At 44.4% G+C, this 115,343-nt stretch carries 98 protein-coding genes, 1 tRNA gene and 4 pseudogenes (2 of these 103 cut by a window edge); 35 read left to right on the top strand and 68 right to left on the bottom strand.

The window, feature by feature from the left end:
- The 9 genes from O9H85_RS03310 to O9H85_RS03350 all read right to left on the bottom strand — a co-directional run.
- A protein-coding gene (locus O9H85_RS03310) for a 3'-5' exoribonuclease YhaM family protein (protein ID WP_269879875.1) crosses the window boundary here: on the bottom strand, positions 1-610 show its 5' portion. Its footprint begins 350 nt before the window's first position; the window shows 610 of its 960 coding nt (coding positions 1-610); its start codon is at positions 608-610; the stop codon falls past the left edge of the window.
- Between the two features lie 15 nt (positions 611-625).
- On the bottom strand, positions 626-3,094 hold the full coding sequence (locus tag O9H85_RS03315) for a pPIWI_RE module domain-containing protein (protein WP_269879876.1): 2,469 nt from the start codon (positions 3,092-3,094) through the stop codon (positions 626-628).
- Positions 3,078-6,167 (bottom strand): pPIWI_RE_Z domain-containing protein, encoded by a 3,090-nt coding sequence (locus O9H85_RS03320; protein ID WP_269879877.1) that lies wholly within the window; start codon positions 6,165-6,167, stop codon positions 3,078-3,080. The genes O9H85_RS03315 and O9H85_RS03320 overlap by 17 nt, the downstream gene beginning before the upstream one ends.
- Positions 6,164-7,228, bottom strand: coding sequence for a restriction endonuclease-related protein (locus tag O9H85_RS03325; RefSeq protein ID WP_269879878.1), 1,065 nt, complete (start codon positions 7,226-7,228; stop codon positions 6,164-6,166). Before O9H85_RS03325 ends, O9H85_RS03320 begins: the two co-directional genes overlap by 4 nt.
- A gap of 21 nt (positions 7,229-7,249) precedes the next feature.
- On the bottom strand, positions 7,250-8,686 hold the full coding sequence (locus O9H85_RS03330) for a PH domain-containing protein (protein WP_269879879.1): 1,437 nt from the start codon (positions 8,684-8,686) through the stop codon (positions 7,250-7,252).
- Entirely contained in the window at positions 8,679-9,170 is a 492-nt protein-coding gene (locus tag O9H85_RS03335; RefSeq protein WP_269879881.1) for a PH domain-containing protein, read from the bottom strand. Before O9H85_RS03335 ends, O9H85_RS03330 begins: the two co-directional genes overlap by 8 nt.
- Positions 9,171-9,919: 749 nt before the next feature.
- The gene (locus O9H85_RS03340; RefSeq protein ID WP_269879882.1) at positions 9,920-10,249 is read right to left on the bottom strand and encodes a hypothetical protein; all 330 of its coding nucleotides are present in this window, start codon (positions 10,247-10,249) and stop codon (positions 9,920-9,922) included.
- A gap of 406 nt (positions 10,250-10,655) precedes the next feature.
- Positions 10,656-10,723 (bottom strand) — tRNA-Ala (locus O9H85_RS03345).
- A gap of 276 nt (positions 10,724-10,999) precedes the next feature.
- Positions 11,000-11,875, bottom strand: a complete 876-nt coding sequence (locus tag O9H85_RS03350; RefSeq protein ID WP_269879883.1) for a sugar phosphate isomerase/epimerase family protein — start codon at positions 11,873-11,875, stop codon at positions 11,000-11,002.
- A 254-nt stretch (positions 11,876-12,129) separates the two neighbouring features.
- On the opposite strand from O9H85_RS03350, the gene O9H85_RS03355 reads away from it, so the two are divergent.
- Positions 12,130-13,602, top strand: coding sequence for a transposase (locus O9H85_RS03355; protein ID WP_269879884.1), 1,473 nt, complete (start codon positions 12,130-12,132; stop codon positions 13,600-13,602).
- Positions 13,603-13,762: 160 nt separating this feature from the next.
- On the opposite strand, the gene O9H85_RS03360 is transcribed toward O9H85_RS03355, so the two are convergent.
- From O9H85_RS03360 to O9H85_RS03370, 3 genes are all read right to left on the bottom strand, one after another.
- Positions 13,763-14,524 carry a phytanoyl-CoA dioxygenase family protein gene (locus tag O9H85_RS03360; protein ID WP_269879885.1) on the bottom strand — a complete coding sequence of 254 codons (762 nt, stop codon included), beginning with the start codon at positions 14,522-14,524 and terminating at the stop codon, positions 13,763-13,765.
- A gap of 445 nt (positions 14,525-14,969) precedes the next feature.
- Positions 14,970-16,715, bottom strand: a complete 1,746-nt coding sequence (locus O9H85_RS03365) for a sensor histidine kinase (protein WP_269879886.1) — start codon at positions 16,713-16,715, stop codon at positions 14,970-14,972.
- A gap of 15 nt (positions 16,716-16,730) precedes the next feature.
- Complete coding sequence (locus O9H85_RS03370) at positions 16,731-18,257, bottom strand: response regulator (protein WP_269879887.1); 1,527 nt, start codon at positions 18,255-18,257, stop codon at positions 16,731-16,733.
- A 319-nt stretch (positions 18,258-18,576) separates the two neighbouring features.
- Between O9H85_RS03370 and O9H85_RS03375 the strand changes: the two genes are divergently transcribed.
- The 4 genes from O9H85_RS03375 to O9H85_RS03390 all read left to right on the top strand — a co-directional run bounded on the left by O9H85_RS03375 (position 18,577) and on the right by O9H85_RS03390 (position 23,828).
- Positions 18,577-19,455 (top strand): ABC transporter permease, encoded by an 879-nt coding sequence (locus tag O9H85_RS03375; RefSeq protein WP_269879888.1) that lies wholly within the window; start codon positions 18,577-18,579, stop codon positions 19,453-19,455.
- Between the two features lie 22 nt (positions 19,456-19,477).
- Positions 19,478-20,329: a carbohydrate ABC transporter permease gene (locus O9H85_RS03380; protein WP_269879889.1), complete on the top strand. Its 852-nt coding sequence runs from the start codon at positions 19,478-19,480 to the stop codon at positions 20,327-20,329.
- A gap of 30 nt (positions 20,330-20,359) precedes the next feature.
- Positions 20,360-21,844 (top strand): extracellular solute-binding protein, encoded by a 1,485-nt coding sequence (locus O9H85_RS03385; protein WP_269879890.1) that lies wholly within the window; start codon positions 20,360-20,362, stop codon positions 21,842-21,844.
- A gap of 73 nt (positions 21,845-21,917) precedes the next feature.
- Complete coding sequence (locus O9H85_RS03390; protein WP_269879891.1) at positions 21,918-23,828, top strand: heparinase II/III domain-containing protein; 1,911 nt, start codon at positions 21,918-21,920, stop codon at positions 23,826-23,828.
- Between the two features lie 264 nt (positions 23,829-24,092).
- On the opposite strand, the pseudogene O9H85_RS03395 reads toward O9H85_RS03390, so the two are convergent.
- Together O9H85_RS03395 and O9H85_RS03400 are read right to left on the bottom strand one after the other, a co-directional pair.
- Positions 24,093-24,692: pseudogene (locus O9H85_RS03395) on the bottom strand (MFS transporter); the annotation flags it as partial.
- Between the two features lie 277 nt (positions 24,693-24,969).
- Positions 24,970-25,146, bottom strand: a complete 177-nt coding sequence (locus O9H85_RS03400) for a hypothetical protein (RefSeq protein ID WP_269879892.1) — start codon at positions 25,144-25,146, stop codon at positions 24,970-24,972.
- 716 nt (positions 25,147-25,862) lie between these two features.
- Between O9H85_RS03400 and O9H85_RS03405 the strand changes: the two genes are divergently transcribed.
- From O9H85_RS03405 to O9H85_RS03415, 3 genes are read left to right on the top strand one after another with little or no spacing between them, the layout of a single operon-like run.
- A complete protein-coding gene (locus tag O9H85_RS03405) occupies positions 25,863-27,389 on the top strand; it encodes a tyrosine-type recombinase/integrase (protein WP_269879893.1) in 1,527 nt (508 codons plus the stop codon).
- Positions 27,390-27,393: 4 nt separating this feature from the next.
- Positions 27,394-28,503, top strand: coding sequence for a tyrosine-type recombinase/integrase (locus tag O9H85_RS03410; protein WP_269879894.1), 1,110 nt, complete (start codon positions 27,394-27,396; stop codon positions 28,501-28,503).
- Entirely contained in the window at positions 28,500-29,432 is a 933-nt protein-coding gene (locus tag O9H85_RS03415) for a tyrosine-type recombinase/integrase (protein WP_269879895.1), read from the top strand. Before O9H85_RS03410 ends, O9H85_RS03415 begins: the two co-directional genes overlap by 4 nt.
- A gap of 103 nt (positions 29,433-29,535) precedes the next feature.
- Here the strand turns inward: O9H85_RS03415 and darG are convergent, their stop codons facing one another.
- From darG to O9H85_RS03435, 4 genes and pseudogenes are all read right to left on the bottom strand, one after another.
- Entirely contained in the window at positions 29,536-30,567 is a 1,032-nt protein-coding gene (gene darG, locus O9H85_RS03420; RefSeq protein WP_269879896.1) for a type II toxin-antitoxin system antitoxin DNA ADP-ribosyl glycohydrolase DarG, read from the bottom strand.
- A 12-nt stretch (positions 30,568-30,579) separates the two neighbouring features.
- Positions 30,580-31,215 carry a type II toxin-antitoxin system toxin DNA ADP-ribosyl transferase DarT gene (gene darT, locus O9H85_RS03425; protein ID WP_269879897.1) on the bottom strand — a complete coding sequence of 212 codons (636 nt, stop codon included), beginning with the start codon at positions 31,213-31,215 and terminating at the stop codon, positions 30,580-30,582.
- A gap of 567 nt (positions 31,216-31,782) precedes the next feature.
- Positions 31,783-31,938 (bottom strand): annotated as a pseudogene (locus O9H85_RS03430) (sigma factor); the annotation flags it as partial.
- A 196-nt stretch (positions 31,939-32,134) separates the two neighbouring features.
- The gene (locus tag O9H85_RS03435) at positions 32,135-33,106 is read right to left on the bottom strand and encodes a formylglycine-generating enzyme family protein (protein ID WP_269879898.1); all 972 of its coding nucleotides are present in this window, start codon (positions 33,104-33,106) and stop codon (positions 32,135-32,137) included.
- Between the two features lie 446 nt (positions 33,107-33,552).
- Between O9H85_RS03435 and O9H85_RS03440 the strand changes: the two genes are divergently transcribed.
- Positions 33,553-35,055 carry a sensor histidine kinase gene (locus O9H85_RS03440; RefSeq protein ID WP_269879899.1) on the top strand — a complete coding sequence of 501 codons (1,503 nt, stop codon included), beginning with the start codon at positions 33,553-33,555 and terminating at the stop codon, positions 35,053-35,055.
- 28 nt (positions 35,056-35,083) lie between these two features.
- A complete protein-coding gene (locus tag O9H85_RS03445; RefSeq protein ID WP_269879900.1) occupies positions 35,084-35,779 on the top strand; it encodes a response regulator transcription factor in 696 nt (231 codons plus the stop codon).
- Between the two features lie 20 nt (positions 35,780-35,799).
- Here the strand turns inward: O9H85_RS03445 and O9H85_RS03450 are convergent, their stop codons facing one another.
- From O9H85_RS03450 to O9H85_RS03465, 4 genes are read right to left on the bottom strand one after another with little or no spacing between them, the layout of a single operon-like run.
- Positions 35,800-36,879 (bottom strand): aliphatic sulfonate ABC transporter substrate-binding protein, encoded by a 1,080-nt coding sequence (locus tag O9H85_RS03450; protein ID WP_269879901.1) that lies wholly within the window; start codon positions 36,877-36,879, stop codon positions 35,800-35,802.
- A gap of 18 nt (positions 36,880-36,897) precedes the next feature.
- Positions 36,898-37,713, bottom strand: coding sequence for an ABC transporter ATP-binding protein (locus O9H85_RS03455; RefSeq protein ID WP_269879902.1), 816 nt, complete (start codon positions 37,711-37,713; stop codon positions 36,898-36,900).
- Positions 37,689-38,504, bottom strand: coding sequence for an ABC transporter permease (locus O9H85_RS03460; protein ID WP_269879903.1), 816 nt, complete (start codon positions 38,502-38,504; stop codon positions 37,689-37,691). The genes O9H85_RS03455 and O9H85_RS03460 overlap by 25 nt, the downstream gene beginning before the upstream one ends.
- A 28-nt stretch (positions 38,505-38,532) precedes the next feature.
- Entirely contained in the window at positions 38,533-39,990 is a 1,458-nt protein-coding gene (locus tag O9H85_RS03465) for a sulfatase family protein (protein WP_269879904.1), read from the bottom strand.
- Between the two features lie 380 nt (positions 39,991-40,370).
- Here O9H85_RS03465 and O9H85_RS03470 point away from each other — a divergent pair, with 380 nt between their 5' ends.
- The 3 genes from O9H85_RS03470 to O9H85_RS03480 all read left to right on the top strand — a co-directional run bounded on the left by O9H85_RS03470 (position 40,371) and on the right by O9H85_RS03480 (position 44,205).
- On the top strand, positions 40,371-41,327 hold the full coding sequence (locus O9H85_RS03470; protein ID WP_269879905.1) for an acetylxylan esterase: 957 nt from the start codon (positions 40,371-40,373) through the stop codon (positions 41,325-41,327).
- 67 nt (positions 41,328-41,394) lie between these two features.
- Entirely contained in the window at positions 41,395-42,966 is a 1,572-nt protein-coding gene (locus O9H85_RS03475) for a spore germination protein (protein WP_269879906.1), read from the top strand.
- 30 nt (positions 42,967-42,996) lie between these two features.
- On the top strand, positions 42,997-44,205 hold the full coding sequence (locus O9H85_RS03480) for a Ger(x)C family spore germination protein (protein WP_269879907.1): 1,209 nt from the start codon (positions 42,997-42,999) through the stop codon (positions 44,203-44,205).
- A gap of 10 nt (positions 44,206-44,215) precedes the next feature.
- Here O9H85_RS03480 and O9H85_RS03485 read toward each other — a convergent pair whose 3' ends face one another.
- Positions 44,216-44,446, bottom strand: a complete 231-nt coding sequence (locus tag O9H85_RS03485; protein WP_269879908.1) for a hypothetical protein — start codon at positions 44,444-44,446, stop codon at positions 44,216-44,218.
- 3 nt (positions 44,447-44,449) lie between these two features.
- Positions 44,450-45,562: a GerAB/ArcD/ProY family transporter gene (locus tag O9H85_RS03490; RefSeq protein ID WP_333474155.1), complete on the bottom strand. Its 1,113-nt coding sequence runs from the start codon at positions 45,560-45,562 to the stop codon at positions 44,450-44,452.
- Between the two features lie 406 nt (positions 45,563-45,968).
- On the opposite strand from O9H85_RS03490, the gene O9H85_RS03495 reads away from it, so the two are divergent.
- Entirely contained in the window at positions 45,969-47,300 is a 1,332-nt protein-coding gene (locus tag O9H85_RS03495; protein WP_269879910.1) for an MFS transporter, read from the top strand.
- Positions 47,301-47,710: 410 nt separating this feature from the next.
- On the top strand, positions 47,711-48,388 hold the full coding sequence (locus O9H85_RS03500; protein ID WP_269879911.1) for a GntR family transcriptional regulator: 678 nt from the start codon (positions 47,711-47,713) through the stop codon (positions 48,386-48,388).
- Positions 48,389-48,514: 126 nt separating this feature from the next.
- Here the strand turns inward: O9H85_RS03500 and O9H85_RS03505 are convergent, their stop codons facing one another.
- The 10 genes from O9H85_RS03505 to O9H85_RS03550 form a co-directional block, all read right to left on the bottom strand.
- On the bottom strand, positions 48,515-49,609 hold the full coding sequence (locus tag O9H85_RS03505) for an alanine racemase (protein WP_269879912.1): 1,095 nt from the start codon (positions 49,607-49,609) through the stop codon (positions 48,515-48,517).
- Between the two features lie 34 nt (positions 49,610-49,643).
- Positions 49,644-50,600: an ornithine cyclodeaminase family protein gene (locus tag O9H85_RS03510; RefSeq protein ID WP_269879913.1), complete on the bottom strand. Its 957-nt coding sequence runs from the start codon at positions 50,598-50,600 to the stop codon at positions 49,644-49,646.
- A gap of 32 nt (positions 50,601-50,632) precedes the next feature.
- Positions 50,633-52,228: an N-acyl-D-amino-acid deacylase family protein gene (locus O9H85_RS03515; protein ID WP_269879914.1), complete on the bottom strand. Its 1,596-nt coding sequence runs from the start codon at positions 52,226-52,228 to the stop codon at positions 50,633-50,635.
- 19 nt (positions 52,229-52,247) lie between these two features.
- Positions 52,248-53,009, bottom strand: a complete 762-nt coding sequence (locus tag O9H85_RS03520; RefSeq protein ID WP_269879915.1) for an SDR family NAD(P)-dependent oxidoreductase — start codon at positions 53,007-53,009, stop codon at positions 52,248-52,250.
- Positions 53,010-53,031: 22 nt separating this feature from the next.
- A complete protein-coding gene (locus O9H85_RS03525) occupies positions 53,032-54,006 on the bottom strand; it encodes an ABC transporter ATP-binding protein (RefSeq protein WP_269879916.1) in 975 nt (324 codons plus the stop codon).
- Positions 54,006-54,995 (bottom strand): ABC transporter ATP-binding protein, encoded by a 990-nt coding sequence (locus O9H85_RS03530; RefSeq protein WP_269879917.1) that lies wholly within the window; start codon positions 54,993-54,995, stop codon positions 54,006-54,008. Before O9H85_RS03530 ends, O9H85_RS03525 begins: the two co-directional genes overlap by 1 nt.
- 6 nt (positions 54,996-55,001) lie before the next feature.
- The gene (locus O9H85_RS03535) at positions 55,002-55,841 is read right to left on the bottom strand and encodes an ABC transporter permease (RefSeq protein WP_269879918.1); all 840 of its coding nucleotides are present in this window, start codon (positions 55,839-55,841) and stop codon (positions 55,002-55,004) included.
- A gap of 12 nt (positions 55,842-55,853) precedes the next feature.
- Positions 55,854-56,795 carry an ABC transporter permease gene (locus tag O9H85_RS03540; protein WP_269879919.1) on the bottom strand — a complete coding sequence of 314 codons (942 nt, stop codon included), beginning with the start codon at positions 56,793-56,795 and terminating at the stop codon, positions 55,854-55,856.
- 86 nt (positions 56,796-56,881) lie between these two features.
- Entirely contained in the window at positions 56,882-58,321 is a 1,440-nt protein-coding gene (locus O9H85_RS03545) for an ABC transporter substrate-binding protein (RefSeq protein ID WP_269879920.1), read from the bottom strand.
- A gap of 183 nt (positions 58,322-58,504) precedes the next feature.
- Positions 58,505-59,950, bottom strand: a complete 1,446-nt coding sequence (locus O9H85_RS03550; RefSeq protein WP_269879921.1) for an aldehyde dehydrogenase family protein — start codon at positions 59,948-59,950, stop codon at positions 58,505-58,507.
- A 343-nt stretch (positions 59,951-60,293) separates the two neighbouring features.
- Between O9H85_RS03550 and O9H85_RS03555 the strand changes: the two genes are divergently transcribed.
- Positions 60,294-60,944: a helix-turn-helix transcriptional regulator gene (locus O9H85_RS03555; RefSeq protein WP_269879922.1), complete on the top strand. Its 651-nt coding sequence runs from the start codon at positions 60,294-60,296 to the stop codon at positions 60,942-60,944.
- Between the two features lie 680 nt (positions 60,945-61,624).
- On the opposite strand, the gene O9H85_RS03560 is transcribed toward O9H85_RS03555, so the two are convergent.
- The 3 genes from O9H85_RS03560 to O9H85_RS03570 form a co-directional block, all read right to left on the bottom strand.
- Positions 61,625-62,446: a carbohydrate ABC transporter permease gene (locus O9H85_RS03560; protein ID WP_269879923.1), complete on the bottom strand. Its 822-nt coding sequence runs from the start codon at positions 62,444-62,446 to the stop codon at positions 61,625-61,627.
- Positions 62,447-62,530: 84 nt separating this feature from the next.
- Positions 62,531-63,883, bottom strand: a complete 1,353-nt coding sequence (locus tag O9H85_RS03565; protein ID WP_269879924.1) for an ABC transporter substrate-binding protein — start codon at positions 63,881-63,883, stop codon at positions 62,531-62,533.
- Between the two features lie 19 nt (positions 63,884-63,902).
- Positions 63,903-64,775: a carbohydrate ABC transporter permease gene (locus O9H85_RS03570; RefSeq protein ID WP_269879925.1), complete on the bottom strand. Its 873-nt coding sequence runs from the start codon at positions 64,773-64,775 to the stop codon at positions 63,903-63,905.
- Positions 64,776-65,223: 448 nt separating this feature from the next.
- On the opposite strand from O9H85_RS03570, the gene O9H85_RS03575 reads away from it, so the two are divergent.
- The 3 genes from O9H85_RS03575 to O9H85_RS03585 are packed head-to-tail and all read left to right on the top strand — an operon-like array spanning position 65,224 to position 67,560.
- The gene (locus O9H85_RS03575; RefSeq protein ID WP_269879926.1) at positions 65,224-66,381 is read left to right on the top strand and encodes a GntR family transcriptional regulator; all 1,158 of its coding nucleotides are present in this window, start codon (positions 65,224-65,226) and stop codon (positions 66,379-66,381) included.
- Between the two features lie 30 nt (positions 66,382-66,411).
- Positions 66,412-66,708, top strand: coding sequence for a PHP domain-containing protein (locus tag O9H85_RS03580; RefSeq protein ID WP_269879927.1), 297 nt, complete (start codon positions 66,412-66,414; stop codon positions 66,706-66,708).
- Positions 66,709-66,726: 18 nt separating this feature from the next.
- Positions 66,727-67,560: a metallophosphoesterase family protein gene (locus tag O9H85_RS03585; RefSeq protein ID WP_269879928.1), complete on the top strand. Its 834-nt coding sequence runs from the start codon at positions 66,727-66,729 to the stop codon at positions 67,558-67,560.
- Between the two features lie 112 nt (positions 67,561-67,672).
- Here the strand turns inward: O9H85_RS03585 and O9H85_RS03590 are convergent, their stop codons facing one another.
- From O9H85_RS03590 to O9H85_RS03615, 6 genes are all read right to left on the bottom strand, one after another.
- Positions 67,673-67,990: an NIPSNAP family protein gene (locus O9H85_RS03590; protein WP_269879929.1), complete on the bottom strand. Its 318-nt coding sequence runs from the start codon at positions 67,988-67,990 to the stop codon at positions 67,673-67,675.
- Between the two features lie 798 nt (positions 67,991-68,788).
- Positions 68,789-70,252: an alkaline phosphatase family protein gene (locus tag O9H85_RS03595; protein ID WP_269879930.1), complete on the bottom strand. Its 1,464-nt coding sequence runs from the start codon at positions 70,250-70,252 to the stop codon at positions 68,789-68,791.
- A 13-nt stretch (positions 70,253-70,265) separates the two neighbouring features.
- A complete protein-coding gene (locus tag O9H85_RS03600; RefSeq protein WP_269879931.1) occupies positions 70,266-70,967 on the bottom strand; it encodes a 2-phosphosulfolactate phosphatase in 702 nt (233 codons plus the stop codon).
- Between the two features lie 44 nt (positions 70,968-71,011).
- Positions 71,012-72,361, bottom strand: a complete 1,350-nt coding sequence (locus O9H85_RS03605) for an ABC transporter substrate-binding protein (protein WP_269879932.1) — start codon at positions 72,359-72,361, stop codon at positions 71,012-71,014.
- 48 nt (positions 72,362-72,409) lie between these two features.
- Positions 72,410-73,237 carry a carbohydrate ABC transporter permease gene (locus O9H85_RS03610; protein WP_269880148.1) on the bottom strand — a complete coding sequence of 276 codons (828 nt, stop codon included), beginning with the start codon at positions 73,235-73,237 and terminating at the stop codon, positions 72,410-72,412.
- A 5-nt stretch (positions 73,238-73,242) separates the two neighbouring features.
- Complete coding sequence (locus O9H85_RS03615) at positions 73,243-74,109, bottom strand: carbohydrate ABC transporter permease (protein WP_269879933.1); 867 nt, start codon at positions 74,107-74,109, stop codon at positions 73,243-73,245.
- 230 nt (positions 74,110-74,339) lie between these two features.
- Between O9H85_RS03615 and O9H85_RS03620 the strand changes: the two genes are divergently transcribed.
- Positions 74,340-75,230 carry a LysR substrate-binding domain-containing protein gene (locus O9H85_RS03620; RefSeq protein ID WP_269879934.1) on the top strand — a complete coding sequence of 297 codons (891 nt, stop codon included), beginning with the start codon at positions 74,340-74,342 and terminating at the stop codon, positions 75,228-75,230.
- Between the two features lie 135 nt (positions 75,231-75,365).
- On the opposite strand, the gene O9H85_RS03625 is transcribed toward O9H85_RS03620, so the two are convergent.
- From O9H85_RS03625 to O9H85_RS03645, 6 genes are all read right to left on the bottom strand, one after another.
- A complete protein-coding gene (locus O9H85_RS03625) occupies positions 75,366-76,340 on the bottom strand; it encodes an aldo/keto reductase (protein ID WP_269879935.1) in 975 nt (324 codons plus the stop codon).
- 86 nt (positions 76,341-76,426) lie between these two features.
- The gene (locus O9H85_RS03630; protein ID WP_269879936.1) at positions 76,427-77,188 is read right to left on the bottom strand and encodes an SDR family NAD(P)-dependent oxidoreductase; all 762 of its coding nucleotides are present in this window, start codon (positions 77,186-77,188) and stop codon (positions 76,427-76,429) included.
- A complete protein-coding gene (locus O9H85_RS37640; protein WP_409348095.1) occupies positions 77,185-77,463 on the bottom strand; it encodes an aldo/keto reductase in 279 nt (92 codons plus the stop codon). Before O9H85_RS37640 ends, O9H85_RS03630 begins: the two co-directional genes overlap by 4 nt.
- A gap of 239 nt (positions 77,464-77,702) precedes the next feature.
- Positions 77,703-78,035: a hypothetical protein gene (locus tag O9H85_RS03635; protein WP_269879937.1), complete on the bottom strand. Its 333-nt coding sequence runs from the start codon at positions 78,033-78,035 to the stop codon at positions 77,703-77,705.
- Between the two features lie 37 nt (positions 78,036-78,072).
- Positions 78,073-78,246 carry a hypothetical protein gene (locus O9H85_RS03640; protein ID WP_269879938.1) on the bottom strand — a complete coding sequence of 58 codons (174 nt, stop codon included), beginning with the start codon at positions 78,244-78,246 and terminating at the stop codon, positions 78,073-78,075.
- A gap of 161 nt (positions 78,247-78,407) precedes the next feature.
- Positions 78,408-79,622: a threonine synthase gene (locus O9H85_RS03645; protein WP_269879939.1), complete on the bottom strand. Its 1,215-nt coding sequence runs from the start codon at positions 79,620-79,622 to the stop codon at positions 78,408-78,410.
- A 322-nt stretch (positions 79,623-79,944) separates the two neighbouring features.
- Here O9H85_RS03645 and O9H85_RS03650 point away from each other — a divergent pair, with 322 nt between their 5' ends.
- Entirely contained in the window at positions 79,945-80,127 is a 183-nt protein-coding gene (locus tag O9H85_RS03650) for an LLM class flavin-dependent oxidoreductase (RefSeq protein ID WP_269879941.1), read from the top strand.
- Positions 80,128-80,526: 399 nt separating this feature from the next.
- Here the strand turns inward: O9H85_RS03650 and O9H85_RS03655 are convergent, their stop codons facing one another.
- Together O9H85_RS03655 and O9H85_RS03660 are read right to left on the bottom strand one after the other, a co-directional pair.
- Entirely contained in the window at positions 80,527-81,411 is an 885-nt protein-coding gene (locus O9H85_RS03655; RefSeq protein ID WP_269879942.1) for an NAD(P)-dependent oxidoreductase, read from the bottom strand.
- 243 nt (positions 81,412-81,654) lie between these two features.
- A pseudogene (locus O9H85_RS03660) lies at positions 81,655-81,879 on the bottom strand (IS66 family transposase); the annotation flags it as partial.
- A gap of 248 nt (positions 81,880-82,127) precedes the next feature.
- On the opposite strand from O9H85_RS03660, the gene O9H85_RS03665 reads away from it, so the two are divergent.
- Genes O9H85_RS03665 through O9H85_RS03675 form a run of 3 tightly spaced genes read left to right on the top strand, consistent with a single transcriptional unit; the run spans position 82,128 to position 85,174 of the window.
- Entirely contained in the window at positions 82,128-83,723 is a 1,596-nt protein-coding gene (locus O9H85_RS03665; RefSeq protein WP_269879943.1) for a spore germination protein, read from the top strand.
- 45 nt (positions 83,724-83,768) lie between these two features.
- The gene (locus tag O9H85_RS03670) at positions 83,769-84,947 is read left to right on the top strand and encodes a Ger(x)C family spore germination protein (RefSeq protein ID WP_269879944.1); all 1,179 of its coding nucleotides are present in this window, start codon (positions 83,769-83,771) and stop codon (positions 84,945-84,947) included.
- A complete protein-coding gene (locus O9H85_RS03675; RefSeq protein ID WP_269879945.1) occupies positions 84,944-85,174 on the top strand; it encodes a hypothetical protein in 231 nt (76 codons plus the stop codon). Before O9H85_RS03670 ends, O9H85_RS03675 begins: the two co-directional genes overlap by 4 nt.
- Here O9H85_RS03675 and O9H85_RS03680 read toward each other — a convergent pair.
- The 6 genes and pseudogenes from O9H85_RS03680 to O9H85_RS03705 all read right to left on the bottom strand — a co-directional run bounded on the left by O9H85_RS03680 (position 85,163) and on the right by O9H85_RS03705 (position 92,986).
- Positions 85,163-86,257 (bottom strand): GerAB/ArcD/ProY family transporter, encoded by a 1,095-nt coding sequence (locus tag O9H85_RS03680; protein ID WP_269879946.1) that lies wholly within the window; start codon positions 86,255-86,257, stop codon positions 85,163-85,165. The two genes, O9H85_RS03675 and O9H85_RS03680, sit on opposite strands and share 12 nt — an antisense overlap.
- Positions 86,258-87,244: 987 nt before the next feature.
- Positions 87,245-87,422, bottom strand: a pseudogene (locus tag O9H85_RS03685) (sigma factor); the annotation flags it as partial.
- A 99-nt stretch (positions 87,423-87,521) separates the two neighbouring features.
- A complete protein-coding gene (locus O9H85_RS03690; RefSeq protein ID WP_409348096.1) occupies positions 87,522-88,703 on the bottom strand; it encodes an MFS transporter in 1,182 nt (393 codons plus the stop codon).
- Between the two features lie 257 nt (positions 88,704-88,960).
- A complete protein-coding gene (locus tag O9H85_RS03695) occupies positions 88,961-90,172 on the bottom strand; it encodes a cupin domain-containing protein (protein WP_269879948.1) in 1,212 nt (403 codons plus the stop codon).
- A 54-nt stretch (positions 90,173-90,226) separates the two neighbouring features.
- A complete protein-coding gene (locus tag O9H85_RS03700; RefSeq protein ID WP_269879949.1) occupies positions 90,227-91,447 on the bottom strand; it encodes an AGE family epimerase/isomerase in 1,221 nt (406 codons plus the stop codon).
- A gap of 81 nt (positions 91,448-91,528) precedes the next feature.
- Complete coding sequence (locus tag O9H85_RS03705) at positions 91,529-92,986, bottom strand: sodium:solute symporter family protein (protein ID WP_269879950.1); 1,458 nt, start codon at positions 92,984-92,986, stop codon at positions 91,529-91,531.
- A gap of 1,146 nt (positions 92,987-94,132) precedes the next feature.
- On the opposite strand from O9H85_RS03705, the gene O9H85_RS03710 reads away from it, so the two are divergent.
- From O9H85_RS03710 to O9H85_RS03740, 7 genes are all read left to right on the top strand, one after another.
- Positions 94,133-94,954, top strand: a complete 822-nt coding sequence (locus O9H85_RS03710; protein ID WP_269880149.1) for a MurR/RpiR family transcriptional regulator — start codon at positions 94,133-94,135, stop codon at positions 94,952-94,954.
- Between the two features lie 49 nt (positions 94,955-95,003).
- Positions 95,004-95,669 (top strand): N-acetylmannosamine-6-phosphate 2-epimerase, encoded by a 666-nt coding sequence (locus O9H85_RS03715; RefSeq protein WP_269879951.1) that lies wholly within the window; start codon positions 95,004-95,006, stop codon positions 95,667-95,669.
- On the top strand, positions 95,666-96,562 hold the full coding sequence (locus O9H85_RS03720; RefSeq protein ID WP_269879952.1) for an ROK family protein: 897 nt from the start codon (positions 95,666-95,668) through the stop codon (positions 96,560-96,562). The genes O9H85_RS03715 and O9H85_RS03720 overlap by 4 nt, the downstream gene beginning before the upstream one ends.
- Positions 96,563-96,574: 12 nt before the next feature.
- On the top strand, positions 96,575-97,945 hold the full coding sequence (locus O9H85_RS03725) for an ABC transporter substrate-binding protein (RefSeq protein ID WP_269879954.1): 1,371 nt from the start codon (positions 96,575-96,577) through the stop codon (positions 97,943-97,945).
- A gap of 1 nt (position 97,946) precedes the next feature.
- Positions 97,947-98,804: a carbohydrate ABC transporter permease gene (locus tag O9H85_RS03730; protein WP_269879955.1), complete on the top strand. Its 858-nt coding sequence runs from the start codon at positions 97,947-97,949 to the stop codon at positions 98,802-98,804.
- A gap of 8 nt (positions 98,805-98,812) precedes the next feature.
- Positions 98,813-99,637: a carbohydrate ABC transporter permease gene (locus O9H85_RS03735; protein ID WP_269879956.1), complete on the top strand. Its 825-nt coding sequence runs from the start codon at positions 98,813-98,815 to the stop codon at positions 99,635-99,637.
- Positions 99,638-99,712: 75 nt separating this feature from the next.
- Positions 99,713-100,678, top strand: a complete 966-nt coding sequence (locus tag O9H85_RS03740; RefSeq protein ID WP_269879957.1) for an acetylxylan esterase — start codon at positions 99,713-99,715, stop codon at positions 100,676-100,678.
- Positions 100,679-100,937: 259 nt separating this feature from the next.
- On the opposite strand, the gene O9H85_RS03745 is transcribed toward O9H85_RS03740, so the two are convergent.
- The 5 genes from O9H85_RS03745 to O9H85_RS03765 all read right to left on the bottom strand — a co-directional run bounded on the left by O9H85_RS03745 (position 100,938) and on the right by O9H85_RS03765 (position 105,125).
- Positions 100,938-102,185 (bottom strand): MFS transporter, encoded by a 1,248-nt coding sequence (locus tag O9H85_RS03745; RefSeq protein WP_269879958.1) that lies wholly within the window; start codon positions 102,183-102,185, stop codon positions 100,938-100,940.
- A gap of 46 nt (positions 102,186-102,231) precedes the next feature.
- Entirely contained in the window at positions 102,232-102,417 is a 186-nt protein-coding gene (locus tag O9H85_RS03750; protein WP_269879959.1) for a hypothetical protein, read from the bottom strand.
- 201 nt (positions 102,418-102,618) lie between these two features.
- Positions 102,619-102,819 (bottom strand): twin-arginine translocase TatA/TatE family subunit, encoded by a 201-nt coding sequence (locus O9H85_RS03755; RefSeq protein WP_269879960.1) that lies wholly within the window; start codon positions 102,817-102,819, stop codon positions 102,619-102,621.
- The gene (gene tatC, locus O9H85_RS03760; RefSeq protein ID WP_269879961.1) at positions 102,812-103,570 is read right to left on the bottom strand and encodes a twin-arginine translocase subunit TatC; all 759 of its coding nucleotides are present in this window, start codon (positions 103,568-103,570) and stop codon (positions 102,812-102,814) included. Before tatC ends, O9H85_RS03755 begins: the two co-directional genes overlap by 8 nt.
- Positions 103,571-103,589: 19 nt before the next feature.
- Positions 103,590-105,125 (bottom strand): amidohydrolase family protein, encoded by a 1,536-nt coding sequence (locus tag O9H85_RS03765; RefSeq protein WP_269879962.1) that lies wholly within the window; start codon positions 105,123-105,125, stop codon positions 103,590-103,592.
- 227 nt (positions 105,126-105,352) lie between these two features.
- Here O9H85_RS03765 and O9H85_RS03770 point away from each other — a divergent pair, with 227 nt between their 5' ends.
- A complete protein-coding gene (locus O9H85_RS03770; protein WP_269879963.1) occupies positions 105,353-106,237 on the top strand; it encodes a LysR family transcriptional regulator in 885 nt (294 codons plus the stop codon).
- Positions 106,238-106,441: 204 nt separating this feature from the next.
- On the opposite strand, the gene O9H85_RS03775 is transcribed toward O9H85_RS03770, so the two are convergent.
- The 6 genes from O9H85_RS03775 to O9H85_RS03800 all read right to left on the bottom strand — a co-directional run bounded on the left by O9H85_RS03775 (position 106,442) and on the right by O9H85_RS03800 (position 113,058).
- Positions 106,442-107,578 (bottom strand): FtsW/RodA/SpoVE family cell cycle protein, encoded by a 1,137-nt coding sequence (locus O9H85_RS03775; RefSeq protein WP_269879964.1) that lies wholly within the window; start codon positions 107,576-107,578, stop codon positions 106,442-106,444.
- Positions 107,579-108,153: 575 nt separating this feature from the next.
- Positions 108,154-108,591 carry a cupredoxin domain-containing protein gene (locus O9H85_RS03780; RefSeq protein ID WP_269879965.1) on the bottom strand — a complete coding sequence of 146 codons (438 nt, stop codon included), beginning with the start codon at positions 108,589-108,591 and terminating at the stop codon, positions 108,154-108,156.
- 228 nt (positions 108,592-108,819) lie between these two features.
- Positions 108,820-109,902 (bottom strand): enolase C-terminal domain-like protein, encoded by a 1,083-nt coding sequence (locus O9H85_RS03785; RefSeq protein ID WP_269879966.1) that lies wholly within the window; start codon positions 109,900-109,902, stop codon positions 108,820-108,822.
- On the bottom strand, positions 109,899-110,084 hold the full coding sequence (locus tag O9H85_RS03790; RefSeq protein ID WP_269879967.1) for a hypothetical protein: 186 nt from the start codon (positions 110,082-110,084) through the stop codon (positions 109,899-109,901). The genes O9H85_RS03785 and O9H85_RS03790 overlap by 4 nt, the downstream gene beginning before the upstream one ends.
- 33 nt (positions 110,085-110,117) lie before the next feature.
- Positions 110,118-111,488, bottom strand: coding sequence for an MFS transporter (locus O9H85_RS03795; protein ID WP_269879968.1), 1,371 nt, complete (start codon positions 111,486-111,488; stop codon positions 110,118-110,120).
- A 52-nt stretch (positions 111,489-111,540) separates the two neighbouring features.
- Positions 111,541-113,058, bottom strand: coding sequence for an amidase (locus tag O9H85_RS03800; protein ID WP_269879969.1), 1,518 nt, complete (start codon positions 113,056-113,058; stop codon positions 111,541-111,543).
- A gap of 213 nt (positions 113,059-113,271) precedes the next feature.
- Here O9H85_RS03800 and O9H85_RS03805 point away from each other — a divergent pair, with 213 nt between their 5' ends.
- The 3 genes from O9H85_RS03805 to O9H85_RS03815 all read left to right on the top strand — a co-directional run.
- Complete coding sequence (locus O9H85_RS03805) at positions 113,272-113,922, top strand: GntR family transcriptional regulator (protein ID WP_269879970.1); 651 nt, start codon at positions 113,272-113,274, stop codon at positions 113,920-113,922.
- A 208-nt stretch (positions 113,923-114,130) separates the two neighbouring features.
- Positions 114,131-115,042, top strand: a complete 912-nt coding sequence (locus O9H85_RS03810; protein WP_269879971.1) for a DMT family transporter — start codon at positions 114,131-114,133, stop codon at positions 115,040-115,042.
- A gap of 148 nt (positions 115,043-115,190) precedes the next feature.
- Positions 115,191-115,343: the start of an MFS transporter gene (locus O9H85_RS03815; protein ID WP_269879972.1), read on the top strand. The gene runs 1,050 nt beyond the window's last position; 153 of the gene's 1,203 nt are visible here — the first part of the coding sequence; it begins with the start codon at positions 115,191-115,193; the stop codon falls past the right edge of the window.

Here is a 115,343-nt window from a genome sequence, read left to right on the forward strand (position 1 = left end):
CGATCATTTCCTCTGGCTTTGCTATATCATGAAGGATGATCCCGGCTTTGATCATGTCTGCATTCAGGAATGACCGCTGCTTGCATAGGAATTCACCAATTTCTAGCATACGAACGATATGGTAGGCCAAGCCCGCAAAGTAAGCATGGTGGTGCATTTTGGCCGCCGGATAATGAGCCAGTTTCTCTCTCACCTTATCGACGCAAAAGCCTACAATATCACGAATGACCGGGTCCGAAATACTCTCAATGACTTTGTTTATGACTTCTAATAATTCCGTAGATCCCATTGGTGCAGCTCGAACAAAATCGGTTAGAGACACGCCATCCTCGTCCCTTACATTGCGAATCCGGGAGATCTTAACTTGCGGTTTTTCCCGATATAACTGAACGATTCCTTGAACCTTGACAAGCGTCATCGGAGAAAAGTTGTCTCTTTCCGTTTCCTTCACATCCCAATACTTGGCAGGTAGCTGGCCGCTGGCATCACACAGCACCAAATCGAAGTAATCCTTTGCAGGGGAAGTGTTAGTTTGCTTCAATTCCAGTTCTTTCAGCAAATAGAAGCCGACGAATTCATCGTTCGTAATCAGTTCTTTAATCATTGTCATTCTTTGCACCCCCGCTTACAACTCCAAAAACTCTGCCTCTGCTTCAGTAACCTCATACTCCTTAAATTTTAAGTATTTCTTTATCGTACTCGTCATTTTCAAAGGATAAGGCTGTGCCGATGTCGATTCCAAGGTAATGCACACTTCACGTAAGCGATGTACCATCCAAGCCAAGCGCTCTCGATCTTGCCTATCCATCGGACCTAATGGCATATATTCCACAACTCGGGGTTGTTGAAAAGCCGTTTCTGGGTTATCATACTTGGTCATGGCTTTTGCAATATTCATCTGGGTCTTGGGTTTGGTTCCGACACCATAATACAGTCCTGACTCGTTATCGGAATAGACACCAATAGAGAAAGACATGGGGCGAAAACCGTAAGCTGGTACATCCTCATTGGAATTGACACGAATAACGGTTATCCCCTGATCGTCCTGTTTCAATCCAGGCAAGTCAGGGTTCTTGTCACAGACAATTTTGTTGTTTTGAATGCCCTCCAACCCTTTATATCGAAGCTCCGCTTCAACTAAAACGATCGGCTCCTTGCCATTCATTCGTTCCATTCTTAACTGCTCTCCGAACCAGCGTGCTATTTCTTTCTTTTGTGCATCCGGGGCTTTGGGAAACGGATCAAATTGATCTGTTTGTAACACAGCTTCCGATAAAGTCAACCATTCCTCAAGGCCCCGGCTCTTTACCGTTAGTACACCGTCTTCAAATTTCGTAAGAAACGCATAAGTTCCTTTATCACCAGAAACCAGATCATAGGCTATGATTGGGCGTTGTTCATTTACATCCATATGTGCCTTGTAATCGATAACTCCCGCATCCCCCAATAAATCCAAAATACAGTTGAAGACTTTGTGAATATAGCTTGACTCAGGTTTATCCTTCTTACGTTTAGACTTTTTTGCACCTTTCTCTGGATAGACGAATTGAGTGATTCTCCCCGTTAATTGAAACCCTTTGCGTACGGCTTGCTTGGGATCTGTTCCTTCGCCGAGCTTTTTCCAGTCGTCTTTAGGTAATATCTCTATCAAGGAGCACGTTATGAACTGACTCCCTTTAACATGGTCGATGCTTCGGACGATTTTGTTGGTTCGATGTTCATCCGCTAGGTCTTTTAGCGCTCCGCGATCCAAGCCATCTACATAGTCCCTTCTGTCGCACTTGACAAGAACGATGCGGTTGCCAGAGGAAGAGTTCATCCTAAAAACTTCTCCGTCAACTTGTTCAACCAGCAACTTTCCTTTATATTTTTTAGTCTTCAATGCTTCAACGACACATTGATAAAGAGAGTCCGGTCCCCACACTTCAAGCACGAAATCTTTATCGTGACCGCAGTATACAGGTGAGATCTGCTCTCTCACTCGCCTTAATGTCCCTTCTCGCTTCGGCTTTGGCACAAGTGGCAACGGCGTAAGCGATCTCCAGTCGGATAAATTCTCCCTTACCATCTCGTAAAATCTCATTTTCTCCTGAATACTGATTCCCGCTTCAATATAAAGGGAATTATTAAAGACTCGATTATTATGAACGACCCATATCTTAGGGGAGCCATCTGAGTGATACTTGACTGGATTTGTTAAGATATCCTCAGTCGATAATGAATTGCCCCATAAAACATCACAAAATAATTCATCGAGCCCTTCAGACCAACGTGTATAAGGCTCAGTTCCACCTTCTCTGCGAAAGGATAGACTCGCATACGAACGTAATCCCATTCCCTTGTCTTTGATAAGAGGATTGTCCATGGAAACCAATAACGTACTATTGATGCCGCCCTTCAGATACTTAGTCTCCTGAGGTTTTGTAATAAACCGCCTTATTCCTGCCGAAACCATCAAAAGAAGGCGTCCCGGCTCCCCAGCTCGATATTGTAATCGAAATCGGACAACGTAAGAAAACGTTCCAGCTCTGGTTAGTATGGGTTGGGACATGCACTCTGCCTTTTGCATAGCATATACCTGCGAGAACGTAAGCTCAACTGGCTCATCCCGGTTTTCTAGCAGTAGTTGTTTCGGACTCAAGCAAAATTGATGGGCGACAAGGGCGGGCAGCAATTCATATTTTAACCTTGAGTCACGATGAACGATGGAATCCACCTTCTCACTTCGCCAGCCAATTGTACTCGTATCCAAATCATCCGGTGCAGCTACGCCGTGCCTCGTTGCTATTTGGTTCATCCATCCCTTAGCCAGGAATAGGATCATTCCAACCGGGACTGGCTGCGTTGCAATGAGCCACGGACGGTTTTCATCCAGATAAAATTGGTTATTTACCGAGACGATCTGCGGAAATATACTTTGCAATTTTTTACTTAATGGCTTGATCGCAAAGGGCAGCTTTACGCCATTATAAAATTGAAGAATAAATTCTCGCCAAACCGATGGAATATCCAGTAGATAAATCTCCTCACTCTTCCAAGCATTTTGATCACTCTCGAAAGCATACAGCTGCAGTAATTTACCAGTCCGACTCATGGGCCTCATTCCTTTCCATCATGACTTTCATACTGTCTATAAATGGTCCATATAAACTGCGAAATGCTAGATTTGATTCATGATCCATCATGATCTTCAGCCAGTAATCCAACATCGATTCCCCAACATCCGTGCGCATGGGCTGAGCTAGAAATTTACCATCACAGTAGAACACTCTGGCCGGTGTACCTTTGCGAAGAAGCCTTCCAATCGTTTGCCAGATTGGGATAAACGTATACCAGGCTATGGTCTTTCTCTCCACAGGATTTAGTACGGACCAATAGTCTGGCTTGCGGTACATACGATGCAACAAGCTATTACTTTCGCTGCGAATTAAATCCAGTGCCTGCCTATAAAGCTTGCCTTCAAAATCGGCACGTTCAATGAAATCAGGCAGTTTGGCATGCAAAAGTTGGATTAGATAGGTCATGTCCTGCGGAATCGGATACGGTCGTATCATAAAAAACACAGATCCGAATAATGAACCTTTCGTATCATCTAGAATGTTATAACCGCGACTTATCGCAAGTAACGGAGCGATCAGCACATCAGCGTTTTCTTTAGCAAATCGCTCTAATTCTGCTCTTGAAAACTCGGCTTCATGAAAAGGATCCGGGTCCCTCGTTAACTGGCGGTATCTATTTTTCCAAGATGAATGAGATGCGAATACGGCTCCGACATCAGCAACGTCTTCATAAGAGTTGACAATCAACAGCACTTTACGATTTGCTCCCGAGTAACGCCACTCCATCAACTCTTGTTCAATCTTGGACGTCAACTTGGCGGTTAGCACACGAAGATTTCGTTCTCTTCTGTCCTCAACCTCACCGGATATTTGGATAGGCTGTTCCTTTCCGTGCTCATAGACCGGATAATATTCCTGGTGAATGAATGGAACACCCAGATTGGATTCCAACAGCCACCCGGGTAACGAGGCAATATGATAATGCGCCGATCCAGGAGCCAGACTTGTACCGGAAAGCAGAACAACCGCAGGCCCTTCGTATCCATCAATTCCAGCATAGATCGATTGCCAGTCTTCAAGAAGAAGACGACCGACACTTGAATATTGAACAGCTTTGAAAGTACCTGTTTCATTTCCAGGTTTTACTTCATACAGATACCCGGTCATACGTCCAGTCATTGCTTCTTTCATAATCGCCGTAAATTCACGTTGAATCGAGTAAAGTCCTTCGAATTCAGATAATTTCCCCAACTTGGCTTGAACTAGCGGATAAAGATCCATGAACACTTGTATATCATGATCGATAAGTGCAAGACAAAGATATAATTCCAACGAATGAACCGGGAACTTCAATCTTCCAATGGGGGTTGTCTCACCGCCCAACTTATGGAGAATGGCAGTTAAAGCTTGTTCCCGCTCCTTCATTGTTCGAGCTTGCAGCATTTTCGCTACATCTGCATAGATATGGTGCTCCAGTGGATGGTCCGCATAGTTACGTAACTCCTGTTCGATTCTCTCCCGATTTTGTTCATCCTTGGCGAAAGCACCACTTATGCGATAAGCTTCGGTAGAGAGCCGTAATAGCTTCCGATACAAAAACTGAGCGAATTCTGGTGATAAATTCAATGTACGATATACGCCGCGACGGATGGTACTTTCAAGGCGATTCAGGACATCCATCCAGTCTTGTACAACCTCGTCATGGGCATACTTTCCATAATGGCCTATCGTTTTACGGAAAGATTCTAACAAGGTCTTCTCAAAGAGGTGCTGGGAGTTTCCAAACAAAGCAATCTCGGAGACAAAGGAATCGTCGAATTGCTTCTGAACCGCATCGGCTTCATCAACGAAAATGATATCTAACAAGTCATACATCGCTTCATAGATTGTTCTTTCATAAGGGTCCAGCATAACCGGTAGTTTTGTTTTCAATATGCTTGCTGAGGTTGTAACCCATACTTCGGCATGGATCAGGGCTGCGAAATCGCGATAGATTCCGCAACTGGCAGCATAGGGGCATACGCACTTTTTCTCCTGCTGTATTAACTGACGACATGGATAATCTGTCGTATCTTCGTGGTCACTGGCAAGGGCATGGATGATGCAAAAATCGGATACATGTCGGAGTTCCAGATAAGAGTCCTGCCCCCAATCCGTTACATCCCGAATCTGATGGCGACGGGCTGATATATAGTCTTTCTGATGTTTACGACGGCCCGATCTTCCAATTACAGGAACAGCGTTAATGCCCAATAAACGAAGTTCCTTAACCCGATTTAATACTTGGGGAACACTGCCCTCGATAAATCCGATACGAGCCCCCTCTCGGACTAATCGATCCGTCTCCAACACCATAAATGTGGATTTTCCGGATCCTAGTCCCCCCACGATATGCTGTAATCCCTTATACTCAAACTGCCGAATACTAGGGTTTGTCAGTGATTTTAGTTTAAGGCCAATTCCTGCCCTTTCCTTCCATTCCGATGCTGCCGAAGCTTCTCGCATCCCCTCAGTCTGATAAGTATGTTCGTCTCCGAGTTGAAGTGTAAATTTCCCCTTCGGTCTGTACCTCGGAAATGTTGACGTACTAACCAACAGCGATGGAATTTCTCCACCATAACGAATGGATTCTTGGTCCTGGTTATATTTGTTGTAGTGGAACTTGCCTGCTGTAGCAAAGCGTATGTCTTTTGACTGATGGGCAACAGGTTGTTCTAATATTTGCGAGTACCATTTCTTGCGATCAGAGAACAAGGCAGGAGTCCGGAGTCTCCAATGTCTACCGTCGATTTCGTATAATCTATATTCATCCGAAACTTCTTGATATCGTTCGAATAAGTTGTCCCATGTCATCCTCGAGCGAATAGAACTATATAAAACTCTTAGACGGTGCGCAATTTCCTTCCGAGCATGCTTAGGAAGAATAGGAGAATCATAACCTGATAAAATCGAATATCCCTCGCGGATATCCATGGAAGGATCGATCATCAAACATCCCGTGACGAACAATTCGACAGTATAAATGGTTTCAATGTTTTGCCGCGGCAATCCAGACGGCAAGAGACGTGGAAGGAACGGCTCAAAATAAGTCCAATACGATACTCTCATCTCTTCCTTGCTCCCCCTGCCAGATGCTTCTGCACATCCTGCTCATTTATGACTTTCAGATGACTCGCATGGGCCATGAGTGCTTGTGTAACGAGCCTTGAATAACCGGGGTATATTTTCGTTCGGTATTGTGGAATGACAATATATACATGTGGGTCTCGATATTTCTCCAGTTGGTGGGGTTGCATTTTATTGAAAAAGTTAGCTAGATGTAGGGGATGCTTAAAATCTTTCATATCCAGATAAACGATATGCGTGTCCAATTCAACAGCCAGATCGAAGCGATCTACTTGCGGAAAAAGTGTAACCTTGTAACCTTTCTTCGTTAACCAATCTTTAGCTGCAAGTTCCGCCAGCCCTGGCAGCATGGTGTAACGATAAATTCCGTAACGCAATCGATGCATGGGCTCCGGGGTTTCCCATTTCTTAATCTCTCCGCGACTTGCGATTTTCCCGCAAAGGTCTTCGGTTCCACATTGCCAGTGATTATTTCGAAACTCCAGCGTCCATCCGCATCGTGGACATATGCGATATCGTTCTAAATCGTCCGTTATTTCTTCAAAGCAGCGACCTAGCCATTTCATCAGTTCCGTATCCTTAAGCTCCAACCCAAACTCCATCAAACGATATGCAGGTATTACCGGATTGGTGATAAGGAACGCTCGAAGTTTCCTGTACTTCTCCTCTAACATAGGCATTGTCCCCCGGCAGTAGCGCAATATCTCAACTATTTCTTGTGTCTGCGCTTCTTCCGGTGAATCGTACATGAATTTAAACTCACGTGCATCTGGCGACAGGCCCAGGTCTGGAATCAAGAGCGGCGCTTCCTGTGGATAGATACCAGCTACTGAAATCCCCCATTCTTCTGCCGGTTTTTGCAACAATTGAATCAGCGAAGGCAAATCGATGGGCGCTTCTTTTCCCTCCAACATTAGTAGGCGAACAATCTGCATATGCCCTTGACGCAACAGAGCCGGCGGCTCACCGAGTTTATTCCCCCATTGTTCCAACCCGGCGATTATATTCAGTAGACAATCTCTTACGGCTTGATCCTTCTCCATTTGAACACCACCTCAAATAGACTAATATCTCTTATTCTTATACCACCTTAGAATCTCGTCGCAGTATTGTTTCGTCATCCCGGCTATACGGTATTCCCGTACGTTCGCAGGAGAATCGATGTCCATTTCCAGCTGATAAACACGAAATAATCTCTGCCACCATGATTGTCTGATACTTATGGATTCTACGGATTCACGCAAGAGGTACACAGTCGTCTGGTTGAAGCCTGCTTTGCGTAACATGAACAAGTTCACGGCTATTTCCCATTTCGTATTAACATAGACGTACGTCATGTATTTGTAGACGATGTAAAGGACCGGAACGATTGTCAAATACAATAAGGTGAAATAACAACCAACAATGATACCTAATACTAGCAACGAGATAACTGGAATAGCTGTAGCAAATTTCGCGTTTCGGTGTAAAGCTCGCTCGAGAGTTTGAAGTTGAAACTCGGGAAGCAACCGACCCAGCACTTCGACCAGTTCCGATGTATGGATGGAAGGAATCAGCAATTTGACTCTCCGCTCCCCTGAATATCCGACGCAATCCATGCATACCGAGGCATATCCGTACAAACGCCCAATCATCAGCTCCTTTATTTGAATGGATTGGATACGTTCCACCTGAATCTGTACCGATTTACGTTCCATCCAACCATGATGAATAGAAATCACATCTCCAGCTCTTGTGAGATGCCAACCTTTATAACGAAATTGTGCCATCCCTATAGAGAACAGCCAAGTAACGATTACGCATATCCCCAAGTAGGCTACCAAATACAGTGCCACTTCTATACTGTCATCTAAGGTTATCCGGCTCCAAGTCTCTTTCTTGAATAGTTCCATGAAGCTGACTTCTTCCTCTTCCGGTGTAGGGAATAACCAACTCCACAAATGTTGAATGACAGCGATTGTGACAGGAAGTCCTAGCCAGAATGTATTTGAGCTCATGGACAGCATCATAATTTCTTTTCTGGTCACATGATGTTCTATGGTTAAAGGGATCACACTTTGGTTTTCGATAAGCCTTATTGATTTCTTGAGCAACTCCGCCATCTTTTGGGATGTAACCAAGCGGGCATCGGCATCAGCATTGGAATCGCTCGTTTGAAGTTCAACATTGGCGATCCCGAGCAGCCGATACAACCAGCTTTGCTCGATTCTTATGTTATTGATTTTCATGAACGGGATCGTTCTTTGTGTTACAGTAAATACACCTTTGGTAATATGCAATTCCTTGAAATCCAACTGATAGGTTTCTCTAAACCAAGAAAGAATCGACCAACAACCTGTCACAACGCCGTAAACCGTGGCTACGAGATATACCCAATCAGGCTGTTGCCCGGTTCCTGCCCGAATCTCGTTATATAGAAACGCGGCAAGAGGAATAATCGAATACCGGATTTGACTGTATATCTTATAGATGACGGTAATTGGATGATGCCGTTTAATCATAATAAGCATCCTCGTTGTCTAATTTAGAAAGTTCTATGATTTGTCTGCGCAGCCGAACAGCGTCCTCTTCAGTCAGTCCCACAATAAAGTGATGGTCCCCTGCCGTTGTAATGGTTAGCTCGGATAGGCCCAGCCGTTTGGCAAGCATGTCTTGTTCTTGATCCACATGCTGCACCCGGCTAAGCGGAATAATGGAGGAGTTATCCGACCAGACATTCCCCCATCGGATCATCAGTTCGTCGTCACCTAAGAGATAGCTTCTTCGAGAGTATTTTCTATAGGCACCGAAACAAATGAAGGTGAATCCCTTGATGAAGAAAAATGATATCGCCAGACAGGAAATCATGGTTAACCAGCCCCAGGCAGGTAACCAAAATGTCCGGATTATTAACGGGATGCAACTGATCAGGATCCATTTGAACGTATATAAGCCGTAATTAATTTGCCAATATCGAATGACTTTCGGGTGAAGTTTTTGTTCCACTTAACCAACTCCTATGGCAGTTCTAATAACAATATATCAAAGCGCATTGACACTAGATTGTCAGCGAACAAGTGTTCGAAAAAAAAACAAAAAAAACGACTAATCAAACATAGTCGTTTTCATCTCTTGCTTGTTAGAAGGATTCATTCCATTTTTCCTTAATGCTGTGAATCCAGGATGGAACAGATTCAATCAGACTAGAACACACACCGCGTTCTGCTTGCAAAACAATTTGACCGGAAGTTGTGCTATTGTCAATGACAACCAGTTGATCGATGAGATCAATATGGGAAAGCAGATTTCGAATGGAAGTTGTATGCCTTCTAATTATGTCTTCAGTCGGAATGTCATGACCGCCATTTCGAACCCTTGCAGCAACACGCTCGATGTTTAGTCGGTAATCACCAACCCCCACGTAAAGCATGGTCACCCCGAAACCGTTCGTGAAAATGTATAAAAGAAAAATCGGCATGTCGTTTACGTTTAATGTATTCTTGGAGCCAAGGGGATGTAGAATTCCTGATTGAACTTGCTGACGAAGTCCATACGATTAGGACAAACTTTTGCGCTGGAATTCAACGTCATGCTCCTTCGATGACGCTTCGTGCGAGCGGGCGAACCCCGGGGTTCGCCTCTTCGGGGCTCAACCAAATAAAAAATCCACGATGTTGGTCGTGGATTAACTTGTTTATATTGGCAGATCAAATGTCCTAGCCTATGGTGGGGAAAGTGCTACTCAGGACAAACTATCATTTTTTGCTAAATCCAGCTAGTACATAAAAGCTTCCACCGATAACCCAGAACGGCTCCCAGAATAGGAGCCTCCATTTTATCGCATAAGTATCCAAATCAAAATCCAATACGTTAATCGCTGCAAGGGAAATTGTAATAAAATTTCCCACTCCACACAAAATCATAAAGATTCCAGCTGAAATACAAATAAACGATAACCATCTTCTTATCTTTGTACAAGAACTTCTGCTTCTAATCAAACATAATAAAAGAAGCACGCCTCCTAATTTGACAACCCCTGTTGCCCAAACTACTGGAATAAATCCTGGGTCCCGGTTCAGCGCCAATTGATATATTTTCCTCCCAATGATTTAACCCCGATCATTCCGCCGGCAGCCCAGTAAAAACTCATTATGGTAAAAAGCAATGTCCATACAATACCGGCATAGATAAACCATGTTGTACGCAATCTCATTTCATTTTTACCCTCATTTAATTTGCGTATAGAATTATTTTATCGATGGTATGTAGTCATGCTTCCATCCATTATAATTTTTTTTGAGGGGAAGTCGAATCGCCGAAGCAGATCCCAGCGGTAGATTCAGACGCCGTACTCCTACACTTGATGTATTTCCTTCGGAGCCAACTCACCCATTCCGTACCCGCGGGCGAACCCCGGGGTTCACTCCACTCCCCCTAGAGGGCTTATAAAAAAAATCCCCGGAACCTTATTGGTTCCGAGGACTTTTTTTATGGAGCCTAGGGGGATCGAACCCCCTGACCTCATCGCTGCCAGCGATGCGCTCTGCCACCATTGGGTATTACACTACCCTAAAACTATTCACGCAATTCATTTAGAAATAGGCACATTCGTTTCCTCTTCACGGTGGTAGGCTGCAATTCCTCCACCAACAATGCCGTCCGTTTCTACATTCCAGTCGCAAGCGGTTGTATCCCATTTCTCTGGCTGCGTTGATGCTCGGAAATCCACATGGGGAATATAACCCGTTTGCGAAACTAAAATCTCGCAGCAATGTGATCGTATGGGAGATAAAATTCCCTATATCCTTCCACTAGAATTTAGTAAACAATGTGTCCTATTTTTCAAACAAACTGATCAAATATTTTCCAATGTCAGCTACATGAGCAGTCATTGTTTTACGAAGCTCAACCGGCAATGGGCTTGAAAATGCTTGAATTTCGTAAGTGAAATCCCCTTTATACTTGATTTCTTTGAGAACACGCATCATTTGATGCCAATCTACGTGGCCATAGAACGGTGCCAAATGCTCATCTGCATGACCGTGATTGTCCGCAATATGAGTCGACTTAAGTCGTGGCCCAATCTTGCGCAGCTCGGCAGCTTGGTCTCTTACGCTAAGATTGGCATGTCCGAAATCCCAGCATACACCAACGTTTGGACGATTTAAGGCGTCCACTAGCTCCGCCAGATCTTCTCCATTGCACGCATATACATATTCATCTTTGTCCCATTGCACCATATTTTCAAGTGATATCCCGTAACCTAGCTTTTTAGCCTCGTCCACTATAGGTCCGAAAAATTCCAAATTCATTTGCAAAAAATCCTGTCTCGAATAATTCGGCTTGTGCTGATGTAAGGGGTGAGCTACTGCCCATTCTGCTCCAAGTACACCCGAGCAAACGATAGAGCGGTGTAAAAGCTCTCTTTCCCAGCCATGATCAGTAATTCCTGGATCATTCGGATCATACATGTGTAGATGAGTTTGCGAGAAGGTTACGCCCAGCTCATCTGCGAACTTCTTAAATTTACATATATACTCATACCAATCATCTTGCGCAATAGGACGACCTGGTCTGCCTTGATCGCAGAAGTTAAAGTCAAAAACCTTAAAACCCGCTTCTAGACACTGCTCTAGACAGCTTTCAGGGGAAATAACTCCAAACTCGTCAAATTCTCTGTCCAATAGGTTTGTTGAGGTGGATAAACGCATTGTGTAGTCCTCCTTTTTAGTAAATAGCCTCTCGGCATTCGCCGAGGCAGATGGGACAAGGGATTCCTTGAACCACCAAATATATCTTCCTCCTACATTCGTAGGGGGATTTTTTATTTCAGCCATATTTTGAATTGGAAAAAAATCTGAAAAAGTGGCTATTTTCTTTTTAAAAAAGACTTGACAAATTCCAATTTTCTCCAAAATCGCGTGAAGGGGTATGACCCTTACTACTAGCGATTGGAGTGCTCTTCATGAAACCTGTTTTCGTTCCTCATTCGAACTACCAAGCTTTTGTTCACCAGCAACTTCGCACGCATTATGGACCCGGCATCGTCCTCATCAATAAGGATTGGCCGCTGGCAGCCAAACTTTGGATGACCGATCTTTCCGCCATTACGACGTTGCTTCACGATGCCTATTCCAATCGGGGACCCCTGCCCCGCGATCCGGCTTCCTTGCTGCGGTCCTTCCTCATCTTCCTCATGACCAATCCGGAGATGGGACTGACCGAATGGATCAATGAAATGAAACGCACCCCGATCTACGCCATTCTGAGCGGCTTTGACTTTGACGATCTTCCCGGCGTCGGGACGTTCTACGACTTTTTCGAACGCCTCTGGCCTGCGGTAGACAAACACCTCAAACCCAAGAAACAGCGTAAACGCAAGGGCAAAACCAAGAAAGGCAAGAAGGGAGAAATAGCGCCTACCACCACGCCCGGCAAAGTGAAGCGTTTGGTGGAGTGGATGATGCGTCACACCGACAAAAAAAACGCTTTGCCTGCCGATCGGCTCTTTGACTTCTTCCAGGCCCAGATTCTGACCGTCTCGGCGAATTTGGGTTTGCTCGGGGATGTTTCGGCGCTTAGCGCGGCCGGTGATGGCACACCGGTTGTTACTTCCGCCTATCCCCGGAGCAAACCGACTTGCGATTGTCGCGCCCGCGGTATAGCTGATTGCAACCATCCTCGTCTTTACTCCCAACCCGACTGCAACTCAGGTTGGGACAGCGCTAGAGAAAAGCACTTCAACGGGTACCACCTGTACATGATCTCTGCAGCGGACAGTAAACACGATTTGCCCCTCTATCCGAGACTGCAGCCTGCCTCGGGGCATGACGCCGTCAGTCTCGTCATGAGCACAGTCGAATTCAAGCAACGTTTCACCTTGGGCACGGTAGACAAAATGCTTCTCGACGCCGCTCATGATGCTGAAGCGATCTATCTGCTTCTCGATCACCAGAACATCGAGCCGTTCATTGATCTCAACAATCGCAGCAAGAAGAATACGGCAACAGACAGCGACATCCAGATTTCTCCGACCGGCATCCCGATCTGTCCGAAAGGAAACGAGATGAAGCCCAATGGCTTTGACAAATCTCAGAATCGCCGCAAGTGGAGATGTTCCCCGTCCTGCGGGTGCTCGGATGCCAAATACGGACGGACGTACCACACGCACAGCAGCGATAATCTTCGCCTGTATCCTAAAACCGTTCGCGGGTCGGAAAAGTGGAACCTTACTTACAAACGCCGCACTTCCATCGAGCGCTCCAACAAGCGGGAGAAGATCGACTACAAGCTCGAATCCGGTCGGCACCGCTCGACCATGATGTGGTACATGCGCATCTACGGCATTATGATCTGCCAGCACATGGATGCCTGGTACGTGAGTCAGAAAGACGAGTGGGACAAACTGAAATCGACCATTTGCCCTTCAGCAGCCTAATTTTAAAAAACGCAATTGTAAAATTGGCGGAGTCTGCCCTTTTTTGAAACTGGTTTTCATTTTCCATGTTTTCCAGCTCCAATTGCTCATTTCCGTAGTTTTCACCTCATTCAGCCCCCTCTAATTCCGAGAGGCTATGGCAGTCTCCTCTTTCTTGCGCTTACCCGTAGGGTCCTCTTTGGTGCATGCCCAGCAGCCGGCTCATCCGGGGATGATCTTTCCAGCGCTCTACGATCTCTTGCGGCAGCTGATAATTGACAAACGGATAAAACCGCTGAGAGATCCACCGTTTCCCGTACATGACCTGCTGCACGATCCGCACCTCATCGCTCTCGTTGCGCGCGCCGCGATGCCATAACTGCCCCGTGAAGAGCAGGCAATCCCCCTGTTTGGCCAAAATCGTTACCGGTTCTTGCCCCTTGTAGATAGGAGGATTTTGATTCGGATCAGGCTCCTGACCGCTCCTGTGACTGCCGGGAATCACCTGTGTCGGTCCCATTGTTTCTGTCACATCGACCAGATAATAGATGCAGGTGATCAGGAACGTAGGCATTTGCATCCGAGGGTCGAATTCGACGCCTTCCGGCAGTGGGAAGAACAGTTCTTCGTCCACATGCCAGTTGTCGATGCCTCCGTTTCGTGCCGTGCGATGCGCGTTCATAGCGAACATATGACATTTCGGGCCGAGCACCGCCTCGGCGAAATCGACAACCCCTGGTTGCATGATCAGCCGCTGGAACTGCTCGCCCTTCTCGAACATACGCGTCCGGAGACCATCTCTGTAGCCATCGCCCGGGCCCTCCATCGCTTTGAGCACGCCTTCCTTCAGCGACTCCGCTTCCTGCGCTTGAAGGGCACCCTTCATCAAGGTGTATCCTTGTTTGTGGAATTCATCAATATGCTCTTGCAATGACCTGATCATTCATAAAACTCCTCGTAAAAAGAATTTGTATTTATGTTTATGTTTAAAGTGCACTAAATCGGCGAATCATCGCTAAGCTATCCCGCAACGGACAACTCTAATCCTGTTGCATAATTGACAGCGGCAAAAATACGACGGCGAGCCTTCGGCAGCCCCAGTTCCTTTTAAGATTATGGGATGTCCCGGGTATCCTATTGCCTTTTTTAAGACATGCTTCAAAAACTTACTCTTTAAAGACCCACCCACCACCTCAGTTCATACGAGTAAACGCATCATTTTCCCATCAATATGGTAAAAGAAAAAATGAATGTGCACCTGACAGCTCTTACTGGGGTACGCATTCATTATTAAAGATATCCTCGATAGGAACAACCTTGAAAATCAATGTTCTATCACCAAAATTATTCAATATCAATATTCATTCCAAAATTCATTTTTTCTATAATCAGATCAACAGTTTTGATCCGGCAGCTATGTTGTCTGTCTGATGAAGCGGAAGGTTAACCATAATCCTAGTTCCTTCTCCTGGCTTAGAGGTCATTCGTACTCCATATTTCTCGCCGTAATATAGATTTAAGCGATGGTGTACGCTTGCTAGACCAAAGTGCTTTTTATTGACATTAATATCATAATGAAGCACATAATTCATTAAGGCATTCAGCTCTTCCTCCGCCATTCCATTCCCGTCATCCTCCACAACGAATAAAAGCTCCTGCCCTTCCCTATACCCCAGAATCGTAATATGTCCTTGCTTCCTACCCTTGAAGCCATGCTTAAAACAGTTTTCTACAAGCGGTTGAAGAATGAACGAAGGCACTCTTTGCTGTTGAATCTCTTCCTGAAATTCTACAGTAAACGTAATAAGATCATCCTTCAAAAACGATTCCAGCTTACAATAAGAGATCAGCTCGGCCCACATATCGAGGACGCCAATAAATTCTTTATTTTCATGAAGTGTATGATGCAGGAACGTCGAGAAATCTTGAATAATGTCTGTAACTTTGTCGTAGTCTTTAAACTTCATTGTCCAAATAATGGAGTCTAAAATATTGTATATGAAATGCGGATTAATGCTGTTGCGATATATACGCAACTGCGTTTCTTTCTTATATAAACCTGCCTTATAAACCTCGTCAATTAACTGGTCAATACGCTGGACCATGTCATCTAAGCTCTGAAACAAGAAGGAAAATTCATCCTTACGGTTAGTCTTAAAAACCACCTTCTCATTGCTATTCTTACGATACTTTTTGATCATAGCAGAAAGCTGATAAATCGGAGCTGTTACATGATCCAACACTCGATAAAGAAAGATCAGCATCCCAACAGAAAACAGGAACGTAACGGTGAGAAGCAGGCTTCGAATTTTATAAATGCCAGAGAAAACCTCTTTCTCCAACAGCAGCTTCGTATATTTCCAGCCGTACATTTCGGACTCACCGCTAATTACAATATAGGACTGATCATCAATGATTACCCGCCCTCCATTTGGTACGCCTTGGATCTTCTCCATAACCGTTGCAGGAGCATCGTTGCCGCTATTGGCGACAACCTTATTGTGTTGGTCACTAATAATTTGGATAGAATTGGGGTATACATTATCCTTCACTAATATTTCCTTAAACGAATACTGCAGCATATTTTCAGAAAGTAATGCCACAGGATCTTCAAAATAATTTTTCTTTACTTGCCCGGCAAGGGCTACGAGAGAAGCAGAGCCGGTTGTAAGATCCCGGGTATGAATCAGTCCTGGCTTTTTCAGCTCTTCTTTAGTGAAGCCCTCAACCCATAAACCGCTCTTATGCTTCACAATACTAGATTCCTCTGTAGAAACGATCACGCCGCTGCGAATATCTTTTAAATAAATGGAGTAAACCTTGTAATTCGAAGAAAACAAAATACTTTCAAGCTTGGTTAAAATTCTATTATAGTTTATCTCACCCGGCTCTTTGGATAATTCATTGATGATTTCTTGATCAAAGGCAATTGCATAGTAGGCTTGATCCAAGTACTTAAACTGATCATCGATCTGCTTAATAGCAAAGTTGATCTCCAAATTTGCGGTATGGATAGCTTGTTTCTGAAGATCCGATTCTATGATGTTATAGATGATGGTGCCCGAAATAGCCATCGCAATTGTAAAGAACGCAATAATGGTGAAGTAGGTTCTCCATTTTATTGAATGTAACATAGGTGCTCCTCACCGTTAGCCAACATTAGGGAAATTTTTACTTTGATACTCCTTGGGCGTCATCCCCATATACTTTTTGAAAAGAAAGTAAAAATTTTTCTGTTCCAGTCCTATCCGAGCACAAACATCGCCAATTTTAGCGTGAGGAGTGGATAGATGCTTCTTCGCCAGTTCAATCCGATAAAGATTCATATACTCCGTATATCCTATTTGGTAGTCCTCCTTAAAGGCTTTACTCAAATAGACATAGCTCGTATTTAACTTGCTCGCGATAATTTTTAAACTTAAGCCTACCTCTTCAATATGATCCAAGGAATAAGACAAAGCCAGCTTTACAATCGGACGAATTTTTTGCGATTTATTTTTCTTAACCTCGTTCGAAATAGACTTCATGCTTTCTTTCATATAGCTTTGCAGCTCTGCAAGACAAGTAATATGCTCGAGATCTGCCAGCACTGTCTCAGGTGCAAATGCATCAGCATTGACCGACAGCTCTGATGTTAATCTGGAGATGCTTTCGCTGCATTGATTAATCATATGGGTAATGCTGCTGTTAACAGCTTTCCACTTCGCAGACATCATGTCGATGTATTTTTCCGCCTCATCATCCCATTCCGCTTCCATACATTTAATTAAATAAGAGGTATCCAGGAAGAGCGTACTATCCTTCTTCTTTTCTACATGGAGGTCTTCCCGTACTCGTTCATAGAAGGTGATCATATCTAAGCTGTGTAGAAAGCCATAGCGATAGGCCTGCAAAGCACTTTCGTAAGATTCTTTCAGCTCAGCAGGCGTACCGACGTTTATTCCCACACCGATTCGGACCTTTTTTCTAAATTTAAAGATTTTGTAAAGGTTTTCAAAATATAATTTGTCAATAGGCTTGTCATCAAAGATGATTCCGGCAAGCAATGTCCCGCATTGCAGCAGCATAATCTTCTTTCCTGTTCTAGCTACCTCTTCCTTTAATCTACTCATAGAGATACGTTCTCCATACCCCCGAACCACAAATACAGTAGCTCGAGTAAAATCAAGCTCACCTTGTAACGTTTCAAATGCTTGATCCAGCATGGAAGGATCAACTGCTCTGCTCATCAGATAGGCTTCCAGCGTAGTAGAAAGCTCCTGCAAAGTCACAAATGAGGCAAGAGCATGAACTTCGCGATCCTTCGTGATTTGATGAGTGGCATGACGTACTTTGTCCAGCAGTTCCTTCTCTGCAATCGGCTTTAGCACATATGAGAAAACACCATATTGAATGGCTTGATGGGCATAGGAAAATCGCTCGTAAGCACTAATAATAATGATCTTGATCTGAGGCATCCGCTCGTGAATATAAGCTGAAAGCTCCATCCCGGATCCGTTCTCCATCTCAATATCTGTAATAACAATGTGGGCCTTGTTGCGACTTAAAAACTCAATAGCCGACTGCCCGCAATCAAAGGCTCCAACTACGCGTGCGTTAATAGATGCCCAATCTACGAACTGGATAAGCCCTTCACGGGTTATTTTCTTGTCCTCAACAATTACAACATCAAACATTTCGTTCTCCTCCGGTCAGATAGCAATAGAGTTGAACCCCTGAATAATCGGTCTTCAATTTAGCATTTAATGCGCTTATCTTAATCTAAGCATATCTTTGTTATCGCAGTGTAATCATTGTTATCGCAGTGTAATCATTTTAAATCATTTTAATAAGTTAGTTGATTTTCAGGATATTACGTTAATGTTTTGGATTGTGAGCGCAAATAGCAATTTGTTAAGCTTCAAGTGAAAGTTAGGGAAGCAACCACAAGAAAGGAGAATGGAAGCTATACGTACAAACAACTCTAAGTCGAGAACCACTTCGATCCTTCGGAACATGTACAAACAACGCCAGTTATTTTACATTATCGCCATCCCAATGGCCGTATATTTTCTTTTTGAATATTTACCTATGTTAAAGCTGCGTTGGGCGTTTACCAATTTCGGAGAGGTTCCAGCATCACAGGTTTCCTTCGTCGGTCTAGATAATTTCGTAAGACTAATCAACTCCGCGTCATTCATGAATGCTTTCACGAACACTATTATTATTAGCTTCATGAAGCTCTTATTCGGCTTCCCGATTCCTATTATTATTGCGCTGATGCTCAATGAAATTAATTCGAGGCTGTTTAAAAAATCAGTGCAGACCATTATTTATTTCCCGCACTTCCTATCATGGGTTGTAATCGGAAGTATCTGGTTCCTTATTCTGGCTCCCCAAAACAGTGTAAACTCGCAGTTCGCCACACTGATGGGAGTAGAGCCCACCTACTGGTTCGCCAGCAAAGAGCATATTCGAGGGCTGTTAGTGTTAACTGACATATGGGCAGGGGCTGGCTACTCAGCTATTGTCTACCTAGCTGCAATTACTTCTATTGATCCGACTCTATACGAGGCCGCCAAGGTGGACGGCGCTGGAAAGCTATCGCAAATATGGAACATCACATTGGCTTCGATTCGTCCTACCATCGTTATTATGCTCATCTTCCAGCTTGGAAAAATACTTAACATATTTGACCAGGTGCTCATTATGGCATCCCCTGTAGTATATGAGACGGCTGACGTTATTCAAACCTATGCCTACCGAACAGGGATTAGCGAAATGAGGATCGGATATGGTATGGCTGTCAGTATCTTTAAGGCTGCAATTGGCTTTATACTTGTGTTGATTACCAATAAAATCGCTAAAAAAATTAATGATGAGGGTGTATTTTAAGCTGGAAAGGAGCGTGAAGTCATTGCTTATTAAACAGACTCTTGAGGAAAAGGCAGTAAAAATAATATCCATCGTCGTGATGGGATTACTCTCATTAATTGTGCTGCTGCCGATTATGTATATTGTTCAGCTCACTTTTTCAACCTCTTCCGATGCGTCATTCCGCATATTACCTAGAGGCTTTACTCTAGATCACTATAAATATGTATTGGAAAACGAGCTCATTCAGGGACCGTTTTTAAATTCCTTGTTCGTAACCGGATGCAGTTTTATTGTGTCTATGGTGTTAACCATTGGAATTGCGTACCCTCTCTCCAGAAGAGAGCTTGTAGGAAGAAGATTTCTAAATTTTATTATTTTACTCCCCATGATCCTTAGCTTAGGATTTCTGCCCAAATATTTGCTAGTAAAAGACTTAGGGATGCTTAATTCTTACTCGGCACTTATTTTTCCAGCTGCATTGAACGCCTTTAATATCCTCATTATGCGAAACTTTTTGGAGAGCATTCCAGCTTCACTTGTTGAGAGTGCTCGCATGGACGGCTGCTCCGAAATCAAAATTCTGATCAAAATCATACTGCCTCTATCCACTGCTGCACTTGCAACTGTCGGATTGTTTTATATGGTAGCCTCATGGAACAGCTATTTGGATGTCATCCTTTATATTAATGACCCTAAAATGCATACGTTACAGGTTGTCTTACGCACATTAGTAATGGAAAACCCTTTGGATTCGACGGGTGCTGATCAGATACTGTTAAAAAACATTCAGTACACGACAATCGTCATAGCATTAATTCCAGTTATGATTGTTTATCCATTCCTACAAAAATATTTTGTAAAAGGTGTTCTGCTTGGCTCTGTAAAGGGCTAAAATTAAAATATACATCAGAGGTGGAGAAAAATGAAAAAAGTCAAAAGAACTCTTGCAATTCTTTTAAGCAGCACAATGGTACTAGCAGCCTGTGGTAACAAAAGTCAATCAGACAAGCCTGAGACAAAAGGAGCTGCTGAAGGAGAAAAGCTTACATCCATCTCATTCTTAACCAAGGACTATTATTCTGATCCCGAAGTAGCTAAAATATTATCCGATCAGTTTAAGAGCAAAACGAGCATTGAACTAAACATTAAGCATATTCCGCCAGTTAACTGGGAGGAGAAGGTTACGGCCTCCTTCGTTTCAGGTGACATGCCGGATCTTGCTCGCCTGCCTGCTAATGCCTACCCTTTTGTAAAGCAAGATTTTCTAGTTCCTTTGGATGATTATATTAATGGCAATAAGAAAGTAAAAGCTATTCTTGATGCTAATCCGGATGTGATAAAACCATTTAAATATTTCGGAAAAACGTATGGCATTTCTGTTACGAACCAAAAGTATATGACGATGTGGATGCGTACAGATTGGTTGGACAAGCTTGGACTACAGCAGCCGAAAACGATGGATGAGCTCGTAAATGTACTGACTCAGTTCCGTGACAAAGACCTGGATAACAACGGGAAAAATGATACGATTCCTCTAACCCTCTCTGCAGTATTGAAGGACCAGGATATGTTCGCTGCGTATTTCAACACTCGCAATCAAATTTACATGAAAGATGGAAAAGCTGTTGTACCTTTCCTTACCCCTGAATATAAACAATATCTAGATTTTATGAAAAAGCTCTACAGCGAGCGATTAATTGATCTTGAAATGCCAACAAACAAGAGCTACGGTGCGGTTAGAACGAAGTTTATGAATGGTGAAGCTGGTGCCATTATTATGTGGGATGATAGCTATAATACTCTCAAGGAAGGTTTAGACAAAAAATTCCCAGGTGCAGATCTTGCTTTTGTGAAGCCGTTCAAGGGCGACAAAGGCATGTTCGGACTATCCTATTATGAAGCAGATTCGCCGGTCGGCATTACGAAAGCAAGTAAAAACCCTAAGGAAACGTTTGACGCCTTCTTCACTTGGCTGCTAACTGATCCACAAGCCATCGTTTCCACTAGCCGCGGAATTGAAGGCTACCACTTTAATCTAGTAGACGGCACAATTGTTCCGAATCCGGATAAAGGCGGTCTCGGCTTCCGTGGCCAATCATTCCCTCCACTTGATCGAGACTTTAAATATCCAATTAAGTTTAATAAAAATACCCAAACTCAATATGATAACATCATCGAAATGGCAAAGCTAGGCCAAACCTATAAAGATCAATTTACAACAGACCTTCCTTCTGGAGAGTTTGCTAACTATAACAACGTTGTGAACGATCTTAAAGTTAAAGTGACGGATCTGTTCCACAATTATGTCATGGGCAAAATTGATTATGACGGCTATGTAACTAGCTTTACGAATTTTGCCAAAGAAAAGAACCTTCAAGCAGTCATAGACGAGATCAATAAGAAGTAACCTTACTTGGGAAGAACGGCATTGTACAACTAAGCTGTTCTTCCCATCTTCTTTCTAATAACGGAGGTACAGCATGCTGAAAGATTTAATATATGAGACAACCGACTCTGGTCATGTAAGAACAAAGCCTTTTCCAGTGCTTCCCTTAAAAAAGTTTGTCCCCTTTCTCCGCTATGAACAGCGAGAGCTGTGGGATTCAATAGATGCTCAGATCCGGGATCTAATCATTGAGCAGGCAATGCCGTACAAGAACTTCGCCTATCCAATGCTTAAAGCCACAGACTATAGGGAGTACTTCGTTAGCGGTGACCGAGCGATCTTTGAAACACCTTATTTTGCTCGCAGGCATGCTCTTTCCACATTGACGCTAGCGGAGTGCTTTACAGGCGACGGCTCCTATTTGGAGGACATCATAAATGGTACTTGGTGCATCTGTGAGGAAAGCTCTTGGGTCGTTCCTGCTCATAACTTTATTTATGAGCCTGAGCCCATTAATGGCGAGAGAACTGTTCCCGACATCGATATTCCTGCACTTGATATATTTGCGGGCGAGACCGGAATGACGCTTGCGATCGTCTACTATCTTCTGAAAGACAAGTTGGATGAGATCGATCCTCTCATTAGCCGCCGAATCAAAAGGGAGCTTAAACGCCGAATTATTGACCCATTTTTAACGAGATATGATTATTGGTGGATGGGTTACAGTGATCGGAGAGACATGAATAACTGGAATCCATGGTGTGTGGTCAACTGCTTAATCACTATTCTATTCTGTGAGGAAGACGATGATCTTCGAAAAAGAGGAATTGTCCGCGCAATGGATATGCTGGATTATTACTTGCAAGGAATAGACGAGGACGGAGGCATCGATGAGGGAGCCACCTATTGGGGAAGATCCTGCGGCATGCTGTTGGAAGGATTAGCTCTGGTCGACTATGCAACTAACGGTTCGATTCAAATCTATCAGGAGCCAAAACTTCGCAACTTCACCGATTATATTCGCAAGCTATATATAGGCAAGGATTATGTCGTAAATTTTGCGGATGGCAGTGCAAAATGCAATCCAGCTGCAGAGATTATTTATACCGCAGGCATTCAGATGGGTGATTCACGGCTAACGGACTTTGGAGCACATTGCTTTAAGTACCAATTGGATAACAAAACGTTTCCAACGCTCTCTCTCTCAAAGGCCATGTCTTCGATCGGTCACTCCCATAACATGCTGCAGAAAGCACAGTCCGTTAAATTTGAAACGGAGTCCTATATTGAAAGTCTAGGCATTATGGTAGCAAGGGAGACTGAGGAGGCGGATCAAGGTCTGTTCCTTTGTGTCAAAGGCGGAAGTAATGGAGACAGTCATAATCATAATGATGTTGGAAATTATGTCGTCTTTTATAACGCCCGTCCAATTCTCATTGATATCGGTGTAGAGGTTTATCGTCGAGAGTTTTTCGGCCCAAACCGCTATGATATTTGGACAATGCAGTCCCAATTTCATAATCTGCCCACCATCAATGGAGTGATGCAGCACGAAGGGGCTGAATACCGTTCTGAGCAAGTATGCTATCATGCGACCGAACAAATAGCCAGTCTGTCGATGGACATTAGCAAATCCTATGAGGCAGAAGCCATGATCAAACACTATATTCGTCATGCATCCCTTGACCGGTTGATACAAAAGATAATCATCCACGATCGTTATGAACTAGATCAGAATAAAAGCTTGTTGCATCACTTTATAACTCCTTGTGTGGTAAAACATACTAAAGATGCAATTTTGTTCTTATCCGATAGTGATGCGGTACAAATGAAATTTGATACGAGCAGTTTTACCATTCAAATCGAAGAAATCCCGTTGACCGACAGCAAGCTCGTATCCAGCTGGGGCCATAAAATCTTTCGAATTGTACTGGAGCAGAAGCATGTTCCGAAAAGCGGAGATACATTGTTTACAATATCGAAAACAGGAAACTCAAATTTATAGATCGTTTTTAGTTAGTGGACACCTTTAGAAGCAGCTCGGTGTTGCAATACCTAGTGGTATTTTCGATTCGTGCTCCTTTACAAACGCTTCGTGCGCGCGGTCTGCCCCCTTAGTGGTTACTTGAGTAAAGGGCAGAAAATTCTGCCCCTCCTCATCCGTACGTGAGGTTTTCCCTCATGGGATCGAACCCCTGACCTCATCGCTGCCAGCGATGCGCTCTCCCGCTTTGGTTAGTTTCAATGCCCCGAACCATCTGCAAGGGTTTCAATGTCCTTTGCTAAGCTTCTTTTTTTCAGTAAGAAAGTAAAGTAAAGCTAAAAGCGGTATTATAACTCCAATTAGAGATGTGAGACTCCAGCCGCCATGGGCATAAGACCAAACGCCCAAAGATGAACCAATTGCTCCGCCAATGAAGAATATGGACATGAAAAGCCCGTTCAGACGGCCTCTTGCTTCACTCCCCAATGAATAAATCGCACGCTGTCCAAGCACAAGATTTCCCGATACAGACATATCCAGCATAATAGCGGCAAGAACGAGCAGTGCGAGAGCCGTTGTTGAATTGCCTTGAAAAAGATATGCCAGCAAAAAAGACAAGGCTGCAATAATCATTGCCAGTCCGGTCAAAAATCCGGTCCAGCCTTTATCCGCTAGTCTTCCGGCAATCGGCGCTGCTATTGCGCCTCCCACACCTGCTAAAGCAAACAATGCGATGCCTTGCTGGGACATTCCGAAATCATCCGCCAACCGTAAAGGAACCACAGTCCAAAAGAGGCTAAAGAGCCCAAATAAACAGGCTTGATAAATGGCCCGGCGGCGCAATATAGGCGTTTGTTTTAAAAGGCCGCCTAAAGAGACAATTAACGCTCTTGCATCCCTCATAAGCCTTATTACATTACCACCGGCCAATGTTGTTTCTACCGAGAAATCCCTTCTGTAACGTATACATTCACGAGCCAGCTTGATAGCTTCTTTCCCGGCAGATATCTTACGACGTTCGGGTTGGCCTGCATCAAGACCTCGGGCAATTACATCAGGATCAATATTCACACTAACTCCAAGCCTGTCTACGATCAAATTTCGTATCGTACTTTTTCCGCTCCCGTTATTGCCAGCAAATACGTACATGCCAGGGGATGATTCATTCATGGGTCACCCCCGGGTTTTGAACGACCTCGATTTCGCCGTTTGTATATTCCCTCACGATCTGTCCTTTATCGGTTTTATATACAATGTACGTCCCATTCGCTTTCGCATCCAACTTCGCCCGTTCCCCGGTTAGTTTAATGTATTTTAATAAATCTGGAATGCGATCCATGACAATTTTCACCTTCCAATTCTATTAAGTGCTTTTCAAAAGTATAACACAGTAGTCTGGAATGGGTAATTTTGAAACGTTCTATGTAATTATTATATATTCTAACAATTCCCAAACGGGGAGGCATTGACAACAAGTCCCTCAATCTTTTATAGTATGAAACATAAGCAGAGTCATAGGCAGAATTTTCCCCTGTTTTACAGGTATCGCGGAGAATTCCTCTGCTGAATTCTTAATAGTTCAACTGTTAATGAATATAAGTCTCTGGCATACGCGAAAGGGATCCGAATTTCCACAGGTAACTGTGGTACTTTGGGTCCCTTTTTTTGTTTTTCTAATGCCTTTTTGAAAGAGGTAATATTTATGGGGCTTGTCACACCTAAGCGAATCAAATGTATTAAAGGCGATCATTTTCAACATAACGTTCGATCTGCAATTAAGGCTCTCGCAATAACAAAATCAAAGACAAGCGAAATGTATCATTCACAAACTAAACATGTTTCAAAACGCTAATCGGACTGTTGGGTGGAATTTTCAAATCGGCAGTCTCGATTGTAACTTTAGTCTTCAAGAGTTCTATTGCAGACCAGAGTGACTTTTTATGATTATCCCCATAAATGACTACAATTTTGGTCGGATCTACCTTTGCCATGTTCTCACCTCTGTCTAACTAATATTTTGAAAGTTTGAACCAAACCTAACGAGGAGGTCTCAATATGGATCAAGATTCAAAAAATGTAATTAATGAATTGAACAGTAGCAATATGCCACAAAACGATCAGTGGAAAAAAACAATATCTATTCTGTGGAATGCTTCTTCTATTCAAATTTTTGGTGATGGAATAAATCCTACTAACCTTGACCAAACTGAAGATATATGGGATGTCAGTGAGGAGATGGTGAGGAGTCTTATGGAGGAAGTTCTACGTATTGAGGAAACCGGTTCGGTAGAGAGACTTGGCTCGAAAGGTATAAACGATTGGCTTTGGGAGCAAAAAGTAATTCCGAATATTAAGCTTCAAAAGATACGCGCCTTGCTGAAAGAAATAAAGATTTTTCGCACGCCTTACCAACTTTATAGTTCTTACTTAATAGCTTTACATTTTCAATCTTCTCTTGCAGTTATCGTTAACAAATCCGCATGGCAAATATCCGATTCGGATGTGACGAAAGAAAATATTATTATTTACTGTAAAAGATATTTGGAAAAGAAAATCGATTTTAACTTCATAAAAAAGTTGGCTAAGGAATATTACCCAGATAGTGTACTTCGGATGCCGGATAATTGGGGAAAAAAGTCTAGGCAAGAACAGGAACCTGAAATTCATCCGTACCTTGATCGTTTTGCGAAACACCTAACTCGTGAAGGCAACAGTCCACCTTATGTTCAAAGAGTGACTCGCTATTCGCTGTTCTTCCTCTCTTGGCTGACAGAGGTGTTTGCCAACTTTCAAGACCACACAGCGAGTACAGTTCCAATCTGGTTGATCGAGCGTGAACATCTCATTCAATTTAAGGAGTATTTAGAGCGATGTGAGATATCCGGAAAGTATACCGATATTACAGCAAGTAACATTTTTTACGAGGTAATATCCTTTTTTAAGTACTTGTACGACATACGTGCGATACGTAAAAACATTGGTTCCATCGACGGAATAAAAGCAAATCGTTACCGTTATCGGGACATACCTGACCAAGATCAGCTATCTCGATTCTTTCAAACGCTCCAACAGTATTCGGATGAACCCGAATACGATTCAGCATTCTTCGGATCACTGCTCCTTCTTGGGTTACGATTTTGCGAGTGCGAACGATTGGCTTGGAGTGATGTTAATCTAGAAGCTGGAATCATAAGGATCCGAGGGAAAGGGCGAAGAAACAAGCCTACACCAATGCTGCTCCCACCCACATTACGATTGTATTTTAAACAACTAAATGCGGTAACAACTCATAAGTGTACGCGAATTTTTAATATTTATCTTGATACACAGAAGCTATATCGAGAAATGTTGAAAAAATATAAATTGTACTCGATCATAGCGAACTGGAATTTCCCGGGAGGCTTCCACCTGTTTCGTCATACATTTATCACGACATTAAGTAAAAACAAACGTATTCACCCTGAACTACTGCAGCGGCTTGCACGGCATGAGCGTATTGACACGACTGCAAAATACTCTCATCGACAAGACTCTGTGTTACAAGAAGCAATGGAGAAAATCGATCAAATTTGGAGGGATTGACCCGATGTTAGTGAAATCTGGGAAATCGTCAGTCGCCAACATTATGGCGGAATTACAGAAACTCAGCGCCGCTCACTCTGAAGAGAATATACGGAAAGCTTTGGAAATGAGTAATCTAGTAACTCCGGTTGAGTCGAAACCTTTGAAAGAGATATCCTTTCAAGAGGCTGAGCATTGGTATCTTAACAGTGCAGAATTCGAACGAAAATCCGAAAGTACAAAGATCACTTATCGTTCCGAATTGAGACAATTCTCAAGATATATTCACACATTGCCCAAAATCCCAAACTTGCTTGCATTTGAAGACGAGCCTCTCATTTTAGTTGAATATTTAAAATCTGCAGGCAGTCAAAACACACGCTCTAAGAAGGCCTCCTTTTTACGCGACTTCTTTACCCGCACGTTTACTAGGTTCTATGAACTAGATATAAAGAGGATTAAAGAAAACCTTGTAATAAAGATCCCCTTTAACAATGAGCTTCCTAAAGCTTTCACGAGGGTTCAAATCGAAGAGCTAGTAAATCTCTCCAGATTGACGAACGACGGGTTCCGCAACTATACCATGCTCTGGGTATTCCTAGGCAGTGGTGTAAGGCTAAACGCACTTACACAACTCCAAATAGGAGATGTGTTCTACAAGGAAAAATACATTTTGGTCAGGGAGAAAGGAGATAAGTTGGAGAAAGTTCCCCGTTTCCTCACTCCGTCCTCCCTTAACACATTAAGAATGTATATAGCTTTTAAGTACGGCCATTTGAAAAATATCGATGGTTACTGCAATTTGTATGTATTTTCGGCAACAAAGGGCAAGAAACCTTTGAGCGACAATACCGTGCAAGCGATGTTTGATTCCTTGATTGAGGATGCACAGACTCTTTCAACAGAAGAGAAGCAGCGGCTTACGATACACTCTTTACGACATTCATTCGCCTTATTTGCATTACAGGAAGGGATCGATATCGTTACAATTCAAAAGCTGCTTGGTCATAAGTCCTTAAAGACTACCATGATCTACTTGGAACTATTTAACAGCATGCTTCTTGAGGCAATTGAAAAGCACCCCTTTTCAAACTCTGCCGCTGCTAATCTCTTTCAAGGAGTCGATGAAGAATGAATACTGTTGGTGTCGTATTCGAATCCAACTACTTCTGCGTATGGAAGGAGTATTGCGGGCTTAAGCCCCGTGCAATGGAAGCAACGATCAACGTTCTTCATATATTTCAAGACTTTCTTTACGATCTACAATTCGAAGGAACGCTTGATTTCAATCGTTTCTTTTATTATGCAGAGTCGGATGATTACCAGCCGATCGACCGCGAATTTATTGAAGAGTTTGTAACCTTCTTAGTTCTCCAAAATTCTGGGCTTTCGAATAAAACGATTTACAATAAACTTAGCTCGCTGAAGAGCTTCTTTGGGTTTCTTGAACGTATGAATCTCATACACCATAACCCGATGGCGAATTTCAAAAACACCTTCTATGAGAGAAATATAAATATCAATTTCCTTTCAGAATTGGAATGCAAAAAAATATTGCGGTATGCATTAAAAATCGAACCCTTTTCTAAATATTATTTTTTGCTCATTTGGACCGCGATCACCTCTGCTTTACGAAATCGCGAGCTGTGCTATCTAACTTTCGATCAAATTGACTTTGCAACCGGAATGGTACGAGTCGATAAAGGTCAAAAAACCAACGCTAAGGGAATTGCACTTCCGAAGTTACTAACAAAAGAATTATTACATTATAAACAATACAAAGAAACTATAGACGGCGACATCAGCGATTTTGTGTTCTCCGTAAACGGCCGCCGACTTTCTGGAGAGAAATTGTTAGAAATCGTTAAAAAAATTTGCAAAAAAGCTGGAATTACGAGGAATGTTACCGTCCATGATTTAAGACGAACCACCGGTTACTTATTGTTGGCTGCCGGCGTTAGCGTCCGCGCGATTCAACAGCAGTATCGACACCGTGAGCTTTCAACCACATATGGATATCTTTCGTTGCTCGATAGTATGTTTTTGTTTGACGAAAATACTTAGTTCTTTACTGTTGTTAATGTACGGTGAAAATTACGACGAGGATTAAACAATAAATGCCCTTCCAAAGTTAATTTGGACAGGGCATCCACATCATTTATTAGATTCAGTTAATAGTAGTTAAATGTCGCCACGCCGTCTCAATATGAGATTCTTTAAACACTTTCTTTTTTCTTTCATTCCATGCTTTAAAATGATCGACTGTACGTTTAACATTAGCACTAGCATCTGGTTGATGTTTAATTATCCAATCTGTTGTAGCCAGCAATTCAAGTCCGTATGGAGTTTCATATCCTTCAATAATTCGTTTGGTATCCTGAAGCCTTTTATCCGTACTTTCATCGTTTAGCTGTCTCAAATATTCTTCAGCTTCCTTTGCTACTTCAGGTAATAGATAAATCTCAGCATCCCGATTTCGATCACCATATCCTCTTATATAATGTCCCTCAAGTCTTTGAAGAACATGATTTAGATTATCTGCGTACGGTCCATATTGAGCACTTACAAATCTTAGTCTTAAATCTTCACCACACTCTTGCAAGAAGTAGGCAAGTTTCTGTATTTCCAACATTGACAATTTGTAGCCCGGTGCAGCATATAGATTCATTAGTGTAATGAGCAGTGCCCTAGCACGAGTTAACTTTGGCTTTTCAGTTCCAACACGCATTTTATCAGGCTCTGGACTCCCAATAGGCGGGTATACCATAAATAGAACATCAGGAACTTTCAATGCCGATTCCTCAATCAGTGGCCGTACCTGATCCCATTCCAATCCGCCATTACCACAACCTAAAGGTGGGATTGCGACTGATTTGATACCATACTCTCGTATTTTCTCAACAAAATCGACCAATCCAGACTTTATGTCTTCAATCTTTGACTTTCCTTTCCAATGACGCTTTGTTGGAAAGTTAATTATATATTGAGGATTAAACATAGACCCTGTATCAACAATAAACATTTTACCTGGCATAACCAAATTGTTTTTACATGCTTTTTCATACTCTTTAAAATTGTCAGGAAAGGCTTGTTTAAATTGAAGCGCTATCCCCTTCCCCATAACTCCTACACAATTCACCGTGTTCACTAAAGCCTCGGCCTCGGATTCCAACAAGTTACCTTTTTTATACTCAATCACAATCTCACCACCTTAGTAATACCATTCTCGCCGTACATTAACGGGAATATTAATTGAGTTATTTTGTAAGATTTTAATTGCCTGATCTTGAAAAGCATCGTTAATTACACAAATTTCAAGTACAGAGTTCAACGGAAAAAACTCAAAAGCAAGGAATTCCGCCTGACGTTTCCGTTTTCTGTCAGGATATTCTGTAGTATCATTCCAAAAGCGGGAGCTCATTATTCCCCAATCAATTTGCTCCAAATCACCTGGATCATTAAAAAATTCAGAATAACTCATGATCGCATGGCCGTCAGTAAACACAAATGGAATTCTCTCTGAAAGCACTTGTTGTACAGTTGATACGAGGTATATAATTTGTTTTTGCCCACCTTGATACTGCGTTACATTACCTTGATTAATTGTATATAGCATAGGTGATCGCGGCGCAAAGTAAAAAGGAACGTAATCGTGTAAATTACCGTACGGAGGCAAAGGAACTTGTTTTTCCGAGCGTCGAGATTGAATTTGCTCATAAGCGATATTTACGAAAGAGCTTTCATCTTCATGTAATTGATTAATACAAACGAGACCACTATTGTTAAGTATCGAATGCAAATTCTCAATATTCGTTATATGATAAATAAATGTTGGATTCGGCACCATTTAGCTACACTCCAAGTCTAATCACGTTAGAGTGTTTATTCGACAAAAGAAGAGGATTTCCTCCAAGCCAAAATAACAGAATGCATGTTCTCATTTTTGATTATATCCAATTTATTTAACTAAGTCAAAAAGCTACAAATAATAAATTGATGATGTGTGTAAAGATTTTAGCAATGACTTACTCGAGATCATCCGGTATATGAAGTTCGCGTTTACACACATCACACTTGACAATAATATAAGTGCCAAGTCCCGATGGTATAAAAGTAAAAGCAAACTTGGCCCTGCTAACATCGATTGCTTGACACTGATCCCACTGACTAATTCTCTTCATCATTTCTTCACTAATCGTAAATTCTAATGAATTCCTTAAAATCATTACAAAACTCCTCACTCTTCAAATGGGATCACATCATACATCAAAACAATTATGATGTGATTTTATAATACTTCTTGCCCGAAAGCCAAACTGATCAATTCCTTTCAAATAGGTTCTTCATCTTGTGAAGTACATGAAAAAAGCCACATGCCGCGATGTGGCTTAACCAATTCAATGCACACTTATGACATTAGAATCTCGTTCTCGATACATCGCGCCGCGAAGGTTGCTAATTTTGTCCCTTTATCAGGCGAATACGATTCGATCGCTTTGATCAATCCAATCGTTCCTATAGAGATAAGATCTTCGAGGTCTTCCCCTGTATTATCAAATTTTTTGACGATGCCAGGATAAACGGCTACGCCGTCCTTGTCTTACAAGGACCAGCGCGTTTATCAAGGTTGATGCGAAGCTATAAGTTGGGAAAAACTTATAAATTCTTATCAAGTGAACAAGAACCGATGTAACCATCGGTTACATCGGTTACATCGGTTACTTATTACTGGGGAATTTTTTCTTAAGTGCCTTGGTAACGAAAACCTAAGCATCAGCGGCGCAGCGGAAGCCCATATTGCCTGCCGAACTATCCGGAGTATTTTGACTGCGTGCTGCTACACGGTAGCGGTTGCAGTAGGATTTGTGACATAAATAGGAACCGCCGCGCATAACACGGCTCGTCCCCTTCGGCGGACCGACAGGGTTTACCCGCGGCCCATTCACATGAAAGGTCGGGCTGAACCAGTCCGCGCACCACTCCCAGACATTACCTGCCACTTGGTAGAGGCCATATCCGTTCGGCTCGTAGGAATGGACGGGCGCAGTCCCTGCATATCCGTCGCTTGCATTGTTTTTTTCGGGGAATTTCCCCTGCCATATATTGCACATGTGCTTGCCGCCGGGTTTGATCTCATCCCCCCAAGGATATCGTTTCTGGACGAGTCCTCCCCGGGCTGCATATTCCCATTCCGCCTCCGTAGGGAGTCGTTTGCCCGCCCATCTGCAATAAGCCTGAGCGTCATTCCAAGAAACATGTATCACTGGATGGTCCAGCCTATCTTCGATTCCGGAGCCGGGCCCTTCCGGAGCGCGCCAGCTGGCGTATTCGACGGCCAGCCACCATGGCGTTTGCCTTGTTGAACCTAGGATCTTGACTTCCGCTGTACGCACAAACAAATGAAAGACGTATGACCATCCGAATTTCTCCGCTTCCGTCACATACCCGGTAGCGTCTACAAACTTCTTGAACTCCAAATTCGTTACCGTATATGGATCGATATAGAACGGATCAATGGTGACGGCCCGCACCGGACCTTCTCCATCCGAAGGAAAACCCTCTTGGTCTTCAGTCCCCATCAAAAACTCCCCGCCCGGCAAGTAGATCATGTTCTGTTTGGCGGGAGGTGTTGTTGAGGCAGCCTGATTCGCTTCATCCGCTATTGCTCTTATGTCAGGGACGAACGTTAAAGAAGTTCTGGAAACGGAGCAGCAAGAAGGCTTCACCGGATCTGTCATTATTCATTGCCTCACTTTCTAAATAGTGTAACCCTCATCATCTTTTCTAAAATCAATGAAAGAAAACGACACTTACTAATCCGGAAAGCAAAATTGCAATGGTGTGTGGAAACCTCAAACTGGATGATCGGGATCATGACACAGACTCTTCATCAGCTATTCTGATTATATCTCACTTTGCTTCATTTTGGAATAAAGTATTCAGTATTTCGATTATCAATTTCAACAATAGAGCAATAATATTCGATTATATGATAGTAACTTTCAAAAACCGGAATGGTATTTTCCATTTTGCACGATAGTGGAGCTGAGAAGCCGACGAGATGCGGAATTCGCCGGATTGGGATAAAGTTCATTTTTAAACGCGCATGTCGAGATTCGTAAGAAAATAAGAATTACTATATAATTAATGAAGAAAATGTACGGAGGATGAGGATAATACTCCTATGACGATCTTACTGTTAATTCTGATGGCGGCATCGATCGCTTTGTTTATTATGAAGGCCAAACACCCGTCCGCCTACTGGACAGGATTAGTCTTGTTCGGTTGGTTTTTGAGCATGTCGGGACTCGTCTTGTTCATAGCTAAATACGGTGGGTTTTATTTTCAAATCAACACGGTATTGTTTTTAAGCGATTCCATTCGCAACTTGCTGCTTTATGCGCCGATTTCGATCGATACAATCAGCCGTCTGATTACGGTTGGCCGTTCTTTGTTTATTTACAGCCTAATCGGGCTTTCCATCACTTTGTTTTATTACCGGCCGATTCGTCAAATCTGGAAATTATATTTGCTCAATACCATTTTGCCGCTCTTCAACATTATTTTTTACGATCCGATCGTGTATAGGTGGTCGCTCGGATACATCGATCCGCAATGGACTTATACGATCGGTTGGATGACCCGGGGATGGCTGATTGTTTCAGCTCTGGTGTCCATCGTGCTTATGCTTTGGCGCTACCGCCGGATTACGGTTCCATGGTTAAAAAAGCAAGTCAAGTACATTTTGCTCGGCGTGTTTGCTCTCACTTTATTTTATTTCTATCTCGGCTTTCTCGGGCCGCTGCAAGTGACGGATATTCGCACCTATTATGTGCTATACTCCGACTTTACCAACTACAATCCGCCGCTTACGGTAACTGAATGGTATTTCAGTATCATCATTACTGGACTCCTCTCCTTAACCAGCATTGTTTTCATTTGGAGATATACAGAAGTTGAAAAAAAACTGGGTAAGCCCGATCTGCATTTGGAACGAAAGCTAAATACAGCCAATATGGGTACGAAAGTGTTTACACATGCGATCAAAAACCAACTACTCATGTTGCAGCTGCTTGTCAACAAAACACGCAGCATTGCCGCAACCTCTGACGTTTCCGCTTCTCCTGCCGAGATGGCGAAGAACATGGAAAAAATGTCTGTCATCGTAGGCGATACTCTGCAGCGTCTTGACCAACTCTATAATTCGTTCAAAACAACTTATTTGCAATTAAAACCTTTGCAAGCCCACGACATGTTGAATAAAACACTAGAAAAGCTGCAGATACCCGAAAACATCAATTTGCTCGTAGTAAAGACTCCCGCGAATCCGATGATATTAGCGGATGAAGCTCATTTAATTGAAGCGCTCGCCAACATCATTATTAATGCCTTTGAAGCAATCGGTAAAGACAATGCGGGCCAGGTGACTGTGCGCATGTATACTGAGGCCAATTGGTTAATCGTCACTATTAAAGACAATGGCCCTGGCATTAAGGCGGAGCATCTGGATATCATTTTCGACCCGTTCTTTACCAATAAAAATACAAATAAAAACTGGGGTGTCGGGCTTTCTTATGTGAAACAGATCGTTCATGGGCATTTTGGACACATTCATGTGACAAGTACGCCGGGTATCGGCAGCGTCTTTCAGGTGTTGATCCCGATTTATTTGCATTTGGAGCGATAACCCCTCGCTAAGAAAGGACGAGATACCATTGAATGAAACAATACGCGTGGTCGTTGCTGAAGATATGCAAGTCCTGCGGGAACATTTTATTGAGTTAATCGACCGCGAACCAGATCTGCTGGTGGTAGGGCAAGCATCGAGCGGAACGGAAGCTTATAAGCTGGCCAAAGCCCAAAACCCCGATGTGATCATGATGGACATCGAAATGGAAGTTAAGCACGACGGCATCAATGCTGCCAAAAAAATCATGGAGGAGCTGCCGCACATCCGCATCGTTTTTCTGACCGTTCACGAGGACGACGAGACTGTCTTTAACGCGTTTGATGTCGGTGCGGTCGATTATGTTCTGAAAACGGCGTCTGAAAGTGAAATTGTGAAAAGCATTCGCAGCGCACAGCACGGCAACGCTCCAATCCGCCCGGAAATCGCCTATAAAATCCGCAATGAATTTACGCGCATTCGCCGCAATCAAAGCAAAATGTTCGATATTATGGCGATTTTGTCGCAGCTAACGCCAACCGAGGTGGAAATCATCGATTTGCTGCTTCGGGATCAAAAAATCGCGCAAATAGCGGAGGCTCGCAGTGTAGAAATATCCACCATCAAATCGCAAATAAACGTCATTCTTAAAAAATTCGGAAAAGCCCGGACGAAAGAAGTGATCAAGCTGATCCGGGAACTGCATATCACGCATTTGTTTCATACAATTAAAAGGGGAAGCTGAGTGCTTCCCCTTACGTTTTATTACTGTTTGACCGCTTTCTGAAACACGTCTTTATTGACAAATTTATCGGCTGGAACTACGCTCTGAAGGCTGCCGTTCTGTACGAACAGCTTTTCCAGACTTTCAAACCATTTATTCACCGTGCCGTCGCTGAATTTATTTGCTTGTTCGCCGTTGTCGAGCCATTGCGTCGTTCCTACCTGAATTTTCAGCGAATCTTCCGGTACTTGCGTGAACTTGGACGTCAATTGAACAGCCTCGTCGATATGCTTAATCCGGTAATCGTTGGCTTTGGTCCAAGCTTGAACGAATTTTTGTACGAGCTCCGGTTTCTCCTTCAGGAATTTCGGACTGGCAACCCAGCTTTGCGGGAACACATAGTCCGGGAAGAACGTTTTATTGTCTCCCAGCTTGACGATTTTATCCGCGCCTACTTGCTTTTCAATCTCTGCCGTGTACGGCGCCCAGATCGCTACCGCATCGACTTTACCGGAAACGAACGCAGATACGGCGCCTGCTACGTCCATGTTCAGGATATTGACGTCCGAAGGCTTCAAACCGCCTTTTTCAAGGCCAAGATTCAAAATCATTTCACCCGACGTTCCCTTGGGAACGCCCACCGTTTTGCCTTTCAAATCTTTCCAATCCTTAATGCCGGATTTTTGTGTGGCAAATACCATATCGCCGGTGTTCAGGCTGTCGATCGCCACGATCGTTCCTTTTCCTTGCGCAGCGAGGAATGTCGCCCCAGGTCCGATATAAGCGATGTCAATGTCGCCCGACGCCATTGCCTGCAATTCCGGAGGGCCGCTCAAAAATTTGACCGCGTTGACTTGAATCCCAGCCTCTTTAAAGTATCCCTTCTCTTCGCCCAGCACGATCGGCGTCGACCCGTGCATATCAGGCATATACGCGACGTTAATTTTCGGCAAATCCTTCGGCGCTGCAGATCCTGCTGGTTTGCTTTGGCCCGGTGCGGCGGCATTGCTTGAGCCACCTGCGCTTCCCGCTCCTCCGCAAGCGCTTAACAAAAGCAGCATGGATGATAAAACCGCCGTAGCTATGAACCACTTTTTTGCAGCTTTTGTTTTTTTTAACATCGTTACCCCTCGTTTCCTTTATTTTTTGACTTCCAGGTATTCCTTATACACTTTCGCCCATATTTCGTTTTTAATTTGCGAAAAACGTTCCGAAAGCTTCGTCTCCTGGTTGCGCGGATAAGGAATGTCGACTTGGACGATTTCTTTGACTCGTCCCGGTCGGGCGCTCATGATAACGACTTTTTGGGCAAGAATAACCGCTTCCTCCACGTCGTGAGTTATAAAGAAGCATGTTTTCTTCTCTTTCTGCCAGGTAGCGAGCAATTCTTCTTGCAGCTGCGCCCGCGTTTGCGCATCGAGCGCGCCGAACGGCTCGTCCATTAGCAGCACCTCGGGCTGGACGGCGTACGCTCTGGCAATGGCAACGCGCTGCTTCATGCCGCCTGACAACTCTTTGGGAAACGCTTGCGCAAAATCCTTAAGACCGACGAGCTCCAGATAAAACTCCGCCTTCTCGCGACGCTCCCTTTTATTCATCCCCTTCAGCTTCAATCCGAATTCAACGTTCTGAAGCACGGTCTTCCAAGGGAATAAGGCATATTGCTGGAACACGACGCCTCTTTCTTTGCCTGGTCCGATGACGTCCCGACCGTCGACTTGAACGGTGCCGGAAGTCGCATCCTCCAAACCGGCAATAATGTTCAGCAGCGTCGATTTGCCGCAGCCGCTCGGTCCGACGACGCACACGAATTCATTGGGCTCGATAGCCAGATCTACATTGTTCAGAGCGATAACGTCCCCTTGCCGGCCGGCGTACACTTTTTGCAAATTGGAAATTTGAATTTTGGGTACGCCCGTTGCAGCCGGAATCAAGATTTCCGCAATTCCTGCCATCCTGTCAGCCTCCGTTCCAGATAGAGTACGCCTTTATCCATCGCAAAGCCGATAATTCCGATGACGACGATTCCCAATATGATGATATCCATTCGGAAATAAAGCCCTGCTTCCATAATCATGTTTCCCAAGCCTTTGGAAGCTCCTGTGAGTTCCGCCGCAACGAGCGTCGTCCAAGCGCTGGCGAGGCCGAGACGAATACCGACCAAAATATACGGGAACGCGGCGGGAACGACGACTTCCAAAAATATGTCCTTATCCGTCGCGCCGAGCACCCGGGCCGCTTTAATCAGGGTCGGATCGACATTGCGCACGCCCTGATAAATGGAAATGACCATTACCAAAAATGTCGCTACGAAAATGACCAATATTTTGGCCCCCTCCCCTACGCCTTCCGCCACAATGACGAGAGGAATCAGCGCAATCGGCGGCACCGTGCGGAAAAATTGAATCCACGGTTCGATCAACCCGCGCAGCATGCGGTACCATGCCATTAGAAAAGCGACCGGAATGGCGACGAGAAGACCCAGCAAAAATCCGCACAGCACTCTGAAAATACTTGCGCCAATGTTTGCTCCTAGCCGGCCGCTTGCCAGTTCGGTCACGAACGCCTTCATAATTGTCCATGGATTGGAGAGAATAGATCCTACCGAAGGTATCATCGATATTAATTGCCAGAACAGCAGTCCCGCGATGAGCGAAATCAGCACCATGACATTAGGATGAATTTGTTTCCGTGAGGGTGCTTGGATTGCCTTTCTTTTCGGCTTAGATATAGCTGCTTGAGTCATCGGAAGCTCCTCCTTGCTCTAAAAAGTTCTAGGCGCCGTAAGCCGATTTCAAAGCGGAACCGCCATACTGCGCTTCCAGCCGGTTCGCCGCTTCGTACCAGCCTTCCCGCCGCAGCCGCTGCACCCAATCGCTGACTGTGACGTATTTCCATGGACCGGTTTCAATCACTTTTTGCAGCGGATCGACTTTGTGTCCGACTTTGTATACGTTTATCTGCATCCACTCGCTCAAGCGGTGATCCATTTCTTTGACGACATTCGGATGTAAATGCGCGACATTATTCGTTTGATATGGATCGTTCTCCATATCAAACAGAGAAATTTCCGGAAAATCGTAAAGTCCGGTATGGTAAGTGCGGACAAAGTACCATTTGCTGTCACGCACCGCGCGTTGGCAAACGTAAAGCGCATGATCCATAACGAGATATTCCCGGCCTTCCCACTGTTCTGATTTCAATGCCGGCAAGAACGAGGCTCCGTCCCAACCGGAGGGAACAGGAAGACCGACCATGTCGGTAATCGTGGCGATGACATCTACATTGTAAACGAATCCGTCTATAACTTGTCCGGGTTTGGTTACGCCCGGTGCCTTGATAATGAGCGGGATGTGATGTACAGATTCGGTCGCATTGGCGTGCTCCATGTAAATCCCGTGTTCTCCCATCGATTCGGCGTGATCCGCGCTAATGATAAAGCAGACCTCGTCCCGAATGCCGAGCTCTTCCAAAGTTTGCAGAATCTCGCCGATAGCCTTGTCCATATAGCTAATGCCGCCGTCATATCCGTTGATCAGATGGGCAACATCGCCTCGGTTCCGGATCTGTTCCGGCATCGTTACCGGAATCCGGCTTGCCGTCTGCAGGAAAGTCGCGGAACGCGGGAAACTATCCTTCTGATGTTTTCGAACCGTCTCCTCGTCGGGAAACGCCTTGAGCGGAGCACCACTCCACTGGTCGGCATATTCTTGCGGATATGTGTACATCGTGTGCGGGTCCCAATACTGGATATGAAGAAAATAATTATCCTCTTTGCCGTAAGATCGCAACCACGGGATGATCGCAGCATTCACTTCGTCAGCATTTTCGTTGCCTTCCTTAAGCGAATGCGTGTGCACTTCGTTCCAGCCGGCAAAGTACCACCAGGCATGGTGTCGATCTCCAAACGAAGAGAACGTGACCGTTTTGTAGCCCGCATTGCGCAAATATCTGGTGAAGAAAGGCACGGTTTCACTGTGTCCGTCTCCATCCGGATAATCGAATTCGCAGCCGGGCCCCCAATGGGTGAGTGCACCGTGATTGACGCCGAATCGCCCGGACATAAAGCTGGCCCGCGACGGTACGCACGGCGACGAAGCGCAATAACAGGATTCGAACCGCGCCCCTTCTGCGGCTATCCGGTCAATATGGGGTGTCGTATTTCTTTCGTACCCGTAGCAGCCCATATGGTCCGGCCGCAGCGAATCGATATCGAGGTATATGATTCTCACTCAAAACAGCCTCCTCTAACATTGTTAGCGTTTTCTGATTGCGTTTTCATTATATCGCCCTTCTCGCAACAGAATAAGTTTGAAGTTTTTTCATACTTTTTCGTTCTAGATCTGATGCAAACATTACCCGCCTGGTAATATTCATCCGTCGAATCCGAGAAGAATTCTTCGGGCAAATCGTCTTGTATGTCTACCAACACGGAGAAAAAACATTCGGGTTTCACTGCGAATGGCCGGAATGTAAAGCAGTTATCGCAGATTTTTCTATGATGACTGCTTTTTTTCGATAAGTTGAATAGGACGTATATCGTATCTAATAAAATACAATAAGGAGCAATCCCAACAGAGGCGTTGGAGAAAAGATCAAGGGGATGAAACTTATGGTTCAACCGTATGATATGCCGTTAGATGAGCTGCGAATCTACCGGCCGCTATTGACCCGTCAGGCTGATTTCGCCGAATTTTGGATAATGACCAAAGCTTACATGGATCAGGAACCTTACGAAATCGAAATTCGACCGGTATATTATCCTGTTGAAGGAGTACGGGTATATGATCTGTCTTACCGGGGATATAACGGGGCCCGTATTCGATGTTGGTATGCCGTGCCTGATCGTCCTGGACCTCATCCGGGGATCGTGATGCACCATAAGTACAATTTTTATGACTTTACCGGCGATATACACGATGTCGTCAATATGGCATTGCACGGGTATTGTGTTCTTGGCATGTATGTACGCGCCCAAGTGAGAAGCGAGGACAACAGTATATCACCTAGTGGTCACGCGCAAGGATGGATGAGCCAAGGCATTCTGCACAAGGAGACGTATTATTATCGCGGTGTTTATATGGATGCCGTTCGCGCGGTTGAAATATTGGCCGGGCGCAAGGAAGTGGACGCCAGCCGTATCGGCGTTGTCGGCGGTAGTCAAGGCGCCGCATTGGGGTTGGTTTCCGCTGCCTTGACAAATATTCCGAAAGTCGTCGTTGCGGAGTATCCGTATCTTAGTGATTTCCCCCGCGCCATCAATATGGCGCAAACCGGATATTATTTAGAACTGAATGAGTACTTACGCCATGATCCCTATGCGGAAGAACCGTCGATGAATACACTTACATACTACGATGTGATGAACTTTGCGCCTTGGGTTAAATGTCCGGTGCTTATGTCCATAGGATTAATCGATACGATTACACCGCCGTCGACCGTGTTTGCCGTGTACAATCATCTGCAAACGGAAAAGGAAATATGTGTTTACCGGTTTTTCGGTCATGAGTATATCCCCGACTTTGTGACAAAAGAGCTGCAGTTTCTACGGCAAAATCTGCTTTTGTAGCTGTCATTGAATTGGATTCCTCCGAAATTGGAAAGATAAATTCAGTCCCAATTTTGGAGGTTTTTGCATGTTTCGGTTTCTGCCAAAAAAACAAAATCCACCTGCATTTCAGAAAAAGCTCGCTGCTATGGTGCCGGCAAATGAACCCAATGAAGAATTGACAACGGATCTCGGGCAAAATGAACAAATGCTGCGAAGGATCTTTCAAAACTGTTATGATGTGGTGTTTCATTCCTTTCGCCTCCAAGGTGACATTCAGATTCTGATCGTATATGTTAGCGGTCTGATGGACTACAAACATTTGGACGAAGTGTTCTTAAGACCCATCATCTTTCATGGAATGCCGAAGCATATGGATGAATTCGGTAAGGTGCTGGAAGAACAGTTAATTGCTGTCGGGCGTACGAAAGTAACTAAGAATGTAGGAGACATAGTAAAGCAAGTTTTGAGCGGGAATGTCGCCATTCTGGGAGATGGAGACAACAAGGCTCTGCTCGCGGGCATAGTTGGATGGGAAAAACGCGGCATAGAAGAACCTGCCTCCGAACCCGTCGTTCGCGGACCAAGAGAAGGCTTTATCGAAAATATTCTGACTAATATTAGTATGATACGGAGAAGGCTGCAAACTCCACGTTTAAAAACGGAAATCTTCACCATCGGTGAACTGTCTCAAACCGAAGTGGTGATTGCCTATATTGAGGGAGTAGCCAGAGAATCGATTGTGGAAGAGGTCCGGAAGAGAGTCGGCCGCATTCAAGTTGACGGTATCTTGGAATCCGCATACATTGAGGAATTTATAGAGGATAGTCCGTCATCCCCTTTCCCGCAAATCATCAATACGGAACGTCCAGATGTGGTCGCTGGTCAACTATTGGAAGGAAGGGTGGCGATTCTGGTCGACGGCACTCCGAATACGCTGATTGTCCCAGTCTCCTTCTGGTCGGCCATGCAGACTAGTGAAGATTACTATGAACGCTTTTTAGTCGCCTCCTTGATCCGTTGGCTTCGTTATCTTTACCTGATTATCGCGCTGTTTTTTCCCTCCTTATATGTGGCGATTACCACATATCATCAGGAAATGATTCCGACCAGTTTATTGTTGACCATTACGGCCGCAAGGGAAAGAAGCCCGTTTCCTGCGTTGATTGAAGCGCTGATGATGGAAGTTACGTTTGAAGCGCTGCGGGAAGCGGGCCTTCGCTTACCCAAGCCCATAGGCCAAACGCTTAGCATTGTCGGCGTATTGGTGATAGGAGAAGCCGCCGTATCGGCCGGCATCGTATCGGCGCCGATGGTCATTATTGTAGCGCTGACGGGTATCGCGTCGTTCACGATACCTCGGTACAATTTCGGATTTGCGATACGCTTGCTCCGTTTCCCTATTATATTGCTTGCGGGCACATTCGGCCTATATGGAGTAGCGCTTGCTTGCATGACCATTTTATTTCATATTACCAGTCTTCGTTCGTTCGGACTCCCTTATTTCTCTCCCGTAGCTCCGCTTATTCCGGACGAATTAAAGGACGTCGTCATACGCGCGCCTTGGTACAAAATGATTTTGCGTCCGCAATTCGTTTCATCCAAGAACCTAAAGCGCGTGCCGCCGGGCCAGAAACCAGGATCGAAGCAAGGAAAATAAAGAGAGGGTTAACCAGAAAGGAATGAAAACGTGCCGAGCCGATGGTTGTTAAGCTTACTCATTGGAGTTCTCTCGTTGACGACGGCGGGTTGTTGGGATCGAACGGAAATCAATGACTTAGCGATCACGCTTGCTAGCGGAATAGATGCCATGCCAGACGGGAAAGTCAAAGGAACCTTTCAGTTAGCCCTGCCGTCGGGCTTTGTACAGCCCCAGACTGGCGGTGGCGGCGGCGGCGGTGGCGGCGGTGGCGGCGGCGGTGGCGGCCAACCCTTTATGCTCGAAACAGCAGTTGGGGGCAATCTTACGGATACCACAGAAACTTTTCAGCAAAAGCTGTCGCGGAAAGTGTTTGTAGCGCAGCGGCGCGTTGTTATCATCGGTGAGGAATTGGCCCGAAGGGGACTCAGACAGATTTTCGACTTTTATGGACGCGACCCACAATCCAGAATGAGAACCTTCGTCCTTGTCGCTAAGGGAAACACGGCCACGAATATTTTGCACACGCCCTACCCTCTTGAGAAGGAGCCGGCTGAAGCCCTGCGCGAGCTTGTAAAATCGGGAGTCTCTCTAAAGATTGATATGAAGACGGTGCTTCAAGCGCTGGCTACCGAACAATCGTTAGTGCTCCCGGCCATTGAAAACGTAAAGCAGGATGAGAGCCCAAAGAACACGTTCAGGCTCGGCGGCGCCGGTATTTTTCATCAAGACAAACTGATCGGCTGGATGGATGACGCCCATGCTCGCGGACTCATCTGGCTGCGGGGGGAAGCCCAAGAGGCGAAGATTACGGTCCGTGTACCGCGCAGCCATGGTCTCCTCAGTGCTGGAGTGATACGGTCCAAAGTGAGAATTGAAGCCAAAAAAAAAGGGGGACAAATTGTAATTTATGTAACCGCTCAGTCTGAGGATGACATTTTGGAAAACAATAGTACATTGGATCTTTCAAAACTAGAAAATATCAAAGTGGCGGAGCGTCTGTTATCGGACGATTTGAACAAACGAATCGAATCTACATTACACCTGCTCCAACACCGTTACCGCGCCGATGTGATCGGATTCGGAAAAGTCATTGACCGTACTTATCCGAATGATTGGAAACGGATGAAGACAAACTGGGATAATCAAGGGTTTCCCGAATTGAAAGTCGTGGTTAATGGGGAAGTCAAGGTTCGCCGGATTGGAATGAACGAGCGGTCGTTGACGTCGCCGGGTGAAACACCAATCATTGAAGAGTAAGGAAGAGAGGCTACAACAACCGATGCTCTAACCAAATCGTGAAAGGTCTAAAGATGGAAGTAATCCCTTTGGTCGGATTGGGCAAATGAAGATGGTAAACCAGATCGATTACATATGTGGTTCCCAGGAGGAGGAGGATGGAATATATAATGAGCTCTTTATAATTCCTTCCCCGAATCATTTGGGGAATTTCTTTCATCATGACGAAGATGATGATCAACAGAATGAAGAAGAACTTCATAGCTCATCCCCTGTTTTCTTTTTTTAGGAGCCGACGGAACCACTCGCCCAGTGCCAACAGGAATGTGCAACCAACCGTCACAAAAAGGACGGAAGGAGGAAATACCATCCTGGAGAATTCTTTGAGTTCTATGATGTTCTCCCAGGAGCTAAGGGATAGGGCGGTCAGCAGGAGTCCCGTCGGCAGCACCAGCGGCCGATAGGATTTGAGCTTAAAGCTCTGCGCGATCCCGAGTACCCCCGTAAAATAATAAATGCTGAATTTCATAACCATTCCTGTAATCCAAATAGTAATAAAGATCGGGTCAATCCGCTCCAAAAATTCGGCAGGCTCCACGTATTTAACGAGATTAAAGAATGGAAAGTTCAAACGGCCTAGAAGTTCAGGACCGAGAACGCCAATTCCGCTCACGACGACCAACGTCAAAATAAGAGTTAAGATGGTCATGGCCAAAAAATTCATTTTCAACGATTTTTCGGGTTTATCCATGTAGGGCGCAAACATCATAATAATTGCGCACTCGCTCATCCAACTGCCCGGCGCCAAGGCTCCCATGAATACTTCACTCCACGTAGTTTTTTGCAGGATGGGCTGCAGATTCTCTAATTTCATATCCTTTGTGATAAAAGCGATGACAAAAAAGAGCGCAGAAAACCCGATCCAAGCAACTACGCTGTTAGACCTGCCCAATACCTCGAGACCCAGATACAGCCCATAGGCCGAGAGAAGCGTAAAGGTGGCAATCACTACCTCTATCGGCGTTTTCGGCAGGACAAAAGTAATCATGAAGTCGCTGAATTCACGCTGCACAAAATAACCCACATAAAGAAAATACAGCGCATAGATAAGCCCCATGGCTTTTCCAAACCATTTTCCGAGAATTTTCTCACTGAACTGCACGACGGTTTCGCTCGGATATTTTCGGGTTAATATGGACGCCAAATAAGCGACTCCAAAGCCCATGCATCCCGCGAGAATGGTGGAAATCCAAGCGTCGTTTTTGCTGTACTTGGAGGTGATCCCCGGAACAAAGAGAATCGCTGTAGGCATAATGGTATACACGAGCAAAAACGCCGTCTGCAAACCGGATATTTTGATTTGATCCGTTCCTTTCAAACCGGATTCGCCGCCCTTCCCGCCTGAAAATTAAATTCCTTAACCTTCTCGGCTGATCCCACCGACGGTTCATATAATATCCATACTAGTTAGATATTCCCTTCAGACTGAAATTTATACAAGCTTGATTATGGAATGGATATTTACCCATCAACTGTCGAATAAGTAAAGACTACTTTATGGACGAGTGAAGCTATGCACCTTTCTGTTTGGAATGGGAATCTCGACAATTTCCTTTTTACCGAACGAAAGGTGTTTTTTCTGTCAATTAAAAGACTTATCTTCTCTGGAGCTGCATGACGCTTAGTTGAGCCTGTAATTCCAATATTGATAAATTAACTCATTTGAGTTATTATTAAGCACAGATTGTTAACAGTATAACGTAAACTGTTAACAGAAAACAGAAATGGGGCATAAAAATGAAAGCGATTTTATTGAGGGGGACTTCTTAATGACAACGAGCACTAAGATTGCAGCCAAGAATCCGGGGAATGCCTATTTAAAGCTGATAGGTTCGTGGGCCAGCTGGCTTTTTGACGCGCTTGACGCAAGCATTTTTGGATTTGTTTTATTGTCGATTGCCCATTCCTTTAAAGTTGGTTTGGCTGACGTCGTATCCACCGCTTCTTGGTTCCTGTTGGCTACGGGAATTGGCGGTTATTTTCTTGGAAACATTTCGGACCGAATCGGCAGAAAGAAGACCATTTTAATAAGCGTTTTCATTTATGGCGTAGGCACTTTATTATGCGGATTTTCGCACAGTCTTCTGGAGCTTAACCTTTACAGGTTTATAGTCGGCGTTGCCGTCGGTGGATTATGGTCGGCCGCTGCGGCCTTGGTTTCGGAAGTGTGGAAGCCGGAGGGCCGCGCGAAAGCGATTGCTTTCATGCAAACCGGTTGGTCGGGAGGCGGCCTGTTAGCGGCAATTTTCGCATGGGCGATATTGGATCCGAAAGATCCGGAAACTTGGAGAAATCTGTTCATATATTCAAGCATCCCCGCCCTTTTTGTTTTCGTATACGTAGCCTTGTTTGTAAAAGAATCTCCGGTATGGCTGGCTAACCTTGAATTTATCAGTCAAAAAAAGGGAGCCTCGTTGGGTGAAATATTTAAACCCGCCTATATCAAAGTCACTTTGTTGACTCTGTCCGTTGCGGTTTTTACCCTGTTGGGGTATTGGATCATGAGCACGTTTATCCCGACATACCTGCAAAATATTTTGCACGTAAGAATCGACCAGGCTCCCGTATTCCTGATATGGTTCGGAATCGGGTCTGTCATAGGATACCTTGTTTACGGCGTTCTTGCGGACAAGATCGGCAGAAAGCTTTCTTTCGTTTTATTTTTGGTGGGTATGACGATTATTATCCCTATCTTTACCTATACAGTTAGCCATATGCCTTTAACAAATGGCGTGTTAGATATGAACTCTACGAGCAACATTTTCATATTAGGTATCTGCTCTGCGTTTCTCGGATTCTTTTTGGGGTATAACAGCGGATTCGGCAGCTGGTTCTCGGAGCTGTTTCCGACAAGTATACGTGCAACTGCGGTCGGATTTTGCTTTAACTTCGGGCGTGTCGGCGCAATTGCGGGAATTTTCTTTGTTCCCAAGTTGATTCCGATTATCGGATTTACCATGACGATTACCCTCTCATCTTTGTCCTTCCTGCTTGCAACATGTCTCACGTTAGCTATTCGCGAAACTAAAGGCACGAAAATAACAAGCGGCAATTAATATAAAAAAATGATGCATGTAAAATAGAATAGAATGGGATTGCAAGAAATAAACAGTAACGAGTGATGCAAGTACGAGCATTGTGTTGCGGCTGGAAATGGACAAAGAAAAAGTATCATTCGGCCAAAGTTATTCCGCGGCGTACTTGACTGCCGCGCATCACGCATCACCGAGAGTATGAAAGTGGCCGCCGCCCAGGCGGAAGTAATGAATCCCTCCAGAACGACTTTTCGGTTATCTCGAGGGCGATTATTATGTTGGCGGGAAATCGTTTTTCACCACTTGCCTCAGCAGACCATTTTACGTACAATGGGACAAATGGGAATTGCATCGGAGCCAATCTTCATTTCAAAGCCGATGCGGAATTATGAATTTCCAGAGGCTTATACGGATTTATGGAGGTATGTTTTATGCAAATCTTGAAATCGGAAAATCTGCATGTGCAAGCATATAACATCATAAAAAAAGCTATACTCGAGGGCCAATATCAACCAGGCGAAAAAATAAAAGAAATCAAATTAGCCGAAATACTGGGAGTTAGCCGCGGACCTGTCAGAGAAGCCATTCGCATTCTTGTGCAGGAAGGTTTGTTAGTTCAAATTAACGGCCATTTATGCGTTTATAAACCAACGTTTCAAGACTTGGTGGATCTTTACCAGTGTAGGGAAAGCTTGGAATCCCTCGCGTCCGGACTTGCCGCCAAACATATTACGGATGAAGAGTCAGAGGAACTTTCAAGCATACTCCAACAAACGAGAAAAGCTATAGCCGCCAATAACCGGTCGGAGATTATTCAATGGAACACCTTGTTTCACGATAAAATTATTCACGCTTCCCGCAATAAAGAATTAATTAACGTTTTGAATACGATTCGGTCCAAAGTTTTGTTTATGCGGAACAGCGGTCATCATGCCTATTTTAGAGAAGATGATTTTATCGATGAACACGAAGCGGTTTATCGAATGATTGTAGCAAGAGATGAAGTTAATGCCGTGAAAGAGATGAAACTTCATATACAAAAGGATATAGAAAAATTTTATGCTCTGATTGAAAAAACTCAGGGAGGCAACAGTTCGTTTTTAAAATAAGCATAGCGCTTTAATGAATTTAAACGTTCTGAATCGGTAAAACAAGGTGAAGCACTCAATTGAGCGCTTCACCTTATTTTATCAGAAGGAGTCTTCCATTATTCCCATTTTTTGGATTTTTCACGGTCATTTATTGCAAAGGTGCGCTTCAACCGGTATGCTTTGAAGCACCCGATCTCCATCACACAAATAAGTCTCCCGGCACATGTTCATAACGACGCACACATGGACAGGCAAAATTTCGATCCTGTCGCCTACCTTCAGCGAGTTCGTCGGCGAGACTTCGCAAACGCCATGTTCTTCGGATAATCTCACGATACGAAGATCCGGAAATTCAGGTACAAGCCCATATCCGTAACGTTCATCGCGGGTCGGGGTCAGTGTTTTTGAGCCGGCGTCAATCACAAGCCGGTCCGGACTGGGACGGCTGACAACCGTTGCAATGATTGTAGCGGCAATGTCAGATACTTGGCATTTGTGAAGTTCTTCGGTTCGAAGATCATTAAAAATATAAGTTCCCGACCGAATTTCAGTTAGTCCTGGAACTTGAAGCGCATCTTCGCTAGTTATGGTAGACCCGGCGCTAATGACCGAAATTCCGAATCCTGCAGCTTTCAACGCATCCGCCGTTTCGATCATGCTGCGCGTCTCCCTATGCGAAATGTCCCGTATCACGGTTTCGTCTGTTGTATTATGAGCGTGGCCGGCATGTGTCATAATTCCGACCAAGTTAAGCTTGGAATACTGCCGCGAATACTCCGCGAGCTTCACGGCGGCTTCGGGTGATATAACCCCGCACCGATTCATTCCGGTATCCACTTCAATCATGAAATCGAGAGTTCGATCATTGACGGTGACCGCCTCCGCTAGCGCATCGACGGCACATTCGCTGTCTACCGTAAAACGAAAATAGCCTGTTGAGGTTTCCAGCAACTTTTGCAATCGGGCGATTTTCACCTTTCCTACCAACGGATAAGCTATATAAATATTTTGAATGCCATGCCGGGCCATCGTTTCTGCTTCGCTTAATTTGGCGACAGTGATGCCAACAGCTCCGAGAGCAATTTGCCGTTTGGCCCAGTACACGCTCTTATGCGTTTTGATATGCGGGCGCAGGGCAACACCGCGCCGGTCAGCCAACGATTGCATTTTTATCAGATTTTCCCCCGCTTTTGCCTGATCAATGACCACTGCCGGGGTATCCAGTTCATGAATATACATACGCCATCTCCTCTATGAATTGCCGCATGAATTTTTACCAGTGCAAAACAGTACCCACACCTTGTTCTTTTGCCATCTGGATGGCAAGAGTTGCTGTCGTAATATCCTGTAAGGCAATCCCGGTCGAGTCAAAAACGGTAACGGAGGTTTCAAGCTGCCGTCCCGTGTGCTTTCCTAATAAAACATTTCCAATTTCGGTAACTTGGCAATCCTCCAAACCTTGCAGCTCACCGATCGTTCGAGACTGATGCTCATCGTCAACAAATATTTCTGCAAGTTGCAGAACAGATTTATCCAGTTCCGATTTTCCTTTCGTATCGGCTCCCATTGCATTGATATGACAACCGGGTTTTACGTACTCCGTAAAGACAAAAGATGATGTAGCCGGTGTAGATGTCACGATGATATCTGCATCCAAAATAGTTTCCTCTACCGTTGAACACACTTGTAAATTGACCTTGTCTTTAAAACGATCTATATAATTAGGCAACGATTTCCCGGAATGACCTAAACACCGGACCTCAGTGATACCCGGCCGAACGAAGAGAAGCCCTTCTGTTTGAATCATACCTTGTATTCCCGTCCCAATCACGGCAAGCTTCCTTGCTTGTTTCGAAGCAAATAGATCTGCGGCAACAGCGCCTGCCGCCCCTGTACGAATGGTTGTTATATAGTTGCCATCCAAGAAAGCCGTTGGTTTTCCAGTATTCGGATCGATTAAAACGATAGTGGCCTGATGTGCCTCCTCATTCATAATTCGATTATTTGTCCAGAAACCGGCGGCCTTTAAACCAAGAGTGTCTTTGGCGGGTAAATACCCTGATTTGACTCCGAAAACGGCGTTCTCGGAAAGTTTTTCTCTGACGATCGGAAATGTAAGACCTTCCTTTGAGGAGTTCGCCGTGTAGGCATGTTTAACCGCCTCCATAACCATATCAAAAGTAAGCAGATTCTTTATATCATCCGTCGATAAGCATATAATATCAGCCAAGTACTCCAACTCCTAATCGGTTAAGTTCTATGTCACACTTGTTTACGAAACAAAGCTTTTCCGTTTCGAATCCCTGTCACTTTTCCATCCTTTAACACTTCTTTGCCGCCTACAATCACATATTGAATTCCCTTTGCAAACGATTGCGGGTGCTCGTAAGTAGCACAATCCTCAATGGTAGCGGGATCAAAAACAACAACATCCGCACGAAGTCCGGGCTTCAGGAATCCGATTTGATCAAGCCTGAATATTTGCGCTGTAAGTCCCGTCATTCTGTGAATGCCTTCTTCTAAAGAATAAATTTTTGATTCATGCACGTAACGTTTAACAATGCGTGGGAAAGTTCCGTATAATCGTGGATGAGCCGTATCACCGCTGTAAATTCCGTCGGAACCGACAACGGAACGGGAATGTTGAAGAACAGCGATAAGGTCTTCCTCTGTCGAATTCATTAAAATAACCCCGATCTCTCCACCCTCCTCAAGAAGTAAGTGAAAAGCGCACTCAAGAACCGGTTCACCTCTCAAATGCGCGATCTCAGTCAATCTCATACCTTGATATTTCTTGTTTTCGTTTGTTCTAAAAGCATTTAGAATGACGTTTTCATAACCGATTGCCTTCATTCGATTTTCCCAGCCGGGAATCCCCGACTCGATATCTTCCGCCGCTTTTTGCTTTAACATCGGATTAGACAGTCGCACCAACATCTCCTTCACTCCCCCCTCCAACAACCAGGAGGGAAGCAAGGCAGCCAAGGTGGTATTGCCGGCAAGATAGGGATACATGTCCGAGCTTGTCCAGACACCATCTTTCATTAGCTGATCGAGAAGCGTCAAGGTTTCGTTTACCAAACCGAAATTTTGTTTTCCGACCGTTTTATGATGGGAAATATGAACGGATACCCCCGTTTCCTTGCCAATTTTGATAGCTTCCTTTACGGATTCAACCAAACCGTCCGCTTGATTTCTCAAATGGGTAGCGTATACCCCATTGTATTTGGCAATAACACGGGCGAGTTCAATGATTTCATCTTCGTCAGAATACGCGCCCGGAGCGTAAACAAGACCTGTTGACAACCCTAAAGCCCCTTGCTTCATCGCTTGCTCCAAAATAGCTTTCATGTGATTTAATTCTTGGCTTGTCGGCTTTCGATTTTCAAATCCCATGATGGCGCTGCGTATGGTGCCATGCCCGATCAAAGAAGCAAAATTTACAGCAGGCTTCGCTTGCGCAACCTTATCAAGATATTCCGAATACGATTCCCAATCCCAACTAACATCCGGAAATCCCAGAACGGGAGCGGAATAGGACTTGTAGGTTTGAACCCCATCATTTTTGAAAATAGGAGCCACCGAAAAACCGCAGTTCCCAAGAATTTCTGTCGTTACCCCTTGCGAAATTTTGGGCAGCGATTCAGGATGATGCAGCAAGGCCAGGTCCGAATGCGTATGCGAGTCTATGAATCCGGGGCAAATAACTAGACCGGTTGTATCGATTTCCGTTCGGCCACGTTCTGTAATTTGTCCAATTTCAACAATCAGTTCTCCATCGAGAGCAATGTCCCCAATAAAAGACTCGCTTCCGGTTCCATCGACAATTAGGCCATTTCTGAGCACCAACTCGTACATTCGTTTCTCCTCCTATGGTTCAAATTCCCCGTCCGCCATCGACATCCAAAATCGATCCGGTTACCAGAGAAGCATCATCTGAAGCTAAATATAAAGCGGCATTGGCGATATCTTTCGGTTCTGCCAATCTGCCAAGGGGAATGGATGAAATATACATCTTCTTTGCTTCCTGTTCATCACGTTCTCCAATGAATCCTTTTAACATGGGTGTATTGACTGCTACCGGATTGATGGCTACTACACGAATTTGATAGTCGGCCAACTCCATAGCTAACGATTTGGTAAGGGTAACGACAGCGCTTTTGGAGGCTGCATATACATTTTGTCCAGCTCTGGGGCGAGAAGCGGAAATCGATGCTGTGTTAATAATAACACCCCCGCTTTTTTGCATTTTAAAAATAGGGACAGCATACTTACAGCCCCAGATCACTCCCTTTACATTGACATTAAAGATATGATCAAATATTTCTTCCGTAATATCTTCAATGTTATGCGGACTTAAGGGAACACCCGCATTATTATAGACGATATCCAGCTTGCCAAATTGCCTGAGAGTTTCTTCATACATCCTTTGAACTTCATCTGCTTTGCTGACATTAACTTGGACAGGGAAACATTCTCCTCCTGACTTACGAATCATCTCGCAAGTTTCTTGAGCTGCCTCCAGTTTAAGATCAGCAATTACAACCTTCGCCCCTTGTTCGGCAAACAAATGAGCAGTGCTTCTGCCAATCCCGGATCCTGCGCCGGTAATTACCGCCACTCTATCTCTCAGTTTCATCATACTCATCTCCATTAATCAGTTAATTATAAAGATGACAGGCAATTTTATGCGAATTTTCCATTTCAATCATAGTTGGCTCTACTTCTTTACATACCGGTTTCACCATCGGACACCTTGTATGGAATCTGCAGCCTTTGGGCGGATTGACAGGACTGGGTACATCACCCTCCAATATAATTCTCTCTCTGCTTCTTTCCTTTTCCGGATTGGGAAGAGGAATGGCGGAAATTAATGCTTGTGTATATGGATGCAGAGGATTTTTGAACAGCTCGCCCTTAGGTGCGCTCTCCACAATTTTGCCGAGATACATTACGGCTACTCGATCACTGATATACTTGACGACATTGAGATTGTGGGAAATAAACAAATAGGTAATGTTATATTCATTCTGAAGCTTCTTTAACAGATTGATGATTTGCGATTGAATGGAAACGTCCAAAGCGGATACCGCTTCATCGCAAACAATGAATTTGGGAGAAAGCGCCAGTGCCCTGGCAATAACAATGCGTTGCCGCTGTCCGCCGGAAAACTCATGCGGGAACCTTGTATAGGCATCTTCATTTAACCCGACATGGCGCAGGAGCTCATAAATTTTTTCCTTCTGCTCTCGGGTGCTGTACAGTTGATGAATTTGAAACGGCTCTCTCAGAGTTTCCCCTATACGCTTCCTAGGATTTAGTGAAGCATATGGATCTTGAAAAATAAGCTGCATATCTTTTCTAAAAGGCAGCAATTGCTTTTTCGTCAGACTGTTGATTGCTTGGCCCCCGAATTTAATTTCCCCTTCGGTGGGTTCCATCAGCCGAATAATCGTTCTTCCCAAAGTGCTCTTGCCGCAACCTGATTCTCCAACCAAGCTGAATGTTTCTCCCTCGAAAATCTCCAAATCGATGCCATCAACAGCTTTTACGTAATTTTTCGCTCCTTGCAACATTCCGCCGCTTAGAGGGAAATGCTTTTTTAAATCCTTTACTTCCAGCAAGGGCCGCTTCATTACTGGTTCGCTCCCCTCAATTGCAATGGTTGTGAATGAACGCAACGAACATAATGGTTCGGAGCGATTTCCTTCAATTCGATATTTTCCATTTCGCACTCTCGAGTTTTATGGGGACAACGGTCTTGAAACCTACAACCCTTAGGCATATTTTTTGGAGATGGCACATTTCCTTCTATGACGAACAACTCTTCATCATCCGTATCCAAGGTAGGAATACATTTTAGCAGCGCTCTCGTATAAGGATGCTGCGGAGTATTGAAAATTTCATTTACGTACGCGGATTCTACGATTTGTCCCGCGTACATGACAATGACCTTGTCGCAAACTTCTGCGACAACCCCCAGATCATGAGTGATGAGCATCACACTCATCCCGTTCGTCTTGGATAATTCCTTAATAAGCTCGAGTATTTGCGCCTGTACGGTAACGTCCAAAGCGGTAGTCGGCTCATCCGCGATCAATAGGGCCGGGGAGCAAGCCAATGAAACGGCAATCATGATACGTTGTCTCATACCACCCGATAGCTGGTGGGGGTATTGTACCAACCGTTTCTCCGGCTCCGGAATACGAACTTCTTTCAGCAAGGCAATCGCTTTTTGCTCAGCTTGTTTCTTTGATAGCTTTTGGTGTTCAATTAACGGCTCCATAATTTGATAACCAATAGTGAAAACGGGGTTAAGCGAAGTCATGGGCTCTTGGAATATCATCGAAATCCGGTCGCCTCTGATTTTTCTCATGTCTTTCTCGGTATACTTTGATAAATCATTCCCTTGAAAAAGGATTTGACCTTTTGAAACTCGGCTAATACTGCGATCCATCAACTGCAAAATGGTCAATGCGGTCACACTTTTTCCACTGCCGCTTTCCCCGACGATTCCAATCGTTTCCCCTGCATTTACCGAGAAACTGACATTAGCTACGGGAGTAATGACTCCGCGTTCTGTTTGAATTTGAACCTCCAGGTTATCGACCCTTAACAGTTCCACGCCTGGTTACCTCCCTTTTTGTTTAGGATCCAAAACATCACGAAGACCGTCTCCCAACAAATTGATTCCCAGGATGGTCACCGCAATAGCCAATCCCGGAAATATCGACATCCACGGCGCATCCGTCATATGCGTTCTCGAATCATAGAGCATGTTCCCCCAGCTCGGCTCCGGAGGCGGAGCGCCCAAACCGATAAAGCTTAAGGAGGTTTCAGCTAAAATCGCATAAGCGAAATATACAGTCGATTGGACAATTAACACGGAAATGCAGTTGGGAAGAATATGCGAGAACATGATTCGGGTATCGCTTCCGCCCAAAACACGAATGGCCTGTACATATTCGCTTTCCTTCAGACTAAGAACCATACCTCTTACAAGTCTTGCAAATCTTGGAATGTATGTGATGCCTACAGCTAAAATTACATTGCTTAGTCCGGGCCCTAACAACGCCATAACGCCGATTGCTAGAATAATGGTAGGGAAAGACATCAGCGCATCCATGGTCCTCATGATCACGGAATCGACCGTTTTGCCAAAATACCCGCTGATTACTCCCAGTACGGTACCAATCGTCGCCGCAATGGCCACTGAAAATAAAGCGGTAATCACCGTGATCCGCGCACCATAAACCACTCTGCTAAAAATATCCCGTCCGTAATCGTCTGTTCCCAAAAAGTGAAGCCCTGACGGCTGAGACGAAGCATTCATATAATCGTTGTCTTTGATCGGATCAAATGGAGCAATAACGGGAGCCAGCAAGGCCGCTAGTAACAAAAGAAGGCAAATAATCAATCCAAGGACAGCCGTTCTCCTATTAAATAACCTTTTCATAAATAGAGCGTACATTGAATCGTCCCCTTATGAATAATGAATTCTAGGATCGAGCAAGCCATATAAGATATCCACGATAAAATTCACAAGGAGGTAAATAAATGCGATATACATGAGAATCCCTTGAATAACCGGATAGTCTCGATTCATGATGGATGAGACAGTTAAAGAACCGAGCCCCGGCAAATTGCATACAATCTCGATGACAACCGTTCCTCCAAGCAGAATGCCGAAATTAATCCCTAGTACGGTGATAATCGGCAACATAGAGTTTTTCAAGACATGCTTTAATATGATGACAGACTGCTTTAAACCTTTTGCCCTAGCCGTCCTGATATAATCTTGATCTAGCACGTCCAAAAAGCTTGAACGCGTCATTCTGCTTACAATCGCCGATTGAATTAATCCCATTGCAAAGGCCGGAATAATAAAATACTGAATATTTTGCATAATATTCATGTCTATGGAATATCCGGCAAAAGGAAGTAAATTGAGCTTCACGGAAAAAAGCATAACCAATAAAAGGCCGGCCCAAAATTCCGGAATGGACAATCCGATTAACGACAGGATCGTAACAACATAATCGGTGAAAGTATTACTCCTAACTGCGGAGACAATGCCAAGCGGAATGCCGATCATGATGGAAATGGCAAATGCTGCGACCGACAAAGTCAGCGTTACTGGAAGCCTCTGAAGTATCAGCTCCGCTACAGGCATGTGACTATGAAGGGACATACCGATATTTCCTTGAAACACTTGTTTAATCCATGAAAAATACTGCACGTACAGAGGATCGTTCAAACCGAGCTGCTGCCGCAACTCTTGCAAAGCCTTGGGATTCGACTCGCTACCCAGCATGACGGCGGCCGGATCGCCGGGAATTAGATGAATGTATAAAAAAACGACGATTGAAAGAATTAACAAAATAACAACCAGGTTTAATGACCTTTTTATCATGTAATTATACACAAGCGCCCCTCCATTTCCTGCTTATAGAATTCCGGTCATATTTTTCAAGGGGTGCGGGTGGCGCCCCCTTGAAAATGGAGTCGACGTTACTGTTTATTTTTGAGCCATACATTCCAAAATCTCGGATAATTGTACGACCAGCCTTTATACCCGTCTATTCCTTGGGAAGCTTCCAATCCGGGCAAAGCATATGTGGAAATAAACGGTTTTTGATCAGAAACGAGCTTCTGAATTTGTCCGACAAGGTTTACTCTTTCTTGTTGATCAATGGAAGTCGCTGCCTTATCCAACAAGGAGTCAATCTCCGGGAAATTAAAACCGTTCACATTGGATTTTCCATACAATTCGGTGCGGTATACGGAGGTCGGGTCGGGTCTTGGTGTATTGTGAGTAATCAAAATGTTGAAATCCCCCGTGTTCCTTCTTGTGCTGAGCCATGTCGGCCAATCCAACCATTCGATTTCTACATTCATGCCTACCGCTTTTAATTCCTGTTGCAGCGTTACCGCAGAACGTTCATGATGTTGATACGCTTTAGATGCGGATATCACGATTTTCTCGCCATTGTATCCGGCCTGTTTGAGCAATTCCTTCGCTTTTTCCGGATTGTACTCATTAGGAGTTTTATGTACATCTGTAAACCAATTCTTCAATAGAGGGCTAACCGGTGAAGTCGCTTCTTTTGCTAACCCGTAGAACGCCACATTGGTAATTTCCTTCGTGTTGATCGCGTAAGCGGCAGCCTGTCTCATCAGGACGTTGTTAAATGGCGGTTTCTTGGCGCCGAACTCAATCATTCCCCAGGAAAGAGAAGGCACATTATAAGTTTGAATTTTATTGTTATTTTCAAAGCCTTTGAATTGGTTGGCTGCGACGTCGGTTATAAAGTTAACTTCACCCGATTGCAATGCATTGATCCTTACCGCAGGGTCAGTCATGATTCGCAGTACAATCCGATCAGCGTAAGCGATCTTTTTGCCTCCCAGACCACTCAAGTTTCCGTCAACCGGAGAATAATCAGGGAACTTTTTCATTGTCATGCTTTGTCCGGGAACCCATTCTACGAATTGATAAGGTCCAGTTCCAATGGGGTTCTTAACCGTTCCGCCCTGCTCCTCCACCATTCCCTTAGGCATGATCACGGCAGGATAAAAAGGATTTGCCAGCGCCGCTAAAAATCCACCGCTCGGTTTATCAAGCACAAGCTTGATCGTATAGGGATCCTCCGTCACAAAATCTTTAATCGGAAACTCTCCTTTTCGCGGCGATACTTGCATATACCGTTTCAGACTATACTCAATGTCTTCAGCGGTCATTTCTTTACCATTGTGAAACTTCACACCTTTTCTTAGATAGAAGCGGTAAGTCGCTCCGTTATCCAGCACTTCCCATTTGCCGGCCAACATGGGCACGAAGTTGGAATCATCATCTACTGCCACAAGCGTCTCCTGCATATGAAACAAAGGAATCCTGTCCGACGCTACTCCGGATTTATAGGCATCAAGCTGTGTAATATCCGCTCCCATCCCTACGGTGATCGTTCCTCCGGACGTAGGGGCAGAAGCCGCCGAAGGGTTTGTCTGGTTGGAGGATGCGGGCGCTCCACTACTTCCGGATTTGGGTGAACACCCGGCTAATACTTGTAAGCAGAGGAGTACGACAACGGCAAATACCGATAATTTATGAGGCTTTTTCAAGAAGTAACCCTCCTATTTAATAGTCATCGTAATTGTTTTTAAGTCCGACATTTCCTCTAAAACTTTCATGCCTCCCAGACGTCTTTGACCGCTGTCCTGTCCGGCAAATCCGCCAAATGGAATGTGCAACTCCCAATAACTGCTTCGGTCATTAATGTTGACGATCCCTGTTTTGAGTTCTTCCGCCATTAATATAGCCTTGGACATGTTACTGGTAAATACGGCTGATGTTAAACCCATTCTACTCTTGTTAATGATTTCTTTTAGTTCTTTTTCATCGTCAAAAGTTACGATTGGGGCAAGCGGGCCGAATGTCTCTTCGCAGTTGGCTAACGAATCCGGGTGAACATTCCTGATGACCGTGGGTTCGTAAAACAAGTTTGTTTTAAACCCTTCCGCTCTTTTACCGCCGTATAGCACTTCACCACCTTTTTCGATTGCGTCTTGAATTTGAAGATCCATCGTCTTGCAAGTATTTTCTTGGTGCATTGGACCCATGGTCGTCTTCGGATCGAAAGATTCTCCAACGGTTAATGCTTTGGCGTAATCAAGCAATCCCTCTATTACTTCTGTTTCGCGAGACTTATGAACCAGGATGCGCCCGGATGCTGCGCAAACTTGTCCCGCATTAAAAAAACAGGCGGATGCAATTCCATCGAGCGCTCGCTTGTCTAAATCGGCATCCTCCAAGATGATAGTCGGGCCGTTGCCACCCAGCTCAAGGAGTAACGACTTACCCGCCCCCCTCTGAGCAATCATGCTTCCTACCCGAGTGCTGCCGGTAAATCCAATTCCATTCACACCCTTGTGCAAGACAACTTCGTCTCCCACTTCCTGCCCGGGTCCGGTAACCATGTTAAAAGCTCCTGGAGGCAAATCCGCCTCGGTAATACATTGCATGAGCTTCCAGGCAGTGTACGAAACTGTGGGAGAAGGATTCCATACGATAGCATTCCCTGTGGCTATTGCAGGCGCTATATATTCAACGGGAATATTTACAGGATAATTCCAGGGAGTTATGACTCCGTACACTCCTTTGGGTTGCCGGATCGACCATACTCTCTTGGATGGGTCTTTGACGGGAATCACTGAAGTTTCCAGCCATTTGATATGTTCGGAGCAAATCGAGAAGCCTTCAATAGCGCGGGATACTTCAATCAACGCTTCGCTGTAATACGGTTTGCCTTGTTCCAAGGCGATGGCAAGGGCCACTTCCTCTTTCCTTCTCTCAAGGTTATCCGCAATCTTGCGCAATATCCCGGATCGATCCCACACCGAAAGTTTCACTAACTTTTCTTTGCCTGCAATCGCAGCGCTTATTGCCAACCGGGCGTCCTCTCGGTTTCCTTTAGCGACTTCCGCCACTTGCTCTCCAGATGAAGGACTATATGTAAAAAATGTATCGCCTAAATTGTTTTCTTCCAACTTTCCGCCTATAAAATGGGAAACCTTGTTCATTTCTATTCCTCCTATGTGAAAATGATATGAAACATCTTTACTTGGATTACAAATGAATGTATAATTTTTTCTACAAAAGGAATAAAAAAATTCATTAGCATTGTCAATTTTTATCAAAGTAATTGGCTTATATGTTAATTTATATAACACTAATTACTGGTTGTCAATAAGATTTTATTATATTTCTCACGATTTCACTTTAAAAAATTTATATTCCGTGTTATGTTTTATGTCACAAATACTTTTTGTAACGCAATCGTGACATTTTACATTGCATAAATTTTTATATGGATATTTTGAAAAGGGTAATTTATTATTATGAGGTATAATAAGGAGTGTTATGATGAATAAAGACGCTAAAGAAGAATTGCTACGATATGCTCCCATTGCTAATGCAATCGCCCAAACGTTTGGCGACAATTGTGAAGTCGTTCTGCATGATTTATCAACCCCTCAAAATTCCGTTATTTATACAGTTAATAACCATGTAACTGGAAGAATGGTCGGGCAGCCCATCAACCATATTTTCACCCGGGTCCTTTTGTCAAAAAAATTCCAGAATGATGTAGTTGCTAATTATCAAACACAAACGGATGATGGAAGACGTATTAAATCAACAACCGCACTAATTCGAGACAAAGACGGGGTAGCGATCGGAGCTCTTTGCATTAATTTTGATTATCAGTCTCTTCTGCAATTTCAGGATTTTTTAAACAATTTCACCAGTTTAGAGGATGAACCCATCAAAGAGGAAGTTGAACTTTTGGGGAATGTGAAGGAAATCGCCAATCAACTCATTCAACAAATTATAGGAGATTACGATGTAGATACGATGGATAAATCCAAAAAAATTGAGGTTGTCAAATTTATGGACGAAAAAGGGGTCTTTTTAATTAAAGGAGCTGTAGAGAAAGTTGCCGAATCCCTTCAGGTTTCGAAAGTAACGATATACAGCTATCTTGATCAAATACGCAGCGATCGCGCTGAAGCCTAATTTGATTGCAAAAGGTTGTCACGACGCTACCCGCCCTAGAAGGTCTAGAAACAAAAAAACAGAGTGTGATGATTCGCATTCTGTTTTTTTGGGTTGAAGACCGAAGAGCTGCCAGTCCCTCAGATACCCGTTTGCCAGAAACTTTCTGTGCCTGTTAAAAGATCTTCAAACAAATACACTTTCAAGCCTAATAAAACATATTGTAATCGTTTTCTTAATAATGTTCAGCTTCCCTCCCTTTTTATGCATAAATCCATCTGATGCGTTAATACTAATGCACAACTATGAGAAGATTTGGAAATCACAGCGTAATCATGAGGGGGGGAGTCGCTCTGAAGGATTAGCTGATCTTTGCTCGGCGATAGCTTTAACCGGTTTTACTATAGGTACTGCTATCGCCGCCGTGATCGTTGGAAGAAATAAGGAAAAGGCTTTCTGGCCGACAACAGTGACGATTGCTTTATGCATCAGCTGATTTATAAAAGTTTGGACTCAGGATTGTTGTCCAGAGGCATATTTTTCATCTACAATGGGAACCGGTTTATGACGCCGATCGTAGAGGAGTTTATTCGTTTCTTCGAGACAACGTGGTTTTAAACGAGGTTGGAGAGTATAAGCTATCAATGGCTCCTTGAAAGTTTTCCGAACCGCACCAGGCTCCCTATACTCTTATCAATTTGTCATTTAATACCGGTGTGTAAAAAGCTTTCTACAATTTTACGTTGGAAAATAATAAAAACGATCATGAGCGGACAAATGACGATTAATGTCGCCGCTGTAATTAAAGGCCATTCCGCCGCAGATTCGGAAGCTTGGGCGAACAAGGCAAGGCCAACTGTCACAGGCCGATTACTCGGAGAATTGGTGACGAGCAGCGGCCACAGAAAATCGTTCCAATGCGAACTGACCGATACGATTCCAAGTGCAGTCAGGGCCGGTACAGACAAGGGCACAAATACATGTCGCAATAAGTGCCAGGTTACGGCGCCGTCCATTACAGCCGCTTCTTCCAGCTCTACAGGAATCGATTTAAAGGCTTGACGCAAATAAAAAATGGCAAAGGATGAGGCGAACGACGGCAGCACGATCGCCCATTTCGTATTGATCAGCCCCAGATGAAAAATCGTCTCGTAGTTTGGAACGATGAGAATTCCACCCGGAATGAACAATTGGATCATGCAAATGAGAAACAAGAAATGGCTGCCCGGAAAACGTCTTCTTGCAAAAACATATGCCGCCATAATGGCAATAAAATATTGCGCAATGAGCACAACCGTGACGATCCAAAGCGTATTAGAATAAAGCGTCGGAAAATGTGCAGAAGTCCATACCTCTTGAAAGCCCTTCAAGGTTATATGCGCTGGAATCCAGCTTGGATTGTTGAGCAGATCCGAAGACGACCGGAACGCCGCTGAAACCATCCATAAAAAAGGTACGAGCCAAATCCCGCCCAGAATCAGCAAAATTGCGTTAAGCAAATATTTCGAGACGCGACCGAACATTTCGTCATCCCCCTAAAGTTTAAGCAATATAATGCAAAAGTTGAGGGCAGTCCGTTTCCGATAACCGCCCTCTTAAAACATCAGTTATTTTTTGAAGGGCTTCAATGCTGCATCGATTTTGGATTGAGCATCCGCCAAACTTTGGTCAACGGGAGTTCCGGCCGTAAATACGGAATCTATCGAGTCTTGCATCGCTTTACCTACATCTGCATTATTGTGGGTTGTAAGCCAAGCACCGGCATATTGAAGCTGGTCTTTCGGCACTGCGGCTTGCGGAAATTTAGCCAAATATTCCTGAAAGGTCGGGACGTTGTAAGAAGATTTGCGTGTCGCCACATACCCGGAATCCGTGCTCCACTTCGCAGCCTGCTCGGGAGACGTCATCCAGCGAATGAATTCCCAGGTCGCCTTTTGTTTTGCGTCGTTCGTCTTAAACATATAGAGGTTGCCGCCACCCGAAGCCACGGCATATTGTTGCCCCGCAGGCAGAAAAGCCGTCCCGAAATCAAACTTTGCATTATCGCGTATAAACGCCAAACTTCCTGAGGAATTATAGATCATTGCGGCCTTACCGGCTACGAAATCGGCCGGCAGAGTTCCCCCGTTGGCCAGTTTTTCGGGGATAACCTTATCTTCTTTTGCCAGCTTCAACAAATAATTTATCGCGTTTTTCGTTGCATCCGTATTGTATTTCACTTGCGTTCCGTCTTGATTTCCGACTTGTTTATCACCGTTCATTCCCTGCATCATAAGCGCCTGAAAAATCCAAGTATCATTTTCTACGATCATCCCGCCCCATTGAGTTACTTGGCCGGATGCATCCTTCTTCGTGAGCTTTTTAGCGTAAGCCGAAAATTCCTCCCAATTGGCCGGCGCTTTATTGGGGTCAAGACCGGCTTCCTTGAATGCTTCCTTGTTAAAGTAAAGCAGCGGAGTGCTTCGTTGATAAGGAATCGCCCAGAGATGGTCGCCTTGTCCCATCTTTGCTTCCGAAAGCAATCCGGGGAAGAAATCGTTGATATACGCATCGCCGTCTTTGTCATTCTTTACATAAGATTCTAAGGGTACGATGGCTTTGATATCTTGCAACCGGAGCACATCCGTAGCTGACAGGACGGCTACATCGGGCATATCTCCGCTTTTAACCGCTGCCTGCACCTTCGTGATCGTTTGATTATAATCGCCGGAGTAAACAGCCTCTACGTTAATGTTGGGATGAGAATCGTTGAAGCTTTTCACATAGGCATCCATGACTTTCGTTAGTGGGCCGGCAACGGCTACAGGGTAATAAAACTTCAAATTCACTTTTTGCGCGGTCTCTGTTCCTTTTTGAGCCTCGGGCTGCGTTCCCGTTGCGGCTCCGCCATTCGAGCATCCTGCTAGCATTGAGGTGGCTAGCACGGAGATGCCTGCCATTTTGAACATGTTCTTTTTCATTTCGATTTACTCCTTAGGGTTAGTTATAGTGGACTTTTTTGTCAAATACAAAGTAATTCAGCATCATAATACACGATAAGATTACGGCTAAAATAACCGTTAATGTACTCGCCATACCAATGTCCCAGTTTTGGAATGCGGCTTTATAGATGTAGTAAAGCAGCGAAATGGTTGCGTTATTCGGCCCTCCGTTCGTTAAAATATATATCTGATCAACCGATTGCAGGGAATTCACAAGGGCAATGACACTAACGAATAATGTGGTCGGGCCTAATAGAGGCAGCGTGATTCGCCAAAAGATGCGCCAGGGCGAAGCTCCGTCCAAGCGGGCGGCCTCATAAATCTCCCTAGGCAGCTGCTGTAGGCCAGCCAAGTAAAGAAGCATAAAGAAGCCGGCCTCTTTCCATAACGTGATAATCATTAGCGACGGCATCGCCGCATGTACATCCCCCAACGGATCCCAACTCTGCTTGTGAAACCAGCCCATGACTTGGCGGATAAGTCCGATGTCCGGGTTCAGTAGGAACAGCCATATATTAGCTGCCGCAATCATCGGCAAAATATGCGGATAAAAAAGCATGGTGCGGTAAAGAGTGGTAAACCTGACCCGATTGTGAACCATCACTGCGAAAAGGAGGCCCAGGCCCACACCGGTTGGGACGGTTCCCGCCGCGAACACGATATTGTTGATGAACGACTTCCAGAAAAGCGGCTCATGCAGCACAGTCGCATAATTTCCAAGCCCGTTAAAGACCGGGTGATCACCGGTAGCTATATTGGACTCATAGAAGCTTATGATGATCGCATGTATGAACGGATAGTAAGAAAATGCGATAAAAAAGATCAACGCCGGAATCAGCATCAAATATGATCCTATAATTTTATTTTTCATATGATCTTCCTTTCCGAATAACGACAATCGTTTGGCATTCGTAATTCCTGCCGTACAACTCAATTCTTGCCGCTATTTTTTCCTCTGAATAATAAATCGTAATCCCCTCCGGACTCTCTGGCTAGTGATTTAGCTGCTTTTTTTAAAAATGAGGAAATGGGTAATCGATTTCTTTTTAGATAATAGATGTCTTACGGCAGAATGGATAGATCCAGCGGAAGCAAATCGAACTTGTATACTTATCTAATCATAATATACGTGTGCTCCTTGTTTCTCACCTTACTAACTGTAAATATAGATTTCCGTAGGATAAACGTCAATTTAAATATTTGTAAAGATAAATTTATAAGGTTTTGTAAAGCCGCTGAATCCTTATTTACACGTGAGCCGTTTAAGTTATATATTTGTCATGTACAATTATACTGGAAGGTTGGAAGTGATAAACAATATGTCCAAATCAGTTAAGCGTGTACCTCTTTACAAGCAAATCGAACAGTACATATTCGATCAGATGCGCTTGCACGATTGGAAGGCCCATCATAAGCTTCCTTCGGAAACGGAATTGGCCTCGTTATTCGACGTTAGCCGCCTTACGGTGAAGAACGCGCTTCTTAATTTAATGGACAAGGGTCTTGTGTACCGAATTCAAGGCAAAGGCTCTTACATTTCCGATATGTCCGGTGAGCCTGTACTATACGAAGCAAGCCCCGCCGATAATAAGGAGAAATTCATTGCCCTCATCCTTCCCTTGGCGAAAACTATTCGTTCCCTCCACCTGATCAACGGGATAGAGGAAGAATTATCGAAGCACGGATACCATCTGTTATTATGCAAAACGTATAATTCCAAAGAGAAGGAAAAGCAGGTACTGCAGGATGTCCTGCGGTTAAATGTAGCGGGGATTATCATTTATCCCGTGGAAGGAGTAACGTACAGCGAGGATATTTTAAGGCTTACTCTGAATCCATATCCACTGGTAATCGTGGACCGTTACCTTAGAGGGATAGAAACGAATTGCGTTTTTTCCGCCAACTCAAGAGGAGCCTACGAGGCTATTTCCCATTTGATCCAGCTCGGACATACAAAAGTCGGCTTCGTATCTACCGAATCCAAGGATACCAGCAGCATTGAGGATAGGCTCGCGGGCTACGAGCAAGCGCTTGCTGATTTCAAGCTTCCCGTTGAGCACCGAATGAGAAGGACGCAATTTCAATTGGATCAGGTCAACCTCATGATAAGCGAGGGAAGGATCGACGATTCGGTCAAAAGCGAAATACAGTCTTTTATAAAGCAAAATCCCGATATGACCGCCATATTTGCCGTCAATTCCGCACTCGGATTATCCGTTATCGAGACCGCTTCGGATATGGGTATCCGCGTGCCGGAGGACTTATCCGTTTGTTTCTTCGATGATTACGAATTTTCCACGTTTTCCAGAATAGCTCCAACCTGTGTCCTGCAGCAGGAGCATCTGGTCGGCCAAGAAGCGGTAAAGCTTATCCTGTCCTTCATTGAAAATCCTGACCAGGAGCGCCGCAGAGTGGAGATTCCGACAAAATTGGTCATCCGGAAGTCTACCGCTCCGATGGGAGTTCATGCGCCCTAACCTAATCCATAAGGAGAATGAAAATGAAATTTGATTTCCATACTCACCATGATCGATGCGGGCATGCTCAAGATCATAAGCCAATCTAACGTGGCGATTGAAGTTAATACGTCAGGTAAATTAAACGACTGCATGGCCTGGTTCCCATGCGATACCATCTTGGAGAGAGCTCTTTACTACGGCGTTAAAATCACATTCGGTTCCGATGCGCATCAGCCTCAGCGCGTAGCTGACGATTGGGACTTGGTAAGAACGCGGCTGCGGGAAATCGGCTTTAAAGAATGGGCTGTTTTTCGAAACCGTAAGCGAATCATGTTGGATCTGTAAATTTGGGAGGAATACTGAATGTTGAAAATTGCACTTATGGGCGATCTGCATTATCCTGCTGTTACAAAGGAAGATAATCCCTTGTTAATCGAGGCCAGAGATCAATTTTTTAAATATTACTTTCAAACTTTCCTGGAAACGGAAGCGGATTATCATATCTCAATAGGGGATATTACCCATCTTGGAATCAGGGAAGAATTTGAAGCTATTCACCATTATGTGAGAAACGGCAGCAGAAACTTCCGATTTGTGTTAGGCAATCATGATATTTTGGCTTATCCGAAATCAGAGCTCTTACAGTATACCAATCAACCGCGTTATTCTGTGATCGAGACGGATGAGGCACTGCTCGTATTCTTGGATACAACTAAAGAATTGGAGCTGCACGGGTGGGGTTTGGATGCGGAGCAATGGGAATGGCTTCCGGAACAACTGCGGCGGTCCGAAGATAAAGCTTTGATGATATTCGCCCATCACCCGGTTCCGGGCACCACGTCGAGCTCACCGGGTACGGATGCCCCGTTTGAACCCTTCCAGGACATCCGCCCCCTTTTGTCATCGCATAAGGGAACCGGACTTTACTTTAACGGTCATACGCATACACACTCGATAGTAGAAAAGGACAGCTGGCACTATATCCAAACAGCAGCGGCTATATGCCATCCTTCCATAAGGATCATTGAATTGAATAATAATCAAGTACAAATTAAAAGCATTGAGCTTGATGATGAACCCTTTATGAGAAACCGTCAATACCTGCACGATCACTTAAAAGGTTTTCATCGTCCGAAGGGAACCATTTATGAAAGCAAGGATCTTTCTCATACGCTAACGATTAATAAGAGGAATTGAAGCAGTGCATATGATAAGAAAAGGACAGGTGGAGTCATCAAGACCTCCCCTGTCCGCGTCATCGATCAAACCGGACTTTTCCTAAAGTTGTATTCCGCTTGCTATTTCCTCCCTATCCTTTAAAATAATCCGCTCGTTTCATAAAAACCTGTTCAACGCGTTCGACAATTTTTCCGTCCAGCTCGGATTTTTGTTTCACTTCGTTCCACTCTTCGTCTTGCGAAAAAGTTTCCCACTGTCTTGTCCGCTCTTCCATGCTTTCGTATTTCATCGTGTAATACAGCTTAGGATGTTCCTCCAAATCCTCCCAGAAATCACAGACCTGCATGCCAAGTCTGGCAAAAATACCAAGCGTATGATCGGAAAAACGCTTTCGAATCGCATCTATTCTTCCTGGAAGAATCGTATAAATTCTCAACTCGTAAATCATTCATCATTCACGTCCCATCATTGAAAATTTTCAATTCTGATCAACTCCATTTTCAATTATAGATGGTTATTTCTTTTATGAGAAGGAGTGAATAAATTTATACTAAATTACTTGAAGTTAACCCTTGACCTTTCCCTATGATCCCGCCATGGTCATGGCTTGCTTTTCCACTTACTTTTAAAGCGTGGAAGATCTCTAAGAGCTGAGTGGATAGCGATACTTTTCAGCGTGGATGCAGGGAGATGAAAACCGTCCGGAATGAGTCCCGCCCACAGACGATCATCAGCTAGCTGAGCCCAAATATAATTCGGATGACGCTTAATATACGGATGAGCCCCATTGCCCAAATGCGTACTCATCGTAGCCCCAGCTCGAACAGCTGCCTGAATTTGCTCCTTCGAAGCATTGCAGTGGCCTATAGAAGCAACAATCCCCAATTTACATAATTTTTCGATGAACGCAATGGCTCCATTTTTTTCGAAGCCAAGGTCACTTTGCCAATACGCCCGCCGCTAGCTGCGTTCCACTCTAAAAATTCATTCCAGTTCCGGATTCCAAAGAATAGAATAATAGGCAAGAAATTATCACCGCCGATGCAGAAGTTTTGACATGGGGCGTTCTTGGATTCGACGGTAATAGTGCCACCCAAGTAGCACAACAAGCTGCCGATAGGAAACCGACAGCTTGTCATTATCTCTCCGAGATCACGATCGTAATGAAAGTGTTTACTTGAAAGGAATGAAGTGGATTGGTCGCGGGTATGAAAACAGAAGTGCCAACAATTTGTTTCTTAACTAATTAGCATCCGACAACGTAATTTGTTCGGTTGACGGTTAATACATTCAAGCCTTTAGCGGATTTCAAACCACTCTCCACTTTAGTCTTCTTTACTTCAGGTTCCTGTTGAAGCCCCTTAATAAGCTCCGGCTGAAGCGCTTCGGCGAGAATTCTGCCGTCGAAGCCGGATTCCGATCGAAGTCCGATCAAATGGCAAACTGTAGGGGCAATATCGACAATGCCGCAAGGAATATTGGAAACGTAACCTTGCTTAAAGCTGCTGCCGACACCCATACAAAAAGCTTGAATATCGTAAGGACTAACCGTGCCGTGCGTCGATAGAAGTACCGATGAGGAAGTGAGCGTCTGTGTCGTGCCGGGTATGCCGTATTCGTTCGCCGCATCATTCCATTTCGGTTGGATTGCTATCAGCGGGGCGCGGTTATGCGAAATCGGTCCCAGCAAAAGCTCCAGCGGCAGTACGCCTCGCAAATCGACGAACTCCGACGGTCCTGCAAACACAAGCTCGCACCATTCTTGAGCTTGCAGCCACGAGATGAGAGCTGCGACATCTTGATTGGAAAGCTCTTGTTCTGCAGCAGCGTACACATAGTGGCCGGTTGTGACAAACTTTGACTGCAGCCCCAATTCGTCGCAAGCTCTTTGGATATGACCCTGCAGCGATCCCTGCGCTCGCACCGTAGAATGTCCATGGTCGCTTATCAAAAATATGTCCAGCTGTTCGCTTAACCCTTCCCGTTCCACGGCTTTGAGCACCTCAGACAGACAATGATCGATCAAGCGCAGCGCTTCTTTATTTTCCGGAGACCCCAGCCCGTAGTCATGCTGGCTTGCGTCAGGTTCGGATAACCATAGCACCATGACTTGATTATCCGGATTTTTCAAATGAATGTCGGTCAGCGCCCTGGCCGCCCACAAAGCGCGTTCCTTCTTCACTCTACTTCGCTCTTCGGGAACGTTCCCCAACTGGTTATGCAGCTGCTCAAGCTTGCTTACTCCATACCATGAGGACGGATTTACGACCAATTCCGGATGATTCAGGTTCCATAAGAGCGATGCACCCGGCGAGCTGGAAGCGGCAACGGCGAGACATTTCCCATGTTCATGCAGCCGATCTCCCAAGGTCGGACACAAGATGAACGGCTCGGACTTCATCCGACTGTAGGACAACAAGTGCTTGTCGTTTCCGGTTTGGACCAACCCGTCTTCGCCAAATCCGGGTACATATTTCAGATTGCCTACAACGCCGTGACGGCCGGGATAAACCCCGGTCGTCAAGGTGGTCATGCTGACTCTCGTTTCCGACGGATAAGCGGCATGAAACGAAGTGAACAAGGTCCCGCGCTTCATCAGCTCGGCGTAGGTTGGCATAAGCTCAGGATCGAAACTATCCGGCCGCAGCCCGTCCGTCCCGATAATCAGTATGCGGCGGTTTGCCGCATGGCTCTCAGCTTGAAATACCATAGTTGTGCCCTCCTCACGATAAGACATTTACTTTACGAAGCTTCACCAAAGCATTTCCGAACGGCTCCGCTTTTAAAACAAAAGGAAAGCGATCCAAACTTAAGCATAAATCAAAATCTTCAGGCGGAGCGGATGCACCGTCGCGAGTATCCAGAAACTTCCCGGTCTTGCTTTCGTGACGCATAAAACGGACGATTTCGGCAAAATCGTTAGGCTTGCCTTCCAAAGCATTTTTAACATAGTTAGCGAATAACGTATCTTCATCCGCCTCTTCCACGGCTTCCCACCCCATGCAAACCAATGATACGAAATCCGGATTTTTCTCGCGGATGTAATTGATGATGGCCTGCGCGTTGACAAAGCCTCCCGTAATAATCTCATCCGCGTGTATCGCGTTGACAATACCTTGTGTGCCTGCACTGGTCGTATGCACAATGGTTTTTCCTGTAAAATCGACGGATTGGACGGCAAACGGGGAATTGCCGTAATCGAATCCCGGTTGAATCAGTCCGCCGCGTTCCCCTATAAGAATGAACTCAGGGTTGGCTTCCTTTAGTTTATAAGCCGTATCGATGCTGCCGACCGGAAGCAAATCTTTAACTCCGCCCGCTGTCAAATAGCAGGCGACAGAGAAAGCCCGGAATACGTCGATAATTACGGTCAAGCCTTTCGCTTGTCTAGCCCCATCAACAAAATGATAAATATTAATTTCCATAAATAAATGATGTCCTTTCCCATTGTTTGAATGCAATCCGCTATTTACTTTATGAACGCTCTAATCTTGTCCGCCGCTTCCTTCATTGCTTTCTCAGCAGGGATATTGGTGGTAACTGCTTTTTCCATCGCTTTGTCAAGCTCCGTCTCAATCCGTTTCGTCTGTTCGAGCGAGGGCACTTCTTTGGCATAATCGAGCTGCTTCAATGCGACGGTAAAGAGTGGTTCCTTTTTATAAAACTCTTGCATTTCCGGTGACGTTTCTGCAGATACTCGAGTCGTTAAATAACCGGAATTTTGCGAAAAGAAGATGGTTTGCTCCTTGGACATCATAAATTTGATAAATTTCCATGCCGCATCCTGCTTTTCCTTGGACGTCTTAGCCATGATCGCAAAGTTGGCGCCCCCCGTCGGGGTCGCATACTCATTGAATTTCGGCATGAAAGTGGCTCCAAGCGGGAATTTCACGTTGTTCATGATGGTCGACAGACTGGCTGTACTGCTGATAAAGAAAGCGACTTTTCCGTTGTAGAAGCTCGTCTCCAAGCTTTGACCTGCGCCGGAGCCGCTTGTGCTCGTCCCGCCGACAGGGGGCATCATGGACTTATCTTTATTGACCATATCTACCCACAGCTGCAAACCGCGCGAAGCTTCAGGCTTATCCAGCAAAACGGTCTTCATGTCTGGTCCGAGCACATCGCCGCCGGCGGACCAAATCATGGAATAATCGTACCAGCCCGACATGCTGGCCGCAAAGCCGAAGCGATCCGTTTTCCCGTTCGTTACGACCGTCGCTTTTTTCGCCGCCGCAACCAGTTCGTCCCACGTATGCACCGGATTTTCCGGATCGAGGCCGATTTCCTTTATAATATCTTTGTTGTAATACAAAATCGGCGTGCTGCGGTTGTAAGGAAGCGTATATTGCTTGCCGTTCAAAGCAGTGTTGACCATCAGGCCTTTTTTCAGGTCGGCGGCGTTAAAATCTTTATCGGCATTGATATAGTTGTCGAGCGGCAGCAAAGCACCGTTTTGGGCGAACGCCGGCCATACCCGTGTATTCAATTGTGCAACATCCGGTACGCTGCCGGCGACGACGGCAGCCTGCAGTTTTTCCCCGGTAACATCATAGCTTTGCTGGAACACGGGTTTCACCACAACTTCGTTTTGCGATTTGTTGAAATTGTCGATCTGCGTCTGGAGTACCTTCCCCAGCTCGCCGCCCATAGCATGCCAGAACTCGATTTGGACAGGTCCTTTGTTGGTTGCCGCAGCCGTGCTTGAACCGCCTGAGGAAACGGGGGCATTTGCTGCGCCCGTAGCGGCCGGCTTGGCGCTGGAACAGGCTGTAGCAATCATTGTGAGGGCAGTAAGCGCAATGATGGATTTCTTGTTCATTAAGTAGACTCCTTTTTGTGCTTTTTTGATGTAGTGTGTACTGCGGGATTATTTTAAGCCTGTTGTGGCGATCCCTCGAATAATATGCTTTTGCACGATGACAAACGCGATAATGAGCGGCAAAATAATCAGCGATGAAGCGGCCATGACGACATTCCACTGAGTTCCTTGGCTCCCGCCTTCATCCGTGATCATGCTGGCCAGGCCAACCTGGAGCGTTCTTAATTCCTCGGAGTTTGTTGCGACCAGAGGCCAGAAAAAATCGTTATAGTGTGAAATAATACTGATTAAAGCGAACGTAAGAATCGAAGACATCGATAACGGAACCATGACATGCCAAATGATTTGCAGATGGTTGCAGCCATCGAGCGTCGCCGCCTCTTCCAATTCTTTCGGAACCTGCAGAAAAGCTTGTCTTATCATAAAAATGCCAAAGGCGCTGGCGCCAAACGGAACGATCAAAGCCCAATACGTATTAAAGATTCCCAGCTGCTTTATGACAAGGAAATTTGGAATAAAGGTGACATAAATGGGAACCATCATGGTAGAGAGCACGAGCAGAAACATGGCTTGCCGTCCCTTAAAGCTCATTCGGGCAAAAGCGTAAGCGGCGAGCACAGAGCTGACCAACTGAAAGACGGTAATCAAGATCGTCATCGATACACTGTTTCTAAAGTAGGTGCCGAACGGTGCGGCTTTCATCACCTCAGCAAAATTCGACCAATGCAGTGTTGCCGGGATAAATTGCGGCGGATAAACGAAAACCTCGTCGTACGCCTTGAAGGAGGTAACGAACATCCAAATAAATGGAAGCGCCATGAAGAGCGAAAGCACGGACAAAAATGCGACGATCAGCGAATGTTGCAGCGTCTGCATGTTTTTCAAGAGTAATGCACCCACTTTTTGGAGACGTATACCTGCAGCCAAGTGATCATAAACAAGACGAGAAACAGGAACACGGACACGGAGGACGCGTAGCCAACCTCAAAAAACTCGAAGCCGAATTGATATAAATAGTAAATGAGCATGTTTGTGCTGTCCGCCGGCCCGCCATGGGTCATCGTAAACACCATATCGAAATCTTGGAACGAAGCGATGATCGCGACGATCATAATGAACAAAATATAAGGCGAGAGCAGCGGCAGCGTAATTTTGAAAAAAATTCGCTTTTCGCCGGCTCCGTCGATTCGGGCTGCCTCGTACAGGTCTTCGGGAATGTTTTGCATCCCGGCAATGAGCAGAACCGCATAATATCCAACGACTTTCCATACTTTCGCAATGATCACGGCGGCCATCGCCCAACCCGGTTTGGTCAGCCACGGGATTTGCGGTGCTCCGAACAGCCCCGTAAACCAGTTGATTAAACCGAAATTCTGGTCGTACATCCAAATCCATACTGTGCTGACGGCAACCATCGGCGTAATGTAGGGCAAAAAAATCAAGCTTCTGAAAAGACGAATGCTTCTGATTTTTTTATCGAGCAGCACCGCAAGGATCAAGGCGGCGGCAATCGTAAATCCGACGGAAAAAGCTCCGAACACCAGTGTGTTGTTAACAACTTTCCAAAAATCTGCGCTGCTTAACATCTTTACATAATTCGTTATGCCGACCCAATTGAAATCGACCGAAATCAAATTCCAATCGGTCAAGCTAAGCACAAATGTCATAATCAGCGGCAGCAGTACGAAAATAATGAGAAACGCCATCGCAGGAAAAACGAATACGTACGGCGTCAAAATGCGGCTCAAGCTTTTTTTTCTCCGTGACATTCTCATCGGCGCATCTGCCTGTACTCTCTTTAAATTATTTGCAGCAATGTGCCCCTCCACGTCTTCAGCTCCTTTCCGAATCTTTAACTTCATTTTAAGGTTAGTTTGTAATACGAAAATTAACGTGAATTTAAGTAAAAATTAATATATGAGTGATATTTATAAGCTAATCTATAGATAAAATCTATAGTTCAAGGAGTCGGATATCTATGTTTAATTTGCAGCAGTTGAAAATATTAGTGCTGCTTGCCGAACATAAAAAGCTGACGGTTGTAGCGGGCCTGCTCAATATCAAACAACCGTCCGTCACATTTCATATGAAGAAGCTGGAGCAAGCCGCAGGAGTTCCGCTTTTTATTCAAAGGCACAAGCTCATTTTTTTAACGGAAGAAGGCAAAGCGCTGCATCATTTTGCCTCCCGCATCGTCTCGTGGACCGAAGAAGCCCAACAGGTACTTTCCGATTACGCTCATTTTAAAAAGGGGAAAATTATCGTCGGATCGAGCAATACGCCGGCAACGTATTTCCTTCCTAAGCTGCTTGGAAAAATGCGTGAAGTTTATCCCGAGGTAAATATCATTGTGCAAGTGAAAAACTCGCCGCAAATCGTGGACATGGTGAAGAAGTTTGAAATTGATTTTGGTCTTGTCGCCGAAAACAAAATCGTTGATCCTGATCTCGTCATTACTCCTTTGGTTAATGACGAGCTTGGTCTGGTTGTTTATCCGGGTCATCGGCTTGCTGATGTCGAGAAAATAGGACCTGAGCATCTGCAAAACGAATATTGGATTTTGAGGGACCAGGATTCGTCTTCACGCCGGATGATGGAAGTGTGGGCCGGCCAACAGCTAATCGAAAGCAAAGGCGACATTGAGCTCGGGACTACGGAGGCGATCAAACGCGCCGTCATTTGCCGGTTGGGCATTTCCCTGTTATCACGGTTAGCCGTTGAGGATGAGGTGAGGAACGGCCAGCTGATTTATAAAAGTTTGGACTCAGGGTTGTTGTCCAGAGGCATATTTTTCATCTACAATAAGAACCGGTTTATGACGCCGATCGTAGAGGAGTTTATTGGTTTCTTCGAGTCGATGCGGTTTTAAACGAGATGGGGTTCGCTTTTCACATTGAAAATGGTCGATTGTTTCGGGGTTCATTCCTCCACATAAGAAAAATTAATAACGCCCAACCGATGGTTGAGCGTTAGGTGTGTTGATTAAAAACATCCCTAAATCTAGCTATTGTAATGATTCCTCTCTGCGATCTGTTGCCGGCGGCGGAGTTATCGAAAGCTCGGAAATTTCCTGGCGCCATTCCGGAGTCATCTGTATTTGCAGTGCCGCAAGAGAAGGCTCAAGCTGCTCCACATTGCGAGCTCCGATGATTGGCGCCGTCACCGCCGGATGAGACATGACCCATGCTACGGCAAGGGATGCCGGATGCAGCTCACGCCTCCGTGCATATTCTGTGAATCGTTCCGCGATCTGATAATATTGGCTGTCGCCATAACGCAGATTATACGTCTTCTGCTCAACTAAACGGCCTTTAACCTCTGTATTGCCGGATCCGTATTTCCCGGTCAACAATCCGCCTCCGAGCGGGCTGTAGGAAATAACACCAACCTTCTCGGACTCCGCTAATGGCAGAATTTCCACTTCCGCCTGTCTTTTGGCTAAATTGTACATGGGCTGAATGCATTCGAATCGGGCAAGGCTTTCCTTGGAGGAAATGCCGAGTGCCTTGGCGATTTGCCACGCGGCCCAATTGCTGACAGCCGGATAAATAATTTTCCCTTGCTGCTGCAGATCGTCCAAGGCCCTCAGCGTTTCCTCCATTGCCGTATTGGAATCGAAATGATGGACAAAATACAGCTCCAGACGATCGGTATTTAGTCGCTTTAAACTTTTTTCAACCTCGAGCATTATATGCCTGCGAGATAACCCTCTTGCGTTCACGTCTCCCCCGGTTGGCATACACACCTTGGAAGTGAGCACCAATTCATTACGGCTGCCGGCAATCAATTTGCCTAGTATTTCTTCCGAACGACCTTCGTTATATACGTTGGCCGTATCGAAGAAATTGATCCCTAACTCCCGACACCGCTTAAACATGGCAGCCGATGCTTGTTCATCGGCTGCACCGCCAAAAGACATCGTCCCGAAGCAAAGGCTGGAAACTTGAATACCCGATTTTCCAAGAGTTCTATATTCCATTTATATACCCCCATAGATGATGCGATTGAGTATCACTTCAAACCTATTCCGCAGCAACAAATATCTCGCTATTTAATAGAAATGCTTCATATCGCCGGCATTACGTTGCCGCCATTCACCGGAATAAATGCTCCCGTAATAAAACTTGCCAAATCCGATGCCAGAAACGCTACCACATTGGCGATTTCCTGATCGGTGCCGCGGCGTTTCATTGGCACCTTGCTTTCATACAATTCTTGGATTTCCGTATGATTTTCACGATCCTTGTCGCTAATCGTCCATCCCGGAGCGACCTGGTTAACGGTCACCTGATGCTCACCAACTTCCTTCGCCAGCACCCGGTACAGCCCGTCCATCCCGCGTTTGCCGCTCACATAAGCGGATTGGGAAGGGAAATTTTGCATGGAGCATTCGGTATTGATGCCGATGACCCTACCTTTTTTACGTTTCACCATGTCCGGTATGAAAGCCTTCGCGAGTAGTACGCTTTGCAGTACACACGATTCAAACTGGCTGACGTAGTCTTCCGTCGGCTGATCGAGCACCGAAGTCCATTTGTACTGAACGACGGCATTGGCAACAACAATATCTACCTGCCCCATAACTTCGAGCGCGCGCTCCTTCATTGCGGTGACCTCATCCGCTTTGGTCACATCGGCTTGAATCGTCATTGCGCGGCGACCCATGCCTTCGATTTCAAGCGACAACTCGGCCGCCTTCGACTCATTCCGAATATAGTGAATGATAATATCAGCGCCGCAACGAGCGAGCGTTCGAGCCATAACGCGGCCAAGCTGGCCCGAAGCCCCTGTAATAAGTGCTGTTTGACCTCTCAAATCGATATTCATATGGAGTCCTCTCTTCGTTTTGCTAATTTTCCAATCGTTCTTTCTCCAGAACAAAAACGGCAATCCCCTGCCAATGGCAGGCCCCAGAATAGAATACCTCGGGTGAAGAGACTCGAATTTGCCTTACGGAAAGCATCACTTCCAAATAAAGGAACATTGTAATTGTTTACGCCTACATAGCACACTTTGCCGTCTTGTACAAGCTTATCCATAGCCCAGATGGTCTCTTCCGCCGGAGCGTTCACAGCCGTATCCGGCAAGTGCATTTGATACAAATCGATTTATCGGTTCCGATACGACTTATCAACGATTAATCTGACAATATCAATTATAAAGAATCATTCCTGTCATGAGAAGGAGTGAATAAATTTATATTAAGTTACATGAAGTTAACTTCATTAAATCGAATACGATGTCCCAGACTGCTTGGCTTTAAACGCTCAGATTGCAGCCCATAGTCTGAAAGTATATCCACTGACGAGATAATGCCACGGTGCCTCATCAAATTGGCAGATTACTCAAGGTTTATGGTGACGTTCTCGTGTTCTGGGATAATCTTTAATAACCAATCATAGATCGTTGGACCTTCGCCATTTTTGGCGTGTTTAAGTTGTTCTCCTACCCATTCCTTATTACTGGGATAACATCGTTTTAATCGCTCTTCAAGCAATTTTATTGTTTCAGGGTAGCCAAGATCTAAGTTTGCAATCTTATTTGAAGGCTGTCTTTGTTGGGAGGGATTCACCAAGGATACATAGCCTGCGAAATGCCGCAATCCGGGGATAAAATAATTCACAAGGATCAGCTTGTCGCTATATCGATCAAACCATGTCGTCATTTCCGTCATACGTTCCCCGTTCAGGAAAAAGAACCTGCCGTATTTTTCAAAGAAAGGCGTACCGAGTTATCGGGATATGAAAGCTTCCAAGAGCTGTCTTGTGACCGGATATCGCCATAGCCAGTTCCCCGGGGAAGGGCAAAGCCAGCGATTCGGCAAATAATCCGAGAAATAATACGTAATAACCATACTGCTCAAAGAGATGGGTGATCCATTCCATAGCTACGCTCCTCACAGGATGAACTTCATTTACTTTACCCAGTGTAGCTAACCTGCGGAATCCCAAAACAGCCCCGGTTTAGTATTGGAACTGGACTTTGGTCTGTCTTATATTAGCAGAAAAAACCGGGATCCCTCTTGGACCCCGGCCAATTTGCCGATCTAGCTTCTTCTCATGACGTCATGTGGCTCCAGGACGGGAACCTCGACATGTACCGTTTCAGGATATTTAATCCCGCTGCCTGTGTTTAGCACCACGACGGTTTCACTCTCCTTGATCCAGCCGTTCTCCCTTAGCTTCCGTGTTGCCGAGAAGGCAGCCGCTCCCTCGGGGCAAACGAACGCCCCTTCCAAACGGGCGATCTTCCTTTGCTCCTCTAGCAGCTCGGCGTCCTCAATGGCGATAGCGCAGCCCTCGGTTTGGTAGACGGCTTCCAGCACAAGGAAATCGCCAAGAGCCTTGGGCACATTGATTCCAAAGGCCACGGTCGAGGAATCGGTCCAAAACTCGGAAGCCGGCTTTCTTTCCTCCCACGCCTTCACGATCGGTGCGCAGCCCGCCGATTGAACGGCAACCAGCCGGGGGAGCTTATCTTTGATCCAGCCCAGCTCCGCTAGCTCCCTCAAAGCTTTGTAAATGCCGATGAGGCCTACCCCTCCGCCTGTCGGATACAAAATCACATCGGGAACATTCCATTCCAGCTGCTCTGCGATTTCGAGCCCCATAGTCTTCTTCCCTTCAATGCGATAAGGCTCCTTCAGCGTGGAGGCATCGTACAGTCCGTGTTCTTTCACCGCCTGACCGACAATCTTACCCGCGTCGCTGATTAGTCCCTTCACCAAATTCAAATTCGCTCCAGAGACGGCACATTCATTCCGGGTAATGAGCGGCGCACCGACCGGCATGACAATCGAAGCCCGGATCCCTGCTCTTGCAGCGTACAAGGCCCAAGCCGCACCGGCATTCCCGTTGGTAGGCATTGCCAGCTCCTGCACACCAAGCTCCTTCGCTTTCGAAACGCCGACCGCCGCGCCGCGGGCCTTAAAGCTCCCGGTCGGAATGATACCTTCATCCTTCATCCACAGCCGGCCGATTCCCATATCCATTCCGAGGCGGTTCATCGGTAGCAGAGGCGTCATCCCCTCCCCTAGGGTAACGACGTTCTCAGGCGCTGTAACGGGCAGCAGTTCATGGTAACGCCATAGCGTGGAGGGTCTGCCCGAGAACGCTGAGGGCCTCCAATGCTTCTTTAATTCCTGCAAATCATAGTCCACAAGCAATGGGGAGCCGCATACGCATAATTGCTGAATTTCATCCGGACGGTAAACCTTTTCGCATTTAGGGCAGTGCAGATGGGTTAAATAGCTGAATGGCATGAGTGTTCTCCATCCCTTTTCATGTTTTTTAGAGCCATTGGGTTGCATTGATATAAGGGTACCACCCCCTCATCAGGACCGTCAAGCGAATTTCCTACTTGAATAATCGGATTAATGATGCTAAGATTTTTTCAACAACATAAGAAACAACCAAGCCGATTGGACAACCAAAGGCTCCCGCGCTGTCGTATTTTTTGCGGCATTTACGGGGGTCTTTTGAATTTTACGTAAAAGGAGTGGGTTATAAAATAAGCACAAAACAGCGGCAGCTCCATTTAAAGAAGGGGCTTGGAGGCACCCGGATACGGATGTAAACCAGCTCATGGAGTTCGACCACTTCCTGAGGCTTGCCCGCAAGGCGGAGGAGGCCAAATTCGATTCCCTATTTATGGCCGACCGGTATTCCGCCTCGAAGCAGGCTGTGGCCTACGGCGCGATGTTCGGGCTGGAGCCTCTTACGCTGCTCACCGCGCTCGCAGTGGCGACGAACGGACCGGCCTCATAGCCACGCTATCCACCAGCTTCAACGAACCGTTCAATGTGGCGCGCCGACTTGCTCCCGGCCCCGATGATTCGATTGCTTTTCCGGCATGATTGCCGCACCCTGTAAGTAAGATCAGCTCCCATAAGGCGATCAAAGTGAAACATATCCAGCTTCTTTTCCTCATTCCGCCTCTCCTCTTTCCGGTCTTTACATAAAATTCGAACCCCTGTATTAAACAATAGGACCTTCGGTTATCCGATCGGCAGAAAGACATGGTTATCGATTAATACGCATGCCTTATAATAAAACATATTAATTTAACAATATCCGATATGTAAACTAGGAAAAAATAAAAAGCTTGTCCGGCACAAAAATATACCGGCACAAGTTTGGACGGCTATACGAATCGCTGCACGCAAGCTACAGCTTTTGAAGCACCTTGAACAACGCCTGCGTGCCGCTGTTCTCTTCTCCCATTTGGGCCAGCTGCTCATAGAGGGACCGGGCCAAGGCTAATCCCGGAAGCTTCAGATTCATTTCTTCCGCCGAGTTCAGTGCAATTTGCATATCCTTAATAAAATGCTTCACGTAAAACCCCGGGGCGTAATCCCCTTTGATGATGCGATGAGCCAGATTGCTCAGCGACCAGCTTCCGGCCGCTCCGGATTCAATGCTTTTCAGGACGGTCGACGGATCGAGCCCCGCTTTCTCGGCATAGATCAGCGCTTCGCAAACTCCCATCATATTCGAGGCGATGGCGATTTGATTGCACATTTTGGTGTACTGTCCGGATCCGGCGGCCCCTTGGTGCACAATATTCGTCCCCATGATGCTCAGAAGGTGTGCGACTTCCTCGAAGGCCTCCCGGCTGCCGCCGACCATGATGGACAATCTTGCTTCTCTAGCCCCGACATCCCCGCCCGAAACCGGCGCATCCAGAGACAGCATACCGCGCTCCTGAGCCTCTCGTTCAATCCTCTTGGCAAGCGACGGGCTAGAGGTTGTCATATCGATGAGCAAGCTGCCGGTTTGAGCATTCCGGATCACTCCCTGCTCCCCTAAGTACACTTCCTCCACATCCTGAGGGTAACCTACCATCGTGATGACCACATTAGACTTCCGGGCCAGCGATGCGGGCGAATCGTGCCATTCGGCCCCCTGCGAGAGCAGCGGCTCCGCCTTCGACTTCGTCCGGCTGTACAAATGAAGCTTGAAGCCTTTCTTCATTAAATGCCCGGCCATGCTTTGACCCATGACACCGGTACCGATAAAGCCAATTTCCGTATTCTGTGCGGTTCGTTCCAAGAGTAAGCCACCTTTCGAATCAATTTGGGCGGAAAAGAAAGAAAGGACATCCCCTCCCTCATGGCAGTAAGAGAATGTCTCCTCTATCTGTCGACAAGATTCATATCATCCGGAATTAATCTTACGCTAAGAAACTAACACTCCGTCCATGCCTTGTCAACCGTAAATGGGCGGGCGTCACTCCGTTCAAACTTAAGCGTACAATAGCTCCCACCTTGTAACAAAGTGAGGACCCCAATATACTTATTTTTTAGCTACTCTGCAAGTATCAGGCAGAGTAGCTGACCAAGAAAGCGGCATATCTAGAATGTCGTGATCCTTTGTGTCCAGATTGGGCAGCTGCTCAAAAAGATAATTGAGATAATCAAAGGGGTTTAGTACATTTTCTTTAGCGTATCCAATCATGCTGTATGTAATGGCGCTCGCTTTGGCGTCGCGGGATGTGTTGGCAAATAACCAGTTTTTGCGTTTACGTGAACATAAACACTGTCTCTATTTATGTTCAGTCCTGTGTAAACACTGTGCAAAGGAAGTGTTCATTGACTGATAGATACTCTTCTTACGATACGAAATTCCTGACGAAAACTCTTTGATCAGAATACTTGTAATTCCTATAAAAGATTGAAATTTGACATATTACAATTCAAGCGATTATATAAATATATTTCTCGAAAAATGGGGATAGTATAAATATTGACTTTCAGGAGGTCTTATCAGTGAAATGGTTTGAGAAAAGGAATCGCATTAAACTTGAGTATCGAACGAACATGAAGGAGCCTCAGTTCGATGATGAAGATAACGGCGAGCTATCCCCGGATATTGAGCATAATGAAATGATTTTAAAAAGCGTTTTCCAAAATTGTTCCGATATCGTATACCGCAAAGTTCGGATAGCAGGTAATACTCAATGGCTAGTCGTATACGTTGAAAGTTTGGTTGACATAAAGTTGCTTGACGATCATGTACTGAAAATGTTGATATCTAAGAGGACAATGAAAGATGTTTTGGTACCTGACGAAGTAGAAGTTCTGGACGATCAGGCAATCTCCATCGGGACGACGAATGTTACATCCAATGTAACTGAAATTGTTCGTTATGTGTTAAATGGTTGTGCTGCGGTTCTGGCGGCAGGGGACAGCAATGCGATGACCGTTCTGGTTTACGATAAAGCAAAACGTTCCATTGAAGAGCCCTCTTCGGAACCCGTCATTCGTGGACCCAGAGATGGATTTATTGAACATATTTCAACAAATATAGGGCTTTTACGAAGCAGACTTAAAACCTCGAAGCTAAAAATGGAATCATTTACGATTGGGGAGCTTTCTCAAACCAATGTAGTCATCACTTATATCGAAGGTATTGCTACCGATGCGTTACTTGAGGAAGTTCGAAAGAGAGTAACCCGAATTCAGATCGATAGTATCACCGAGTCAAATTATATCGAGGAATTTATCGAGGATTTCCCTTACTCCCCTTTTCCGCAAGTACATAGTACGGAGCGGCCAGATGTCGTAACTGTAGCACTATTGGAAGGAAAGGCAGCCATTCTTGTCGATTCCAGTCCTTTTGCGCTAATTGTTCCGATGACCTTCTGGTCTGGGCTGCAGGCGAGTGAGGATTACTGTATACGTTGGCCCATCGCAACTTTTGTTCGGTTGATTCGATTCATTTTCACATTCATCGCGATATTTGCTCCTCCCCTGTATGTTGCCATTACGACCTTTCATCAGGATTTGATTCCAACTAACCTGATTATGAGTATTGCAGGCTCCAGAGAACCGGTTCCACTCCCGGCCGTGATCGAAGCATTATTAATGGAAATCATATTTGAAGCCCTACGGGAAGCAGGGATTCGTTCGCCTAAACAAATAGGGCAGGCGGTAAGCATCGTAGGGGCATTGGTTATCGGCCAAGCGGCTGTGCAGGCGGGAATCATATCGGCTCCGGTTGTCATTATCGTATCAATTACTGGCATTGCAGCGTTTACCATTCCACGATATAGTTTTGCAAACGGAATTCGATTACTGCGCTTCCCGATGCTGCTCTTATCGGGTACGCTAGGACTTTACGGTATTGTACTTGGGTTCATTGGTATCGTGCTGCATGTTACATCCCTTCGTTCGTTCGGCGTCCCTTATTTTACTCCTGTTGCCCCGCTTAAGATTAAGGATTTGAAAGATGTATTGATCCGTGCACCTCTTTGGAATAAAACTCAACGCCCCCAGATCACAGCACCTAACAATCCGGTTCGTGAACCGCAAGGTCAGAAACCAAGTCCTAGTCAAGGAAGGCTGTCATCCGAGAAAAATTAGGATACGAGCTCGTCACAGGGTGAAGAAAGGAAAAGGAACTTCAGAATGAAACCATTCATGCTCATCGGCTTACTATTCATAGTATTGATCACAAGCGGTTGTTGGGACCATACGGAGATAAACGACATTGCATTCGTAATGGGCAGTGCGATCGACTTAGGGTCTGATGGGGACATAGTAGGGTCTGCTCAGATCGCAGTCCCTGCATCTGGTCTAGCGGGTCCGAGTGCTGGAGGGGGCCAGCAAAAAAAGTTTTTTGTTATAACGGCTTCTGGAAAAAACATCACTGAAGTGATCCAAAGGCTTCAGAAAAAATTATCCCGCAGGTTATTTCTCGCCCATCGTAGCACTGTTTTTATAGGTGAACAGTTAGCCAAACACGGAATTAAGGATGTACTCGATAATTACACTCACGATCCGCGCAATCGATTGAGAACCAATATAATGGTTGTAAAGGGGAGAGAAGGGCGGGACATTTTGCAAATCCAGTACCCTTTTGAACAAGTGCCTACCGAAGCCGTCAAGGAAATGGAATTCTTAGGGATCGAGACAGTGGTTAATTTGCGAGATTTGTTTAAAACAGCATTGAGCGAAGGAATCAACCCGGTCATGGGAGTTATTGAACCTGATGTTGTATCAAAAGGAATGAAGCAAAGCGAAAACAATATGTTTAGGCTTTCAGGTACAGCGGTATTTAAAAATTTCAAATTAGCCGGTTTTTTGAACGAAAAAGAAACAGGCGGATTACTTTGGGTTACTGGCAAGATGAAGTTGGGCAGGGTCACCGCTCATTTGCCGGAAGGTAATGGAAATGTAGGTATGGTTTTAACGAGTACAAAGCGAAGGATAACCCCCGTAATACGTGGTAATAAAGTCAAAATCAATGTTCAACTCCAAGGGGAAGGAAGCCTTTATGAAAATAATACTTCGTTGGATGTCGGTCAACTAAAGAACCTCGAACTTGTACAACATGCATTAGAGAAATCGGTTGAAAAACAAGTCCAGGATTTCTTATCCAAAATCCAAAAGCAATACAAAGTAGATATTGTGGGTTTCGGCCAAGAAATTTACCGAAATCAGCCCAAACAGTGGAAAGCGTTGAAAGATCAATGGGATACAAAGTTTCCCGAAGCAGACATCTCGATAGCGGTAAAGCTTTCTGTACATGGAACAGGGATGGCAGGCCCTCCAATACTATTGAATGAAAAGGAGATCAAGGAATGATCGTACAAATCATGGGATATGTATTATTGTTGGCCGTATGGTCTTTTGTTAGCATACAAGCATTGCTCAGAAAGCAACAAACCAAAGAAGCCGCAGTATACGGCGGCTTAATGGGAGTAGCTGCTGTTATCGGATCTTTGTTAATGGCGGGGGTTAACATAGCAAGCGTAGTTTCCCCTTATACATTTGCTTTTCAGTCCCTCGGAAACATGATTTTAAAGAAGTGATTTGTTCACGCCCCTCTTTAGGGTATCTATCAGGAGAAGCGCCAATGGCAGGAGATTTTGCGTAAAAAAAGCATTGAAAGAATATATATTAATATAACTTTGATACTCCGCTGAGTTCTTGAAAATCCAAACCGATACAACCATGGACAAAAGGGTAACTGGAGCAATGATATTCCGGTAACTCCGGATGCCGAAGAGCTGGCTTAAACTATAACAAAGCATAAACAACGTCACCGATAACTTCACGAAGAGTCCCATCACCCAAATCGTAACAGGAATAGCCTCTAAACGTTCGAATGATCCTTGAATACCAATATATTGAATGACCCCTGAAAATGCATAATTTAATTTACCCGTTATCGGACCGAGGACCATGATCGTCAGTAAATCAATGACAAAGAGAAAAAGAACAATACCAAGAAGCGAAATCAACGAGATCTTAAGCGCCTTTTTCGGCTGATTTAAAAACGGAAGGAGCCAGCCCAACAAAAAAAACTGACTCATAAAACCTGATGGGACGAAAGCCCCTTTTAATACCGGCACGATTCCTTCCGCTAATACAGGTTTTAGCTGTCCTGGATCTGAATCCCCAATCGCCAGGATAAGAAGTGGAATCAAAATAGCAATGATGAGTGGTGTAAGGAACTCATTACATCTTCCGATGACCTCAATTCCCGCAAAAACAGCCAGAGCGCTAAGGATCAAGATCGCCAGGGTCCCGACCCAAATTGGGGTTTTCGGTAATAGAAACGTATTAACATACCCGGCGTGACCGTATAACAAAACACCAATAAAAGAAAACCAATAGTAGGAGAAATAAACCCCCAAACATTTTCCCGGCCATTTCCCAATAATTTTTGAACTGTATTGAATAATCGTCAACCCCGGATAACGATTCGCGAGTGTTATCATCACCCAAATGGTCAACAAAGCTGTTAAAGCAGAAGGGAACACCGACAACCAGGCATCTTGCTTGGCCAACTTCACCATCACTCCGGGAACGGATAAGATGAGTGTGGAAAGCACATAAATATATAGTATTAAGCCTAGCTGAGTTCCTGTGATTTTTTCGGTATCCTTCATATACTTCACATTCCTTCACTTCACATAGTTATTCCCATTTTTTCCTATTGCTATATTTACATACTGATTTTCCAATTATTTTATCAGATCGAAAATTCGGTAGCTCATTCTTGGCGGAGCACTGCGTCTATTGGCAGATGCAATGTCCATTTATTTTAGAATAGCTGAATGAAGTGCAGTATTGACTGCATGAAATGGGTGTTTCTGCATAAATATTCACTAATTTCAATCCGTCGGACAGACTCCTAGAGCGAACGAATAATCAAGCCTTGGAATCTCATCCCGTTGCTGCATCCGTTATCGCTCTCCTCGACAAAAGCCTAGATGGACAGGAAGCATCGCTGAATTGCTCGAAACGTTAGAATTCGTGGCTGTCAGAGAGAAGATCAACACCCGACTTAACGTTGGCCCAAGGCTTCGCACGTTTTGAGCATGAGGCTGAGTGAGATCAAGTCAAACTTGGAGAAGGTCGGCATCCGTTTCGACATCCGCAACAACGGAAATGCAAAGATCATCACCTTCGAGAATTGGAAACTGTAACCAATTCGCGCCGGGGTTTCTCGCTGAACGGTCTCCCAATTACCTAAAGAAGCGTCAGTATCGTCAGTATCGAATACAACTGGCACAAATGACGCTTCCGGAGGATGATGAAATCTTCTTCTGAGAATTGCCGCTCCTGAAGCAACTTTCGCTTCCCAAGGCTGAAAAGGGCTTGCCCAACGGAAAACTTAAAAAGAATTTGAGGTGTCATGCAAATGCAAATAAAAGACGGAACTTCAAACGCAGTTGCTTCTCTTCTTATATGAAATCATTATAAAGGTGGGAAAAACATGTAAGCGCGCAAATGATGGCCCTATTCCCGCAAATATTTGCGGACCAGGCGCAAATGGTTGCAGCAATTTACGCAAAACAAAAACCGGCGTATACCGGTTCATGCTGAACTTATATAAACATTCGTGTCTGTGTCTGCTTGGTGATAAAACCTGGCCGCAGATACATCAGAATCTCGTTTTCGATACACCGCGCCGCGAACGTTGCTAATTTTGTCCCTTTATCCGGAATGAAGGATTCAATGGCTTTGATTAATCCGATTGTCCCGATGGAAATTAAATCCTCCAGGTCTTACTCCTGTATTGTCGAATTTTTTGACGATATGAACAAGAACCGATGTAACCGGTTATTTTTTCTTTTTATAAAAGAGGATCAGCAAGCATTGGACAATGATATGGGTCGGCGATACGGCGATTGTCATTCCCCCGGGCAATCAGCCCACCATTCTCACGCCTTCTTTGGAAGAACCGGGCACTGCAAGAAATTGAACAAGCATCATAAGTAAACTGATTAGGACGAGTCCGATGACCGAGAAAAAGAAGCTTCCGGTAGCATCATGGATCCAGCCTATTAAAAGCGGACCTGTCGCGCCGATCACGTAACCCACCCCTTGGATCTTGGCAGACCAGGCTGACGCCTCCTGCGCATTGGCCGTCGCATCCATAGGCAGCAATAGATTGAGCGAAAATAATGCGCTTGCGCCTATACCGATCAGTGTCGCGGCTATAAGAGGTTGAACGGACAAGACAACCATCAGGATTCCAATCAGTTCTATAATTGAAAATGCGATCAACCAGAGCAGGCGGGACGGATAGCGCTTGAGTAGCGAAGGAAGCAGCAAACTGACTGGAATTTGGATGGCGACAAATAAGGTTAATGCGGTGCCGGCATATTCTTTGCTGTAACCCATTCCCTGAATGATACGTGGAAGCCATGCGGTTACGGAATAGAAGATCATACACATAAGACCAAAGGATAAGGTAAATAACCAAGCCTTTACATTACGCCAAGGAAGCATAAGGGACTTTGAAGGCGAAGATCCTTTTGTCCGGGTGATATGTCGTAAAACGAAAAACCACCAAATCGGCATCGCAATAAAAGCGAGTAACGACCATATGGCAAGAGAACCTGTCCAACTGTGCAGCCCGTTCTGCAAAGGTATGGACAGACTCGAGGAAAGAGCGGCCCCGAGCGTCAAGGCAACAGAATAGATGCTGATCATCGTTGGAACGTTGTTGGGGAAACGACTCTTAATAAAAGCTGGAAGAAGCGGACCCAGCGCCGCAATGCCCAATCCAGCCAAAAACGCAGTGAACAGCAAAAACATAGCGGAATGCGTAATAAACCGCATAACGGTTCCTGCCCCGATCAAAAAGAGCGAGTAACTTAAAACTCGTTCAATACCCCAACGTCCGGCCAATTTCGCAGCCATCGGCGAGAAAAGGCCCATGCATAAGACGGGAATCGTGGTCAACAGGCTGGCCGCGAACGCGCTCATCCCTAAATCATGCTGCAAAGTCTGCAAGAGCGGCGAAATCGAGTTGATTGCCGGCCGCAAATTTAACGATACGATAAATAGAGCGATAACCGTCAGTCCGGTACTGGATTTATTCATTTATAACAACTCCTCTTGGTCTTTTCTTTTTGTGCTTTAATCTTACATCAAGGCCATCGATTCATCAATACAATGAAAACAATCATAATAATTGATAAAACCAATGATCATGGGAATCACGGATACCTTCATGGAACCAACTAAAAAAATCCAAGTCAGTTTGTTGGCCTTGGTTCGGCGCTCTGACTTGGATTTTTTGATAAAGATTATTGCAACTTGTTCGTTTCATCCGACTTCAACAATTCAATAACAGTCGTTTAAACAACGGTTGGACCAAAGTGTTTTAGCATTACAAGGTTCTCGATCTCACTCGTGTTTTTAATTCGAACCCCCTGTTCCGCCTTTGTATAAGTTATAAAAAATTCGTCTCCAGTCATTTCTCCGAATCTGATAACAGTAGGAGTCTCCATCTGGATTCCCTCAATTAATCCTCTACCTTGAACCACGATAATACCGTATGCTCCCGAATCATAGATCGTTACTTCTCTTCCTGGGTAAACAGTCAATTCCTTTGCTGAAAAATGCGGATTGTCATAGGTAACCCAATATTCTTCATACCCGTTCTCTCTCATGTCCTCTAATCTCGAAACTGGTCGAGGCATTCGCAAATGTTTCTCTATAAATTTTTCATCTATATTTGCTTCCCAATCGATTAAGTCAACGATAAAATCCAAATCAAAATGTTTCTCTTGAGGAATATCCTTAATGAGAGTATCTCTACTAATCGATCTTCTATCAATCATGGATTGAAAGACTGCACCCAAATCTACCGCACGTTGTGGTTCATACGTTACAAGTGAGCCGGGAGAGTGAAGAATCCCTGTCGTAATATCCCATCCGGTTCCTGGGGTAATACGATAACCATTTGAATAATTGATTATTCCGTTATCGCCCTTTTCCCATCTTTCTAAACAACGGATAATATCTTGTTTGGTTGTCCTCGATTGAAGTCCAAAAAAAGTGTAAGGAAAACTATTTTCTATAAAATTCATTTGAGGAGGAAAATAATAAGCTTCCGCCTTTCCGGTTTTGCCGACTAACTCAGCGTGTTTATCTCTATGATGCAAATGCAAAGGAATGGCCCCATACGTGTCGAAAAATTTGCTTAACATCGTCAAACCATGATGAAGATTCATCGTTCGTTCTCCAAGTATGAGATCCCCATATATTTCTATTGCTTCCTTAAGAAGTATTCGTACGTCATGTGTTGAATTGTTAATAACGATGTAACTTAGTCCCTCATCCTCTGTAGTCAAAGGTCCGTTGTTCGCTTTAATCGTGGAAGAAAGCCACCGTTCGTTAATTCCCCCGCGTTCTTTCCCGTAAGCATAAAGATCATCCGGATGAAGCTTTAATCTTCTTCCAGGAATTTGTGCAACACGAGGAACCCAAGTCGGAAATAGACGAAAAACTCCACCCGTTCGCTCTATCTCCTTCTGTAAAAGGCTTTTTTTTTCAGATATATTCATACCTCAAACACTCCTTAAATCGTTCGATTCTAAAATACTCTTTCCCTTACTTGGTCATTGAACAACTTCACTTTTTCCCAATAATTCAATGATCAAAATCATATTTCGGATAATGTGATACGGGTCTTTCACAGGTAAAGCGACTAACTTTTCCAGCGGATTTCCCATGCGATCACGTATTTGAATCCACTCCCCTATATTTAAGTCGGGATTTGGAAATGTACGGAATGTATACTCATGAATTTTTAGATACAGATTTTTCAGATACTCATCACCAGTCAATTGAAAAGCAAATAACGTAGCATAAAGCGCCTCAGAATGTGGCCACCATAATTTTGTATCCCATGTATCGAGTACTAGGCGTTGATAAGGATCATCCTCAAAAACTCCTTTTGGTTGCCCACCTTCCATGTCTACATAGCGGAATAATCCTCCGAATTCTTGATCCCACCCTAGCTCAACGGCTTTCTTAATTGCCAGTACAGCACGGTCAATCCAATCTGAATTGTTAAATTTGCGTGCAGTTGTCATAACAAACCACATATCTTCCAATGTATGTCCGGGATTAATATGACGGCATAACAGTAAATCCGTGTTTACCTGTTTATTTGCCGGAATCATTTCCGCGATATGAAAATCATCAAAGTAAAAATCTTTCATAATTTCGTCTGCAAGCCTGTAAGATACCTGATTGACTTCTTCCGCGCGGACATGTCCCAAAAATTCCAAAGCTTCGCCTAACTCTTGTGAAACATTTAATAAAATCATTGGAACGCCATGCGCTTTAAAACCATTCGGAATCGGATATGGTTCGCTGCGTATGGTTCCTTTCTTGATTCGATCCAAAATGCGGTCATATAGAATCAAGGCGTTTTCCAGTACTTGATAATCTTTAGTTGTCCTTGCATACTCGGTAAATCCTAGAACCACAAAACAATCGGCGTAAAAGCTATTATCCCTTTCGATTACTTCTCCGCTTTCAGAAAGCAGAAAAGCACAGTTCCCGTTTTCCAAAATCGAATGGTCCCAAAGAAAGTCAATCGTCTTTTTTGCCTGCTCCAAATAATCGCTTTTTTTAAGAAGTCTGGACAGGCGCGTCCAAATCCAAACGAAGCGACCTTGTGACCATGTATATTTATTCTTCGAAACTAATTTTGATCCAGTATTATCAAAGCAAGTATATACACCGCCATATTTTAAATCCAAAGCCCTTTCCCAAAATGGAAGTATTACCTTTTCGAGATGATCAATATAGTGATTGTATAAATTATTCATATCCGATATTTTCTCTCCTGTCATTAAAAAATCAGCGTTCCCATTACAATGCAATAGGAACGCAAGTATTGGTACCGCTTATTAATCTTGATCGAGTGCTTTCAGCATGTTTGTTACTGGCAAAGGCACATTCTTATTTCTATTGAACAGGCCGATACCTACATACAATACTAATGTTACTGCAATTGGTGTTATCAGAAGAGTCGCTTGGCTGCTGACGAACACATATTTCAATAAAGCAAATGCCACAAGACCGCCTAACCAAGAAATGAAAGCCGCCGATGGCCCACTATTTCGGAAAGCAGGCAACAGTCCAAAGAGCATCGGAACCGATGTTGGTCCAATAAGGGCCTGGAACCATAACAAAATAAGGCCAAGCACTCCCCCGAATTGACTGGAATTTGCGGCGATTACCATAGTCAAAAATACAAATATGAAAGTCGTAATTCGTGCCGCTTTTAGAGAACCTTTTGATATTTTTTTCGAAATTACCGGCAATATGTCTTGGGTTACTACTGCCGAAATTGCATTTGCATCCGAAGTTGTCATAGCCATTGTATGACTAAACAATCCTGCAAGTACGAGTCCTATCAATCCCGGTGGCAGCAACGTTGTAGCAAGAATGGCATAGGATTGACTTGGATCCTTCAAGTTAGGCAAAAGTAAAGGCGCCGCCCACATCGGGAAAAACAATACAAGTGGCCAAATCAGGTATAAAACGGCAGAAAGAATGGCTGATTTGCGGGCATCCGAGCCTGTCTTTGATGCCATATATCGTTGTGCCAAATTCCAAGTACCACCGTTGTAGCTAAGCATATTGGAGATAAACAACGCAAGAACAAATACGCCGGTATACGGTCCGTTAAGCAAATGTGAATGCTCTGGAGGCAGTTGTGACCAAATACCAAATAAAGAACCCATCCCGCCTAATTTAATGATAACCACAACAAACAAAACGATACCGGCAACAAATTGGATTATAAATTGTGCAAAGTCGGTTAGTGCATCGGCCCAAAGACCGCCTATAGTTGAATATATGAGTGAAACTCCACCCGAGAGCAAGATTCCGACGATAAGCGGCATTCCTGTAAAGACCTGAAGAACAATCGCAATCGCCGTCCATTTTGCACCAACATCAAATATTTTTAAAGCGACCCCGCTCCAAGCCAACACCTGTTGTACAGGAAGATTGTATCTCGTAGTAAGGTATTCCATAGGTGAACTTATTTGATATCGATCACGCAAGCGTGACCAGCGTGGCGCAAATATAAATGAGCCGATAAAAATAGCTACGCCGATCGGAAAAGCCCACCAAACATACAAAGTGAAACCATTTGTATAAGCAACAGCAGCGTATCCGACAAATGCTACCGCACTATAACCGGACATATGGTGAGAAATACCAGAAAGCCACCATGGCATTTTTCCTCCTGCTGTAAAGTAATCTTTTGTATCGTGAACCTGTTTGTGAGACCACATCCCGATACCTATCATAACCAGAAAAAATAACGCTAAAATAACCCAATCTAATGTTGACATTCCTTGCACCTCCTGCAAATTTAAAAGCGTTTCATAGCAATCTGGAAAAGATATCGGTTATATCCATTCATTCGCCGCGATAAAAGTTGCGTCAATGATCCGTACTCGAAAATCGGTGAGCGACGCGCTCTCCCGATCTAAGAACATCTGCCGCCGACTTTCTTCATCTAATCTTACTTTTTTGATCGTTGCTGATCGTAAAATCCGCAACTTGCGGATAGTTAAACGTAATGTGCCCGTTCTATCATATATTATTCAGATCATTTCGAGCGGGTATAGCTTCAGTAATTCAGAATATCGCTTACATTCATTCGAATGAAACTTCTTCAAGGAGAGGTGCAATGATAAGTCCGTCTACCCTTCTGCCTTTCATTGCCTGAAATTGGTCTTCATAGCTGCTGTATAGAAATACTGTATAACCGTTTTCATCGGCGACCTCCTACACCCGTTTGGTTTATTAGACAGATCGGAAAACAAATCTGTTTTCAATAATATAATATATATGAATTGAAGTGGAAATGTCCACTATTATATTTTCAAATGTAGGAGTTTTTCTCCATTTTTCTTAAAATCATAATTCTGAACCCGAATAAAGGAAATAGGCTTTGGATATTATATTGGGGGATGGAACATTAATTCCAATTGACCGGCGTTTTGATCAAGAAAGGGCTGGAGTAATTTTGGCGTGACAGATTTTTGCATTATCCAATACTATGATGGTCTTTACTGACAACGTTCTGCAAAAACGACAAAAACACCTGCGCATCGGTATTGCTCATGTTCTTCTCAGCAAATATCATCTGTTACGTAATCAAGTATAGCCAGTAACTCGGTACCATGGTGCTTTGGAAAACCAGGTGCTCATTAACGCCTGATAATCTCGAATCATGCTTTCATCTTCAAGCAAGTTCCGATCAATTTCTTTTGAATACTTCCTACTGCCCAGGATTAGCTTTGGCCATGGTATCACAGAAAAATGGAGAAAAGCTCCTACATTAGTAAAAAAAATAGTGGACATCTCCACTTCAATTCATATATATTATGAATACAGATTGGTTTTCCGATCTGTCTACCGATTCAATCATTAATGATTACGCTTTCTAAGGAGGGGATTCTATTAATTATACAAGCGACCTGCAGGCTAAAATTAACAGCTTTATGAATGCGTTTTCGAAGTCGGAAAAAAGGGTGGCGGAGTATGTTTTGGATCGGATCGATTCGATTATTTACATGTCCATCACCGATTTATCCGAACAGGTTAAGGTTGGAGAAACGACAGTGCTTCGTTTTTGCCGCAAGCTTGGATTTAAAGGATATCAGGAATTTAAGCTGGCTGTTGCCAAAGATACGGTCAACCCTCTATACAAACTTCACGATGACATTGACGAAAGCGATGAATTGCAAGTAATGATTCAAAAGTTATCTGCAGCTAACATTCGAGCTCTTCAAGATACGTCGGGATTGATCGACAGTAAACAATTGGATAGAGCGATTGGAATGATTGTCGGTGCAACCAAACTGCATTTTTATGGAGTAGGCGTTTCCGGAATGACTGCGCAGGATGCCAAAGCCCAATTTTTACTTATCGGGAAATTTGTTGATGCCATATCCGACTCTCATCATCAGGCAATGGCAGCCGCTACTTTGACAAGTCATGATGTCGTTGTGGGCATCTCGATTTCAGGCAGCACCAAAGATACGGTAGACGCATTGCGAATTGCCAAGGAAAATAGCGCCCAAATTATAGCGATTACCCATTTTGCACGTTCGCCCATTACCAAATACGCTGATGTTGTCCTCCTCACTGCCGGGAAAGAAAACCCTCTGCAAGGCGGATCGTTAGCAGGCAAAATCGCACAGCTGCACCTTATCGATATGTTGTGCACCGGGGTAGCGGTTCGAACGAGGGAAAAAGCACTTTACTACAAGGAAAAAACGGCTAAAGCGGTTGTGGACAAAAAGTTGTAATCTCAGAATTGCGACAAAAGAATCAATTTTGCAGGAAGGAGTTGAAAAAATGCTTGAAAAAATGAAAGGCGGACTTGTCGTTTCCTGCCAGGCCCTTCCCCACGAACCATTGCACGGCTCTCATCATATGGCTGCTATGGCTCGGGCAGCTAAAGAAAGCGGTGCTGTAGGCATTAGAGCTAACGGCTATGAGGACATTCGTGAAATTAAATCGAAGATTGATCTGCCGATGATCGGTATCCTCAAATTCAACGACCCGTCATATGATGCGTTTATTACGGCAACGAAAGAGCATGCAAAACTGGTGAGCGATGCGGGTGCTGATATTATCGCTGTGGATGCAACCGCACGCAGCAGACCGGTTCCTTTTCCTGAATTAGTTGTATATATAAAGCAAACTTTGGGGAAATTAGTAATGGCCGATGTATCTACGTGGGAAGAAGGTGTAGAAGCGGAACGTGTTGGTTGCGATATGGTTGGAACAACTTTATCTGGATATACCGAAGCTACTAAACATCGGACAAATCCGGATTTCGAATTGATCGAAACGTTAGTAAATAAACTGAAGGTCCCCGTTATTGCAGAAGGTGGAATTCGTACACCGGAACAAGCCAAGCGTGCAATCGATCTGGGTGCATTTTTTGTTGTTGTCGGAGGCGCGATTACCCGCCCTCAGGAAATTACCGCAAGATTTGTGGAAGGCATAAAGCGATGAATCTGGCGCTCGGTATTGATATCGGCGGAACCAAAATTCGCGGGGGATTAATTAATAATGATGGTCAGGTCTTACAAATCCTGGAAATGCCTACCGAAGCCGACAGAGGCGGGGAACACGTTGTTTCTCGAATCGAACGTTTAATCGGGGAACTGATGACGGAACAAGTGTGCGGCATAGGGATTGGCGTATCCGGACAAGTCGGGCTCGATGGCACAATTCTTTCCGCAACCAAAACATTTCCGGGATGGGCCGGGATAGCTTTGCAAAAACGCATTGCGGATCGGACGAAGCTTCCTGTTCGGGTCTTAAACGATGTACAGGCGATGGCGTTGGGTGAACTTCATTACGGGGAAGGAAAAGGGATCAGGGAATTTCTATGCCTCGCCTTGGGAACAGGCGTAGGCGGTGCTATCGTATCGGACGGCAAATTGGTACGCGGGGCGAATGGAGCCGCCGGGGAAATGGGACATTCGCTTTTCATCGCCGGAGGCAGGCAATGCCCTTGCGGAAAAAAAGGATGTCTGGAAGCGTACCTTTCGGGAACCGCGTTGGTCAAGCGCTACGAAGAAATGACGCATTCCCAAAAAAACGGCCAGGAAATTATAGCAGATGCTCTGAAGGGGGAAGCTTCGGCGGAAAGGCTCATTCGCCAATTTATAGAGGAATTGGCGCAGGCTGTCTCCTCCCTTGTCACAGTATTCAATCCGTCAAAAGTGATTTTGGGCGGAGGGGTCATAGACGGGATTCGGCCGTTCTTGTCCGGTTTCCAAAATTCCGTCATACGTCTTGTAAGCGCAACCGCCGCAAAGGATTTATCCGTCGTATGCTCCTCGGTAGGAGATAACGTCATGCTGATGGGGTCTGCCGGATTGCATTTTAACAATAATTAGGGGGATATAAAAATGAGATGGACAGGGAAAGCATCTTTGGCGTTAGTGTTTGCTGCAAGTATTTCTTTGGCCGGGTGCGGGAAAGCGCCCGGAGCTGCACCCGGAGGTAACACTGCAGCCGGAGGTGCTGCACCCGCAAAACAATCAATCAATATGCTTTATTGGCCCGGGCCTGAAAGCGATGCCATGCAAAAGGTTGTAGCCGATTACAACAAAGGCCAGGGTACTCAAGATGGTGTCGAAGTAAAAATGGCACCGGCTCCTCGCGAAGGGTTCTGGGAAAAAGAAGCTGCAATGATGTCGGCGGGTAACAAAGATGTCGACGTTTATATGACAGCAAGCTATAAAGTCGGAGAACAGCAGAATAGCCTGCTTCCTTTAGATGATAAACTGGGAAACGGCCTAAACCTATTTCTCAAGCCTACATTAGATTCACTAAAAGTTGGCGGCAAAACATACGGGATTCCTATGGATGTCTCCAACCATTTTATGTATTATCGCAAAGACTTGACCGATAAGCTGCTATCCGATCCCGCTTGGCAAGCTAAATATAAAGAGGTCAGCCAAAAGGTAGTCGGAAAAGCGCTAGACCCGAAAAAACCGGATGATTGGAACTGGGATGATTTTACAGCTACGGCGGCCTTTTTCACGAAAAGCTTGAATGCTGATTCGCCTACGCAATATGGCACGGCCCTGCAGGGAAAAAATCTCGAATATAATGTGCAGCTCTGGGACGATGTGCTCTACTCGATGGGCGGTACATGGTTTAAAGACGGCAAGGCAAACTTCGATACTCCGGAAACCAAGAAAGCGCTCGCGGTGTATGCGAATATCATGAAACAACAGCTAAGCCCGGCTTCCGCGTCGACTTTTGAATATCCGGAAACGAACCAGGCTTTCCAAACCGGTAAAGCTGCCGTCATCCTGCAATGGAGTGCGGCGTACCACGAACTGTCCGACAAAACCAAGAGTCCTCAGGTTTATGACAAAGTGGCAATCGCTCCGATTCCTGGCGACAAACATGCGACCCACATCCATGCTCTTGCAGTGGGTATCAACAATAAATCCGATAAACAGGATGCCGCATTAAAATGGATGAAGTATCTTAGCACTACAAACGCAATGAAAATGTATGCGCAAAATGGAGGCATACCTTCGGTTTCCGATGTGCTCAATTCGATGAAAGATACACGGCCTGAATTCCCTTTCATCGCGACTCACGTTGACAAATACGGCTTCGTTGAGGATACCAGCGCCAATGTATTCCCTATTTTGGGAATATTGGCAAAAGATTTTTCGGCTGCATGGGCCGGACAAACCGATGTAGACAGCGCAGCTAAAACCGCCCAAAAAGACGTGACTGCATTGTTGGAGAAAAAGTAATTTGTTTAACGCGAAACGCGATGCTTATGTAATGATTATCCCACTCGTACTGGTGGTGGTGGCACTTGTTGCCTTCCCCACCCTGTACGCGTATTACGTCAGTTTTCACGAAAGCCTGTTGTCGGGCGGCACAGGTGCATTCAACGGGATAAGCAATTACATTCATATTTTGACCAATAAATCTTTCTATGGTTCCATCGGTTACAGCGCCATGTTCGCTTTGCTGGCGACTGTTATTGAATTAGTCGTTGGCACCGCTCTTGCTATATTGATGAACAGGGAATTTAAAGGAAAAGGAATGGCCACCAGCTTGATTTTGCTTCCCATGATGGTCGCCCCATCCTTATTCGCTTTGATTTTCAGGCTGACACTGAATGAATTTGTAGGGATCATTCCGTATTATTTATCCAAATTGGGCATCACCACTAACCCGTTCGACCCTAGTGTGGTGAATATAACTTTACTGACCATCGATGCGCTGCAGTGGGTTCCATTTGTATTCATTATCGTTTACGCAGGACTGACGATAATTCCGGATGAAATTTACGAAGCTTCCAGGGTAGACGGAGCCAACGCTATTCAAAATTTTATCAGTATTACGCTTCCGATGCTTGTTCCGACTATAGCCATAGCAGCCTTTTTGCGCGGAATCGATGCGTTTAAAGTTTATGACATGATCTATATGTTGACTAACGGGGGACCGGGGGAGTCCACGACAAGCGTAAGTTTATTTATTTATAAAAAAGCATTTTTGGACGGCAATATCGGAGAAGCCACGGCGGCGAGCATTTTGCTTACTTTTGTTTTGGCCCCGCCCCTTAGTTTGGCTACGAAGTATGTGTTGAAGAAGGGGGGGTAAACAGCAACATGCTGCGGATGATTAAAAAATGGATGTTTTGGGTTGTTCTTCTGCTTGCCGTCTTTACGTTAATCTCGTCATTGCTGCTTACGTTGATAACATCGTTTAAAACGGAAGCAGATATTACTTCCTTTCCACCCAAATGGATTTTTACGCCGACATTGGAGCATTATCAGAATGTATTTTATGGTTCGGGATATCCGTTCGGGCAGTTCTTCTTGAACAGTTTTCTCGTTTCCGCCGGAGCCAGCCTTTTGACCGTGCTAGTATGCTTTCCTGCAGCTTACGCCATGGTAAGGTTTCGCGTAGGAATCAAAAGATTGTTTCCTTTTGTAGTCAGTCTCAAACTATTGCCGCCTATCGTTTTTGCCATACCCTATTTTGTAATGTTCCAGTTTCTCGGATTGTTGGATACAAAGCCGGGTCTCATATGGGCTGCGACATTGATGAATATTCCGTTAGCTATTATGCTGATCGTCGGGTTTATTCAGGAGCTGCCGATAGAAGTTGAAGAGGCTGCAATTATCGATGGTTGTTCCAGTTATGCAGTGATGACCAAGATTGTGTTTCCGCTCATTGCACCCGGAGTCGCGTCATCGGCCATCCTGAGTTTTATTTTCTCTTGGAACGAATTTTTGTTTGTCCGCATTTTAAGCGATGTGAAAGCAATGACAGTGACCGTAGGATCGAGCTTGTTCATTCAGGCTTACGGTATTCGTTGGGGAGATATTGCTTCCGCCATCGTCCTGTCAGTGCTGCCGCCTCTCCTGTTCACCTTATTTGTGCAAAAGTATTTGGTGAAAGGACTATCGATGGGGGCTGTCAAGGGGTAAAACGTTTCTATTTATATTGCGGTAAGTTTTATAAAAAAATATCATATTATTTGTTTATTCGGGAGGAAAGTGAAGATGGTGCTACAGCCTTATGATTTACCGTTAAGCGATTTGATGACGTATCAACCGGCTTTGACTGGTCAACCTGATTTTGACGAGTTTTGGAAGAAGGCATTAACACAACTGAGTGAGATTCCGCTGCGTTACGAGCTTATTCCGCACGATTACCCGGTGAACGGGGTTAAGGTGTATCGAATCCAATTTTCCGGTTTTCAACATGCTAATATAGACGGATGGCTGGTTTTGCCCGACAAGGCAGGGCCTCATCCCGGCCTTGTCATGTATCATGGTTATAACTGGGCGCTTGAGGGAAATCTACTTGATACAGTGAATATGGGTCTGCATGGTTATGCGACACTCCATATGCTTGTCCGCGGACAGCAAGGCAACAGCGTCGACAACGTCATTTCTTCGAACGGGGCGACAACGGGATGGATGACGAAGGGCATCCAAAATCCGGAGGAATATTATTACCGGGCGGTTTATATGGATGCTGTACGAGCCGTAGAAATTCTGGCTTCTCTCGAGGAAGTGGATGCCTCGCGCATTGGAGTGACCGGAGGAAGCCAAGGAGGAGCATTAGCTCTTGCTGCGGGAGCGTTGTCGCCGATTCCAGCGGTAGTGTGTGCAGACTATCCTTTCTTATCGCATTTTGAAAGATCCATCGATATTGCGTCCCGAGGTCCATATCACGAACTGAATGAATATTTTCGTCGTTATTCCGATCCGCGCATTGAGGAGCAGGCGAAAAGAACTTTGAGCTATCACGATATCATGAATTTGGCTCCGCGTGTTCAGTGCCATACTTGGATCTCTGTAGGTTTAATTGATGATCTTACGCCGCCTTCCACCATATTTGCGGTGTTTAACCATCTAGGCTGTTCAAAAGAAATTTCGATCCATCGCTATTTCGGACATGAGTTTACACCAGGGGCTCATGAGCAGAAGCTAAGAACATTGCTAACCTATTTACAAAAATAAACAGTCTTTCGATTGGATAAATCGTTCTAAAATTAAATTGGCATCCGAAATGTTCATGCATATTTTGGATGCCCTTTTAATTTTGATAAGAATTTATAAGTTTTCGTGGGCTTATAGCTTCGCATCAACCTTGATAAACGCGCTGGTTCTTGTAAGACAAGGACGGCGTAGCCGTTTATTCTGGTCTTGTACAGATATTTGAAATAAGTCATGAATTCAAATACTCAGATTTTACAACGAAGGCTGCTTTTGTAAGGCGTCAATTTTGTCGTATTTTGTTTACTCCTACGTTCTGCTTGTCCATTTCCATAGAATTACTGCTTTTATAAAATGAGAATTTCGGAGTCTTAAGCAGTATGGCCACGATTAAAAGCAAAATACCGTTGATCAAAAAAACGATGGGTATAGACAGATGCGTCGCTAAAAATCCCCCGATGACCGGCCCAAGCATGAGTCCCAATTGATTAGCCATTTGGTTTAAACTGAATGCTCGGCCTCGAAAACCGGGATCCGTATTCCTTACAATGGATGCATTAAGTGCAGGAAAAACGGCGGCAAAGAATAGTCCATAAACAAAACGTATAATGCCGAAACCAATTAAATTGCTAAAAATGATTTGAAGTAAATTTCCAATTCCCCCGCCAAGGAGACCGATAAATAAAACTTTACCATCTCCGATTTTGTTTCCAAATTTCCCCCAAAACGGAGCAGCGATCAATGTGGCAACACCAACAGCCGAGAAGATGATACCTGAATTTAAAGACGCAGAGGATTGGCTTGAGCCGAGTTGCAACACATATATAGTCAACAACGGTTCTAAAATCATGATCGATGTGGAAGTAAGAAAGACCAGGAAAAGGATTAATATCAGGTTTTGATTTGAAGCGGCTTCTTTTAAATCACTGATAACACTGGAGCGTTTCGCTGAGGATTTCTTAAAGTGAGGTTCTTTCACCCAGAATAAAGCAATAAGGAAAGCAATAAACGCCATGATGCTTGAAACCATAAAAGTGTCACGAGGGCCTATCCAATGACTTACGACACCGCCAATAAGAGGGCCCACAATAGATGAAGCCGCAGTCGAAGTTGAGATGATACCGAGTGCATAACCGACATGCTTCTCCGGCGTATTGGTTGCGATTAGAGCAATGGCCGAGGGAATATAACCTGCCAATAATCCTTCCAATATTCTTAAAAAAAACAGTTCATAAGGGTTTTGTACGATAAAATACAAAAAATATGTGATCGATAGGCAAAATCCAGCTCGCAGCATCATGAGCTTCCGACCGTATTTGTCTGCTATTGACCCCCAAAAGGGCGCGATGAGTGCGCTGGTCAAAAAAGCGACAGCAAAAATGGTTCCCGTCCAAGCTTCAAGATGATCGGATACACCTAAATCATCCTGCAAAAAAATGGACATAAAAGGAATAGAGACGGAATAGGCCGCACTTATTAAAAAAGATCCAATCCATAATATAAAAAGATTGCGTTTCCAGGAATAAGACATAATTGAAGCACTTCCTTTTAATTTTAGTCACTTATGTGTCATAACACTAAAATGCGGCATTCGCGATAAGATTTACTCCTAGGCCTGATCTTTGTGCAACAGCTTTTTTCTGCAGCTCGGTAGCTTTTTCAGAAGCACTTTCATTTGCTTCTCCCGATGCTGATCCTTGAACCTTAGCAGTTTGTTGCAGTTGTTGTAATTGTTGCCCGGCTTGTACGCTTGATATTTGCATTGTTTCACCTCTCTCATCTAAGGCTCGTTAGTGGTATCTAGTTGTTATTTGTATAATAGCATTTGTACAAGAGAATTTGATGTGAATTCTGTAAAAATATCAATATTATGAAGCGTTAACAAATTGGAATAAACGTTAAAAAAATCCAAGTCAGTTTGTTGGCCTTGGTTCGGCGCTCTGACCTGGATTTTTTGATAAAAATTATTGCAGCTTGTTCGTTTGTTGCTCTTCAGACTTCTTATCCTCCGTTATATCTTCGACGATACCTTTTGTGGAGCTGCGAAATTCTCGAAGAGTATCACCAACCGCTCTGCCGAGCTGCGGTAATTTTGAAGGGCCGAAAATAACCAAAGCAACTATGGCGATAAGGATTAATCCGGGAATTCCAATATTATTAAACATTTCCTTGCACCTCCTGCGTAGTGGTGTCCGTTGAGGAACGCTTCATTTTTTTAGAATACCAGAAAGAGATGATGAGGCTTAATTCAAATAATAAAATCAACGGTACCGTAACCGATAAGTGGGAGACAAAGTCGGGCGGTGAAATGGACGATCCGACGATCACCATCGCCAAATAGGCATATTTTCTGCTTTTCTTGAACTTGACTGGATCGAGCAGGCCTACTTTCGTCAAAAACAAGACGACAACCGGCATTTCAAACGCAACTCCGATTGGAAAAATGACACTGAACATAAATGAAAAATAACGGTCGATTCCATACGTTTCCACTGCACCGATACTGCTGTTGATTTTTGTCATAAAAGAGACCATAGACGGAAACACCATAAAATAGCTGAAACAGACTCCAAGCAAAAAAAGCAAAAATGATGCGGGTACGAAGGTCAGAGTCCCCTTCGCTTCCTTTTCGGTTAAGCCGGGCTTTACAAACGCCCAAATGTGATATAGCGCGAGCGGCAGTGTAAATAGAATGGAAACCAGAAAAGCGCATTTCATATAAATAAACAAGCCATCTGTCATCGAAAATACATTCCACTCGATATTCACTGCGGCCGGCTGATTTTTAATGAACAACAGAATATTGGGTGACTCATATAATCCGGCGCAAAGTGTAATAAAAAACCAAATAATAATATACACAAGTCGTTTTCGAAGTTCAGAAAGATGGTCTATGAACTCGCTTTGGTTATCCATTCGATTCACCTGCCATCAATTAGAATTGAGGAGTCGGACCAAATTTACTAAGAACATATTCTGTAGATGCGTTTGCCAAACGGCGAACGCGATCCAGGTCGACATTCAATAATTGCCCATTCCGCTTCATGGCTTTCCCGGCGACAAATACGGAATCAATGTTGCTTGGGTTGGCGCAAAGTGTCACCAAACCAATAGGATTATTAACAGGAGTAAGATTAAGATCGGTGCTACGAACAAAAATCATGTCCGCTTGCTTGCCCGGAGCCAAGGTGCCGATTTTATGATCCAAGTGCAGAGCGCGTGCGCCTTCAATCGTTGCAAACTCAAGCGCATCCCTGGCAGAAAGACTCAGCTTGCCGACATCTTTTCCGCTTTCCAAAATTTTTGCATTCTCAATGGCGCGAGTTACTTGCAATGCAAATTTCATTTGGGAGAACATATCCGGTCCGGTAGATACCACAACATCGACTCCCAGCGAAGGACGGTATCCTTGCGCGATATATCTTCCGACGGCCGTCCAGCCGTGTCCCATCTGTGATTCCACTTCGGGAGTTGACGATAAGGAACCGCCGCTTTCACCGATTAACTTAAGCTCCTCATCCGTAAGCGTCGTTGCATGGACAAAGTTCAAATCCGGACCGAGCAGATTGGCGTCACGCAGTTGAAGGACGGGTTTCTTCTGTACGCCGGCGATTCCGACGCCAACGTGCATCGAAGCGATCACTCCCAATTCCCGGGCAAACATAATATCTTGTCTTGTGACATCTATAGATACGAATTCCGGCCCACGAATGGCTAAAGCCATCGTCAACAATTGATCATCGGAAGAAAAATATTGCTGCTTGATGCGTCTGGCATCCCACGGATGCATATAAGTGCTGTCGGGAGACCAATAAGTTAAAATGTTCGTAATTGGTGTGCCGTGGGCAAATACGCCACGAATTCCGGACTCTTGCAGCCCCTGGATCAGGGCGTCGGCATGCTCAGGGGTATTGATCGCAGACCAGTCCAGCATCGTCGTAACTCCTGCATTAAGAGCCTCGAGCGCTCCCAGAAGATCGGCTATATAGGAATCTTCAGGCCGCAATTTACCCCCAAGCTCTTGAAAATAAATCGTGTTCAGGTAGGTGCCAATCGACCAGTCGGTACCGATTCCCCGAACAAGAGCTTCCCACACATGGCGATGGGTGTCTACTAAACCAGGCATTACGATCATACCCGATGCATCGATGACTTGAACTCCCGAAATGTCCATGTTCGGTTTAATTGCTGTAATTTTACCGTTCTCCACCAAAATATCTGCATTCATAAAATCCGGATCTGATTTTTCTAACGTGATCACCAAACCGTTTTTCACCAAAAAACGGGACTCCGTTTCCAGGTCTTTTGGTTTCACTTTATCTGCCGATTTATTATCGGCAGCCGCAGCTTTGACTCCTAACAGATTGTTAACGATTCCGCCGCCGATGACTGCACCGCCAACCGCCAGAGATGCGTTTTTCAAAAATTTCCTTCTTGAAGGATTAACCGGTATTTTCTTTTGTTCATCCATCTAATTCACCCTTTTACAATTAATTTTGAGTTGATTCAATTGCATTGCTAACCATGAACGGGTTCATTATTCTTAAGTTCATTCACATCCTTTCTAAATATAAATGTATAATATGTTTATAAAGTGAATCTATTACGATAATACATTAATGTCATTTAATTGATCAATTGGGTAAAAACAATTATAATCATTAAAAATACCAATGATTTTTAGGGAGTTATGCCTTCATGGAACTTCGACAATTGGAATATTTCATTGCTGTTTGCGAGGAATTGCATGTTACCAAAGCAGCGGAAAAGCTGGGAATATCCCAGCCTACGCTCAGTTTGCAATTGCGTGCGATGGAGGAGGAGTTGGGAACTCTTGTGTTTGACCGTATTGGAAAACGCATAGCGCTCACAGAAGCAGGCATGATTCTGCTCAAATATGCAAGGAGAATGGTACAAGACCGTCAAAATGCTTTGCTTGAAATCAAGGAACTTCGCGAATTTCAAGGAGGCAATTTAGTGGTTGGGGTTTTACCGGCAGAATTAGATTATCGGATAACGCCGCTTTTCATTGATTATCACCGAAATTATCCGAAAGTGAGCCTGAAAATAATATCTTCCGTTGAAATCCCTCGGCTGGTGCTCGCGAATGAAGCGGATATCGGGATTACGTTGATCCAGTCACCAGATCCTCGACTTGTTACAAGACCGCTATATTCCGAATCCTTTGTTCTGGTCGTTTCTGAAAAGCACGAGCTTGCCGATCGTGATGCCGTTTCCTTACTCGAATTAAAGGGCATTCCGATGGTCATGTATCCCAGTGACTTTATGGGCAGAGAAGTAGTGGAAAACCGATGCAGGGCATTTGGTTTTCAGCTGGATGTAGCGGTCGAAACGACTACGGCGCCTTCTCTTTTCAATTTTGTAAGATCCAACATTGGTGCAACCGTACAGCCGCTTGACTTATCGAAATCGCTTAATGACCCGACTTTGCGGCTGATCACCATCGAAGATCATACACCCACCAGAGAAATTGGAATTATTTACAGGGCTGATAAGTATCTGGGATTTGCCGCCCGCAAATGCATTGAATTCATAGAACATCAATTGAAGAGAATAAAATAACCTGCTGACGGGTATATCTATGCGGCATTTCGGAAATGCTTTACGTAAGGTTAGCCCTCTCTTTTCGATCTGCGACACGTAACTGCGGCGGATCCCAGCAGCCCTTGCTGAGCAACCGTTTTGGTTTTTCTTTTGAGACAGGCAGCACTTTTAGCGACGGGGGATCCGTTTAAAGAAATTTCCCGAGCTGAATTGCTATCACATTCATGACCGCGTTTCTAGTTGATGTACCTTAACACTCAAAACAAGTCCCATTGAGATCATATTTGTCAATAATGAAGTGCCGCCATAACTAATAAATGGCAGTGCTATCCCTGTAAGCGGCATTAAACCCGTATGCATGGCAATGTTTTCAAAAATTTGGAATGCCAGCATTGAAATGACACCTATTACAAGATAGCGTCCAGCTAAATCATTACATTTTATAGCGATTAGGATCATACGGTATATGAGGAAAAAATAGAGCAAAATTAATACCGCGGATCCGATAAAGCCAAATTCCTCCCCCACGACCACAAAAATGGAATCGGCATAGTCATACGGGATAAATCCTCCTTGTACCATCGTCCCATGCAAATATCCTTCGCCTAACAGTTGCCCTGAGCCCACTGATTGGATGGAATTTACTACTTGGTAACTTTGATCGGGATTGCTGTTCGGGTCCAAAAAAGTTTGAATGCGGTGAAGTTGATAGGGTTTTAGGATTTTCGAAAGCAGATTGAAGTCCCTAAAATATAACCACGTCAGGCCACCCACAACGGAAGTAAAGCCAACTAGCCCTCCTATGGCATGGAGGATTCGAACATTGCCCATCCAAAGCATTCCAATAAAAATGCAAACAAATACAAACGAAGTCCCAAGATCGGGTTGCTCCAGCACCATCATAAAGGGGATAGCAGTGACCAGTGCCATTGGGATAATATCACGAAAAAATCGGAGTGTACGCCCTTCCCTATGTTCAAGCAACTTGGCCAAAAGTAATATCACGAAGACCTTCACCAATTCAGAAGGTTGAAATTGCATGAAATGCAAGTCAATCCATCTTTTCGCCCCGTTAATGTCCATCCCTTTAAACATAACAAACCCGAGGAGGATAATGCCTACTACGTAAAGAATTATCGATAAATGCCGGACAAATATGCGATAATCTGTGACTGATAGACCTATTACAGGGATAAACAAGACTCCAAACATAATCAGGTTGTTCTTGTGAATCCCCGCATACTTTGTATGCCATGTAGCGCTATAGATCACCATCGTACTGATAATTAAAAAAAATACCAGGATGATTAGAATCAAGGGATCTAACTTTTTTAGTTTATTCTGTAAGAATACCCACATTCTACTTCCAACCCTTTCACGAATGATCTGTGTCTACTATTCAGTCTTACTGCAAATGGCCAGGTGGGTATTATTACCTTAAAGCCTTAAAAACGGATAACGTCTTCCCTCAGGAAGACGTTACACGGCAATAATTCGTATATGACAGTCGATGTGATGCGAAATCACAGACTATGGGAGAGCGCAAGTGGGATTAAAGAAAGCACTTGATGTCCCTGCGTGAAGATCGTGGAATTATCAAATGGGGGATTTTAGGATTTCATCAAAATCACTCCAAACCCAAGGTTTTAGGATCCTAACTACAACACCGATTGTTTCACAATTATATCTCTTGCCCATTAAATGCCCATTAGATACTCATTAAATACCGATTAATTATAGGTTAAATTTATATTAATATTTCTCGATTTAAAGTACAGCGGGCTTTCTCCATACAAAGACTCCCAGACATGAAGGTATCAATAGGTGCGCCCGAACGGCTAACCAAGGAATAGCAGGCGTAATGTGCCAAAATCGTAGAAACCCAACCCTAAACATCAATTTCGCAAAAAAAGCGCACTCTAATAATATTATTATTACTCAACAATTAAATTTGCGGTCATATCCATATGACCGGGTCCACATGGCACCGAACATCTGATTTGAAATGTACCGGTTTTGTCTGGTGTAAAAGTTGCTGTAGGATTACTATTGTTTAAATTAATATTAAAATCGGCTAATTTCGCGCCGTGCAACCCATCTTTATTTTCCAATGTTAATTTGACGGGGATACCTTTTTTTACATGATACTCTGATTTGTCATATTTGAAAGTAACCGCACTTGCGATCAATTTTACTTCTTGAGTAGTTTCAGAACTTGCAGGTGTGTTTGGAGTTGCTTTGGTTTCTGAGGTAGAAGTAGTTGGGGGTGATGCGACAGCCGCCGCTGAACTATTGTCTTTATTCTCCCCACACGCTGTAAGGGCCACAACCAATGTAATAATAGCAGTAAAAAATATCAACTGGTTTTTCATGATCAATTCTCCTTTGAGTTCTTTTATTTTCTGATGCTCTTCAAACGGGTTGGTTCAGATTCACGAAATATTACCTCCTTATTGATAGGCTACGAAGCAAGAACAATATCGGTTTGCTCTAAAGCTAAATCAATATTAAAAGAAATTTTTTCTTAAAATGACAAAAAACCTTAGGATAGAATTTTTAACATTCTAACCTAAGGTTTTTTACATCAAGACTTTATTTCATTACTCAATCTGATATTGCGCAATCCTCTCTTCGTCCCATGCGAAACCAAAGCCAGGGCGGTCGGGCGTTTTAACTACGCCTTCTTCACATTTCAAAGGCTCTTTAAATAAAGCTCCTGCCCAGCCCATCCATTCCAATTTGACGGGATATTTGATTATAGGAAAAAGGTGAACGGCGAACTCAGGAAACAAGTGTATTCCGGATAATATATGGTATTGCTCCATAAGCGAATTGATCCGTATCCATCCAGTGATGCCGCCTATACGCTGCAAATCCGGGGTATAAACAGAGGCTGCGTTCATCTGCAAAAAGTGTTGGAACGGACGTACCCCATATAGATTTTCTCCTGTAGCAATCCGAACCTGCATCTTATCGGATAATCGCGAATGTCCTTCCATATTCTCTGCTTCAATCGGCTCCTCGAGCCATCCGATTCCAGCTGCAAGCAAATGCTTTTCCATATTCATTGCCTGCTCCGCTATCCATCCTTGGTTAACATCAGCTAAAATCTCAACGTTTTCCCCGACGGCTTTGCGGATTTCTGCAACCACCTGTATATCTTCCTTCATGTATTTGCGGCCCAAACGCATTTTCATAGAAGAAAAGCCCATAATCGCAAATTCTTCCGCCTGCTTGGCAGCTTCCAACGCGGAAACTAACCAAAGCCCATCACTTTGATAAGAATCGAAAGCTCCGGGAGTCCCTCTCAGCAACCGACATACCGGTAAATTCACACTTTTCCCAAAAATGTCCCATAACGCAATATCAACCATAGATAGAGCAAACATAGGCAAACCTTGTAGTCCGAGAAGCTTCATCGTTTCCCAGTTTTTGCGCCATATCTTCTCAATATCCCGCGGGTCTTCTCCAATTACAATGCCTTCAAGGTAATTCAAACATGACTTGATTGCTTTAGCTCCATGAATATTGAAAGCTTGCGCATATGAAATCCCTGAAATGCCTTCACTAGTTAATACATCCAAAATAACGAACACAATTTGTGAATTATGCCGTACACTTGAGATGACAGGATATTGTACAGGAACTGACACCACACGATGGTTTAATGCTGTTATTTTCATGACGAAATACCGATCGAGATATATTGGGTTCCTAGGAACGATTTTAACCCGTAATATTCGCCTTCCAGACCAAAGTCACTCTCTTTCCATTCACCGAACGTTGCTTGTACTATACCCGGCTTGGCATGATAATCACAAACGGATTCTCTCCATTGTTCATCATAATACACTTTTCTGTCCATTGTTAAACGCTCCATTCTTTAATTATCAATTGATTATGATTTACTTTCTGGTTGACTTATTTTAGGGTCCAGTTGCTCCAATACAAGGCCTTTTGTTTCCTTAGACCCAATTGCGAATATGATAATACCTATGACCCCCAGTACTAAGACCAATTCGCTCACAGCTAAGATTCCATTATTTATCAGAACCTCTGCCAACAATATAGGAATAAGTGCTCCCGCTACTCCCCTGCCAACGGCTTCAGTCCAAGCCGTACCGGTACCCCTCAATCTTGTTGGATATTGTTCAGCTGCAAAGAGTTTCGTAAAGGAAAAGGATGCTCCCATGAAGCTAAACGCAACTGACGCGCCGATTAAGCCCCACGCATAACTTTTAGATAAAGCGAACACAATAATTCCGATCATGGATATTATTGAATATAAACTGATAGTCAGTTTTCTTCCTAATTTATCCAATAACCATGCTCCAAACAAATGAGTAGCAATAGGAGTCGCATTTACGACGGCAGAAGTTAATAACGCTCCGCCAAGCTCGTATCCTTGCATCTGTAGCATTTGAGGCAGATAAAGAGAAAAAAGATACCAAGTAGACCAAAGGCAGGATGTTGTCACCCATAATATTAATGTTCGACGCAGAAATTGCCCTCTAAAAATTTCTTTAAATGGAGCACTTTTTGTACTTTCAACAAGCGGGATTCGGTGTGACACTTCAGGAAGTGGTTTACCCGAGTAACGTTGAATTTTTCCTTCGATCTGATTAAGCATGCGATCAGATTCAGCGTGACGACCTTTCATTTCAAGCCAACGCGGAGATTCCGGCATGTAGAAATATACGAAAATTAAAGCAATTAATGAAATTCCGCCGAAAATATACATAGGCCTCCATCCATAATCTGGAACTATTATTGATGCTGCCAGCAGATTTGCAAAATACCCGAAATTCAACACTGCGTTGATGCTTCCAACTGCGTACCCACGATATTTTGCAGGAACAAATTCTACGACGAATTGATAAGGAATCGTAAAAACCATTCCCATGCCTAAACCAGCCAAAAATCTGAACAGTATAACTATAGAAAATGATGGTGCAAACGCTGTAATCACCGTAGCCAATCCGAAAATTAACATTCCGAGCATAAGAGTCTTGCGCTTGCCAAAGTAATCAATAGCTACTCCAGACAATATTAAGCTGATAATAATGCCCAAAGTGGTAACGGAAGCAATTGTACCAATCTCAGCTCCTGAAAGTTTAAAGGCTGATTTAAGAGAAGGAATGGTTGCTCCCGTAAGTCCGTTATCAATTGCTTCGGTTAGCCAAATAATTAAAGCTATGGCAATGATTCCCCAATGCCACCTGGTAAACGGAAGTCTTTCCAACCTTTCGGCCGCATTATAGTTATTCATATTTTCCTCCTTAAATTAGTCCTATAGTTTTATAAAATTATTATCTCCAATATCAAAATTCTAGATTCGGTGCCTTACTACTCCAAAGAGTTAGATCTTCATAAGCAGCAGCCACTCGCAAAAGACGAAGTTCACGGTAAGGAGGTGCAATTAACTGTATTCCAACCGGTAATCCTTCTTTATTAAAGCCGCAAGGAACTGAAATCGCCGGCCATCCAAGGAGGTTAGCGACAATCGTAAAGCGACTCAGGTCAGCCGATATCTTTGGGTGGGCATTTAATGATGGTGCAACTAAAGGTGTTGTAGGAGTTGCCAAAATATCTATATTGCTCCATAAATTATGCATTTCAGTACAGTATTGAGCGCGAATACGATGGGCATTAATGTATTCAAACGCCTGGAATTTTAACCCTGCCTCCTTCCGAGCGCGTACATCCTCCCCGTAAAGCTCAGGTGAAGATTTCAGAAAGGGTAAATGCCAAGCCGAAGCTTCGGAAAACAAGATAGATCGGGCAATTGCAGCCAAATCATTTACAGATGGAATTTTAACCTCAGATATGATACAACCTGACAATCGCAAGGCCTCCAGAGCGCTCTCAAAAGCAGCTCGAACTTCAAGCTCTACTCCGTTTTCTATCCAATTTTGTGGAATCCCTATTCGAAGTCCCTCCAAGTTTATTGGCGCTGCTAGTACATTTTCGAAGCCGACAGGACGGTCTGTTATTACGTCAAGTATTATACCTGCGTCACGAACCGAGCGGCTTAAGATCCCTACATGATCCAAAGACCACGATAGCGGCAATACTCCCGATCGACTAACTAATCCATACGTAGGCTTAAGCCCAACTACACCACAGCAAGATGCGGGAATACGGACGGAGCCAGCTGTGTCAGTTCCTAAAGCAAAAGGCGCTATCCTTGCTGCCACTGCTGCTGCTGACCCAGAAGACGAACCCCCTGAGAAATGATTTAGATTCCAGGGATTTCGGACGGGTCCGAAGTGTGGATTATCCCCGGTGGCTCCATCAGCGAACTCATGTGTGTTAAGCTTTCCTAGCAGTATCGCACCGGCATTCATTAAACGATTTGCCACCTCGGCATCTTGTTCTGGAATACGACCATTAAGCTGTAGGGAACCGGCTGTTGTTGTGACTCCTGCTACATCAATAATATCTTTCAGACCAAATGGAACGCCTTTTAATTGTCCTTCGGGCAAAGTGGATATTTCCGGTTCTAATGTCAAAATAAAAGCGTTAATGTAAGGGTTTACAATTGAAATTTTGTTATGATATGCAGTCAATATATCAACTGGATTCACTTTTCCTGCTCTCACAGCTAGCAGCAGCTCTAATACAGTCCAATTTGTTAATTCCTTGTCTTTTGAAATCATTTTCTCGGATGAGGTTATTTTCTGTACTATATCCCATTCTGTGTAAGGCGCCTCCCCTCCGGCAGCTACAATTGGGTTAAAAGTAAAGGCCGGTTCAAAATCCGACAATTGATTTAAATCTATCGTTTCAAATAACTGTCGTACCGGGCGGCAAAAAGCATTAAAGATTTCATCCTCCAAGTAGAATTCCTCCTCTTTAAATCGCATCAACAAATAATAGATCTTGATTTCTCAGTCAATTTGATCGAATCCGGCATTAATTTTATTTTTCAATGACCATATCTATAATATATAATATATAATATATTCTGCATAATATTAAATCAATATAGATTTAATAGTTTTTTTCTGGTATGAATTGTATATATCATCTATTTTTTTAAGGAGGCCTCCATGAAAATCAATGAAATAAGAACACTTACGGATTCCATTTATGAATCGTTACGCCAAGCTATTTTATCTGGGGATTTCCGGTCAGGGGATCGCTTAAAAGAGTTAGAATTATCGAAAAATTTTAACGTAAGTTCTACACCGATACGAGAAGCTCTGGCGCGACTTTCTCAAGATGGATTAGTAAGCATTGACCGTTATCGTGGTGCTACGATAACTACGTATACGTCTAAAGATTTTGAGGATCTATATCAAATACGTGAATTTTTGGAGATACCAGCCATACGAATCGCTGCTAGCAAAATTGAAATAAGTGATATAAAAAAATTACAACAAATTCTTGAGGATGGGGATCAGGCATTAGAGCAGGGAGATTTTATTCGTTTAAACAACTTAGACTTGGATTTCCACGAAACTTTGGTTATGTGTTCCCGTAATCAGCACTTATCAAAGACAACCCGAAGTATTCACGAAAAAATTCAAACGATTCGGCGAATCGTTGTTCCATTATCCAATATTAATTCAAAGTCACAAATTGCACACTACAAGATTTTTGACGCAGTTAGGAATCATGATGCTGATCGTGCTGAATCAGAGCTTCGGTGCCATATCCAAAATACTGCTGAAGAAGTATTACATTTAATCAAGAACTAATTCAAACATAATGTCGGAAAGTCCAACTTTCCTCCATAGCGGCAAGCATTTGCTTTAATAAACTCGCGGCAAACAGATGCTTTAACACACGATCATTAATCAAACAAAGCCCCTTATCTCCGGGGCTTCACTGTATATATTCTGATTATTAACAAGGGAGTTTATACAATTGAATAAAAATTTATTAAAGGAGAAATAGAGATATATTATGAAAAGATTGTCACGCCTTCAATCATTAGGCCTCATTGCCTTCCTCGTTTTCGTATGGGGAGCTTCCTGGCCGATTTATAAAATAGCGCTAGACTATACTCCTCCTCTTCTTTTCTCCGGAATGCGAACACTGTTTGGCGGTTTGCTGCTCACCGTCTTGTTATTCCCAAGAAGGCATCTTATTCGCTGGAAACAAAATTATCAGGTGTATCTCATTTCCGCCGCGCTCAATGTCGTATTGTTCTTTGGGCTGCAGACGGTCGGTTTATTACACATGCCTTCCGGATTGTTCTCTGTTCTGGTTTATCTTCAGCCGGTGCTTGTAGGTATTTTCGCCTGGATGTGGCTTGGGGAGCCGATGACCACTTCCAAGCTCATAGGACTGATTATCGGTTTCATGGGTGTTGTCACAGTCAGTGCCGGAGGTTTCTCCGGGCATATTGCCGTAGTGGGAATCATAATTGCACTGGGTTCCGGAATAAGCTGGGCGCTCGGTATCGTTTATATTAAAAAAGAAGGACATCGTGTCGATTCCCTCTGGCTCGTTGCTTTACAATTCTTACTTGGGGGAATCGTGCTCACAGCGGCAGGCTCCATGACGGAGGAATGGACAAGCATTGTATGGAACGCTTCCTATTTATTTGGTCTCGTATTTGGCATTTTGATCGGGATTATAGCCTCATGGGCCGTTTATTTCAAGCTCGTAAAATCCGGAGGTGCAAGTCAAGTCGCTTCCTATACATTTCTTGTACCGCTCATAGCTGTCTTCAGCGGAACATTGTTTTTGAAGGAGCCTTTTACCATCAATCTAGTCATCGGGCTTATCTTAATCGGTTTAAGTATTTATCTGGTCAATCACAAATCTGCAGCATTAAAGCAGGTTCAGAAAGTGACTCGTTCACAGCATTGATCATACCCCAAACAAAAACTTTATTATCACAGTTTACAATTATTTTTGTCCATCAAACTTGCATGCGACTGGTCCAAAAGGGGCCGTATTTTGCCGCGCCACAATGGCCGGTCGCCATCCATGTGAAGGAAAGAAGGAATACTGGCTTATGAAGGACAATCAACCTACATTGGGAAGAGGAAGGCTGCTGTGGGCGCTCGGCTTGGGGGGCTTTTTGGTGAACGCCGACAACCGGGCGATCGCCCCCATGCTGCCGGCGATCGCCGGCGTGTTTCATACGACGGCGTCCACGGCGGCGCTG

The organism is Paenibacillus gyeongsangnamensis (assembly GCF_027533625.1).
Taxonomy (GTDB): Bacteria; Bacillota; Bacilli; order Paenibacillales; family NBRC-103111; genus Paenibacillus_G; species Paenibacillus_G gyeongsangnamensis.

What these genes read in the sequence shown, in the direction of transcription:
- O9H85_RS03585 (WP_269879928.1), top strand. Translation starts at nt 66,727, where the DNA reads ATGTTGAAAATTGCACTTATGGGCGATCTGCATTATCCTGCTGTTACA.
- O9H85_RS03455 (WP_269879902.1), bottom strand. Translation starts at nt 37,713, where the DNA reads ATGGCAGGAATTGCGGAAATCTTGATTCCGGCTGCAACGGGCGTACCC.
- O9H85_RS03360 (WP_269879885.1), bottom strand. Translation starts at nt 14,524, where the DNA reads ATGATCAGGTCATTGCAAGAGCATATTGATGAATTCCACAAACAAGGA.
- O9H85_RS03390 (WP_269879891.1), top strand. Translation starts at nt 21,918, where the DNA reads ATGCTGAAAGATTTAATATATGAGACAACCGACTCTGGTCATGTAAGA.
- O9H85_RS03600 (WP_269879931.1), bottom strand. Translation starts at nt 70,967, where the DNA reads ATGGAAATTAATATTTATCATTTTGTTGATGGGGCTAGACAAGCGAAA.
- O9H85_RS03550 (WP_269879921.1), bottom strand. Translation starts at nt 59,950, where the DNA reads ATGAACAAGGTTTCCCATTTTATAGGCGGAAAGTTGGAAGAAAACAAT.
- O9H85_RS03470 (WP_269879905.1), top strand. Translation starts at nt 40,371, where the DNA reads ATGGTTCAACCGTATGATATGCCGTTAGATGAGCTGCGAATCTACCGG.
- O9H85_RS03520 (WP_269879915.1), bottom strand. Translation starts at nt 53,009, where the DNA reads ATGAAACTGAGAGATAGAGTGGCGGTAATTACCGGCGCAGGATCCGGG.
- O9H85_RS03680 (WP_269879946.1), bottom strand. Translation starts at nt 86,257, where the DNA reads ATGAAGGATACCGAAAAAATCACAGGAACTCAGCTAGGCTTAATACTA.
- O9H85_RS03625 (WP_269879935.1), bottom strand. Translation starts at nt 76,340, where the DNA reads ATGGAATATAGAACTCTTGGAAAATCGGGTATTCAAGTTTCCAGCCTT.
- O9H85_RS03790 (WP_269879967.1), bottom strand. Translation starts at nt 110,084, where the DNA reads ATGGACAGAAAAGTGTATTATGATGAACAATGGAGAGAATCCGTTTGT.
- O9H85_RS03750 (WP_269879959.1), bottom strand. Translation starts at nt 102,417, where the DNA reads ATGCAAATATCAAGCGTACAAGCCGGGCAACAATTACAACAACTGCAA.
- O9H85_RS03775 (WP_269879964.1), bottom strand. Translation starts at nt 107,578, where the DNA reads ATGTGGGTATTCTTACAGAATAAACTAAAAAAGTTAGATCCCTTGATT.
- O9H85_RS03590 (WP_269879929.1), bottom strand. Translation starts at nt 67,990, where the DNA reads ATGATTTACGAGTTGAGAATTTATACGATTCTTCCAGGAAGAATAGAT.
- O9H85_RS03650 (WP_269879941.1), top strand. Translation starts at nt 79,945, where the DNA reads ATGGAGTTCGACCACTTCCTGAGGCTTGCCCGCAAGGCGGAGGAGGCC.
- O9H85_RS03705 (WP_269879950.1), bottom strand. Translation starts at nt 92,986, where the DNA reads ATGTCAACATTAGATTGGGTTATTTTAGCGTTATTTTTTCTGGTTATG.
- O9H85_RS03575 (WP_269879926.1), top strand. Translation starts at nt 65,224, where the DNA reads ATGTCCAAATCAGTTAAGCGTGTACCTCTTTACAAGCAAATCGAACAG.
- tatC (WP_269879961.1), bottom strand. Translation starts at nt 103,570, where the DNA reads ATGGATAACCAAAGCGAGTTCATAGACCATCTTTCTGAACTTCGAAAA.
- O9H85_RS03745 (WP_269879958.1), bottom strand. Translation starts at nt 102,185, where the DNA reads ATGTCTTATTCCTGGAAACGCAATCTTTTTATATTATGGATTGGATCT.
- O9H85_RS03440 (WP_269879899.1), top strand. Translation starts at nt 33,553, where the DNA reads ATGACGATCTTACTGTTAATTCTGATGGCGGCATCGATCGCTTTGTTT.
- O9H85_RS03700 (WP_269879949.1), bottom strand. Translation starts at nt 91,447, where the DNA reads ATGAATAATTTATACAATCACTATATTGATCATCTCGAAAAGGTAATA.
- O9H85_RS03795 (WP_269879968.1), bottom strand. Translation starts at nt 111,488, where the DNA reads ATGAATAACTATAATGCGGCCGAAAGGTTGGAAAGACTTCCGTTTACC.
- O9H85_RS03645 (WP_269879939.1), bottom strand. Translation starts at nt 79,622, where the DNA reads ATGCCATTCAGCTATTTAACCCATCTGCACTGCCCTAAATGCGAAAAG.
- O9H85_RS03330 (WP_269879879.1), bottom strand. Translation starts at nt 8,686, where the DNA reads ATGATTAAACGGCATCATCCAATTACCGTCATCTATAAGATATACAGT.
- O9H85_RS03365 (WP_269879886.1), bottom strand. Translation starts at nt 16,715, where the DNA reads ATGTTACATTCAATAAAATGGAGAACCTACTTCACCATTATTGCGTTC.
- O9H85_RS03535 (WP_269879918.1), bottom strand. Translation starts at nt 55,841, where the DNA reads ATGTACGCTCTATTTATGAAAAGGTTATTTAATAGGAGAACGGCTGTC.
- O9H85_RS03610 (WP_269880148.1), bottom strand. Translation starts at nt 73,237, where the DNA reads ATGCAGACGCTGCAACATTCGCTGATCGTCGCATTTTTGTCCGTGCTT.
- O9H85_RS03450 (WP_269879901.1), bottom strand. Translation starts at nt 36,879, where the DNA reads ATGTTAAAAAAAACAAAAGCTGCAAAAAAGTGGTTCATAGCTACGGCG.
- O9H85_RS03560 (WP_269879923.1), bottom strand. Translation starts at nt 62,446, where the DNA reads ATGTTCGGTCGCGTCTCGAAATATTTGCTTAACGCAATTTTGCTGATT.
- O9H85_RS03410 (WP_269879894.1), top strand. Translation starts at nt 27,394, where the DNA reads ATGTTAGTGAAATCTGGGAAATCGTCAGTCGCCAACATTATGGCGGAA.
- O9H85_RS03500 (WP_269879911.1), top strand. Translation starts at nt 47,711, where the DNA reads ATGCAAATCTTGAAATCGGAAAATCTGCATGTGCAAGCATATAACATC.
- O9H85_RS03320 (WP_269879877.1), bottom strand. Translation starts at nt 6,167, where the DNA reads ATGAGAGTATCGTATTGGACTTATTTTGAGCCGTTCCTTCCACGTCTC.
- O9H85_RS03755 (WP_269879960.1), bottom strand. Translation starts at nt 102,819, where the DNA reads ATGTTTAATAATATTGGAATTCCCGGATTAATCCTTATCGCCATAGTT.
- O9H85_RS03570 (WP_269879925.1), bottom strand. Translation starts at nt 64,775, where the DNA reads ATGAAAAATAAAATTATAGGATCATATTTGATGCTGATTCCGGCGTTG.
- O9H85_RS03670 (WP_269879944.1), top strand. Translation starts at nt 83,769, where the DNA reads ATGAAACCATTCATGCTCATCGGCTTACTATTCATAGTATTGATCACA.
- O9H85_RS03355 (WP_269879884.1), top strand. Translation starts at nt 12,130, where the DNA reads ATGAAACCTGTTTTCGTTCCTCATTCGAACTACCAAGCTTTTGTTCAC.
- O9H85_RS03405 (WP_269879893.1), top strand. Translation starts at nt 25,863, where the DNA reads ATGGATCAAGATTCAAAAAATGTAATTAATGAATTGAACAGTAGCAAT.
- O9H85_RS03315 (WP_269879876.1), bottom strand. Translation starts at nt 3,094, where the DNA reads ATGAGTCGGACTGGTAAATTACTGCAGCTGTATGCTTTCGAGAGTGAT.
- O9H85_RS03725 (WP_269879954.1), top strand. Translation starts at nt 96,575, where the DNA reads ATGAGATGGACAGGGAAAGCATCTTTGGCGTTAGTGTTTGCTGCAAGT.
- O9H85_RS03780 (WP_269879965.1), bottom strand. Translation starts at nt 108,591, where the DNA reads ATGAAAAACCAGTTGATATTTTTTACTGCTATTATTACATTGGTTGTG.
- O9H85_RS03370 (WP_269879887.1), bottom strand. Translation starts at nt 18,257, where the DNA reads ATGTTTGATGTTGTAATTGTTGAGGACAAGAAAATAACCCGTGAAGGG.
- O9H85_RS03485 (WP_269879908.1), bottom strand. Translation starts at nt 44,446, where the DNA reads ATGAAGTTCTTCTTCATTCTGTTGATCATCATCTTCGTCATGATGAAA.
- O9H85_RS03350 (WP_269879883.1), bottom strand. Translation starts at nt 11,875, where the DNA reads ATGCGTTTATCCACCTCAACAAACCTATTGGACAGAGAATTTGACGAG.
- O9H85_RS03735 (WP_269879956.1), top strand. Translation starts at nt 98,813, where the DNA reads ATGCTGCGGATGATTAAAAAATGGATGTTTTGGGTTGTTCTTCTGCTT.
- O9H85_RS03475 (WP_269879906.1), top strand. Translation starts at nt 41,395, where the DNA reads ATGTTTCGGTTTCTGCCAAAAAAACAAAATCCACCTGCATTTCAGAAA.
- O9H85_RS03695 (WP_269879948.1), bottom strand. Translation starts at nt 90,172, where the DNA reads ATGAATATATCTGAAAAAAAAAGCCTTTTACAGAAGGAGATAGAGCGA.
- O9H85_RS03385 (WP_269879890.1), top strand. Translation starts at nt 20,360, where the DNA reads ATGAAAAAAGTCAAAAGAACTCTTGCAATTCTTTTAAGCAGCACAATG.
- O9H85_RS03460 (WP_269879903.1), bottom strand. Translation starts at nt 38,504, where the DNA reads ATGACTCAAGCAGCTATATCTAAGCCGAAAAGAAAGGCAATCCAAGCA.
- O9H85_RS03435 (WP_269879898.1), bottom strand. Translation starts at nt 33,106, where the DNA reads ATGACAGATCCGGTGAAGCCTTCTTGCTGCTCCGTTTCCAGAACTTCT.
- O9H85_RS03720 (WP_269879952.1), top strand. Translation starts at nt 95,666, where the DNA reads ATGAATCTGGCGCTCGGTATTGATATCGGCGGAACCAAAATTCGCGGG.
- O9H85_RS03375 (WP_269879888.1), top strand. Translation starts at nt 18,577, where the DNA reads ATGTACAAACAACGCCAGTTATTTTACATTATCGCCATCCCAATGGCC.
- O9H85_RS03690 (WP_409348096.1), bottom strand. Translation starts at nt 88,703, where the DNA reads ATGAATAAATCCAGTACCGGACTGACGGTTATCGCTCTATTTATCGTA.
- O9H85_RS03495 (WP_269879910.1), top strand. Translation starts at nt 45,969, where the DNA reads ATGGGGCATAAAAATGAAAGCGATTTTATTGAGGGGGACTTCTTAATG.
- O9H85_RS03675 (WP_269879945.1), top strand. Translation starts at nt 84,944, where the DNA reads ATGATCGTACAAATCATGGGATATGTATTATTGTTGGCCGTATGGTCT.
- O9H85_RS03505 (WP_269879912.1), bottom strand. Translation starts at nt 49,609, where the DNA reads ATGTATATTCATGAACTGGATACCCCGGCAGTGGTCATTGATCAGGCA.
- O9H85_RS03810 (WP_269879971.1), top strand. Translation starts at nt 114,131, where the DNA reads ATGAAAAGATTGTCACGCCTTCAATCATTAGGCCTCATTGCCTTCCTC.
- O9H85_RS03715 (WP_269879951.1), top strand. Translation starts at nt 95,004, where the DNA reads ATGCTTGAAAAAATGAAAGGCGGACTTGTCGTTTCCTGCCAGGCCCTT.
- O9H85_RS03515 (WP_269879914.1), bottom strand. Translation starts at nt 52,228, where the DNA reads ATGTACGAGTTGGTGCTCAGAAATGGCCTAATTGTCGATGGAACCGGA.
- O9H85_RS03400 (WP_269879892.1), bottom strand. Translation starts at nt 25,146, where the DNA reads ATGGATCGCATTCCAGATTTATTAAAATACATTAAACTAACCGGGGAA.
- O9H85_RS03740 (WP_269879957.1), top strand. Translation starts at nt 99,713, where the DNA reads ATGGTGCTACAGCCTTATGATTTACCGTTAAGCGATTTGATGACGTAT.
- O9H85_RS03545 (WP_269879920.1), bottom strand. Translation starts at nt 58,321, where the DNA reads ATGGGAGCGGATATTACACAGCTTGATGCCTATAAATCCGGAGTAGCG.
- O9H85_RS03565 (WP_269879924.1), bottom strand. Translation starts at nt 63,883, where the DNA reads ATGAAAAAGAACATGTTCAAAATGGCAGGCATCTCCGTGCTAGCCACC.
- O9H85_RS03770 (WP_269879963.1), top strand. Translation starts at nt 105,353, where the DNA reads ATGGAACTTCGACAATTGGAATATTTCATTGCTGTTTGCGAGGAATTG.
- O9H85_RS03555 (WP_269879922.1), top strand. Translation starts at nt 60,294, where the DNA reads ATGAATAAAGACGCTAAAGAAGAATTGCTACGATATGCTCCCATTGCT.
- O9H85_RS03605 (WP_269879932.1), bottom strand. Translation starts at nt 72,361, where the DNA reads ATGAACAAGAAATCCATCATTGCGCTTACTGCCCTCACAATGATTGCT.
- O9H85_RS03325 (WP_269879878.1), bottom strand. Translation starts at nt 7,228, where the DNA reads ATGGAGAAGGATCAAGCCGTAAGAGATTGTCTACTGAATATAATCGCC.
- O9H85_RS03640 (WP_269879938.1), bottom strand. Translation starts at nt 78,246, where the DNA reads ATGGAATGGATCACCCATCTCTTTGAGCAGTATGGTTATTACGTATTA.
- O9H85_RS03525 (WP_269879916.1), bottom strand. Translation starts at nt 54,006, where the DNA reads ATGAAGCGGCCCTTGCTGGAAGTAAAGGATTTAAAAAAGCATTTCCCT.
- O9H85_RS03595 (WP_269879930.1), bottom strand. Translation starts at nt 70,252, where the DNA reads ATGGTATTTCAAGCTGAGAGCCATGCGGCAAACCGCCGCATACTGATT.
- O9H85_RS03630 (WP_269879936.1), bottom strand. Translation starts at nt 77,188, where the DNA reads ATGAATATCGATTTGAGAGGTCAAACAGCACTTATTACAGGGGCTTCG.
- darT (WP_269879897.1), bottom strand. Translation starts at nt 31,215, where the DNA reads ATGGTGCCGAATCCAACATTTATTTATCATATAACGAATATTGAGAAT.
- O9H85_RS03765 (WP_269879962.1), bottom strand. Translation starts at nt 105,125, where the DNA reads ATGGATGAACAAAAGAAAATACCGGTTAATCCTTCAAGAAGGAAATTT.
- O9H85_RS03620 (WP_269879934.1), top strand. Translation starts at nt 74,340, where the DNA reads ATGTTTAATTTGCAGCAGTTGAAAATATTAGTGCTGCTTGCCGAACAT.
- O9H85_RS03635 (WP_269879937.1), bottom strand. Translation starts at nt 78,035, where the DNA reads ATGACGGAAATGACGACATGGTTTGATCGATATAGCGACAAGCTGATC.
- O9H85_RS03805 (WP_269879970.1), top strand. Translation starts at nt 113,272, where the DNA reads ATGAAAATCAATGAAATAAGAACACTTACGGATTCCATTTATGAATCG.
- O9H85_RS03785 (WP_269879966.1), bottom strand. Translation starts at nt 109,902, where the DNA reads ATGAAAATAACAGCATTAAACCATCGTGTGGTGTCAGTTCCTGTACAA.
- O9H85_RS03415 (WP_269879895.1), top strand. Translation starts at nt 28,500, where the DNA reads ATGAATACTGTTGGTGTCGTATTCGAATCCAACTACTTCTGCGTATGG.